The organism is Pseudomonas sp. M5, assembly GCF_016907075.1.
In the GTDB taxonomy this organism is placed as follows: Bacteria; Pseudomonadota; Gammaproteobacteria; order Pseudomonadales; family Pseudomonadaceae; genus Aquipseudomonas; species Aquipseudomonas putida_E.
In genome coordinates, this window is sequence record NZ_JAFBBH010000001.1 from 2,718,791 (window position 1) to 2,831,212 (window position 112,422).

General features: G+C 63.2%; 106 protein-coding genes, 1 tRNA gene and 1 riboswitch (2 of these 108 only partly in view). Of the genes, 52 read left to right on the forward strand and 55 right to left on the reverse strand.

What is annotated here, in order from left to right:
- The 5 genes from JOE27_RS12380 to JOE27_RS12400 form a co-directional block, all read left to right on the forward strand.
- Positions 1-184 carry the 3' portion of a type I secretion system permease/ATPase gene (locus tag JOE27_RS12380; RefSeq protein ID WP_115273900.1) on the forward strand. 1,985 nt of this gene lie to the left of the window's left edge, so only the last 184 of its 2,169 coding nucleotides appear in the window; the start codon falls outside the window, past its left edge; its stop codon occupies positions 182-184.
- Positions 181-1,365 carry an HlyD family type I secretion periplasmic adaptor subunit gene (locus JOE27_RS12385; protein ID WP_046784507.1) on the forward strand — a complete coding sequence of 395 codons (1,185 nt, stop codon included), beginning with the start codon at positions 181-183 and terminating at the stop codon, positions 1,363-1,365. The genes JOE27_RS12380 and JOE27_RS12385 overlap by 4 nt, the downstream gene beginning before the upstream one ends.
- A 183-nt stretch (positions 1,366-1,548) precedes the next feature.
- Positions 1,549-2,448 (forward strand): chemotaxis protein, encoded by a 900-nt coding sequence (locus JOE27_RS12390; protein WP_046784508.1) that lies wholly within the window; start codon positions 1,549-1,551, stop codon positions 2,446-2,448.
- A 96-nt stretch (positions 2,449-2,544) separates the two neighbouring features.
- Positions 2,545-2,856, forward strand: coding sequence for a hypothetical protein (locus JOE27_RS12395; RefSeq protein ID WP_046784509.1), 312 nt, complete (start codon positions 2,545-2,547; stop codon positions 2,854-2,856).
- The gene (locus JOE27_RS12400; protein WP_115273898.1) at positions 2,853-3,587 is read left to right on the forward strand and encodes a YkgJ family cysteine cluster protein; all 735 of its coding nucleotides are present in this window, start codon (positions 2,853-2,855) and stop codon (positions 3,585-3,587) included. Before JOE27_RS12395 ends, JOE27_RS12400 begins: the two co-directional genes overlap by 4 nt.
- A 112-nt stretch (positions 3,588-3,699) precedes the next feature.
- Here JOE27_RS12400 and JOE27_RS12405 read toward each other — a convergent pair whose 3' ends face one another.
- Together JOE27_RS12405 and JOE27_RS12410 are read right to left on the reverse strand one after the other, a co-directional pair.
- Complete coding sequence (locus JOE27_RS12405; RefSeq protein WP_012316194.1) at positions 3,700-3,951, reverse strand: DUF3077 domain-containing protein; 252 nt, start codon at positions 3,949-3,951, stop codon at positions 3,700-3,702.
- Positions 3,948-4,199, reverse strand: a complete 252-nt coding sequence (locus tag JOE27_RS12410; protein ID WP_042111742.1) for a hypothetical protein — start codon at positions 4,197-4,199, stop codon at positions 3,948-3,950. Before JOE27_RS12410 ends, JOE27_RS12405 begins: the two co-directional genes overlap by 4 nt.
- 479 nt (positions 4,200-4,678) lie before the next feature.
- Between JOE27_RS12410 and JOE27_RS12415 the strand changes: the two genes are divergently transcribed.
- From JOE27_RS12415 to JOE27_RS12445, 7 genes are all read left to right on the forward strand, one after another.
- Positions 4,679-5,842 carry an efflux RND transporter periplasmic adaptor subunit gene (locus tag JOE27_RS12415; RefSeq protein ID WP_046784511.1) on the forward strand — a complete coding sequence of 388 codons (1,164 nt, stop codon included), beginning with the start codon at positions 4,679-4,681 and terminating at the stop codon, positions 5,840-5,842.
- Positions 5,839-8,931 (forward strand): multidrug efflux RND transporter permease subunit, encoded by a 3,093-nt coding sequence (locus JOE27_RS12420; RefSeq protein WP_204918857.1) that lies wholly within the window; start codon positions 5,839-5,841, stop codon positions 8,929-8,931. Before JOE27_RS12415 ends, JOE27_RS12420 begins: the two co-directional genes overlap by 4 nt.
- Before the next feature lie 9 nt (positions 8,932-8,940).
- Positions 8,941-9,615 carry a heavy metal response regulator transcription factor gene (locus JOE27_RS12425; protein WP_012316198.1) on the forward strand — a complete coding sequence of 225 codons (675 nt, stop codon included), beginning with the start codon at positions 8,941-8,943 and terminating at the stop codon, positions 9,613-9,615.
- Complete coding sequence (locus JOE27_RS12430) at positions 9,590-11,002, forward strand: heavy metal sensor histidine kinase (protein ID WP_115273895.1); 1,413 nt, start codon at positions 9,590-9,592, stop codon at positions 11,000-11,002. The genes JOE27_RS12425 and JOE27_RS12430 overlap by 26 nt, the downstream gene beginning before the upstream one ends.
- A 131-nt stretch (positions 11,003-11,133) precedes the next feature.
- Complete coding sequence (locus JOE27_RS12435; protein WP_115273894.1) at positions 11,134-11,355, forward strand: hypothetical protein; 222 nt, start codon at positions 11,134-11,136, stop codon at positions 11,353-11,355.
- A 204-nt stretch (positions 11,356-11,559) separates the two neighbouring features.
- The gene (locus JOE27_RS12440) at positions 11,560-12,894 is read left to right on the forward strand and encodes an OprD family porin (RefSeq protein ID WP_119687758.1); all 1,335 of its coding nucleotides are present in this window, start codon (positions 11,560-11,562) and stop codon (positions 12,892-12,894) included.
- Between the two features lie 175 nt (positions 12,895-13,069).
- The gene (locus JOE27_RS12445) at positions 13,070-14,566 is read left to right on the forward strand and encodes a sensor domain-containing diguanylate cyclase (protein ID WP_115273892.1); all 1,497 of its coding nucleotides are present in this window, start codon (positions 13,070-13,072) and stop codon (positions 14,564-14,566) included.
- Here JOE27_RS12445 and JOE27_RS12450 read toward each other — a convergent pair.
- On the reverse strand, positions 14,563-15,039 hold the full coding sequence (locus JOE27_RS12450; RefSeq protein ID WP_046784517.1) for a PA2169 family four-helix-bundle protein: 477 nt from the start codon (positions 15,037-15,039) through the stop codon (positions 14,563-14,565). The two genes, JOE27_RS12445 and JOE27_RS12450, sit on opposite strands and share 4 nt — an antisense overlap.
- Positions 15,040-15,239: 200 nt before the next feature.
- Between JOE27_RS12450 and JOE27_RS12455 the strand changes: the two genes are divergently transcribed.
- Positions 15,240-15,461, forward strand: a complete 222-nt coding sequence (locus JOE27_RS12455) for a DUF3820 family protein (RefSeq protein ID WP_012316204.1) — start codon at positions 15,240-15,242, stop codon at positions 15,459-15,461.
- A 118-nt stretch (positions 15,462-15,579) separates the two neighbouring features.
- Here the strand turns inward: JOE27_RS12455 and JOE27_RS12460 are convergent, their stop codons facing one another.
- Genes JOE27_RS12460 through ptsP form a run of 3 tightly spaced genes read right to left on the reverse strand, consistent with a single transcriptional unit; the run spans position 15,580 to position 21,116 of the window.
- Positions 15,580-17,319 carry a PTS fructose-like transporter subunit IIB gene (locus tag JOE27_RS12460; protein ID WP_115273890.1) on the reverse strand — a complete coding sequence of 580 codons (1,740 nt, stop codon included), beginning with the start codon at positions 17,317-17,319 and terminating at the stop codon, positions 15,580-15,582.
- Positions 17,316-18,263: a 1-phosphofructokinase gene (pfkB, locus tag JOE27_RS12465; RefSeq protein WP_046784519.1), complete on the reverse strand. Its 948-nt coding sequence runs from the start codon at positions 18,261-18,263 to the stop codon at positions 17,316-17,318. The genes JOE27_RS12460 and pfkB overlap by 4 nt, the downstream gene beginning before the upstream one ends.
- A complete protein-coding gene (gene ptsP, locus JOE27_RS12470; protein WP_204918859.1) occupies positions 18,264-21,116 on the reverse strand; it encodes a phosphoenolpyruvate--protein phosphotransferase in 2,853 nt (950 codons plus the stop codon).
- Positions 21,117-21,412: 296 nt separating this feature from the next.
- Here ptsP and cra point away from each other — a divergent pair, with 296 nt between their 5' ends.
- A complete protein-coding gene (gene cra, locus JOE27_RS12475; RefSeq protein WP_012316208.1) occupies positions 21,413-22,408 on the forward strand; it encodes a catabolite repressor/activator in 996 nt (331 codons plus the stop codon).
- A gap of 2 nt (positions 22,409-22,410) precedes the next feature.
- Positions 22,411-23,187, forward strand: coding sequence for a TatD family hydrolase (locus JOE27_RS12480; RefSeq protein ID WP_115273886.1), 777 nt, complete (start codon positions 22,411-22,413; stop codon positions 23,185-23,187).
- A gap of 6 nt (positions 23,188-23,193) precedes the next feature.
- Here the strand turns inward: JOE27_RS12480 and JOE27_RS12485 are convergent, their stop codons facing one another.
- The 4 genes from JOE27_RS12485 to JOE27_RS12500 form a co-directional block, all read right to left on the reverse strand.
- The gene (locus JOE27_RS12485) at positions 23,194-25,206 is read right to left on the reverse strand and encodes a methyl-accepting chemotaxis protein (RefSeq protein WP_204918861.1); all 2,013 of its coding nucleotides are present in this window, start codon (positions 25,204-25,206) and stop codon (positions 23,194-23,196) included.
- Positions 25,207-25,308: 102 nt separating this feature from the next.
- A complete protein-coding gene (gene ampE / locus JOE27_RS12490) occupies positions 25,309-26,139 on the reverse strand; it encodes a regulatory signaling modulator protein AmpE (RefSeq protein WP_046784523.1) in 831 nt (276 codons plus the stop codon).
- The gene (ampD, locus tag JOE27_RS12495; RefSeq protein WP_046784524.1) at positions 26,136-26,708 is read right to left on the reverse strand and encodes a 1,6-anhydro-N-acetylmuramyl-L-alanine amidase AmpD; all 573 of its coding nucleotides are present in this window, start codon (positions 26,706-26,708) and stop codon (positions 26,136-26,138) included. The genes ampE and ampD overlap by 4 nt, the downstream gene beginning before the upstream one ends.
- 85 nt (positions 26,709-26,793) lie before the next feature.
- Complete coding sequence (locus JOE27_RS12500; RefSeq protein WP_204918863.1) at positions 26,794-28,959, reverse strand: DUF1631 domain-containing protein; 2,166 nt, start codon at positions 28,957-28,959, stop codon at positions 26,794-26,796.
- A 243-nt stretch (positions 28,960-29,202) separates the two neighbouring features.
- On the opposite strand from JOE27_RS12500, the gene nadC reads away from it, so the two are divergent.
- Positions 29,203-30,051 carry a carboxylating nicotinate-nucleotide diphosphorylase gene (nadC, locus tag JOE27_RS12505; RefSeq protein WP_204918865.1) on the forward strand — a complete coding sequence of 283 codons (849 nt, stop codon included), beginning with the start codon at positions 29,203-29,205 and terminating at the stop codon, positions 30,049-30,051.
- Between the two features lie 74 nt (positions 30,052-30,125).
- On the opposite strand, the gene trxB is transcribed toward nadC, so the two are convergent.
- Positions 30,126-31,088 (reverse strand): thioredoxin-disulfide reductase, encoded by a 963-nt coding sequence (gene trxB / locus JOE27_RS12510; RefSeq protein WP_003247318.1) that lies wholly within the window; start codon positions 31,086-31,088, stop codon positions 30,126-30,128.
- Positions 31,089-31,417: 329 nt separating this feature from the next.
- On the opposite strand from trxB, the gene cysZ reads away from it, so the two are divergent.
- Positions 31,418-32,146 (forward strand): sulfate transporter CysZ, encoded by a 729-nt coding sequence (gene cysZ / locus JOE27_RS12515; RefSeq protein WP_012316215.1) that lies wholly within the window; start codon positions 31,418-31,420, stop codon positions 32,144-32,146.
- Between the two features lie 102 nt (positions 32,147-32,248).
- Here cysZ and JOE27_RS12520 read toward each other — a convergent pair whose 3' ends face one another.
- Positions 32,249-33,565 (reverse strand): PAS domain-containing methyl-accepting chemotaxis protein, encoded by a 1,317-nt coding sequence (locus JOE27_RS12520; RefSeq protein ID WP_204918867.1) that lies wholly within the window; start codon positions 33,563-33,565, stop codon positions 32,249-32,251.
- A gap of 174 nt (positions 33,566-33,739) precedes the next feature.
- On the opposite strand from JOE27_RS12520, the gene JOE27_RS12525 reads away from it, so the two are divergent.
- Positions 33,740-34,954 (forward strand): glycosyltransferase family 1 protein, encoded by a 1,215-nt coding sequence (locus JOE27_RS12525; RefSeq protein WP_204918869.1) that lies wholly within the window; start codon positions 33,740-33,742, stop codon positions 34,952-34,954.
- On the opposite strand, the gene JOE27_RS12530 is transcribed toward JOE27_RS12525, so the two are convergent.
- From JOE27_RS12530 to JOE27_RS12540, 3 genes are all read right to left on the reverse strand, one after another.
- Entirely contained in the window at positions 34,923-36,026 is a 1,104-nt protein-coding gene (locus JOE27_RS12530) for an NADH:flavin oxidoreductase (RefSeq protein WP_119687764.1), read from the reverse strand. The genes JOE27_RS12525 and JOE27_RS12530 overlap by 32 nt on opposite strands.
- A 124-nt stretch (positions 36,027-36,150) precedes the next feature.
- Positions 36,151-36,633, reverse strand: a complete 483-nt coding sequence (locus tag JOE27_RS12535; protein WP_046784531.1) for a glutathione peroxidase — start codon at positions 36,631-36,633, stop codon at positions 36,151-36,153.
- A 141-nt stretch (positions 36,634-36,774) separates the two neighbouring features.
- Entirely contained in the window at positions 36,775-37,260 is a 486-nt protein-coding gene (locus tag JOE27_RS12540) for a peptidylprolyl isomerase (protein WP_012316220.1), read from the reverse strand.
- On the opposite strand from JOE27_RS12540, the gene JOE27_RS12545 reads away from it, so the two are divergent.
- Both JOE27_RS12545 and pta read left to right on the forward strand, forming a co-directional pair.
- Entirely contained in the window at positions 37,259-37,561 is a 303-nt protein-coding gene (locus JOE27_RS12545; RefSeq protein ID WP_080952066.1) for a DUF3565 domain-containing protein, read from the forward strand. The genes JOE27_RS12540 and JOE27_RS12545 overlap by 2 nt on opposite strands.
- Before the next feature lie 31 nt (positions 37,562-37,592).
- A complete protein-coding gene (gene pta / locus JOE27_RS12550) occupies positions 37,593-39,680 on the forward strand; it encodes a phosphate acetyltransferase (RefSeq protein WP_119687765.1) in 2,088 nt (695 codons plus the stop codon).
- A 120-nt stretch (positions 39,681-39,800) separates the two neighbouring features.
- On the opposite strand, the gene JOE27_RS12555 is transcribed toward pta, so the two are convergent.
- The 10 genes from JOE27_RS12555 to JOE27_RS12600 form a co-directional block, all read right to left on the reverse strand.
- Positions 39,801-40,523: an OmpA family protein gene (locus tag JOE27_RS12555; RefSeq protein ID WP_012316222.1), complete on the reverse strand. Its 723-nt coding sequence runs from the start codon at positions 40,521-40,523 to the stop codon at positions 39,801-39,803.
- 109 nt (positions 40,524-40,632) lie between these two features.
- Positions 40,633-41,277, reverse strand: a complete 645-nt coding sequence (locus JOE27_RS12560; RefSeq protein WP_204918871.1) for an MBL fold metallo-hydrolase — start codon at positions 41,275-41,277, stop codon at positions 40,633-40,635.
- Positions 41,278-41,292: 15 nt separating this feature from the next.
- Entirely contained in the window at positions 41,293-41,640 is a 348-nt protein-coding gene (locus tag JOE27_RS12565; RefSeq protein WP_204918874.1) for a type II toxin-antitoxin system ChpB family toxin, read from the reverse strand.
- Positions 41,637-41,915, reverse strand: coding sequence for an AbrB/MazE/SpoVT family DNA-binding domain-containing protein (locus tag JOE27_RS12570; protein ID WP_012316225.1), 279 nt, complete (start codon positions 41,913-41,915; stop codon positions 41,637-41,639). Before JOE27_RS12570 ends, JOE27_RS12565 begins: the two co-directional genes overlap by 4 nt.
- A 178-nt stretch (positions 41,916-42,093) precedes the next feature.
- Positions 42,094-42,786, reverse strand: coding sequence for a HAMP domain-containing sensor histidine kinase (locus tag JOE27_RS12575; RefSeq protein WP_046784535.1), 693 nt, complete (start codon positions 42,784-42,786; stop codon positions 42,094-42,096).
- Positions 42,783-44,390, reverse strand: a complete 1,608-nt coding sequence (locus JOE27_RS12580) for a tetratricopeptide repeat-containing response regulator (RefSeq protein ID WP_046784536.1) — start codon at positions 44,388-44,390, stop codon at positions 42,783-42,785. Before JOE27_RS12580 ends, JOE27_RS12575 begins: the two co-directional genes overlap by 4 nt.
- A 159-nt stretch (positions 44,391-44,549) precedes the next feature.
- A complete protein-coding gene (locus JOE27_RS12585; RefSeq protein ID WP_046784537.1) occupies positions 44,550-47,267 on the reverse strand; it encodes a LuxR C-terminal-related transcriptional regulator in 2,718 nt (905 codons plus the stop codon).
- 273 nt (positions 47,268-47,540) lie between these two features.
- Positions 47,541-48,905, reverse strand: coding sequence for a DUF1329 domain-containing protein (locus JOE27_RS12590; RefSeq protein WP_046784538.1), 1,365 nt, complete (start codon positions 48,903-48,905; stop codon positions 47,541-47,543).
- A gap of 25 nt (positions 48,906-48,930) precedes the next feature.
- Positions 48,931-50,850, reverse strand: a complete 1,920-nt coding sequence (locus JOE27_RS12595; protein ID WP_046784539.1) for a DUF1302 domain-containing protein — start codon at positions 50,848-50,850, stop codon at positions 48,931-48,933.
- 331 nt (positions 50,851-51,181) lie between these two features.
- Positions 51,182-52,864 (reverse strand): fatty acid--CoA ligase, encoded by a 1,683-nt coding sequence (locus JOE27_RS12600; protein WP_046784540.1) that lies wholly within the window; start codon positions 52,862-52,864, stop codon positions 51,182-51,184.
- 160 nt (positions 52,865-53,024) lie between these two features.
- On the opposite strand from JOE27_RS12600, the gene JOE27_RS12605 reads away from it, so the two are divergent.
- From JOE27_RS12605 to JOE27_RS12615, 3 genes are all read left to right on the forward strand, one after another.
- A complete protein-coding gene (locus tag JOE27_RS12605) occupies positions 53,025-53,990 on the forward strand; it encodes a 2-hydroxyacid dehydrogenase (protein ID WP_115273875.1) in 966 nt (321 codons plus the stop codon).
- A 53-nt stretch (positions 53,991-54,043) separates the two neighbouring features.
- Positions 54,044-55,039: a class I SAM-dependent methyltransferase gene (locus tag JOE27_RS12610; protein ID WP_204918877.1), complete on the forward strand. Its 996-nt coding sequence runs from the start codon at positions 54,044-54,046 to the stop codon at positions 55,037-55,039.
- A 42-nt stretch (positions 55,040-55,081) separates the two neighbouring features.
- Positions 55,082-55,201: riboswitch (yybP-ykoY riboswitch) on the forward strand.
- 91 nt (positions 55,202-55,292) lie between these two features.
- Entirely contained in the window at positions 55,293-55,874 is a 582-nt protein-coding gene (locus JOE27_RS12615; protein WP_174141606.1) for a TMEM165/GDT1 family protein, read from the forward strand.
- Positions 55,875-55,960: 86 nt separating this feature from the next.
- On the opposite strand, the gene JOE27_RS12620 is transcribed toward JOE27_RS12615, so the two are convergent.
- The 4 genes from JOE27_RS12620 to JOE27_RS12635 form a co-directional block, all read right to left on the reverse strand.
- Positions 55,961-56,776, reverse strand: a complete 816-nt coding sequence (locus tag JOE27_RS12620) for a M48 family metallopeptidase (RefSeq protein ID WP_012316235.1) — start codon at positions 56,774-56,776, stop codon at positions 55,961-55,963.
- Positions 56,777-56,873: 97 nt separating this feature from the next.
- Positions 56,874-57,494 carry an SOS response-associated peptidase gene (locus tag JOE27_RS12625; RefSeq protein WP_115273873.1) on the reverse strand — a complete coding sequence of 207 codons (621 nt, stop codon included), beginning with the start codon at positions 57,492-57,494 and terminating at the stop codon, positions 56,874-56,876.
- Between the two features lie 15 nt (positions 57,495-57,509).
- A complete protein-coding gene (locus JOE27_RS12630; RefSeq protein WP_115273872.1) occupies positions 57,510-57,770 on the reverse strand; it encodes a DUF2007 domain-containing protein in 261 nt (86 codons plus the stop codon).
- Entirely contained in the window at positions 57,770-57,955 is a 186-nt protein-coding gene (locus JOE27_RS12635; RefSeq protein WP_012316238.1) for a CPXCG motif-containing cysteine-rich protein, read from the reverse strand. The genes JOE27_RS12630 and JOE27_RS12635 overlap by 1 nt, the downstream gene beginning before the upstream one ends.
- 122 nt (positions 57,956-58,077) lie before the next feature.
- Here JOE27_RS12635 and JOE27_RS12640 point away from each other — a divergent pair, with 122 nt between their 5' ends.
- A complete protein-coding gene (locus JOE27_RS12640) occupies positions 58,078-59,247 on the forward strand; it encodes a 1-acyl-sn-glycerol-3-phosphate acyltransferase (protein ID WP_161871248.1) in 1,170 nt (389 codons plus the stop codon).
- A gap of 31 nt (positions 59,248-59,278) precedes the next feature.
- On the opposite strand, the gene JOE27_RS12645 is transcribed toward JOE27_RS12640, so the two are convergent.
- Entirely contained in the window at positions 59,279-59,539 is a 261-nt protein-coding gene (locus JOE27_RS12645; protein ID WP_012316240.1) for a hypothetical protein, read from the reverse strand.
- A 160-nt stretch (positions 59,540-59,699) separates the two neighbouring features.
- On the opposite strand from JOE27_RS12645, the gene JOE27_RS12650 reads away from it, so the two are divergent.
- On the forward strand, positions 59,700-59,906 hold the full coding sequence (locus JOE27_RS12650; RefSeq protein ID WP_046784546.1) for a hypothetical protein: 207 nt from the start codon (positions 59,700-59,702) through the stop codon (positions 59,904-59,906).
- A 74-nt stretch (positions 59,907-59,980) separates the two neighbouring features.
- Here JOE27_RS12650 and JOE27_RS12655 read toward each other — a convergent pair whose 3' ends face one another.
- A complete protein-coding gene (locus tag JOE27_RS12655) occupies positions 59,981-60,565 on the reverse strand; it encodes a YajG family lipoprotein (protein WP_039603065.1) in 585 nt (194 codons plus the stop codon).
- A gap of 204 nt (positions 60,566-60,769) precedes the next feature.
- On the opposite strand from JOE27_RS12655, the gene JOE27_RS12660 reads away from it, so the two are divergent.
- Both JOE27_RS12660 and mqo read left to right on the forward strand, forming a co-directional pair.
- Positions 60,770-61,003, forward strand: a complete 234-nt coding sequence (locus JOE27_RS12660) for a hypothetical protein (protein ID WP_046784547.1) — start codon at positions 60,770-60,772, stop codon at positions 61,001-61,003.
- A gap of 604 nt (positions 61,004-61,607) precedes the next feature.
- Positions 61,608-63,113 (forward strand): malate dehydrogenase (quinone), encoded by a 1,506-nt coding sequence (gene mqo, locus JOE27_RS12665; RefSeq protein ID WP_119687768.1) that lies wholly within the window; start codon positions 61,608-61,610, stop codon positions 63,111-63,113.
- 110 nt (positions 63,114-63,223) lie between these two features.
- On the opposite strand, the gene JOE27_RS12670 is transcribed toward mqo, so the two are convergent.
- From JOE27_RS12670 to JOE27_RS12685, 4 genes are all read right to left on the reverse strand, one after another.
- A complete protein-coding gene (locus JOE27_RS12670) occupies positions 63,224-63,514 on the reverse strand; it encodes a PA4642 family protein (RefSeq protein ID WP_046784549.1) in 291 nt (96 codons plus the stop codon).
- A gap of 67 nt (positions 63,515-63,581) precedes the next feature.
- Positions 63,582-64,052, reverse strand: coding sequence for a hypothetical protein (locus JOE27_RS12675; RefSeq protein WP_046784550.1), 471 nt, complete (start codon positions 64,050-64,052; stop codon positions 63,582-63,584).
- Between the two features lie 53 nt (positions 64,053-64,105).
- A complete protein-coding gene (locus JOE27_RS12680; RefSeq protein WP_046784551.1) occupies positions 64,106-64,579 on the reverse strand; it encodes a WbuC family cupin fold metalloprotein in 474 nt (157 codons plus the stop codon).
- 2 nt (positions 64,580-64,581) lie between these two features.
- A complete protein-coding gene (locus tag JOE27_RS12685) occupies positions 64,582-65,139 on the reverse strand; it encodes a hypoxanthine-guanine phosphoribosyltransferase (RefSeq protein WP_012316248.1) in 558 nt (185 codons plus the stop codon).
- A 160-nt stretch (positions 65,140-65,299) separates the two neighbouring features.
- Between JOE27_RS12685 and upp the strand changes: the two genes are divergently transcribed.
- The gene (gene upp / locus JOE27_RS12690; protein WP_011532223.1) at positions 65,300-65,938 is read left to right on the forward strand and encodes a uracil phosphoribosyltransferase; all 639 of its coding nucleotides are present in this window, start codon (positions 65,300-65,302) and stop codon (positions 65,936-65,938) included.
- Positions 65,939-65,940: 2 nt separating this feature from the next.
- A complete protein-coding gene (locus JOE27_RS12695; protein ID WP_115273869.1) occupies positions 65,941-67,206 on the forward strand; it encodes a uracil-xanthine permease family protein in 1,266 nt (421 codons plus the stop codon).
- Positions 67,207-67,251: 45 nt separating this feature from the next.
- Here JOE27_RS12695 and hemH read toward each other — a convergent pair whose 3' ends face one another.
- Both hemH and JOE27_RS12705 read right to left on the reverse strand, forming a co-directional pair.
- Entirely contained in the window at positions 67,252-68,265 is a 1,014-nt protein-coding gene (gene hemH / locus JOE27_RS12700) for a ferrochelatase (RefSeq protein WP_046784553.1), read from the reverse strand.
- Positions 68,266-68,278: 13 nt separating this feature from the next.
- Positions 68,279-69,184 (reverse strand): TIGR01777 family oxidoreductase, encoded by a 906-nt coding sequence (locus tag JOE27_RS12705; protein WP_046784554.1) that lies wholly within the window; start codon positions 69,182-69,184, stop codon positions 68,279-68,281.
- A gap of 186 nt (positions 69,185-69,370) precedes the next feature.
- On the opposite strand from JOE27_RS12705, the gene JOE27_RS12710 reads away from it, so the two are divergent.
- The 5 genes from JOE27_RS12710 (at position 69,371) to JOE27_RS12730 (ending at position 74,447) form a co-directional block, all read left to right on the forward strand.
- On the forward strand, positions 69,371-70,357 hold the full coding sequence (locus JOE27_RS12710) for an NAD(P)/FAD-dependent oxidoreductase (protein WP_115273868.1): 987 nt from the start codon (positions 69,371-69,373) through the stop codon (positions 70,355-70,357).
- A 106-nt stretch (positions 70,358-70,463) separates the two neighbouring features.
- Positions 70,464-71,432, forward strand: a complete 969-nt coding sequence (locus JOE27_RS12715) for a DUF523 and DUF1722 domain-containing protein (RefSeq protein WP_115275490.1) — start codon at positions 70,464-70,466, stop codon at positions 71,430-71,432.
- Positions 71,422-72,303, forward strand: coding sequence for a MerR family transcriptional regulator (locus JOE27_RS12720; protein WP_204918879.1), 882 nt, complete (start codon positions 71,422-71,424; stop codon positions 72,301-72,303). The genes JOE27_RS12715 and JOE27_RS12720 overlap by 11 nt, the downstream gene beginning before the upstream one ends.
- 6 nt (positions 72,304-72,309) lie before the next feature.
- Positions 72,310-73,731 carry a deoxyribodipyrimidine photo-lyase gene (gene phrB, locus JOE27_RS12725; RefSeq protein ID WP_115273866.1) on the forward strand — a complete coding sequence of 474 codons (1,422 nt, stop codon included), beginning with the start codon at positions 72,310-72,312 and terminating at the stop codon, positions 73,729-73,731.
- A gap of 17 nt (positions 73,732-73,748) precedes the next feature.
- Positions 73,749-74,447 (forward strand): SDR family NAD(P)-dependent oxidoreductase, encoded by a 699-nt coding sequence (locus JOE27_RS12730; protein ID WP_115273865.1) that lies wholly within the window; start codon positions 73,749-73,751, stop codon positions 74,445-74,447.
- 60 nt (positions 74,448-74,507) lie between these two features.
- Here the strand turns inward: JOE27_RS12730 and JOE27_RS12735 are convergent, their stop codons facing one another.
- From JOE27_RS12735 to hemA, 6 genes are all read right to left on the reverse strand, one after another.
- Positions 74,508-75,026 (reverse strand): acyloxyacyl hydrolase, encoded by a 519-nt coding sequence (locus JOE27_RS12735; RefSeq protein ID WP_012316258.1) that lies wholly within the window; start codon positions 75,024-75,026, stop codon positions 74,508-74,510.
- Positions 75,027-75,131: 105 nt separating this feature from the next.
- Positions 75,132-75,929, reverse strand: a complete 798-nt coding sequence (murI, locus tag JOE27_RS12740) for a glutamate racemase (protein WP_174141589.1) — start codon at positions 75,927-75,929, stop codon at positions 75,132-75,134.
- Positions 75,922-76,677, reverse strand: a complete 756-nt coding sequence (locus JOE27_RS12745; protein WP_012316260.1) for a molybdopterin-synthase adenylyltransferase MoeB — start codon at positions 76,675-76,677, stop codon at positions 75,922-75,924. Before JOE27_RS12745 ends, murI begins: the two co-directional genes overlap by 8 nt.
- Complete coding sequence (gene prmC / locus JOE27_RS12750; protein ID WP_204918881.1) at positions 76,671-77,501, reverse strand: peptide chain release factor N(5)-glutamine methyltransferase; 831 nt, start codon at positions 77,499-77,501, stop codon at positions 76,671-76,673. The genes JOE27_RS12745 and prmC overlap by 7 nt, the downstream gene beginning before the upstream one ends.
- Positions 77,501-78,583 (reverse strand): peptide chain release factor 1, encoded by a 1,083-nt coding sequence (prfA, locus tag JOE27_RS12755; RefSeq protein ID WP_115273862.1) that lies wholly within the window; start codon positions 78,581-78,583, stop codon positions 77,501-77,503. The genes prmC and prfA overlap by 1 nt, the downstream gene beginning before the upstream one ends.
- On the reverse strand, positions 78,580-79,857 hold the full coding sequence (hemA, locus tag JOE27_RS12760; protein ID WP_012316263.1) for a glutamyl-tRNA reductase: 1,278 nt from the start codon (positions 79,855-79,857) through the stop codon (positions 78,580-78,582). Before hemA ends, prfA begins: the two co-directional genes overlap by 4 nt.
- A 188-nt stretch (positions 79,858-80,045) precedes the next feature.
- Here hemA and JOE27_RS12765 point away from each other — a divergent pair, with 188 nt between their 5' ends.
- The 9 genes from JOE27_RS12765 to sulP all read left to right on the forward strand — a co-directional run bounded on the left by JOE27_RS12765 (position 80,046) and on the right by sulP (position 88,831).
- Positions 80,046-81,767, forward strand: coding sequence for a tetratricopeptide repeat protein (locus JOE27_RS12765; RefSeq protein WP_204918884.1), 1,722 nt, complete (start codon positions 80,046-80,048; stop codon positions 81,765-81,767).
- Between the two features lie 4 nt (positions 81,768-81,771).
- Entirely contained in the window at positions 81,772-82,389 is a 618-nt protein-coding gene (gene lolB, locus JOE27_RS12770) for a lipoprotein insertase outer membrane protein LolB (protein WP_046784565.1), read from the forward strand.
- Between the two features lie 3 nt (positions 82,390-82,392).
- Entirely contained in the window at positions 82,393-83,253 is an 861-nt protein-coding gene (ispE, locus tag JOE27_RS12775; protein ID WP_119687774.1) for a 4-(cytidine 5'-diphospho)-2-C-methyl-D-erythritol kinase, read from the forward strand.
- A gap of 19 nt (positions 83,254-83,272) precedes the next feature.
- Positions 83,273-83,347: transfer RNA gene (locus JOE27_RS12780), tRNA-Gln, on the forward strand.
- Positions 83,348-83,395: 48 nt separating this feature from the next.
- The gene (locus JOE27_RS12785) at positions 83,396-84,337 is read left to right on the forward strand and encodes a ribose-phosphate pyrophosphokinase (RefSeq protein ID WP_003247410.1); all 942 of its coding nucleotides are present in this window, start codon (positions 83,396-83,398) and stop codon (positions 84,335-84,337) included.
- Between the two features lie 118 nt (positions 84,338-84,455).
- A complete protein-coding gene (locus JOE27_RS12790) occupies positions 84,456-85,052 on the forward strand; it encodes a 50S ribosomal protein L25/general stress protein Ctc (protein ID WP_012316267.1) in 597 nt (198 codons plus the stop codon).
- Between the two features lie 76 nt (positions 85,053-85,128).
- On the forward strand, positions 85,129-85,713 hold the full coding sequence (gene pth, locus JOE27_RS12795; RefSeq protein WP_008099045.1) for an aminoacyl-tRNA hydrolase: 585 nt from the start codon (positions 85,129-85,131) through the stop codon (positions 85,711-85,713).
- Between the two features lie 22 nt (positions 85,714-85,735).
- On the forward strand, positions 85,736-86,836 hold the full coding sequence (ychF, locus tag JOE27_RS12800; RefSeq protein WP_046784567.1) for a redox-regulated ATPase YchF: 1,101 nt from the start codon (positions 85,736-85,738) through the stop codon (positions 86,834-86,836).
- A 273-nt stretch (positions 86,837-87,109) separates the two neighbouring features.
- Positions 87,110-88,831, forward strand: a complete 1,722-nt coding sequence (sulP, locus tag JOE27_RS12805) for a sulfate permease (RefSeq protein WP_115273859.1) — start codon at positions 87,110-87,112, stop codon at positions 88,829-88,831.
- Positions 88,832-88,835: 4 nt separating this feature from the next.
- Here sulP and JOE27_RS12810 read toward each other — a convergent pair whose 3' ends face one another.
- Genes JOE27_RS12810 through ycaC form a run of 7 tightly spaced genes read right to left on the reverse strand, consistent with a single transcriptional unit; the run spans position 88,836 to position 96,307 of the window.
- The gene (locus tag JOE27_RS12810; RefSeq protein WP_161870973.1) at positions 88,836-89,846 is read right to left on the reverse strand and encodes a DUF2955 domain-containing protein; all 1,011 of its coding nucleotides are present in this window, start codon (positions 89,844-89,846) and stop codon (positions 88,836-88,838) included.
- Entirely contained in the window at positions 89,836-90,921 is a 1,086-nt protein-coding gene (locus tag JOE27_RS12815) for an HlyD family secretion protein (RefSeq protein WP_115273857.1), read from the reverse strand. The genes JOE27_RS12810 and JOE27_RS12815 overlap by 11 nt, the downstream gene beginning before the upstream one ends.
- Entirely contained in the window at positions 90,921-92,432 is a 1,512-nt protein-coding gene (locus JOE27_RS12820; RefSeq protein ID WP_204918887.1) for a TolC family protein, read from the reverse strand. Before JOE27_RS12820 ends, JOE27_RS12815 begins: the two co-directional genes overlap by 1 nt.
- Before the next feature lie 13 nt (positions 92,433-92,445).
- Entirely contained in the window at positions 92,446-93,543 is a 1,098-nt protein-coding gene (locus JOE27_RS12825) for an AI-2E family transporter (RefSeq protein ID WP_115273855.1), read from the reverse strand.
- 40 nt (positions 93,544-93,583) lie between these two features.
- The gene (locus JOE27_RS12830; RefSeq protein ID WP_204918889.1) at positions 93,584-94,780 is read right to left on the reverse strand and encodes a monovalent cation:proton antiporter-2 (CPA2) family protein; all 1,197 of its coding nucleotides are present in this window, start codon (positions 94,778-94,780) and stop codon (positions 93,584-93,586) included.
- A gap of 36 nt (positions 94,781-94,816) precedes the next feature.
- Positions 94,817-95,635, reverse strand: a complete 819-nt coding sequence (ppk2, locus tag JOE27_RS12835; RefSeq protein WP_125923387.1) for a polyphosphate kinase 2 — start codon at positions 95,633-95,635, stop codon at positions 94,817-94,819.
- A gap of 51 nt (positions 95,636-95,686) precedes the next feature.
- Positions 95,687-96,307 (reverse strand): isochorismate family cysteine hydrolase YcaC, encoded by a 621-nt coding sequence (ycaC, locus tag JOE27_RS12840; protein ID WP_046784574.1) that lies wholly within the window; start codon positions 96,305-96,307, stop codon positions 95,687-95,689.
- A 201-nt stretch (positions 96,308-96,508) separates the two neighbouring features.
- Here ycaC and JOE27_RS12845 point away from each other — a divergent pair, with 201 nt between their 5' ends.
- The 5 genes from JOE27_RS12845 (at position 96,509) to JOE27_RS12865 (ending at position 100,745) form a co-directional block, all read left to right on the forward strand.
- Positions 96,509-96,904 (forward strand): hypothetical protein, encoded by a 396-nt coding sequence (locus JOE27_RS12845; RefSeq protein ID WP_046784575.1) that lies wholly within the window; start codon positions 96,509-96,511, stop codon positions 96,902-96,904.
- On the forward strand, positions 96,901-97,047 hold the full coding sequence (locus JOE27_RS24860) for an RES domain-containing protein (protein WP_231386162.1): 147 nt from the start codon (positions 96,901-96,903) through the stop codon (positions 97,045-97,047). The genes JOE27_RS12845 and JOE27_RS24860 overlap by 4 nt, the downstream gene beginning before the upstream one ends.
- 268 nt (positions 97,048-97,315) lie before the next feature.
- Complete coding sequence (locus JOE27_RS12855; RefSeq protein ID WP_039601730.1) at positions 97,316-97,705, forward strand: nuclear transport factor 2 family protein; 390 nt, start codon at positions 97,316-97,318, stop codon at positions 97,703-97,705.
- A 93-nt stretch (positions 97,706-97,798) separates the two neighbouring features.
- The gene (locus tag JOE27_RS12860; RefSeq protein ID WP_115273852.1) at positions 97,799-99,301 is read left to right on the forward strand and encodes a cytosine permease; all 1,503 of its coding nucleotides are present in this window, start codon (positions 97,799-97,801) and stop codon (positions 99,299-99,301) included.
- 13 nt (positions 99,302-99,314) lie between these two features.
- Positions 99,315-100,745 carry an aldehyde dehydrogenase family protein gene (locus JOE27_RS12865; RefSeq protein ID WP_046784578.1) on the forward strand — a complete coding sequence of 477 codons (1,431 nt, stop codon included), beginning with the start codon at positions 99,315-99,317 and terminating at the stop codon, positions 100,743-100,745.
- Positions 100,746-100,803: 58 nt separating this feature from the next.
- On the opposite strand, the gene JOE27_RS12870 is transcribed toward JOE27_RS12865, so the two are convergent.
- The 3 genes from JOE27_RS12870 to JOE27_RS12880 are packed head-to-tail and all read right to left on the reverse strand — an operon-like array spanning position 100,804 to position 104,969.
- A complete protein-coding gene (locus JOE27_RS12870; protein ID WP_204918891.1) occupies positions 100,804-103,203 on the reverse strand; it encodes a DUF3772 domain-containing protein in 2,400 nt (799 codons plus the stop codon).
- A gap of 56 nt (positions 103,204-103,259) precedes the next feature.
- Positions 103,260-104,312, reverse strand: coding sequence for a bifunctional DNA-binding transcriptional regulator/O6-methylguanine-DNA methyltransferase Ada (gene ada, locus JOE27_RS12875; protein ID WP_119687783.1), 1,053 nt, complete (start codon positions 104,310-104,312; stop codon positions 103,260-103,262).
- 30 nt (positions 104,313-104,342) lie between these two features.
- Positions 104,343-104,969 carry a DNA-3-methyladenine glycosylase gene (locus JOE27_RS12880; protein WP_119687784.1) on the reverse strand — a complete coding sequence of 209 codons (627 nt, stop codon included), beginning with the start codon at positions 104,967-104,969 and terminating at the stop codon, positions 104,343-104,345.
- A gap of 169 nt (positions 104,970-105,138) precedes the next feature.
- Here JOE27_RS12880 and JOE27_RS12885 point away from each other — a divergent pair, with 169 nt between their 5' ends.
- The 3 genes from JOE27_RS12885 to JOE27_RS12895 all read left to right on the forward strand — a co-directional run bounded on the left by JOE27_RS12885 (position 105,139) and on the right by JOE27_RS12895 (position 109,167).
- Positions 105,139-105,654, forward strand: a complete 516-nt coding sequence (locus JOE27_RS12885) for a sigma-70 family RNA polymerase sigma factor (protein ID WP_204918894.1) — start codon at positions 105,139-105,141, stop codon at positions 105,652-105,654.
- Positions 105,641-106,597, forward strand: a complete 957-nt coding sequence (locus JOE27_RS12890; RefSeq protein ID WP_119687785.1) for a FecR domain-containing protein — start codon at positions 105,641-105,643, stop codon at positions 106,595-106,597. The genes JOE27_RS12885 and JOE27_RS12890 overlap by 14 nt, the downstream gene beginning before the upstream one ends.
- 95 nt (positions 106,598-106,692) lie before the next feature.
- The gene (locus JOE27_RS12895; protein WP_204918897.1) at positions 106,693-109,167 is read left to right on the forward strand and encodes a TonB-dependent siderophore receptor; all 2,475 of its coding nucleotides are present in this window, start codon (positions 106,693-106,695) and stop codon (positions 109,165-109,167) included.
- 95 nt (positions 109,168-109,262) lie between these two features.
- On the opposite strand, the gene JOE27_RS12900 is transcribed toward JOE27_RS12895, so the two are convergent.
- Both JOE27_RS12900 and JOE27_RS12905 read right to left on the reverse strand, forming a co-directional pair.
- The gene (locus JOE27_RS12900) at positions 109,263-110,423 is read right to left on the reverse strand and encodes an MFS transporter (RefSeq protein ID WP_115273845.1); all 1,161 of its coding nucleotides are present in this window, start codon (positions 110,421-110,423) and stop codon (positions 109,263-109,265) included.
- A 432-nt stretch (positions 110,424-110,855) separates the two neighbouring features.
- Positions 110,856-112,067, reverse strand: a complete 1,212-nt coding sequence (locus JOE27_RS12905) for an MFS transporter (protein ID WP_115273844.1) — start codon at positions 112,065-112,067, stop codon at positions 110,856-110,858.
- Positions 112,068-112,247: 180 nt separating this feature from the next.
- Here JOE27_RS12905 and JOE27_RS12910 point away from each other — a divergent pair, with 180 nt between their 5' ends.
- Positions 112,248-112,422, forward strand: the 5' end (the start) of a protein-coding gene (locus tag JOE27_RS12910; protein WP_204918900.1) for a FecR domain-containing protein. Its footprint extends 758 nt past the window's final position; only the first 175 of its 933 coding nucleotides appear in the window; its start codon is at positions 112,248-112,250; the stop codon falls past the right edge of the window.

Genomic DNA, 112,422 nt, shown 5'->3' on the forward strand with positions numbered 1-112,422 from the left:
GACCGAGCGCAAGCTGCTCGATAACCTCGACCGTTTCTGCCAAGGCCGCACCCTGGTGATCGCCACTCACCGTTTGAGCGTACTGCAACGGGTCGAGCGGATCATCGTGCTCGATGGCGGGCGCATCGTCATCGACGACAGCCGTGACGCCGCCCTGGCCAAATTGCAAGGAGCGCAGGCATGAGCAACCATGAACTCCCCGCGTCCTACCTGGATGGCCAGGATGACCAGGCCGTGCTGCGCGCAGGCCGCGTCATCACCGTGTGCGCGCTGATGCTCGCCGCGTTCCTGGCCTGGGCCGCCTGGTTCGAGGTCACCGAAGTCTCCACCGGCACCGGCAAAGTGATCCCCAGCTCCCGCGAGCAAGTGATCCAGTCGTTCGAAGGCGGCATCGTCGCCGAGATGAACGTGGCCGAAGGTGACCTGGTCGAGCGCGGCCAGGTGCTGGCCCAGCTCGACCCGACCAAGACTGCCTCCAGCGTCGGTGAAAGCGAGGCCAAGTACCGTGCTGCCACGGCCAGCGTTGCGCGCTTGCGCGCCGAGGTCACCGGCAAGCCGCTGGCCTTCCCCGACAGCCTGCGCGACTCGCCGGACCTGATCGACGCCGAAACCGCGCTGTACCAGACCCGCCGCCGCGGCCTGGAACAGACCCTGGCGGGCATCGAGGACTCGCTGCGGCTGGTGCGCAGCGAACTGCAGATCACCGAAAACCTGGCCAAGATGGGCGCCTCCAGCCGGGTCGAGGTGATCCGCCTCAACCGCCAGCGCTCGGAGCTCGAGCTCAAGGCCAACGAAGCGCGCTCCGATTACCTGGTACGCGCCCGCGAAGAGCTGGCCAAGGCCAGCGCCGAAGCCGACAGCCTCTCGGAAGTGGTCCGCGGGCGCAGCGATTCGCTGTCACGCCTGACCTTACGCTCGCCGGTGCGCGGCATCGTCAAGGACATCGAGGTCAACACCCTGGGCGGGGTGGTACAGCCCGGTGGGCAGGTGATGAAGATCGTGCCGATGGATGAACGCTTGCTGATCGAGACGCGCATCGCCCCCCGGGACATCGCCTTCATCCACCCCGACCAGGCGGCCAAGGTGAAGATCAGTGCCTATGACTATTCGGTGTATGGCGGGCTGGAGGGCAAGGTGGTGGGCATCTCGCCCGATACCCTGCAGGATGAGGTGAAACCGGAGATCTATTATTACCGGGTGTTTATCCGTACCGAGCAGGACAGCCTGCAGAACAAGGCCGGCAAGCGCTTTGCGATCGTGCCGGGGATGATTGCCACGGTGGATATCCGCACGGGCGAAAAAACCATTCTCGATTACTTGATCAAGCCGCTTAACCGGGCCAAGGAGGCCTTGCGCGAGCGCTAAGGGCCGCTGCGCGGCCATCGCCGGCAAGCCGGCTCCCACAGGAACTGCACAAGCCGTTGGCGCACTGGTGACCTTGTAGGAGCCGGCTTGCCGGCGATAGGGCCAGCAAAGGCTGCCGCCAAGTTAAAGCCCAGCCCGAACAGGCCGATAACCGGTTATCCCCTGTCTTCCATGAAGGTCACCATGGCCACGCAAAATGCCCGCGCGGACGCGTTGTCCCTGCTGCTGTTCACCCTGCGCAGCGGCAAACTGATGGCAATCAACCTGCTCAAGGTCAGCGAGATCATCCCTTGCCCACCGCTGACCAGGTTGCCCGAATCGCACCCCCACGTGAAAGGCGTGGCGACCCTGCGCGGCAACCCGCTGTCGGTGATCGACCTGTCGCGGGCCATCGGTGAACGCCCGCTGGCCGACCCGGACGGTGGCTGCCTGATCGTCACCGAGATCAGCCGCTCGCGCCAGGGCCTGCATGTGCAGGCAGTGAGCCGCATCATCCACTGCCTGAGCACCGACATCAGGCCGCCGCCCTATGGCTCCGGCACCCGCTCGTTCATCACCGGCGTGACCCGTGTCGACAATACCTTGGTGCAGGTGCTGGACATCGAAAAGGTGATCCATGCTATCGCCCCACCGGAGCCGGAGCCCGCACCGGGCAAGCTGAACGAAGAAGACGCCAGCCTGTTGGCCGCCGCCAACATCCTGGTGGTGGACGATAGCCAGGTGGCGCTGCAACAGTCGGTGCACACCCTGCGTAACCTGGGCATCGACTGCCACACCGCACGCAGTGCCAAGGATGCAATCAACGTGCTGCTGGAGCTGCAGGGCACTGCGCAGGAGATCAACATCATCGTCTCCGACATCGAGATGTCAGAGATGGACGGCTATGCCTTCACCCGTACCCTGCGCGAAACCCCGGACTTCCAGCACCTCTACGTGCTGCTGCACACCTCGCTGGACAGCGCGATGAGTGCCGAGAAGGCCAGGTTGGCGGGGGCCAATGCCATCCTGACCAAGTTCTCCTCACCGGAGCTGACCGATTGCCTGGTGGTGGCGGCACGCACGGTAGTGTTTGCCGAGCGATGATGGCCGTGCTGTCATATTCAGCGACAAACTCCCTGGCCTGTTGCCAGGGATGACTCGGTCATACTTCCCCCCCTCGAACGTTTCACGGTATTGCGTATGAAGTTTTTCAGCTCTCTCCTGATCGCCTGCGCCCTTTTCAGCGGTGTTGCCCAGGCCTCCAGCAGCCAGGCCTGGAACGAACAACGCCAGCAGATGCTCAAGGCCTGCCTGGCCGCCAGCCAGTTCAAGGATGCCCACGCCCGCGGCAAGCCCGCAGAGTTCGATGACCAGGTCGGCTTCAGTGCCCTGGTCATCGAAGGGGTGTATCCACAAAAGCACATGCAGCAACGCACCGGCTCCGAGCTGTGCCTGTACGACCGCCAGCACCAGCGGGCCTTCGTCAGCGAATGGAACCCAGACGCCACGTGAACGACTCTCTGCGTTTTGCCTGTACCGGCTGCGGCAAGTGCTGCACCGGCCACCATGTACCACTGACCCTGGCCGAGTCGCGCCAGTGGGCGGCATCCGGCGGCCAGGTGGTGGTGCTGATCGAAGCCTTTGTGGAGGATGGCCCGGGGATGCCGGCAGACCAGCGTGAGCATGTGCTGCGCCGCTCGCACCCGGTGCCTTGCGGTGACAGCGAGGTACGGGTTTCGGTGACCTTTGCCGCGTTCAACCCCGGGCGCTGCCGCAACCTGGACGAAAACGACCTGTGCACCATCTACGAGAGCCGGCCGCTGGTCTGCCGCATCTACCCGGTGGAAATCAACCCGCATATTCCGCTAAGGCCAGAGAACAAAGACTGCCCGCCCGAGGCTTGGGAGCAAGGGCCTGAGCTGATTCATGGCTCGTTACCGGTGGACCCGGCGCTGCTGGCACTCGTGCAGGCGTCCCGGCAGGCAGATCGTGATGACATCGCGGCCAAGGTTGCTGTGTGTCAGGCCTTGGGCATGACCATCAGCGCGCTCAAGGGCAATGGCTTCACGGCCTACCTTCCAGACATGGGCGCCTTGGCGGCGGCGCTGGCGGATGTACCGGCACCGCACCATGCGCCGTGGGCGCTGCACGTGCAGGACACCACCCTGCTGGCCAGCCTGCAGGCGCAGGGCTTGCAGGCTGGCGACACGCCTTCGCAGTACTACGCCTTCATCGGTTTCTAGCAAAGCCAGCACCAAATCCCGGCGATCTCCCCGTGCGAGCCCGGCTTGCTGGCGATCCCCATGTGGGAGCCGGGCTTGACGGCGATGGGCCGCAAAGCGGCCCCACAACCGCTCAAGCGCTGCGGTTCATGCCCATTTCCATGTCGTTGATCAGTGCTTTGGCCATGGCACTGAGAATGCGTGCCGCACTGCCTGCGATCATGTTGCCTTCCATCTCGGCTTCCTCGCTCAAATGCCGGATACAACCGAGCAAGACCGACAGCTCGTCGAAAGCATGATCGAGCGGTATGCCCGGCTGGATGGCGTACAACTCGAGGAATGTTTCCTTGCCGGCTGTGCTGCGCGATTTCAGTTCATCACTCATGGATGATCTCCTTGCATCGCCATATGGGCGACAAGGACACGCAGCAGTTCAGTGAGAATGCCGAGGTTTTCCAGCAGCGCGTAGCGATGGTCTTCGGCTTCGGTGTCGAGGTAGAGCTGGCTGGTTTTGCAGAGGCAGTCCATCAGCGCAGCAGCGTGAGACCTGGCGTCTTCGGGGGAGAGGTCGGCGATGATTGTGATGTAAGGGATCGGGAATGAGTCCGGTGGATCGGGAACGATTTTTTTCATGATGACTTTCCTGAAGATGCTATTGGAAAGCGACCACCTTGTTCTTCTCACGGATTGGGTGGCAGCCGTACGCGAGGTGAGAAGACCGCGTCCAGGAACCGCGGCCCGGACCGAAGCCCGCACACGCACGGCTGCCATGAAAAATGGCATCCTGGATACAGCTGCGGCTTCTCACGGCCGCTCGCCGTTGTGGCGAACCGTGAAGTTATCGCTGAAACAGTTCCCCGCCTATCAGACGCCATCCGACAGAGGGCGTAGGATAATTCGTCATGGCTGCGCTCTTGAAGCATCTGGTTTCAGATTCAGAATCTTCTTACGGATCAAGGGGAGCAGAGGTATGAATCGGTCAGGGTCGCGGTAGGGCTGCCAACTGCCCCCAACCTGTCAGCGCTGTCAGCCAGCTGTCACGCTGCCGACCCGGTCACAGCGCTATAAGCTTCAATAACCGCCCCCTCCTCTTGGCCAAGGTGCCCGCGCCGATGCGACGTCCTACCCGCCCTCTCCTGCTGGCCGCCACCGCCCTGCTCGCCCTTGCAGCACTGGGCATCTGGTATGGCCAGCGCCAGGAGGCGCCGGTTGCGCGCGCCCAAAGCGCCGTTCCGGTGCGCGTGGTCAGCGTTGCCCAGCAGGACGTGCCGCGCTACGCCAGCGCCATCGGCTCCGTGCTGTCGCTGCACAGCGTCGAAATAAAACCGCAGGTCGAAGGGGTGCTGACCCGGGTACTGGTCAAAGAGGGCCAGTGGGTCAAGCAAGGCGACCTGCTGGCCACCCTGGACGATCGCAGCATCCGCGCCAGCCTCGACCAGGCCCGCGCCCAGCTCGGCCAGAGCCAGGCTCAAATCCAGGTGGCCGGCGTCGACCTCAAGCGCTACCGCCTGCTCAGCAGCGATGACGGCGTGTCCAAGCAGACCCTCGACCAGCAACAGGCGCTGGTCAATCAGCTGCAAGCCACCGTAAAAGGCAACCAGGCCGCCATCGCCAATGCCGAAGTCCAGCTCTCCTACACGCAGATTCGCTCCCCCGTCACCGGGCGTGTCGGCATCCGCAACATCGACCCCGGCAACCTGGTGCGCGCCAGCGATACCCAGGGCCTGTTCAGCGTGACCCAGATCGACCCCATCGCGGTCGAGTTCTCCCTGCCGCAACAGATGCTGCCAACCCTGCAGGGCCTGCTGAAGGCGCCCACGCCCGCATTGGTGCAGGCCTACATGGACGCCGATGGCGAAAGCAACCTGCTGGGTGAAGGCCACCTGGCCCTGATCGACAACCAGATTTCGGCCAACACCGGCACGGTGCGGGTCAAGGCCGAGTTCGACAACAAGGACGGCCGGCTGTGGCCGGGGCAACTGGTGACCATCCGCTTGCGCACTGCCGTCCAGGAGAATGCCCTGGTGGTGCCGCCGCCAGTGGTGCAGCGCGGCGTCGACGGCCACTTCGTCTATCGCCTGGACGGTGACCAGGTCACCAGTGTGCCGGTCAAGGTGCTGTACCAGGACAGTGGGCTGAACATCATTGCCGGGGTCAAACCGGGCGAGCGTCTGGTGCTCGATGGCCAGTCGCGGCTCAAGCCCGGCTCGCGCGTGGAGGTCACCCCCAACGCACCGCCGCCGTCGGAAATGGCCGGCCGCCGGAGCCAGCCATGAATAGCCGCAACAGCGTGTCGGCCTGGTGCATCGACCACCCCATCGCCACGCTGCTGCTGGCTTTCGCGCTGGTGCTGCTGGGTGTAATCGCCTTTACCCGATTGCCCGTGGCGCCCTTGCCGGAAGCCGACTTCCCGACCATCCAGGTCTCCGCGCAACTGCCTGGGGCCAGCCCGGAAACCATGGCCTCTTCGGTGGCCACGCCGCTGGAGGTGCAGTTCAGCGCCATCCCCGGCATGGCCCAGATGACCAGCAGCAGCGCACTGGGCTCGACCACCCTGATCCTGCAGTTCACCCTGGACAAGAACATCGACACCGCCGCCCAGGAGGTCCAGGCGGCCATCAACACGGCTACCTCACGCCTGCCCCAGGACCTGCCCAACCCGCCGACCTGGCGCAAGGTCAACCCGGCCGACAGCCCGGTGCTGGTGCTCACCGTCAGCTCCGCACAGATGCCCGGCAACGACCTCAGCGACTATGCCGAGACCTTGCTGGCACGCCAGTTGAGCCAGATCGAAGGGGTCGGCCTGATCAACATCACCGGCCAGTTGCGCCCGGCCATCCGTGTGCAGGCGCAGCCGGAAAAGCTCGCCGCCATGGGCCTTACGCTCGCCGACCTGCGCCAGGCCATCCAGCAGACCAGCCTGAACCTGGCAAAGGGCGCCCTGTATGGCGAGCACAGCGTGTCGACCATCGCCGCCAACGACCAACTGTTCCACCCCGAGGACTACGCCAGGCTGATTGTCTCTTACCGCGACGGCGCCCCCGTGCACCTGCAGGACGTGGCCAAGGTGATCAACGGCGCCGAGAATGCCTACGTCAAAGCCTGGTCCGGCAACCAGCCGGGCCTGAACCTTGTGGTGTTCCGCCAGCCTGGCGCCAACATCGTCGACACCGTGGACCGCGTGCTCGGCGCCTTGCCCAAGCTGCAGGAGATGCTGCCGGCCTCGGTCGAGGTGTCGGTGCTGCAGGACCGTACCCAGACCATCCGCGCGTCGCTGCATGAGGTGGAACTGACCCTGATCATCGCCGTGGCCCTGGTGATCGGGGTGATGGCGCTGTTCCTGCGCCAATGGTCGGCCACCCTGGTGGTATCCAGTGTGCTGGGCGTATCGCTGATCGCCACCTGCGCGCTGATGTACGTGTTCGGTTTCAGCCTCAATAACCTGACCCTGGTGGCCATCGTCATTGCTGTCGGCTTTGTGGTGGACGACGCGATCGTGGTGGTGGAGAACATCCACCGCCATCTGGAAGCCGGCGAAGACAGCCGCACGGCGGCGCTCAAAGGGGCAGGCGAAATCGGCTTCACCGTGGTGTCGATCAGCTTCTCGCTGGTTGCCGCGTTCATTCCGCTGCTGTTCATGGGCGGCGTGGTGGGCCGGCTGTTCAAGGAGTTCGCCCTGACCGCGACAGCGACCATTCTGATTTCGGTGGTGGTGTCGCTGACCCTGGCGCCGACCCTGTGCGCGCTGTTCATGCGTCGCCCGCCCACGGAACATCACGGCGGCTTCGGGGACCGGCTGCTGAAGTGGTACGAAAAGGGCCTGGACCGGGCGCTGGCCCATCAGCGCCTGACCCTCGGCGTGTTCGGCCTGACCCTGGCCCTGGCGGTGGCGGGTTACGTGGCCATCCCCAAGGGTTTCTTCCCCCTGCAGGACACCGGTTTCATTCTCGGCACCACTGAAGCAGCAGCGGATGTGTCATACCCGTCGATGATCGACAAGCACCTGGCACTGGCGAAAATCATCGAAGCCGACCCCGCCGTGAGGGCCTTCTCCCATTCGGTAGGGGTTACCGGCAGCAACCAGACCATCGCCAACGGCCGTTTCTGGATCGCCCTCAAGCCCCGCGGCGAGCGCGATGTTTCAGCCAGCGAGCTGATCGACCGGCTGCGCCCGCAACTCGCGCAGGTGCCAGGCGTGGTGCTGTACATGCGGGCCGGCCAGGACATCAACCTCAGCTCCGGCCCGTCACGTACCCAGTACCAGTACGTGCTCAAAAGTAACGACGGCGTCGCCCTCAACCTGTGGACCCAACGCCTGACCGAGCGCCTGCGCGAAAACCCGGCGTTGCGCGACCTGTCCAACGACCTGCAACTGGGCGCCAGCGTTACCCGCATCGACATCGACCGCCAGGCTGCGGCCCGTTTCGGCCTGACCACCACCGACGTCGACCAGGCGCTGTACGATGCGTTCGGCCAGCGGCAGATCAGCGAATTCCAGACCGAGACCAACCAGTACAAGGTGATCCTGGAACTGGACGCGCAACAACGCGGCAAGGCCGAAAGCCTGAATTTCTTCTACCTGCGCTCGCCCCTGAGCAACGAAATGGTGCCGCTGTCAGCCTTGGCGCATGTCGCCGCGCCCAGCACCGGGCCGCTGTCGATCAGCCATGATGGCCTGTTCCCGGCCGCCAACCTGTCGTTCAACCTGGCCCCCGGCGTGGCCTTGGGCGATGCGGTGGCGATCCTGGAACGCACCCAGCGCGAACTGGGCATGCCCGACTCGATCAGCGGCAACTTCCAGGGCGCGGCGCAGGCCTTCCAGAGTTCGCTGTCGAGCCAGCCGTGGCTGATCCTCGCCGCACTGGTGGCGGTGTACATCATCCTTGGGGTGCTCTACGAGAGCCTGGTGCACCCGCTGACCATCATCTCGACCCTGCCTTCGGCGGGCCTGGGCGCGTTGCTACTGCTGTGGGCCATGGGCAAGGACTTCAGCATCATGGGCCTGATCGGCGTGGTGCTGCTGATCGGCATCGTCAAGAAGAACGGCATCCTGCTCATCGATTTCGCCCTTGAAGCCCAGCGCCGCCATGGCCTGACGCCCGAGCAGGCGATTCACCAGGCCTGCCTGACGCGCTTTCGGCCGATCATCATGACCACCCTGGCCGCCCTGCTCGGCGCGGTGCCGCTGATGTTCGGCTTTGGCGCCGGTGCCGAGTTGCGCCAGCCGCTGGGCATCGCTGTGGTCGGCGGCCTGCTGGTCAGCCAGGCCCTGACACTGTTCACCACCCCGGTCATATACTTGGCCCTGGAGCGCCTGTTCCATCGCCGCCAGGCCGCCAGTGCGGTCGTGCCGAGTATCCACTGAGACAAGACCATGCGTGTGCTGATCATCGAAGACGAAGAGAAAACCGCTGACTACCTGCACCGCGGCCTGAGCGAGCAAGGCTTTACCGTCGACCTCGCGCGGGACGGCATCGACGGCCTGCACCTGGCGCTTGAAGGTGACTATGCGGTGATCGTGCTCGATGTGATGCTGCCGGGCCTGGATGGCTATGGCGTGCTGCGTGCCTTGCGTGCGCGCAAGCAGACGCCGGTGATCATGCTCACCGCCCGCGAGCGTGTCGAGGACCGCATCCACGGCCTGCGCGAAGGTGCCGACGATTACCTTGGCAAGCCGTTCTCCTTCCTTGAACTGGTCGCCCGCCTGCAGGCCCTGACCCGGCGCAGCGGCAGCCACGAGCCGCTGCAGGTGCAGGTCGGCGACCTGTGGATCGACCTGATGGCGCGCAAGGCCAGCCGCGGCGGCCAACGCCTGGACCTGACCGCCAAGGAGTTCTCGCTGCTCAGCGTGCTGGCCAGGCGCCAGGGCGAAATCCTCTCCAAGACCGCCATCGCCGAGCTGGTCTGGGACATCAACTTCGACAGCGATGCCAATGTCGTCGAAGTGGCCATCAAGCGCCTGCGCGCCAAGCTCGACGGGCCATTCGACAACAAGCTGCTGCATACCATCCGAGGCATGGGCTATGTCCTGGAAAACCGTGCCGGTTAACTCCATCGCACTGCGCCTGTCGGCGCTGTTCATCCTGGTGGCGATGGGCGTGTTCCTGTTGATCGGTTCGGCACTGTACCGCCAGGTCGACCACAGCCTGGACATGCTGCCGGCGGCCGAACTGGACGCCCGCTTCAGCGTGCTTGAATCCACCCTCAACCGCTTCGGCACACCGGAGCATTGGGCAAAGATCAGCAACAAGCTCAACCTGCTCAGCGAGGAAGACAAACGCATCCGCTTCTGGGTGGTCGGCAGCGACCCGGCGTTCGAATATGGCCACCCCAGCGAAAGGGTACGCGCATTCGCCGAAGGCCCGGAGGGGATGCGCGACCTGCGCCTGCCTGACCGGCCCTACCCTTACAAGGTGCTGGTCAGCGAGTTGCCGGCCCTGGCCGCTCGCCCGCCACTGCGCTTTCTGATCGCCATCGATACCGAGACCTTCTGGCAGGCCCAGCACAGCCTGCTGGTGGCCATCGTCGGGCTGGCGGTGCTCGGAGTGCTGCTGGCCTCGGTGCTCGGCTACTGGGTGGCGCGCATTGGCCTGCGCCCGCTGCTGGCGCTGTCCAACGAGGCGCAGGCCTTGGCCCCCCCACGCCTGGATGGCCGCCTGCAAACTGTCAACCTGGCCCCGGAACTGGCGCAATTCGCCGGTGCTTTCAACGCGGCGCTCGACCGGGTCAGCCAGGCCTATTCGCAGCTGGAAGCGTTCAACGCCGACGTTGCCCACGAACTGCGCTCGCCGCTGACCAACCTGATCGGCCAGACCCAGGTCGCCCTCACCCGGGGGCGCAGCGCCGAACACTACTTCGAGGTGCTGCAATCGAACCTGGAAGAACTTGAACGCCTGCGCAGCATCATCAACGACATGCTGTTCCTCGCCAGCGCCGACCAGGGCAGCAAGGCCACCGCCCTGACCCAGGTATCGCTGGCCGACGAAGTGGCCACCACGCTCGATTACCTCGACTACATCCTCGAAGACGCCCAGGTCAGCGTCACTGTCAGCGGCGATGCCCAGGCCCCCATAGAAAAAGCCCAGTTGCGCCGGGCGTTGATCAACCTGCTGAACAATGCCGTGCAGCATACCGCGCCGCACCAAGTGATCCGCGTGCATATCGATGCCGGGCCGGAGCAGGTCAGCATTGCCGTGAGCAACCCAGGGCCGGCTATCGACGATGATCACCTGCCTCTGCTGTTCGAGCGGTTCTACCGGGTGGATGCGGCGCGCAGCAACAGTGGCGGGGGCAATCACGGGTTGGGGTTGGCCATCGTCAAGGCGATTGCGCTGATGCATGGGGGCGAGGTTTTTGTGCGCAGCGAGGCGGGTGCCAACACCTTCGGCATTCGCCTGCCAAACGCTCAACTGCAGGGTTTTGCGGCGAAGATCTAGTGTTTTTCGCAGGGATAGTTACCTTTTGCGCAACAGTGCTTATCGCGCCCGGTGCTGTTTCCAAGGCAATGAAGAGACTAACTTTAGCCCTGTCTCCATTAGCACTTGCACCGCAAGAAGGTAGTTTCAACATGTCCAACAGTATGGGTATTGCCAGCGTTTTCGTTCTGTCTTCCCTGTTGTTGTCGCCCCTGGCCATGGCCGAAGAATCTCCGGCTTTCGTCGCCCGTAATGCAGAGCTTGCAGCTGTTCACCAGGAAGCCCGCGAGGCCGTAGCGCACAAGGCCGACGCAGGCAAAGATGCAGAACAGACAGCTTCCAAGGTTTCCCTCGACGCCAATGCCGAGAGCTGATCGCGCAACGATGCCGCTCCCGTTTCCCCCCGGCTACACCATGGGCACCGCCGGTGCCGATATGTTAGCCTTTTAAAGCCGCTGCCGATCAGCGGCTTTTTTTATGTGCTTTGACGATCAGCCCGGCCGTTATTTCTCTAACAAGAAAGTTGCACATTCAAAAATAAAAACTGCCCCACCGTCAGACCAAAGGAGCTAGTACCGGTGCCTTCCGCGTTTCGTGTTACCCCGCTGTTCATTGCATTGACCGCAACGATGCCTTTCGCCGCCCAGGCAGATGAAGACAAGGCTGATGGCTTCATCGAAGGCTCGTCCTTCAACCTGCATTTTCGTAACGCCTACTTCAACCGCGACAACCACAACAGCGGCGTGCGCGACACCCGCGAGTGGGGCCAAGGCGCAGTTGCCCGCTTCGAGTCGGGCTACACGCCAGGCGTAATCGGCTTTGGCCTCGATGCGCACGCCATGCTGGGCTTGAAGCTCGATGGCGGTGGCGGCCATGCCGGCACCAGCATCCTGCCCGAACACGTGAAGGACAACGGCGAACTGGGCGCAGCCCCGCACTCGTTCTCCACCGCAGGCGCGGCGGTCAAGCTCAAGGCCTTGGACACCGAACTCAAGGCCGGTGACCTGTTCCTTACCAACCCGGTAATCGCCGGCGGCGAAACCCGCATGCTGCCGCAAACCTTCCGTGGCGTCAGCCTGACCAACACCAGCATCGACGGCCTGCTGCTCGAAGGTGGCCAGGTCAGCTTCACCAAGCCGTACAACCAGAGCGGCCACCGCCGCATCGACACCTACTACGGCTCGCTGGATGAGCACGACAAAAGCAAGCATCTGAACTGGGCTGGCGCGTCGTGGAGCGGCACCGAGAACATCACTGCCAACCTTTACGCCGCCGAGCTGAAGGATATCTGGAACCAGTACTACGCTGATTTCGACTACACCTACGTGGTCAACGACCTGGTCAGCCTCAACCCGGGCGTGCACTTCTATCACACCCAAGACACCGGCCAGGCGCTGCTGGGCAAGATCGACAACAACACCTACAGCGTGCACTTCACCGTCAACGCCGGCTACCACAGCGTTACCGCCGCCTACCAGCGGGTCAATGGCGACACGCCGTTCGACTACATCAACCTGGGCGACAGCGTGTACCTGGACAACTCGCGCATGTACTCGGACTTCAACGCACCCAACGAGCGTTCGTGGAAGCTGCAGTACGGCTATGACTTCGCCGGGCTCGGCATGCCAGGGCTGAGCACCACCGTGTCGTACTCGCGCGGCGAGGCGGACCTGACCAAGGCTGACCAGAACAACACCCACTACGACTACTACCGCGCCGATGGCAAGAACGCCCAGCACTGGGAACGTGACCTGGACGTGAAGTACGTGTTCCAGGAAGGCGACTTCAAGGACCTGTCGGTGCTGGTGCGCTATGCCGTACACCGCGGCAGCCAGGGGTATGCGTCGATCGACAACAACAGCGATAACGACGAATTGCGGGTGATCGTCGATTATCCGTTGAACGTGTTCTGACCTGGGACCGCAAGTCAGCCCCACACGGTGTGTGCCGACCGGTAGGCGCTGGCTTGCCGGCGATGGGCTGCACAGCAGCCCAATGCATGATTCCGTCGGACAAATCTTGTCCGACAATCATCACTTCCCTAGAATGTCGCCCGCCGCAACCGGCCCTGCCTCAGCAGTAGCGCGCATGCCCACTCGATTACCGCGTCTCGCACTCTACAGGTCGCACCCCGAGCTGATCCTCAATCTGGGCAGTTGCATCGCCGTGCTCGCTATCGTGGGCATCGTCAGTTATCTGTTGGGGCGCGAGCGCGAGAGTGTCGAGCAATCGGCCATCCGCTCCTCTAGCAATATCGTCCAGCTGATCGAAAGCGATATCCTGCGCAACGTCGAACTTTACGACCAATCCCTGCGCGGGCTGATCTGGGCCGTGCAGCATCCCGAACTGCTGCAGGTCGCCCCCAACCTGCGCCAGCAGATCCTTTTCAACCAGACGTTCGCGGCCCCTGTGCGCGGCGATATTCTCTGGCTCGATGCCAATGGCGACGTCGTGGGCGACTCCACCAGCGTCACCCCGCGCCAGGCCAATTTCGCCGACACCTTCGACTTCCGGGCCCATCGCCGCGACCCTGGCCTGGGCTTGTTGATCAGCCCGCCGTTCAAGGCACGGCTCGGCGACCTCGACTGGTGCATCAGTTTCAGCCGGCGCATCTCCGCAGCCGATGGCAGCTTTGCCGGGGTAGCCGCCGGAGCCCTGCGCCTCTCCTATTTCAGTGAACTGTTCCAGCGCCTTGATATCGGCCATGAAAGCAGCATCAACCTGCTCAACGTCGACGGCCAGTTGCTCGCCCGCCAGCCGCGCCGCGATCAGGACCCGTTGGTCGGCACCAGCTTCGCCGACCGCCCCAACTTCAAACGCATCCTGGGCGAGCGCAGCGGCAGCTTTACAGCCCGCTCCAGCATCTATGGCACCCAGCGCATGTACACCTTCGCCCGGGTCGCCGACCTGCCGTTGATCATACTGGTGGTGCATTCTGCCGATGAGGTGTTCCAGTCATGGCGCCGCACGGCGTTGGTGGTCAGTATTGCCACAGGCGTGCTGTGCATCGGCATTCTCTGGCTCACCCTGTTGCTGGGCCGCGAATTGCGCCGCAGGCATGAGGCGGAACAGGGTCTGGCCAGACTGGCAGCAACGGATAGCCTGACGGGCCTGGCCAACCGTCGCCGGCTGGATCAGGTGTTACGCCAGGAGTGGGCGCGCGCCCAGCGCAACCGTAAGCCGTTGGCCGTGCTGATGGTGGATGTGGATCACTTCAAGGCATTCAACCAACGCCATGGTCACGCAGGAGGCGATCACGCCTTACGTGAAGTGGCCAAGACGATCGAACAGTGCATACGACGCCCGGCAGACCTGGCGGCGCGGTATGGGGGGGAGGAGTTTCAGGTGGTTTTGCCGGAAACCGAACTGGCCGGTGCCCGTTTGCTGGCAGAGAGGATCCGGTCGCATGTCGAGGCGTTGGCACCTTTTGCCGATGATGTACACGCGGTGACGGTGAGCATCGGCATCAGCGTACACACCCCCGGCACCCAACAAGACCTCGCGACCATGCTGGGTGCCGCGGATGAGGCGCTCTACCGGGCCAAGGCCAAAGGCCGAAACCGGGTAGAGGGCCCTGCGGATTAGGAGCGGGCGCGTGCGGCGTTGCGCAGTGCCTTCACTTGGTCGTGGTTACGCTGTACGCCCTGCAGTTGCTTTTCCACGAGCATATAGCTCGAATCACTGACGGAGCGGCCCAGCTTGACCAGCTTCTCACGCGCTTCCTTGTAGGCTTTGAGGGCGTGGTCTTCACCGCGCTCTACTTCGTTGAGCACAGCCTCTTCATCCTTACCGGTAACCATCGACTTGAGGTTTACCCAGCCGCGGTGCAGGTCGCCGCTGACGCTGGTGGAGGTTTCCGGGTCGCCACCCAGGCGGCGCACTTCACTCTGCAGTTCGCCTGCTGCATTGGCGCATTCGCCAGCGCGCTGGACGAAGAACGCTTTGAGCTCCGGGTTTTTCACATCATCGGCCGACTCCTTGAACCCTTTCTCGCCGTCCTTGCTGTACTCGATCAGGTTGTTGAGCACGTCGATTACGTCTTTGTTGAGGTCGCTCATGGCTGAAACTCCTTGGCAGGTAATAGTCATGTAAACAGGAGCAGCCTTCGTGCCAAGCTTTCCATTGAATAAAATTACTTTAAAAACAATAGGTTAAAAAAATAACGCCTCGCTGGAAAACGGCGTTATGCATGATTGCCGCTTGGGCGCTCGTGCAGATTGCAGTATGGTCGGCGCACTTCCATTGCCAGGCACTGCCGATGAAACCGGAAACCCTTGAACTGCTGGTAATCCGCACCATGCCCTTCGGCAAATACCAAGGGCGGATCATCGCCGACCTGCCGGGTGACTACCTGGCATGGTTTGCGCGCAAGGGGTTTCCGGCGGGTGAGCTGGGTGGGTTGCTGGCGTTGATGCACGAGGTCGATCACAACGGCCTGGGGGATCTGCTGGTGCCGTTGCGGCAAAAGCATCGGCGCTGAGCCTGTTGCGGACTATCGCCGGCAAGCCGGCTTCCACAGGTACACCCCTGGCCTTGAGAGCCGTGGGGTAACTGGGGAGCCGAATTGCCAGCGATGAGGCCAGCGATGATCGAACGCCCTAGCCCTTGGCCGGCGCCACGACCATTTCCACCCGCTCGCTCTTCTTGATCAGCGCATACACCACCGCCGTCAGCAGGCTACCCGCGACAATGGCCAGCAGGTACAGCAGCGCATGGTTGATCGCATTGGGAATCAGCAGCACGAACAGCCCGCCATGGGGCGCCATCAGCTTGCAACCGAAATACATCGACAGCGCGCCGGTCAATGCGCCGCCAGCGATACTTGCCGGGATGACCCGCAGCGGGTCTTTGGCGGCGAACGGGATGGCGCCTTCGGAAATGAAGCACAACCCCAGCACCAGAGCGGCCTTGCCGGCCTCGCGCTCGCTCTGGGCGAACTTGCGCCGGGCCAGGAACGTGGCGATACCGAGGCCGATCGGCGGCACCATGCCGGCTGCCATGGTCGCCGCCATCGGCGCGTAGCTCGAGGATGCCAGCAGCCCTACCGAAAAGGCATAGGCCGCTTTGTTGATCGGCCCGCCCAGGTCGATGCACATCATGCCGCCAAGCAGCAGCCCGAGGAGGATGGCGTTGGTGGTGCCCATGCTGTCGAGAAACTGCGTCAGGCCTTCGAGCATGGCGGCCACCGGTTGGCCGACCACGTAGATCATCACCAGGCCTGTGAACAGGCTCGCCAGCAGCGGAATGATCAGGATCGGTTTGAGCGCATCGAGGCTGCTCGGCAGGCGTGCCCAGCGCGCAATGGCTTTGGCGCTGTAACCGGCGAGGAAGCCGGCGACGATACCGCCGATGAAACCGGCCCCCAGGGTGCTGGCCAGCAGGCCGCCGATCATGCCGGGCGCCAGGCCCGGGCGGTCGGCAATGGACCAGGCGATATACCCCGCCAGCAACGGCACCATCAGCTTGAATGCGGCCTCGCCGCCGATCTGCATCAATGCAGCCGGCAGGGTGCCCGGTTCCTTGTAGGCTTCGATGCCGAAGACGAACGACAGGGCGATCAGCAAGCCCCCTGCCACCACCATCGGCAGCATGAAAGAAACACCGGTCAGCAAGTGTTTATAAACACCGGTTTTCTCGGCCTTGCCGGCACTTGAAGCGGCTGCAGCGTCACCTGCGCTTTCCACCTTGGCCTCGGCCAGGGCCTTGTCCAGCGTGGCGCGGGCCTGCTTGAGGGCGATGCCGGTACCGCAACGGTAGATCCGCTTGCCGGCAAAACGGGCCGTGGGCACTTCGATATCGGCGGCCAGCAGCACCACGTCGGCTTCGGCGATGGCCTGGGCCGACAGCGGGTTGCGCGCGCCGACCGAGCCTTGGGTTTCTACCGTCAGTTGATAGCCAAGCTGTTGCGCGGCCTGCTGCAACGCTTCGGCTGCCATGAACGTGTGCGCCACGCCAGTCGGGCAGGCGGTTACCGCGACGAGCTTGGCCGCAGCAGTGGCCAGGGGCTGTTCGGCTTGATGAGTATCGGCCTGTACCTGGGCATTTGCGGCCGCCTCGTCGAGGAAACCTTCACGGTCGGCCAGCGCTTGCGCCGGTGTGCTCTGGAACAAACGCTTGCCCGCGAAGCGGGCCAGGTCAACCGGCCCGGTGCTGACAACCAGCACCCAGTCGGCATCAGCGATCTGCGCGGCGCTCAGCTGGCGGTCGGGATGCTCGGCATCCTGCACTTCCACGCAGGTTTTCCAGCCGCGGCGCTGGGCGGCAGCGGCCAGCAGGCGCGCGCTCAGCACGCTGGACACCTGGCCGTTGGGGCAGGCGGTGACAATGGCAATGTTCATCGGCGAGCCTCTTGTTGTTCTGTCAGTTGCACGGCGGCCTCCAGGCGCGCCAGTTGCTCGCGGTCACGGATACCGAAACCGACCTGGGTCACGGCCTGGGCGGCGATGGCCGTGGCGCGGCGCAGGGTCTGCGCAGGCGCTTCAGCCAGCAGCAGGCCGTGCACCATGCCCGCCACCAGCGAATCGCCCGCGCCCACCGTGCTGGCAACCTGCACCTGCGGTGGCTGGGCGTGCAGCGCGTGGCCAGCTGTAAACCAGCTGACGCCCTGCTCCCCCGCCGACACCACCACGTGCTCGACACCGGTGGCCAGCAGTCGCTGGGCGGCAGCCTGCTGTTCGGCGGCGCTGTGCACGTCAAGGCCAAGCACTTCGCCCAGCTCTTCGGTGTTCGGCTTGACCAGCCAGGGGGCGCTCTGCAGGCCTGCGCGCAGGGCCGCACCGCTGCTGTCCAGGGCAACCTTCAGGCCTTGGCCCTTGAGCTGTTCGAGCAACCGGGCGAACCAGTCCGGGCTGATACCGCGTGGCAGGCTCCCAGCTACCACCACGGCGTCATGCCCGGGGGCGACCTGTTCAAGCAGGCGCATCAGGGCCTCACATGCGGCCTCATCGACCTGGGGGCCTTGGCCATTGATGTCGGTCACCCGGCCATCAGCCTCGACCAGTTTGAGGTTGCTGCGCGTCTCACCCGGTACACGCACGAAGCAATCGGCAAAGCCGCGCCATTCGATCAACGCCTCGAACGGTTGCAGGTTGCCCTGGCCAAGGAAACCACCGACGGTCACGCTGTGCCCCAGGTCGGCCAGTACCTGGGCCACGTTCAGCCCTTTGCCGGCGGCATGGCTGTGCTGGTCCTGGGCACGGTTGACGTGCCCGGGGCGCAGGGCATCGAGGCTGACGGTGATGTCCAGCGCCGGGTTCAGGGTCAGGGTAAGGATCTTGGCCATTCAGTAACGCTCCACCAGCGCGCGAACCGCTGCGGCGCTGTCTTGTTGCAGGGCCTCGCGCGCCAGGGCGCGGGCCGTCTGATGATCGGCCTGGCGAACCAGGGCCTTGACTTCGGCAACGCTGCGGGCGGCCACGCTCAGTTCGTCCACGTCCAGGCCCAGCAGCACCGCCACCGCCTGCGGGTCGGCGGCCAGTTCACCGCACACCCCTACCCACTTGCCCTCGGCATGGGCAGCGCGCACGGTCATGTCGATCAGGCTCAGCACGGCCGGGTGCAGGCCGTCGGCCTGGGCCGACAGGCTGGGGTGGCCACGGTCGATGGCCAAGGTGTACTGGGTCAGGTCGTTGGTGCCGATACTGAAAAAGTCCACTTCGCGGGCCAATTGTGGCGCCAGCAAAGCGGCGGACGGCACTTCGACCATGATGCCCAGTTGCAGGTCGGCTACCGGAATTTCCTCGCGCAGGCGCTCGACCATCGCCCTCGCCTCCCGCCACTCATGCACCTGGCCGACCATCGGGAACATGATGCGCAACGGGCGCTGATCCGCGGCGCGCAGCAGGGCCCGGAGCTGGTCTTCCATGATCTGCGGGCGCTGCAAGGTCAGGCGCACGCCCCGCACACCGAGGAAGGGGTTTTCCTCGGCAGCGATCGGCCAGTAGGGCAACGGTTTGTCACCGCCCACATCGAGGGTGCGCACTACCAGTGGCCGCCCGCCCAGCCCATCGAGCACACGGCGATATTCGGCTTCCTGGGTGGCGACATCCGGCACCTGCGAGTGGGCCATGAAGATCAGCTCGGTGCGCAGCAGGCCGATACCTTCGGCGCCCTGCTCCACCACCTTGTCGATGCCGCCGCTCTGGCCGATGTTGGCGAATACTTCGACGGCATGGCCATCGCGGGTTACCGCTGGCTCATGACGGTTGGCCCAGGCTGCTTGCAGGCGCTGCTCGCGCAGGTCACGCTCGGCCAGCGCACGTTGCAACTCATCGGCTGGCGGGGCGACGCTGACTACGCCGCGCTGGCCATCGAGCAACAGCGGCGTACCTGGTTCAAGCAGCAGAATCGCCGCCCCCGCGCCGACCACCGCCGGGATGCCCAAGGCCCGCGCAACGATCGCGCTGTGAGCGGTTGCGCCGCCATGGGCGGTGACGATACCGGCAACCCGCGCCGGGTCCAGGCGGGCCACATCAGAAGGGCCGACTTCGCCCATCACCAGCACGTAAGGTTGCTCAGGCTCGGCCTGCGTCTGCACACCGCACAACTGCGCCAGCACCCGGCGGCCGATATCGCGCAGGTCGGCAGCACGCTCGGCGAGCAGCGCATCATGCAGCGCCTCTTGTTGGCGGGCCGCCGCTTCGATCACGGCCATCCACGCGGCGGCGGCGCTTTCACCCTGGGCCAGACGCAGTTCGACATCGTCGGCCAGTGCAGGGTCGGCGAGCATTTCCTGATGGGTGACGAAGATCTCGCCAACGGCCTTGTCGCTGCGCTGCACCAGGGCCTGCAGCTCGGCGTTCACCGTCTCCAGTGCCCGGCGCAGCTTGACCCGCTCCTGCGCTGGCGATTCGCCACGCAGCGGATAATCGATGTCACGCTCGACGCAGACATGGGCGGGCCCACTGGCAATGCCGGGGGCCGCAGCCACGGCCTGGATACGGCTACCGGCAGCCGGCGCCTGCAACACCTCGACGGGCGCTGGGTTCACCGCAGCCGCAGTTTTCGGCAATGGCTCAACGTCCTCACCCAAGCCCTGCTCGATTGCCGCCAGCAGTACCGGCAAGGCATCACCGGCAATGGACGGCTCGGCCAGCAGCTCCAGTTCCTGACCACGGCGTGCGCCAAGGCTGAGCAGCTTGCTCAGGCTCTTGACCGAAACCGCAGGTTGCGCGCTGTCCAGCACACGCAGGCGGATTTCGCCCTCAAAACCCTTGGCCAACTGCGCCAGGATTTTTGCCGGGCGGGCGTGCAGGCCATGTGGGTTGGCCAGCACGAAACGAGCGCTGGGCCAGTCGGGAGCGGTCTCACCACCCAGCACCTCAAGTACCGCGCGGCTGCTGGTGGCCTGGTAAAGCGTTTGCCCGCGCCCCTCGATCAGTACCTCGCACAGGCGCTCGAGCAGCGCCTGGTGGGCAGCGCCGAGGCTGGCCAGGCAAAACAGGCCATTGAGTGGCTGGTCGCGGTAGCGCAGCGGCTGTTGCGGGGTGACGAAGGCCAAGCCTGGCTGACGTACCTGCCGCTCGCTGTGCAGCCACCAGAGCCCCTCGCCCAGGGGCAAGGGCTCGGCCTGCTGCAGCACCGCGGCAAAACCATTGTCGACACACCCGGCACGCTGCAACAGGCGGGCACCGCGCCAGGCCAACTCGTCGAAGTCTTCGGCGGGCAGGTTCAAGCTGACCAGTTGCGCATCCAGCGCCAGCGCCTGGGGTGCGCCCTGCAGCAGCTTGAGCAGCGCTTCGGCGGAACTGGCACGGCGCAGGGCTTCGGCCAGGTCGGTCTCGCCCAGGGCACGGGTCAGCAACTGCAGCAAACGCAAGTGCTCGTCGGAGCGTGCGGCAATGCCGATGGCCAGGTAGACGATCTGGCCGTCCCCCCAGTCCACGCCTTCAGGAAACTGCAGCAAACGCACGCCAGTGGCATACACCAGGTCGCGGGTCTGCGGCGTGCCGTGGGGGATGGCGATGCCTTGGCCGAGGAATGTAGAACCTTGCGCTTCGCGCGCCTGCAGGCCCTGCAGGTACCCTTCGGCGACCAGGCCGTCAGCGACCAGTCGATCCGCCAGCAGGCGCAGAGCCTGGCCTTTGTCGACGGCCGTCTGGCCCATGGCTATCTGCTCTTTGGCGAGCTCGAGCATGACCTTCTCCTTTTGCAGCCCCTGCGCGCACTTTTGCACCGGGTACTGAGGTATTGTTGTGAAATTCACGTATTCAGCCAGTCAACGGCCTTGCACGAGCGGCAGGGAAGGCAGAAAAATTAGTAGCTGAAACGTTTAATCTGACCAAGCGGCCACGTTACTCGATAATCTTCCGGGGAAAAAGCCCCATCCTGTCGGACAATTGCGACAATGGTCGTCTGCGCGTGGTGGCCGGCCCGGGTCAAACTGCCCGGTCTGGTTGTACAGCCCGCCCCGGTAATAACAAGGAAAATTCGGTGAAACTCAGCGATATCGCCCGTCTGGCTGGTGTGTCCGTGACCACTGCCAGCTACGTCATCAATGGCAAGGCCGAACAGCAGCGCATCAGCAACAGCACCGTCGAGCGGGTGCGTGCGGTGGTCGAGGCCCACGGCTTCACGCCCAACCCCCAGGCTGCGGGCCTGCGCAGCCGGCATACCCGCACCTTGGGCTTCATTCTGCCGGACCTGGAAAACCCCAGCTACGCGCGCATTGCCAAGCAGCTGGAGCAAGGCGCCCGCGCCCGTGGCTATCAACTGCTGATCGCCAGCAGCGATGACAGACCCGACAGTGAGCGCCAACTGCAGCAGCTGTTCCGGGCCCGGCGTTGCGATGCCCTGTTCGTCGCCAGTTGCCTGCCCCCCGAAGATGACAGCTACCGCGAACTGCAGGACAAGGGCCTGCCGGTTATCGCCATCGACCGGCGCCTGAACCCGGCACACTTTTGTTCGGTCATCAGCGATGATCGCGATGCCAGCCGCCAGTTGGCCGATAGCCTGCTGGCCACGGCACCGCGCAGCATCGCACTGATCGGTGCGCGCCCGGAGCTGTCGGTCAGCCAGGCCCGCGCAGGCGGCTTCGACGAAGCCATGCAGGGTTTTGCCGGGGACGTGCGCCGTTATCAAGGCGAGGCATTCAGCCGCGAATGCGGCCAGCGCTTGATGCAGCAGTTGATCGACGAGCTGGGCGGCCTGCCGGATGCCTTGGTCACGACGTCCTACGTGCTGCTGCAAGGCGTGTTCGACACCCTGCAGGCGCGCCCGGCCGATTCGCGCCTGCTGCACCTGGGCACCTTCGGTGACAACCAGTTGCTCGATTTTCTGCCGCTGCCGGTCAACGCCATGGCCCAGCAACATGGCCTGATCGCCGCCACCGCCCTGGAACTTGCCTTGGCGGCCATCGAGGACAAACGCTACGAACCCGGCGTGCATGCCATCGGTCGAACCTTCAAGCAACGTATTACTGTGGCCTGAACATGCGCCTGATCGACACTCACACCCACCTGGACTTCCCCGACTTCGATGCCGACCGCACGCGCCTGCTGGCTGACGCGGCAGGGCGTGGGGTGGAGCGCATGGTAGTGCTGGGGGTTTATCAGGCCAATTTCCAGCGGGTGTGGGAGCTGGCCTGCAGCGATGAGCGCGTGCGCGCAGCGCTTGGGCTGCATCCGATCTACCTGGAGCAGCACCGCCCCGAGCACCTGGTGCAGTTGCGCCAATGGCTTGAACGCCTGCAGGGCGATCCGCGGCTGTGCGCCGTGGGCGAGTTTGGCCTGGACTACTACGTCGAAACCCTGGACAAGGCGCGCCAGCAAGCGCTGTTCGAAGCACAATTGCAGATGGCCTGTGACTTCGAACTGCCCGCCCTGCTCCACGTGCGCCGCAGCCATGCCCAGGTGATTGCCACACTCAAGCGCTACAAACCGGCGCGGGCCGGGATCATCCACGCGTTCGCGGGCAGTTATGAAGAGGCGCGCGAGTACATCAAGCTTGGTTTCCGGCTCGGGCTGGGTGGTGCCGGGACCTGGCCGCAGGCAGTGCGCTTGCGCAAGACCCTGCCGCGCCTGCCGCTGGAAAGCATCGTGCTGGAAACCGACGCCCCGGACATGGCCCCGGCGATGTTTGCCGGTGAGCGAAACAGCCCGGAGCATCTACCGGAGATTGCCGGGGCATTGGCTGAGGTGATGGGCATTGATGTGCACGTGTTGGCCGAGGCCAGCAGCAAGAATGCCTGTGAGTTGTTTGGCTGGTAGTACTGGCTAAACCCTGAACGCCCCGATCAACCGTTTCAACTCTACCACCTGCTCAGACAATGCCCGGCTGGCATCCTCGGCCTGGCAAGCCCCCAACGAGGTGTCCTGTGCCGCCTGGTTGATCGCCACGATGTTCTGGTCGATGTCATGGGCCACCGCCGTCTGCTGCTCTACCGCCGCCGCTATCTGCTGGTTCTGCTCGACAATGCCGCCAACCGCGCCAAGGATGTTGCCCAACGCCTGCTGCACCTGGCGTGCCTCCTCGACCGTGCCCGCAGCCATCTGATGGCTACTGCCCATGGCGCGAACCGCTGCCCCGACACCGTCCTGCAAACGCTGGATCATCTGCGCTATCTGCGCGGTGGAATCCTGGGTGCGCTTGGCCAAGGTACGCACTTCATCAGCGACCACGGCAAACCCCCGGCCTTGCTCACCGGCCCGAGCTGCCTCGATTGCAGCGTTGAGTGCCAGCAGGTTGGTCTGCTCGGCGATACTGCGGATCACCTCCAGGACTTGGCTGATCGCCTGGCTGTCGTCGGCCAGCTGATTGATCGCCAGCACCGTCTGGTCGATTTCGGCTGCCAGCCGGCCAATGCTGCCCTGCTGCTCTTGCACCAACGTGCGCCCATTGGCACTTTCGTGGTTGACCTGCTGCGCACCATCGGCGGCCAATGCAGCGCTGCGCGCCACTTCCTGCGCAGTGGCGCTCATCTGGTTCATCGCCGTGGCGACCTGCTCGATCTGTTCACGCTGGCCGCTGACTGACTGGCTGCTGCGTGCCGATACCGCCAGTACCTGCCCGGCCTGCGCTTCGACCGCCACAACGGTGTGGCCGACCTGCTCGATCAGGCAACGGATACGGCGCACGGTTTCGCTGAAGCCCTGGGCCAGTTCGCCCAGTTCGTCGCGGCTGTTGGCCTTGAAACTGACCGTCATGTCACCGGCCGCCACCTTGTCCATCGCGCCGCCCAGCTTGCGCAGGGTCGTGCGGATCGATACATAGAAGCCCCCGTAGAGGTAAAGGATCAGTGCGAAAACGCCCGCCAGTACGGCCCCCAAGGCGACCATGCGCAGGCGCTGCTGGCCAAGACGCTCCTGCAACTGCAGGTGCAGATGCCCAAGGACTTGCTCGTTCAGTTGGTAGGTGTGAGCCATCAGCTCACTCACCTGTTGATAGAAGGCGGGCCAGGGCGCATCAAGGGTTTCAGCGACCACCACACGCTCCTCGAACAACGCGGCGGCTTGCTTGACGGAAAGCTTGCTGGCCTGTGCCGCGGCGATCATGTCGGCAGGGACGCCGGGGTCACTGGCCAGGGCTTCATCCACCCGCATGCCATAGTCCGCCGCCAAACGCTCCAGGCGTTGCAGCAGGTCTTCGAAGCGGACGCTGCCGGATGAGTCGATGAACCCTCGGCCAAGCGCGATGGCGCCCATCGTCCTGCCCTCGCCCAAGGCCAGGGTCACCTGGGCGGTGGCAGTGCCGAGCAGTTCGCTCAACTGGCGCACCGAAACCTGGCTGTCCTGGCTGAGGCCGGACTGGCTGGCCACCAGTTTGCTCAGCACCTGTGCTTGAGCCAGCAGCTTGTCGAACAGGGCGACCTTGGCCTGCAAGGACGTTTCGGCCTGGGCGCTGGCAAAAGCGCCAGCCAGCTCGTCCAGCTTGGCCTGGGGAACCGACTCATGGCCCTGCAGGGCCTGCACCTGTGCCTGGACCTTGTCCTGCAACGCAGCGATGCGTGACTCCAGGTCGCCGGCCTGGCCCGACTGCCCGAGCACGGCATTGATCTGCATGAGGTTGCCGAGGGCTTCCAGGTCGGTGCGCAATGCCAAGCTGCCGCTAAGCGGGGTAATACCCTGCAATTGGGCACGGGTTGCCTGAAACTGCTGATAGGCGTCGCGCACCAGGTAGCTGCTGGTGGCGAGCATGGGCAGGAAGAACAGGGCGCTGATGAGGCTGAACTTCTGGCCGAAGCTCAGCCGGTTCATCAGTGCGATTGCCGGGTAGAGCAGACGCTTCACGGGGCACCTCCTTGGATTCTTGTTGTTCTGCGAGGGGTAGCACTAGGCCACCTGTATAGCGCAGATCGAACCGGAGGTTTGTAACTTAAGGTTAACCGGCGCTCAGACCAGCACCGTCCACAGCGCAAAGCCCGCATACCACAGCACCGCACAGCGCAACAGCAGCTCCCACAGGCTATCGAGCCGAGCCAGACCGCGCTGGCTGTCCTCTTGTTCGGGAATGTCATCGGCAACCCGACCGACCCTGGCCACCAGGTGCCCGGCGCTGATGTGCCAGTTGAGCAGTTCGTGCAGCATCACGCGGGTCACTGCGACGAAATTGCCGACGAGGGCGAAACTCAGGGCCAACACACGTACCGCAAGCCAGTCCATGATGTGCCGCAGCTGCTCGGCCCGGGCCTTGAGCGCAGGCTGGCAACTGTTATCGCCTGTCAGCGCCAGCAGGCGATAGGCCAGCGCCGCCCCGGGGCCGAGCACGAAGTACCAGAAGATCACGGCGAAGAAACTCTGATAGGCCTGCCACAACAAGTAGCCTTGCACGCGCACCAGCAAAGCCTGGGGTTCATCAGCCACCAGGCCCAGGTCGCGCTCGGCCACATGCAGCGCGGCCTGGTCGTCGCCGCGCCGCCAGGCATCGCGAAACGGCCCAAGGGCGGCCTTGGCATCTCCGCGGCCGAGGCTGTAGATCAGCACCAGCAGGTGCACCGGCAGGGCCAGCAAACCATAGGCCACCGGGTCGAGCACGTGCAGCAGCAACACCAGCACCGCCACGGGTGCAAGCACCAGGATGGCCAGGCTCCACCAGGGGTGCACCTTCCCGCTGCGCTCCAGGCGCACCAGCTCGCCCAGGAAGAAGCCATCGCGCTGTACCTGATGGCGCAGGGCGGAGAACTTCTCGACCCACAACGCCAGTATCAACACCAGAAAACTCATGCCTTGTCCTCGTTGTGCTGCACGGCTGCGCGGTAACGCTGCCAGTCGAATGCCGGGCCAGGGTCGGTCTTGCGCTGCGGGGCAATATCGCTATGGCCCTGGATCCGGCCCAGGTCGATAACCGGCCAGGCCGCCTGAATCTGCCGGGTGAGTTGCTCCAGCACACGGTACTGGGCATCGCTGTACGGCAGGTCGTCGGTACCTTCCAGCTCGATACCGATGGAAAAGTCGTTACAGCCTTCTCGCCCGTCAAAACATGACACGCCGGCATGCCAGGCACGGTCCAGCAACGACACGAACTGGGTCACCGCACCGTCGCGCTCCACGAACAGGTGCGCCGATACGGTCAGGTGGCTGATGCTGGCAAAGTAGGGATGTTCGCTGGGGTCCAGGCGGTTCTGGAAGAACTGTTGGACTTTGCCGCTGCCGAAGCAGGCCGGCGGCAGGCTGATGTTGTGGATCACCAGCAGGGAAATCGATTCGCCCTCGGGTCGCGCGTTGAAGTTCGGCGAAGGGCAGTGGGTGATTCCGTTTCCGTGGAACCAGCCGGTGGCACGGTCCAATTGCATGGGGCAGTTCCTGAAGAACGCTGGGTACAGAGGCGCAGTATGCCCTGCCAGTATCGCGCTTTGCATGTGAATCTGCAGTAGCAGGTCAATGAACCTGCTGCTGGCGCAAGCTTTCCAGCACGGTCTCCAGCGCCCGCTCGAAAAGCAGGCCATCGTCCAGCAGCCGCACCTCACCAAGGCGCAGTGCTTGGGCGAGGCCCAGCATGTTCCACTCGCGGACCTTCATCCCGGTGCGGTTGGCGAATACCAGGCGGTCACTGCTGTCGATACGCGCCACCAGTTTGCAGCGCAACGGCTCGTCATCGTCGAGCACTTCTATCCAGGCGCCGATGCGCAGGCGCTGTACCGCGCGCAGTTGTGCGGCTTGCTCGTCGTGCGGGTGCAGCGGCGCACAAGCGGGCTCTTCGGCCATGGCCAGCACGATGTCCTCCGCCACCAGCACTTCGGCCAGAGCCTGATCGCCTGGAGTAGGAGGTAGCTCGCCCCCTGCGCAGGCACGCAGGTGCAGTTGCTCGAGTTGCTGGAAAAAGTCGCGGGTCGCCTGCGAGTCCAGCGCCACGCCGGCCAAACCCTCACGCAATGCCTTGAGCAGGCCGGGCACTTGCTGCAGCAGGGCCTGCGGATCACGCCGGGGAATGATGCTGGCAAGCAACGTGTCCATGGTCGCAAGGGCGTTGATCCACGCCGCGGAGCCCTCACCCTGTTTGAGCCAGGCCAGCAGCAGCACCTGGCTCCAGGCTTGCACCAGCATCTGCACGACTGCTTGAGGCAGCACCCGACCGCGCAAGCGCTGGTTGAGTACCTGTTGCACCTGCTGGCGAGCCTGCACGGCGCGCGCACGCCCTTCTTCGGCATCGCGGGTGCGTTGTTCGAGCAGTTCGTTGCGCCGCCGTTCATCCTGGCTGAAGGCCATGAAGTCCTCCAGCAGTTCGGCGAACAGGGCCGAGTCCTCGGTGAAGTCATTGAGCAGACGCTGGACGATGCGCCCTACACGCAGGTGCAGGCTGTCACGCAGGCCTTCGCTACCGGTTTCCCAGCCGATCGAGGCTGCAGCGATCTCATTGAGCAAGCGCCGAGCAGGGTGGCTGGCGCGGCTGAACAGCCCTTTGTCGAGCAATGCCACCTTGAGCAACGGGATGTGCAGGCGGGCAATCAGCGCCCGCAGGCTGTGCGGCAGGTTGTCATCGGCCTGGACGTAGTCGAACAGCAGGCCGACCAGGTTGATCATGTCTATGTCGGCCGTGGCAATACGCCGGCGGGTGCCACTGCGCACGCTGACCCGCAACAGCAACTGTTCGAGCTGCTGGCCGAGGTCGAAATCGTCTTCGTCGAAGGTAGCCGGCACATAGTGCTGCAAATGCGTGAGCAGGCGCAGCAGGTCGGCGGTGCTTATCGGCTGGGCTGTGGCAATGGATTGCAAGCGTGGCGCGATCCTGCCGCGGGCCGGTGCCAGCAGCCCTTGCACCGAGGTGAAGAAAGCCTGGCCGGCACTGTCCGCGCCGATGGCCTCGTCAGGCCCCAGGCTGGCCGGCGTCCGCCGCGAGCTCAGGCGACAGTCCTCGGCACGCCGGCGCGGCGCAGGCGGCAGCTCTGCCAGCACGCCGGCAGCGGCCAGCAACTGGTTGGCTTCGCCATAGAGCACGTCGGTATCACGCAGCACGTAACGTTCGAACAACTTCAGCAGGACCAGTTTGACCCGCAGGCCAACACCCAGGTTACGCCCGGCATCAAGGAAGTAGCCACACAATGCACCAGGCGCCAGGGGGCTTTTTTGCAGGTCCAGCGTACATTCGAGCAGGGCCTGCAAACGCAGGGTCAACTGCTCCAAGGCAATTGCGTCGCGCGACAGCACGCGCGCAACCATACCCTCGACGGTCGCTGCCCGCTCCTGTTGCGCCTTGTTTTTCGGGTGATCGGTAATGGCCACGAAGCCCAGTGGCTCGGCCTCACCTATGCGGGCGAACCTCTCGTAGAACCTGTCGAGAAAGCCGCGCTCGATGCTCTTGCGCTTGAGGCGCAAGTCGCGCATAGCCTCGAAATACAGGTTCTGATCGAAACGGTCAGCAGCCTTCTCGGCCATTTCAAAGAGGGTATCGTCAGCGTTGTCGAACAAAGCCTGCAAGCCCTGGCGCAATTGCAGGGCCGCCTTGTCGCGCACCTGCAGCAACAGCATCGGCAGGCAAGGCAAGGGCGTGCGCGCACCCCGATCGATGGCGGCCGCCAGGGGCACCACCTTGCCTTCTTTATGCATCCCGAACTCCTTGCTGGGCGACGTGTTCGATAAAAGTGAAAAATCGTCAAAGCTATGACGCCAAATACTGGGCGCCATTATCGGTAAAAATGCCGATACCTGCCAGCACCTCTTCACTCGCCGGTAAATGACTGTATTTTTTGCCAAATGCTCACTCGGCCTGACCAAAGGTCAGGTGCAAGGCGGCTGTAAACAGCGGCCCCCTGCCCTATAATCGCCGGCAACTTGCTTGTGGAGCCGACCATGCCGAACCTACGCCTTGCCGACCTGACCGCCGAGATCGAAGCCAACGTGCGCCGCGCCCTGCTGGAGGACATCGGCAGCGGCGACATCACCGCGCAGCTGATTCCGGCCGAGCGCCTGGCCAAGGCCACCATCATCACCCGCGAAGATTGCGTAATTGCAGGCACCGCCTGGGTCGATGCCGTATTCCGTCAACTCGACCCGCGTGTGGCGGTGCACTGGCAGGTGGCCGATGGTGACCGCGCCACGGCCAACCAGGTGCTGTTCCACCTCGAAGGCCCGGCACGTTCACTGCTCAGCGGCGAGCGCAGTGCGCTGAACTTCCTGCAGATGCTGTCGGGCGTGGCCACACGTGCCCGTGCGCTCGCCGACCTGGTCGAAGGTACCCAGGTGCAACTGCTCGACACCCGCAAGACCCTGCCCGGCCTGCGCCTGGCGCAAAAATATGCAGTGACCTGCGGCGGCTGCCACAACCATCGCATCGGCCTGTTCGATGCCTTCCTGATCAAGGAAAACCATATTGCCGCCAGCGGCGGTGTGCCCGAAGCAGTAGCGGCAGCCCACCGCATTGCTCCGGGCAAGCCGGTGGAAATCGAGGTGGAAAGCCTGGATGAACTGCGCCAGGCGTTGAGCGCCGGTGCCGACATCATCATGCTCGACGAGCTGAGCCTGGACGAAATGGGCGAAGCGGTACGCATTACCGCTGGCAAAGCCAAGCTGGAGGCCAGTGGCGGGGTGACCGAAAGCACCCTGCGGGTGATTGCCGAGACTGGGGTGGACTACATCTCCATTGGTGCGATGACCAAGGATGTGAAGGCCGTCGACCTGTCGATGCGCCTGAGCCTCTGAAGCGGGCGAAACCTGCACAAAACCCAAGACACAAAAAAACCGGCCAGATGGCCGGTTTTTTTGTGCGCTGCGGATCAGAACGAGGCGTTGGCCAGGCCGTCCAGGTAGCGCTCGACGTCCAGCGCAGCCATGCAGCCGGCACCGGCAGAGGTGATCGCCTGGCGGTAAACGTGGTCAGCCACGTCGCCTGCGGCAAACACGCCTTCGACATTGGTGGCGGTAGCGTTGCCTTCACGGCCGCCGTTGACCACCAGGTAGCCGTCCTTCAGGGTGAGCTGGCCTTCGAACAGCGAGGTGTTCGGCGTGTGGCCGATGGCGATGAACACGCCGTCGACCTTGATTTCGTCGCTGCTGCCATCGTTGTTCTTCAGGCGCGCACCGGTCACACCCATGTTGTCACCCAGCACTTCGTCCAGGGTAGCGTTGAGCTTGAGCTCGATCTTGCCTTCGGCGACACGGGCGTTGAGCTTGTCGACCAGGATCTTTTCGGCGCGGAACGTTTCGCGGCGGTGCACCAGGGTTACCTTGCTGGCGATATTGGCCAGGTACAGCGCCTCTTCAACGGCAGTGTTGCCGCCGCCGACCACAGCCACCGGCTTGTTGCGGTAGAAGAAGCCGTCGCAGGTAGCGCAGGCCGACACACCCTTGCCCATGAAGGTTTCTTCCGAGGGCAGGCCCAGGTATCGCGCGCTGGCACCGGTGGCGATGATCAGTGCATCGCAAGTGTACTTGCCGCTGTCACCCTGCAGGGTGAAGGGCTTGTTGGCCAGGTCGACGGCGTTGATGTGGTCGAAGACGATCTCGGTCTCGAAACGCTCGGCGTGTTCCTGCATGCGCTGCATCAGCGCCGGGCCGGTCAGGCCATGGGGGTCGCCAGGCCAGTTGTCGACTTCGGTGGTGGTGGTCAGTTGACCGCCGGCCTGCATGCCGGTGATCAGCAGCGGCTTGAGGTTGGCGCGGGCGGCGTACACCGCGGCACTGTAACCGGCAGGGCCGGAACCGAGGATGATGACGCGCGAATGACGTACTTCAGACATGTCGAACTCCTGTCGAGCGGGCCTCAGGGGCCGGCATCGGTATACCGGCTGCGCCAGCTGAAATTAAAAAGGACCCACGCAGCACTTGGGGAAGGCTACAACGCGCAGGTCCGAAACCTGAAAGTTGAGCGCACTGTAGCGAGGTGGCAGAGATTAAGGAAATATCCTTCGACAATCCACCTCATAGGCATCCTCTATACGTCAATTTCTCCTATGGAAAAGGCCGTCGTGCTTTTGTTACAGGCAGTTTCCCATCCTCTGCCCGCCTTTCGTCGGCGCGGCAAAGCCGGTAAGGTCAGCGCGTTTTCCCTTCTCTGCGGAGCGTCTCGATGCAAGCCCCTGTCCTCTCTGGCCCCCAGTACCTGCGCGAAGGCCTGAAACTGGTGCTCAGCCCCAATCTGCGGTTGTTCGTACTGCTGCCGTTGGCGATCAACCTGCTGCTGTTCGGCGGCATGATCTACTTCGCCGGCCACCAGTTCGGCCTTTGGCTCGATGCCCTGATGCCTACCCTGCCGGACTGGCTGAGCTTCCTCAGCTACATCCTCTGGCCGCTGTTCGTCGCCTTGCTGGTATTGATGGTGTTTTTCACCTTCACCCTGGTGGCCAACATCATCGCCGCGCCTTTCAATGGTTTTCTGGCCGAAAAAGTCGAGGTGGTGGTACGTGGCGAGGACAACTTCCCGGCGTTCAGCTGGGGCGAGCTGGTGGCGATGGTGCCACGCACCTTCGGCCGCGAAATGCGCAAGCTCGGCTACTTCCTGCCACGGGCCATCGCGCTGTTCATCCTCTCGTTCATCCCGGTGGTGAACGTGATCGCAGCGCCGCTATGGCTGATCTTCGGTGTGTGGATGATGGCCATCCAGTACATCGACTACCCGGCGGACAACAACAAGATGAGCTGGCAGGACATGCTCGCCTGGCTGCGCCAGAAGCGCTGGCAAAGCCTGGGCTTTGGCGGCATCACCTACCTGGCGCTGATGGTGCCGGTGGTGAACGTACTGATGATGCCGGCTGCGGTGGCAGGGGCCACGCTGTTCTGGGTACGCGAGCGCAACTGATCCCCGGCCCGCATGCGCGGCCCGCCATAGGCGCGGCCTTGTGTCGCGAAAGGGCCGCAACGCGGCCCCAGCAACATGTGCATCACCGCCGAATCCAGGGCCTTACTGCCCCAACCGGCTGGAAAACTGCCCGACCGCATCCACAACTTTCTTCGCCCCTTCCTGAATCTCGACGATCACCCCACCGGTATCCGCCGCCAGCGCTAGCCCCTGTTCGGCCTGGCGCTTGCTGGTATCGATGATGTCCACAGCCGCCTGGGCCAGCTGCTCGTTCTGCTGCACCACCTTGGCGATTTCTTCGGTGGCGGTGCTGGTACGTGAAGCCAGCTGGCGCACTTCGTCGGCCACCACGGCAAAGCCGCGACCCTGCTCACCCGCCCGGGCGGCCTCGATGGCCGCGTTGAGCGCCAGCAGGTTGGTCTGCCCGGCAATGTCGCTGATGGTCTTGATGATCGCGCCGATCACCTTGGACTGTTTGTCCAGCGCCTGGATGCCTTCTGCGGCTTCCTGCATCGACCCTTCCAGCCCACGCATCACTTCGACGGTCTGTGTGACCACATCGGTGGCCTTTTGCGCACTGTTGTCGGTTTCCAGCGAGGTGTTGTAGGCGATGTCGGCTGCCTGCGCCACGGCCTGCTCCTGATTGACCTGGTCGGTGATCACGGTGGCGAACTTCACCACCTTGTACAGCACATCATGGGCATCGATGATCGGGTTGTAGGAAGCCTCCAGCCATACAGTACGCCCATGGGCGTCGATCCGTTTGAACCGATCGGCCACGTATTCACCGCGGCGCAGCTTGTCCCAGAACGCCTGATAGCCCGCCGAATTGGCTTCTTCCGGCTCGCAGAACATGCGGTGGTGCTTGCCGCGAACCTGCTCCAGGCTGTAGCCCACCGTTTGCAGAAAGCGATCGTTGGCAGTCAGCACCTGGCCGTCCAGGTTGAATTCGATCACCGCGGTGGAGCGCATCAGTGCCTTGATCAGGCTTTCATGTTCGCGCGAGGTCTCGATGGTGCGGGTCAGGTCGCTGCAGTGCATGGAAAAATGCCTGATGCGCCCGTCACTGCCCTTGACCGGCTGCAGGATCGAGCGCAACCAGGCTTCTTCGCCGTTGCCACGCAGCAACCGGAAAGCACCGTTGAGGTGTTCCCCGCGGCTGATAGCGCTTTTCATGCGTTGGTAGAAATCGAGCTTCTTCACATGTTCCGGCACGATGTCTTCAATATTGCGCCCGATCAATTGCTCGCTGCGGTAAAGCATCTCTTTCTCGAAATTACCGTTGATCAGTTCGATACGCCCCTGGGGGTCGAGCTGAAGCACCAGCATTTCGCTGTCCAGGCTGTTCTTGATCTGCTCGATGGAATGAAGCTCCTCTCGCAGTTGCTGGATTTCTTTTTTGAGCTTGCTGTTGAACATCACCGCTCCCGGAGCGAGTCACCTGATCGAATGCATCTTCATCGGCTGCCTGGCAGGGCTCTTGAGTGCTGCACGAGGAAATATTCATCCCGCTGGAACTGCCGGCAATCAGGCGTCATCGGCACGTCACAAGGCTGTCACATAAGCGCAACGCAGCAAGCGGAAACTTTTTTCATGAACACACCTGCCCTACGCATTACCCTCGTCAGTGAAACCTTCCCACCCGAAATCAACGGCGTGGCAAATACGCTCGGCCGACTTGGCGATGGCTTGCGGCAGCGTGGCCACCAGGTGGAGATCGTGCGGCCACGCCAGGCCGGTGAATTGCCCGCAGGCGACGATCAGGACCTTTTGCTGTGCCGCGGCTGGGGCCTGCCGGGCTACCCGGGGCTGCAATGGGGCGAAGTGTCGATGCACAAGCTGTTGAGGCGCTGGCGCCGGCAGCGCCCGGATGTGCTGTACATTGCCACGGAAGGCCCGCTGGGGCTCAGTGCGTTACGGGCGGCCCGGCGCCTGGGCATCGCCGTGGTCAGTGGTTTCCATACCAATTTCCCGCAGTATTGCGGCCGGTATGGCCTTGGCCTGCTGGCGCGGTTGCTCACCCATTACCTGCGTTGGTTCCATCGACGCACGGCCACCACCTTGGTGCCCAGCGCCAGCCAGAAGCTGGAACTGGAGCGGCGTGGCTTCGAACGCCTTACGTTGATGGCCCGTGGTGTCGATGCCTGCCTGTTCAACCCGGCCAGGCGCAGCCAGGCGTTGCGTGACGCCTGGGGGTTGGGCCCTGAAGACATCGCCGTACTGCACGTCGGGCGCCTGGCGGCGGAAAAGAATCTGGGGCTGCTACGGCCATGCCTGGACGCCCTGAAGAAGACTTATCCACACACGCGGCTGCGCTTGGTCGTGGTTGGCGACGGCCCGCAGCGTGCTGCTCTCGAACAGCAGCTGCCCGATGCGGTGTTCTGTGGCGCCCAGCGGGGTGAAGCACTGGCCGAACACTATGCCAGCGGCGACCTGTTCCTGTTCCCCAGCCTGACCGAAACCTTTGGCAATGTCGTGCTCGAAGCCATGGCCTCGGGGCTGGCGGTAGTTGCCTATGATGAGGCCGCTGCCGCCCAGCATATCCGCCACGGGCACAGTGGCGCGCTGGCCATGCCCGGTGATCAGGCGGCGTTCATCGATGCAGCCTGCTGGCTGCTCGAAGAAAGCGAAACCCTGCGCCGGGTTCGCCTCAATGCCCGCCAGCATGCCAGCCGCCAAGGCTGGCCGGCGATCGTCGAGCAATTCGAGACGCATCTGTACAGCGCGTACCTGGCAGCGCCTGCGGGTACCGAGCCTGCAGGCACCGCTCTGGCGGTCAAGCCAGGGTCGACAGCGCCTCGCGGCTGAACGGCAGCACCTGCGCTTCGCGGCCTTCGCGAACCTTCTGCGCCCATTCGGCATCCACCAGCAGTGCCCGGCCTACGGCCACCAAGTCAAATTCCTCATCACCCAGGCGACGAAGCAAGCCTTCGAGGCTGGCGGGCTTGGCCACCTTGTCGGTATCGACCATGAACTGCAGGAACTCGCCATCGAGCCCGACGCTGCCCACGGTAATGGTCGGTTTGCCTGTCAGCTTGCGTGTCCAACCGGCGAGGTTCAACTCCGAGCCTTCGAACTCCGGCTCCCAGAACCGTCGCGTCGAGCAGTGAAAGATATCCACACCCGCATCGGACAGGGGCTTGAGGAAAGCGGCCAGCGCCTCAGGTGTTTCAACCAGGCGAGCGTTGTAGTCCTGCTGCTTCCATTGCGAGAAGCGCAAGATGATCGGGAAGTCAGGGCCCACAGCTGCCCGCACGGCCTGGATCAGCTCGATGGCAAAGCGCGAGCGGCCCGCCAGGTCGCCGCCGTACTCATCTTCGCGACGGTTGCTGGCGGCCCAGAAGAACTGGTCGATCAGATAGCCATGGGCGCCATGGATCTCCACGCCGTCCATGCCAATGGCCTGGGCATCGCGTGCTGCAGCGGCGAACGCGGCGATCACCTCACGGATATCGCCCTGTGTCATGCCGTGCACCAGCACCTGCCCATCCTTGACCTTTTCGCTTGGCCCATAGCCCGGCACTCCGGCGTCCGGTTCGGTACCCAGGCGGCGTACCGCGCCCACATGCCACAACTGCGGGACGATACGCCCACCTTCGGCATGGACAGCATCGACTACGCGCTTCCAACCGGCCAAGGCGTCTTCCCCATGAAAACGCGGGACATTGGCATAGCCGTTGGCGGCCTTGTGTTCAACCGTTGTGCCTTCGGTGATGATCAGGCCCACACCTGCGGCGGCGCGGCGGCGGTAGTACTCGACCATGCCATCATGGGGTGCGCCGCCGGGGCAGAAGGTACGGGTCATCGGCGCCATGACGACGCGGGTCGGCAACTCGAGCGCGCCGAGGGTGAAAGGCTTGAAAAGAGGGTTGGTGGGCATTGGGCGCTTCCGTCTGGGTGAGGAAATACGCCTGAGGTTAGGGCCAGTGGAAGGCGTGGCCCAGCATTATTGATCGGGGTGATTCTGCGGTATCGCTGGGGGCGCGAAGCGGCCCCAGGGATAGTCAGCCCAACGCTTTCTCGATGGCTTGCACCACGGTTGGATCATCCGGCGCTGTACGCGGCGCAAAGCGCGCCAGCACCCGCCCGTCCTTGCCCACCAGAAACTTCTCGAAGTTCCAGCTGATATCGCCAGGAAACTCAGCGCCCTCACCCGCCAGCAGGCGGTACAGCGAATGGCGCTGCGGCCCGTTGACCTCAAGCTTTGCCCCCAGCGGGAAGCTCACGCCATAGTTTAGGCTGCAGAACTCCTGGATTTCCTTCTCGCTGCCGGGCTCCTGGCCCGCGAACTGGTTGCAAGGCAGGCCAAGCACGTTGAAGCCTTTACCCTTGAACTGCTGTTGCAGCTTTTCCAGCGAAGCGTATTGCGGCGTCAGGCCACACTTGGAGGCGACATTGACCACCAGCACTACCTGGCCCTTGAATGGTGCCAAGGGCAGGTCCTGGCCGTTCAGCGCCTTCAACGTCAGGTCGTGAAATGCACTCATGTTGAATCCCCTCTCAGGTTCCCGGTTGCCGCTGGGGCGAACAGCGCCCACTAAAAAGGCGCTCATCCAAGCCGTGCACCTCCCGGGAGGTTTGTCGGCTTGTCCGAGCGCCTGGCGACTTTCTGAGCTTAGCGCAGAAAATCAGTGGTGATGGCCACCTTCGCCGTGGACGTGACGGTGAGCGATTTCTTCTTCGCTGGCATCACGCACGTTGACGACCTTGACCTGGAAGGTCAGACGCTGGCCGGCCAGCGGGTGGTTGCCGTCGACAGTCACGTCGTCGCCGTCCAGGTCGCGGATGGTGACGATCTGCATCTGGCCGTCCGGTGCCGAAGCGTGGAACTGCATGCCCACTTCCAGCTCGTCGACACCCTCGAACATGCTGCGGTTCAGGGTGCTGACCAGTTCGGCCAGGTACTCGCCGTAGGCCTCTTCAGGCTCGATGCTGACGTTCAGTTCGTCGCCAGCCTGTTTGCCTTCCAAGGCTTTTTCCAGGCCCGGGATGATGTTGGCGTGACCGTGCAGGTAGACCAGCGGCGCGCCACCGGCGGAGCTGTCGATGGTCTCCCCGGCGTCGTTGGTCAGGGTATAGTCGATGGAGACTGCCTTGTTGGCGGCGATCAGCATGGGGCAAGACCTTTTGCAAAAGAATGTAGAGCGCACAAGTGTAACCAACGCATCGCCCGATTGCGAACGCAGCGCGGCTGCGGGAAGACCCATCAGTCGGATCATGGGCTTTCACCAGGACACCGAAGGCCACTGGGTGGTCGACCTGTCTTGCGGCCACACCCAGCACCTGCGCCACCAGCCACCGTGGCAGGCGCGCCCGTGGGTGCTCGACCCCCGCCAGCGTGCGCTGCGAATTGGCCAGGCTTTCGCCTGTGGCTGGTGTGCACAAGCGGCCGATAGCGATACCCTTGGCCGTTGATTCCTTGCAACGCTTATTCCGAGAAGCACGCATGCAAACATTTTTCATTGCGCCGACCGACTTTGGTGTCGGCCTGACTTCCATCAGCCTCGGCCTGGTGCGTACTTTGGAACGCGCCGGGCTCAAGGTCGGCTTTTTCAAGCCGATCGCCCAGCCCCACCCCGGGGATACCGGCCCGGAACGCTCCAGCGAACTGGTCGCACGCACCCACGGTATCAAACCGCCAATGCCGCTGAGCCTTGCCCAGGTCGAGCGCATGCTCGGCGATGGCCAGCTGGACGAACTGCTCGAAGAAATCATCCGCCTTTACCAGCAGGCTTGCGTGGGCAATGACGTGGTGGTGGTCGAAGGCATGGTGCCGACCCGCCACGCCAGCTACGCAGCGCGGGTCAACCTGCACCTGGCCAAAAGCCTGGATGCCGAAGTGATCCTGGTGTCGGCACCGGAAAACGAAGTGCTCAGCGAACTGTCCGGGCGGGTCGAGCTGCAGGCTCAACTGTTCGGCGGCCCGCGCGACCCGAAAGTGCTCGGGGTGATCCTCAACAAGGTTCGCACCGACGAAAGCATGGCCGAGTTCGCCGCGCGCCTGCGCGAGCACTCGCCGCTGCTGCGCGGCAACGACTTCAAGCTGCTCGGCTGCATCCCCTACCAACCCGAACTCAACGCCCCACGCACCCGCGATGTGGCTGACCTGCTTGGCGCCCAGGTGATCAACGCCGGTGACTACGAGCAACGGCGCATGAACAAGATCATCATCTGTGCGCGCACCGTGGCCAACACCGTGCCGCTGCTCACCCCAGGCACCCTGGTGGTGACCCCGGGCGACCGCGACGACATCATCCTTGCTGTGAGCCTGGCCGCGATCAACGGCGTGCCGCTGGCCGGCCTGTTACTGACCAGCGACAGCAAGCCCGATGCACGCATCCTCGGTTTGTGCCGCGGCGCCCTGCAGGCGGGCCTGCCGATCCTCTCGGTCAGCACCGGTTCGTACGACACGGCCAACCAGCTCAACTCACTCAACCGCGAGATCCCGGTGGACGACCGTGAGCGCGCCGAATTCATCACCGATTTTGTCGCCAGCCACCTCGACGCTGCATGGCTGCACCAGCGCTGCGGTACGCCGCGTGAGTTGCGCCTGTCGCCTGCGGTGTTCCGCTACCAGCTGATACAGCGGGCGCAGCAGGCCAACAAACGCATTGTCCTGCCCGAAGGCGCCGAGCCGTTGCTGGTGCAGGCGGCTGCGATCTGCCAGGCGCGCGGCATCGCACGGTGCGTGCTGCTGGCCAAGCCCGAGGAAGTCGAAGCGGTGGCCCGTGCGCAGGGGATCACCCTGCCGGCGGACCTGGAAATCCTTGACCCTGAGCTGATTCGCGGGCGCTATGTCGAGCCGATGGTCGACCTGCGCAAAAGCAAGAACCTCAATGCGCCGATGGCTGAGCAACAGCTGGAAGACCCGGTGGTGATCGGCACCATGATGCTTGCGCTGGACGAGGTCGACGGCCTGGTCTCCGGCCTGGTGCACTCCACCGCCAACACCATCCGCCCTGCCCTGCAGTTGATCAAGACTGCGCCAGGCGCCAGCCTGGTATCTTCGGTCTTTTTCATGCTGTTCCCCGAGCAGGTGCTGGTGTATGGCGACTGCGTGATGAACCCGCACCCCAGCGCCAGCGAGCTGGCTGAAATCGCGCGGCAGAGCGCCGAATCGGCGCAAGCCTTCGGCATCGCGCCACGGGTGGCGATGATCAGCTATTCAAGTGACTCGGCGAGCGACGAAGAAGTCGAGAAAGTGCGCGAAGCAACGCGCCTGGCGCAGGAAGCCGAGCGGGGCCTTGTGATTGACGGCCCGCTGCAGTACGACGCTGCCGCCAACCCGGCAATCGCCCGCCAGTTGGCGCCCAACAGCCAAGTGGCCGGGCGCGCCACGGTGTTCGTGTTCCCTGACCTGAACACCGGCAACACCACCCACAAGGCGGTGCAGCGCAGTACCGATGGGGTCAGCCTGGGGCCGATGCTGCAAGGGCTGCGCAAACCGGTGAACGACTTGCCGCGCGGCGCACAGGTGGACGATATCGTGCACACGATCGCGCTTACAGCCATCCAGGCCAGCGTGGTGCGTTAAAACCTGGGCTGCTTTGCAGCCCAATCGCCGGCAAGCCGGCTCCCACCGGGATGTGTGGCGCTTGCGATCCCGGTGGGAGCCGGCTTGCCGGCGATTGGGCCGCACAGCGGCCCTCATGGTTTACGGATACTGCTGCACCTGGCCCTGCTGATCATACTGCTGACCGGGAATAGGCTTGAGGTTGACCTCGACGCGACGGTTCTGCGCCCGGCCATTGGCATCGGCGTTGCTGGCAATCGGCTGGTCCGGGCCCATGCCACGCACCGACACGCGCGAGGCGTCCACGCCTTGCGAGGTCAGGTAGGCGCTCACTGCCTGGGCACGGCGCTGCGACAGGTCCATGTTGTGCTGGCGGCTGCCGGTACTGTCGGTGAAACCAACCACTTCGATGGTGTTCTGGTTGAACTGTTTGAACGAGGTCGCCAGGTTGTTCAGCGGCGAGTAGAAGCTTGGCGCGATGTTCGCCGAATCGGTGGCGAACGTGATGTTGCCTGGCATGATCAGCTTGATCTGGTCACCCTGGCGCTGCACTTCGACGCCGGTGTTGGCCATCTGGGCACGCAGTTCGGCTTCCTGCTTGTCGGCGTAGTAACCGTAACCGGCAGCGGCAGCACCTACCGCAGCGGCGCCGATCAGCGCGCCCTTGCCCCGGTTGTCGTGGTCGATGGCGGCACCGGCGATGGCGCCGGCCAGCGCGCCCAGGCCGCCGTACTTGGCGGTCTTGCTCATCCCGGTCGACCCACCCTGCGCCTGACCTTGGCTGTCGTAGGGGTTCTGGCCGGCACAGCCGGTCATCAGGGCTGCAGCGGTTGCGACGATAATCAGGCGACGCATGGTGAACATGGACAAGCTCCTACAAGAATTCGTGTGTGCGGCAAATCATGAATGCATTTATGCCAGCCTTGGATCGCGCTTGAGCGAAAAAATTCCATGAAAGGCTGTTTATGCTGGCTCAGGCCCGCACGAAGGGGTTCTCGCGCATTTCGTCACCCAGTCGGGTATCAGGGCCGTGGCCGGTGATCACGATTGCATCCTCATCCAGACGATACAGCCGCTCCTTGATCGAGCGAACGATAGCCCGCTGATCGCCGCCCCACAAATCGGTGCGGCCAATGCCACGGCGGAACAGGGTGTCACCGGCAACCAGCAGCTTGGCGTCAGCGAACCAGAAGCTCATCGAACCCGGCGTATGCCCTGGCGTGTGCAACGCCACGCCACAGCCGCAGGCCAGCGCTTCATCGTCACCCAGCCAGCGGTCTGGCGAGGGCACCGGTGTATACGGGACGCCGAACATCTGGCATTGCATTTCCAGGTTGTCCCACAGCACTTGGTCGTCCTTGTGCAGGTGCAAGGTCGCACCAGTGAGCTCCTTGAGCTTGCCCGAGGCGAGGAAGTGATCGAAGTGCGCATGGGTGTGGATGATGCTCACCAAGGTCAGGCCGTGGGCCTGCAGGCGGGCGAGGATCTTGTCCGGGTCACCACCCGGGTCGACGACGATGGCCTTTTTGGTAAGCGGGTCGCCGATCAAGGTGCAGTTGCACTGCAAAGGCCCGACGGGGAAGGTTTCGCGGATGAGAGCTAGCGACGCTTTTTCCATGAATGACCACAGCAATCAATTGAATAAAGTCTGAACACGAGCCAGCGCATCGAGGATCACGACCTCGGGAACCGACTCGACCCGTTTGGCGCCTCTGGCTTCAAGGTCGACCGTGCGAATCTGGTTGCAGAGCACTACGCCTTGGGTCTGGGTGCCCGCACCACTGAGAGTGACCGCAAAACCCGCATGCCTGGCGAAATCCCCACCTTGGGATATGGGAACGATCACGGCCAGCCCGCAAGCATTGAATGCTGCTGGCGTGACTACCAGGGCTGGGCGCCCGGCCCCTTGCTGCTCGCGACCGGCAGTAGGGTCGAGATTGACCCGAACAATATCGCCTCGGCCGAATTTAGCCCGCTTCACACTTCACGCCCCACTGGACGCATGGCGTTCCAGTCAGCCATGTCCTCGGGCTCCGGCGCATTCAGGTCACATTGTGCCATCAGCTCTTCAAGTGTGTATCTGGGATTGGCCCTGACAGGTTTGAGGACCATGGTCTCGCCTTGCGTGTCCAGGCTCAGTGTGGAGCCGACGCCAAGATGCATCTGTTTGAGCACTGTTGCCGGCAAACGAATCGCCGCACTGTTGCCCCACTGCTGAATCTTTATCTGCATGAGTATCTCCCAAGGTAGATACATAGTAGAAACCCTCCAAGTGAATGCAAGTGAAATGTAGAAACTTCGTATCTACATTGTCACTTGTCAGGCCCCGATAAAAGCCCGCATTCCACGAGTAGGATATGCCTCACAATGCCTTGGGAATCGACTCACAACCGGCCCTGGCGGCACTACGGGCCATGCGACCCGCCACCAGGCCTTACGGCAAATACAACCTGAACAATCCCCCGCCAAGCGCCCCACCATTGGCGATCTCGATTCGCCCGCGCACGCCATCGCGCTCATGCAGCGCAGCGATGCGTGCCGCGAAATAAAGGCCAAGCCCGGTGCTGCCGCTCTGCGCATCGATGCCCTGTACATAATCCTGCTGCCGCTCGAGCATGCGCGCCGGGTAGCCTGGGCCGTCATCGTTGACGCTGATCACCAATTGCTCGTTCTCTTGCGCGATGCTGATCAACAGCGCATGCCCGGCATAGCGGGTGGCGTTGGTGATCACATTGGCGATCACCGAGGCGACCAGTTCCCGATCGAAGAAACCCAGCGGATTTTCGCTGTCGATGCGCCAGGTGGCGAGGATATCGTTGTGCTCAAGCACTTGCTGATGAGCCGCCAGCTGCGCTTCGACGAAGTCGTCCAGCTCGTGATAGTCCGGGCACACCGGCAACTGGTTGACGCCCAGTTTGTACAGCCCCAGCATTTGCACCAGCATGCCATTGAGGTGGCGGAATTCGTGCTCGATCACGCCCAGCTCGGTGCCCCCGCGCAACTCCTCGGGCAGGCGCGCCAGCCACTGGTCGTGGGACTGGATCAGCGCTGACAACGAGTTTTTCAGGTCGTGCACGGTGGAGGCGATCACCGTGGAAAAATCCAGCCCCTGGTTGTCCTGGCTCATGCGCCGAACACCTTGATGTGCAGTTTGCGGTAGCGGTCATACCGGCTGTCGCTGGCAGGAATACCCGCGACGCTGGTCAGGCAGTTGCGACACTCCTGCAGGATTGCCGGCGGCGTGGCTTCGCCACCGATGCGCAACAGCGCCTGGGCAGTGTTGAGGGCAATGCTGATGTTCTTCGGTTGCAGTGACAGGGCCTTGCGGAACATCTGCAAGGCTTCATTGAGCTGCCCGGCCTGATAGCTGCGCACACCCTGGCGGTTGAGGTCGACAGCTTCGGTGACGGCGCCGAGCACCGTGGGGTCATCCGTCAGCTTGGCGACACTCTGCATGACCTTGGGGTCATCGCCGTAGGTTTCCACACAGCCTTTGAGGATGGTGCCGCCGGCACCTTCCTGGCCCAGCGCCTGCAGCTGTTTGGCCACGGTCAGGGCGGCTTCGACCGAGAAGAACTGATCCATCTTGTCCAGCCGCTGCAGGGCCTGCTCGGTAAGCTTGGCTGCAGTCTCTGCATCACCGGCCTGCTGCAGGCTGGCAGCTTTCATCAAGCGCGCACGCACTTGCAGGCCCTGATCCTCGACATTGTCCTTGGCCACCTCGCTGAGCACGGTATTGATCTCGACCCGGGTACGTGCATCCAGGCCGAAGCCGGCGTTCTTGTTCATCAATGCCTCGACCAGCCCAAGGTTGCTCTCCGCATCCTTGTAGCGCGAGCTCTGGCCCTGGTTCACCGCATGGCGAAACGCCTTCGAGGCGCTTTCGAAGTCTTCGTTGTCCAGCGCCAGTTTGCCCAGCGCGGCCTGGCGCCTCACCGCCAGGGGTGAAAGGCGCACGGCTTCTTCAAGCATGTTTTGCGCGCGCTTGGTCTCACCCTGGGCCACCAGCACGTCGGCCATGCCGTCGTACAGGCTCGGCATGATTGGAAACGCCTTGAGCGCCTGCTCATAAACGCCCTGGGCCTGCGCGTGCTGACCCCGTTTGTGCATCAGGCTGCCCAGCGCCGCATACACCCACGGCTGCGGGCGGCTGGCGAGAATGCCTTTGAGGAACTTTTCCAGCTCATCGAAGCGGTTCAGGTCTCGCAGGGCATCGGCCCGATAACGCAGGCACAGGGGCGCGAAACGCGGGTCCTTCTTGCACAGCTCGGCGCACGCAGCCAGCACTTCGGCCGGGCGGCCACGGTCCAGGGCCTGCAGGATCGGCTTGAGCAAGGTCTTGCGCTGCGTCAGCTTGTCGAGGCGCTGGGCCAGGCCCACCCGGTTGAACGGTTTGGTCAGGTAGGCATCGGGCTCGTGCTCCAGGGCGCTGAGCACGATGGCCTGGCTGCTCTCGGCGGTCACCATGATGAACACGCACTCATGGCTGATCAGCTTGTCGAGGATCATGTCCTCCAGCACTTGCTGGCCGTTCTTCTTGCCATCCCCAAGGTGAAAATCCTGAAGAATGTAGTCATAGCGCTTTTGCCCGCACATGCGCAGGGCCTGCTCACCGCTGTCGGCAGTGTCGACGTCACGCACGCCCAGCTCGCGCAGCATGGAGCGCGTCGACGTGCGAAAGTCGGTGAAGTCATCGACGATCAGAAAGCTCTTTTGCCCGTACTGCAGCATCAACACGACCTGTATTGGATGATGGGAGGATGGCGTGCGGCGATGCATACCGCCGAAACGTGTATCGGCAGCCAGGCGTAAAAGATGAGGGCAGGCAGTGCTGCAGCGAGAGGCTGGCCTGGGCCGTTGTTTATCCGGCCAGGCCGCCAACAACCGGCATCAGGCCAGCAGGCCCAACGACTTGGCCCGTGCCACCGCCTGGGTACGCCGCTCCACCCCGAGCTTGCTGTTGATATGGCTGGCGTGGGTCTTGACGGTGTGCAGCGAGATGAACAGGCGCTCGCTGATCTGCTGGTTCGAGCAGCCTTGGGCGATCAATTCCAGCACTGCCAGCTCACGACCACTGAGCGCCTCGCACGTGCCGCTGCTCGGCGCGGCCTGCTCGGGCAGACGAGCCAGCAGCTCGACCTGAACCTTGCAGGCAGGACGTGCGAGCAACTGCTCGCGAAGCCACAGCGGGTGCAGCTCGATCAACCGCTGAAACGGCTGCATCACCCCGCCCTGGGCCGCTGCCAGGGCCATGGGCAAGCGCTCGGCAGCCTGCGCCTCGCCACCGTGCTCCAAGGACAAGGTGATCCACTGGCACAGCGCGCTCAAGGTCAGCATCATGCCACCGCCGGCCTGCCCGCGCTCGACCAGGCCGCGCAAGCGCGCAGCGGCATCCTCACTGCGGCCCTGGATGCGTTCGAGCAAGGCCTGCTGCAACTCGATGTGCAGCGCTAACAACGGGTGGAACTCCGGCGCCGCCGCAGGCTGCTCGCCACCGTAGGTCTGGCCCAGGCGCAGCAACCAGGACTCGGCCAGGTCGGTACGCCCCTGCGCCAGCCACAATTCGCACTTCACCAGCGTGATCATGGCCAGGTAGAAGATCGGCGGCACGTCCCAGATATGCATCAGCCTCTCGGCTTCGGCCAGTTCGGCGAAGGCGTCGGCGTAGCGCCCTTCACGCCCGTCGAGGGTAGCGATCACACAGTGGCCTATCAGCACGCTGATATCGCGACAGGCGCGCGCCTCGCCCAGCCCCGCACGCAAGCGCGCACGCCCTTGCGCAGGTTGCAGGCGCGTCACCAGCAGGTAGCCCTCGTACAACGTCAGCCGCGCGCGCACGGCATACAGCCGCTGGGCCGAAAGGCCCTGGAGGCGTTGCAGCCCCTGGCGCACCTCGTCCAGCGCGCGCAGCGCCTCGCCCCTGGCATGCAGCACCCGGGCACGGTCGTAGTGCGCCAAGGCTTCGAACAAGGGGTTGCCAACCCGCTGGGCCAACTCCAGCGCCTCGCGGTTCCAACCACGCGCTCGCCAAAAGTCGCCATCGGCAATGGCCAGGTTGGACAGCGTCGACAGGCACACCAGACGCTGCCCATAACGTTTGCACGGCAGGCTTTGCAGCGCCTCACCACAATAGGCCAGGGTGCGTTCGCGATCACCGCGGCCGCGCGCAATTACCCCGCTCAAGGCCAGCCACTGGGCCAGCATGGACCTTTGCGCGGTGGCTGAAGGCGCTGGCAAAAAGCGGCTGAGGTAGCTTGCCAGCTCTTCGGCTGCGTCCAATTGGCAGGCCAGGCCCAGCGCCCAGCTGTACAGCACGATCAGCCGGGGCGTACTGATCAGCAGGCTGTCGGGCAAGTCCATCTTCCAGCGCAGCAGCATGCCGACGTTCTGCTCGGCCAGCAGTTGCTCCTCCGACAGGCTCTGCACCAGGTCGGCGGCAACGTCCAGATGGCCAGCCCGCAGGGCTTGCTCCACCGCTTCGTCAAGCAGCCCCTGAGCCTGGAACCAACGGCAGGCACGCAGGTGCAGGCGCGCCTGCGGTTCATTGGACTGGCGGCTGCGCAACAGGTCGGAGAACAGGTGATGGTAGCGATACCAGTGCCCATGCTCGTCCAGCGGCACCAGAAACACCTGGTGCGCCTGCAGGTAACGAAGGATGGCCGCGCTGTCGTCGCGCTGACGCAGGGCATCGCACAACGCCGCGCAGAAGCGCTCCTGGCACGCAGTGTCGAACAGAAACGCCTGCACGTCCTCAGGCAGGATTTCGATGACTTCTTCCAGCAGGTAATCGCGGATCAAGCCTTCCCCGCCATGCAGGGCCTGTGGCAGCGCATGCTCGTCGCCGGACTCGCTCGCCGCCAGTTGCCAGAACCGCAACCCGGCAACCCAGCCGTCGCTGCGCTGGATCAGGTTGTCCAAGGCCTGGCCGCGCAGGCCTGTAGGCTGGCGACCAAGAACGGCCAGGGCCTCGTCGGGCGTCAGGCGCAGTTCCTGCTCGTTGATCTCGACCAGTTGCCGTGAGAGCCGCAGCCGCGCCAGGTGCCAGTCTGGCCGCTGGCGGCTGGTGACCAGCAACACCAAGCCGCCCGGCAAGTGGTTGAGAAAAAACTGCAGGCAGCGATCGAGCACCGGCCCCTGGGCCAGGTGATAGTCGTCCAGTACCAGCAGCAAGGGTGTATCGGCTTGCAGGTACAACGCCAATTCGTCGAGCAGGCCGTCGATCCATTCCTCGAACGCGAAGGGTTGGTGGCGCTGGCGCATTTTCAACAGGCCCATGGCTTGGCCGCCCAACGCCGGGCAGTACTGCTGCAGCCCCTCAAGCAAGCGTTCGAGAAAACGGCCCGGGTCAGCATCGCGCTGGCTGAGCCCAAGCCAGAGGCTGCGCCAATGGTCGGGCAGCGCCTCGCAGAATTCGATGGCAAGGGAGCTCTTGCCGAAGCCTGCCGGGGCATTGACCAGCAACAAACGGCCGCTGAGGCCGGCCTGCAAACGCTGGCACAGGCGCGCACGCGGCACGTGGCCGTGCGGCAGCGGTGGCCGGAAGAAGCGCCCGTCCAGCAGGCCCACGGCCTGGCTGGCGACTCCATGCGTACGGGACAAATCAGTCATGGCCGGCTCGTTCTGGTTGGAAGACTACGGCGGTACGGATTGTTCCGAGACTAGCGGGTAACGCGGCGTATTTGAAGATGATGGGCGCAAATGGCCTGTAAAAGACTACGACAAAAAACGACAAGCCTGATGGACAGAGGGCTGGCGCGGGGTTTGGCGAGGTATTCACCCGTTTTATGACTGCGCCGGCCAGTACAACAAGGGGCTGGAACAGAAACGCCCCGGCAAGCCGGGGCGTTCTGGGAGTATCACAAGGTGTGCAGCACTAGCGGTTCAACGAATACCCGACTGGCGCAGCGCAGCTGGCTGGAAGTCTGCCTTGCTGGCACTGAAGCCGAAGTCGTAGGCGCGCTTCTCTTCGTTCTTCATGCCCAAGGCCAGGTAACGGCCCGATTGCAGGTCGTAGATGGCCTCCAGGGTGTACCACGGTACCTGAACATTGTAGTAGTCCTGGGCATGCGCCTCGGAAACCCGCCATAGCTGGCCGCGGCCGTCATACTGGTCGATCACCGCTGCCTGCCAGGTGTCCTCGTCGATATAGAAGTCGCGCTTGGCATAGATGTGGCGCTGCCCCGGCTTGAGCGTTGCAACCACATGCCAGACCCGGCGCAGCTCATAGCGGGTCAGGTCCTGATTGATGTGACCGGCCTTGAGGATGTCGGCGTACTTGAGCTTCGGATCGTCGAGTTTGTAAGCGTTGGAGGCGATGTACATCTCCTTCTTGCCTTCAAGCTTCCAGTCGTAGCGGTCTGGCGCACCGTTGTACATGTCCAGGTTGTCCGAAGTACGCAGGCCATCCGCTGCGGTACCCGGCCCGTCATACGACACCTGCGGCGCCTGGCGCACGCGACGCTGGCCGGCGTTGTAGATCCACGCCTTGCGCGGTTCTTTCACCTGGTCGAGGGTTTCGTGCACCAGCAGCACGGTACCGGCCAGACGCGCTGGCGCGGTCACTTCCTGTTTGAAGTAGAAGAGGACGTTGCCCGGGTTGTTCGGATCGAAGTCCTTCATCTTGTCGCGGAAGACGAACTGATCGGCGAAGTACACCAGGCTGTAGGAGCCGCTCTGCTGCGGCGTAGCCTGGGTTACCAAACGGCTGACGCTACCACCACGGTAGCGGGTGATGTGGTTCCAGATAACCTCGATGCCACTCTTGGGGATCGGGAACGGTACTGCGGTCTGGAAGTTGTTCAGCCCGTTGCCGCCTTCGACCAGCGTAGTCGCGGTGGCATTCTTCTTGATTGCGGCGAACACATCGTCAGGCACCGTGGAGCCTCGATGGGTCTTGTACACCGGGATCTTGAAGGTTTGCGGGTAGCGCTTGAACATCGCCACCTGGCCTGGTGACAGCTTGTCCTTGTACTGGTCTACGTTCTGCGCGGTGATGGTGAACAGCGGTTTGTCGCTGCCATACGGGTCGGAAAGGAAGCCCTTGGCATCGACGCTGCCTGCGGTCTTTGACAACGGTTGCCACGGGCCGATGGAGCCATCGGCGTTACCGGCCTTTTCCGCGCCCATCGGGGTCAGGGTGCTGCCCAGCTTTGCCGCTTCATCAGCGGAAACCGCAGCCATGACGCCGGTTGCCAGCAGGGACAGGCCCAGTACTCCGGCTTGCAGCAGACTTCTGGTCTTGTTCATGTCGTGTCGTCCTGGATCTGTGTGCTTAGAAGTTCACGCCGAAGCTGAGGGCGAGGAAGTCGCGATCATCCACGGTGCTGTACTTGCCGTCGAAGAAGTTGGTGTACGACAGGCTCGCGGTGTAGGTCTGCTGGTACTCGGCGTCCAGCCCGAGGCTGACTGCCTTGCGGCCTTCCTCGAAGTTGCCGCCAGGGCCCGGCGAGTAACCATCGACGTCATGCGACCAGGCTACGCTGGGGCGCAGGTTCACACCGGCAATGACGTTGTTGTAGTCCCAGATCGCACGGACGCGATAGCCCCAGGAATCAGACGTGGTATAGCCATCGTTCTCGCAGTAGCGCGATACGTTGTTGGCATCGGTGGTGCCCAGGGTGCTGCTGTTGAGCGCCTCGCACTGGCCATTGGGCAGAGGCCCCGGGCCGAACACCGGGTCACGCCCGTAACGCATCTTGGATGTGCTTTCCAGGCCGCCGACGTGGGTCCAGCCGATTTCGCCGACCATGGTCAGCCGCTCTGCCCCCATCACCTGATCGAAGAAGTGGGTGAAGGTTGTCTGCAGTTGGGTGATTTCCTTGCGACGATAACCAGGCTGGTCGGCACCCGGTGTTCCCTGCAACACAGAGACATCCGGATTGAGCGGCGTCAGGCCCGAATAGAGGATATCGGTGGTATTCAACTGCACCGGAGCGTTCGGCCGGTAGCTGATCTCGCCACTCCAGGCGGTACCGGTAGGCAGTGTGGTCGAGAAGCTCAGACCATACAGACGGATGTCTTCCGGATACTCCACGTAGTAGCTGGAGTTGCCTGCGACCTGCAACGGCATGAGGCTTGGCAACAGGCTCGCCAGCGCAGCAGACGGCACACCCGCACTGACCAGCGCGCCCGCCAGGCCGCTTGTGCTGTAGTACTGGGCATCGGCACCGCGACCGCTGAAGATTGGCGCACGGCTGTGGTAGTTCATGAAGTAGCCACCGAATTCGGTATTGAGCGGCTCATACATGTAGCGCAGGGCAACGCCGAACTGACCACTGTCCCGAGCATCGCGGTCCGCGCCACGACGGACGATCACGCCCTCATCGGGGGAGCCGTAACTCACGCCGCGTGCGGCAAGAGTGGCCGCGACTGGCGCAGCCAGCGGCCCAAGCCGGCTGGCCAAGGTGTTCTGCGTGGCCAGCACGGCCAGGTTGTTGTCGCAGCCGTCGGCGATCACGTCGGGCTGGGAGAAGAATGTGCCGCAGTTGTCGACAACGGTCTGGTCCCACTCGATCTGGTAGAAAGCTTCGGTCGACAGGTTGTCGGTGAGGCTTTGCGAGACGTAGAACATGTTGACGGGGATCAGGCCTTCCTTGATTTCAGCCCCTGGCCGGCGGAACGCAGAAACGTCGATCGGGTTGACTGCGTTGATGCCGCCGCCAATGAAGGTACTCTCCCCCCAGCTCACTACCTGCTTGCCCAGACGCACCGAGCCGGGTTGATCACCGATGGCGTAGTTGTGATAGACGAACGCGTCGAGCAGTTCGGCGCCAGACGACTTGGCGCCCTCCTTGCGGTTCGAATCGCTGATGTCCTTGAACTCGCGGTTCTCGTCCTTGAGTTCGAAGTCGTACCAGTACTTGCCCCGCACGAAGATGCCGGTGTCGCCATACTTCAGTTCAAGGTCGTGGATACCTTTGAAGATCTTCGAGAAGGTTTCGCCTTTCTTGAAGTTGAGGTGACCATCGTCCGAGGTTTGCGAAAGACCCTTGCCGCCGTTGTTGGCGCCGATCAGGTTGCTGTTAGGGTTGGCGGTCGACCAGCTGGCCCCGACGGAGAGCGACGAGTCGAACTGGCCTTCGATTTCCCCGATGTTGAAACTGACCGCGAAAGCAGGGCTTGCGAGCGTGGAAGCAAGGCTGACGGCCAAAGGCAGCTTGGCCCGACGCCAGAACGGGTTTGCAGATGTCATCGACGCTACTCCATGTACTTTTTTGTTATGGCAGTGAGTCCTTTCAAGAACGGCCCGTGCGACCGGTATGCAGGCTTGCGCCCGTGGCGACACGTGTTGCGCGTGTCGCCCTCCCCCATTCCTGAAAATCCCCTGGCCCCGACTATAGCCAGCAGACCAAGGTGCTTGATCCCTCTAAAGTGTGATTTGCACACCGTTGGCCAATTCGCCCTGGCGTGTTCCCAGGTTACGCACCGGCAGTGCCCAAGCATGGCCGATTTTTACCGATTGGCAAGGTGACGGCCGCTCTGGCCTGCGGGTCGTGCCCCGGGGTACACGACCCGCAACGCGGTTACAGCGTGGAAAGGAAGGCGCTGTTACTCGCCTGCCACTGGACGATGTCCTGGCGGATGCGCTTCTTGTCGAGCTTCCCGACACTGGTCTTGGGAATTTCTGTAACAACGGCGATCTGGCAGGGAATCGCCCACTTGTTGATGTGCCCTTGCTCTACAAATGGCTTGAGGTGTTCCTTCAACGCCTTGGCATCGACAGCCTGGCCGTCATGCACCACCAGCAGGGCGAACGGGCGCTCCCCCCACTGCGGGTCGGCGACCCCAACCACTGCAACCTCGCGCACTCCAGGATGCCGGCTGATCAGGTCCTCGAGGTCCAGGGAAGATATCCATTCACCCCCAGTCTTGATCACGTCCTTGATGCGGTCGCGAATGTCTATGTAACCCATGCCGTCGAGCGTGGCGACGTCACCGGTGTGCAGCCAGCCACCCTGCCACAGCTCCTCGCTTTTCTCCGGCTCCTTGAAATAGCCCATGGTCAACCAAGGCGCACGCAGCACCAGCTCACCTTGAGTCTCGCCATCTGCCGGGAGGAAATTGCCATCGCCATCGACGATCGCAGCTTCCACCAGCGGCACCGGGACACCGGCCTTGATGCGGTAGGTCACGCGTTCGTCTTCGCTGCCGGCCTGCAGCTCATCGTTCAGGTGGGCGGCAGAAATCAGCGGGCACGTTTCGGACATGCCATAGGCTGCAGTCAGCTGAATGCCCCGGGCCAGCGCCGCTTGATATAGCGAGCGGTTGAGCGCACTGCCACCGATGATGATCTTCCAGCCGCCGAAGTCCTGGCCCTGGGAGCTCGGACAATTGAGCAGCATCTGCAGGATGGTGGGTACGCAGTGCGAGAAGGTGACCTTCTCGTCCCGCCAGAGCTTGATCAGCATGTCGGGCTCGTAGCGGCCCGGGTACACCTGTTTCAGACCGAGCATGGTCGCCGCATACGGGATGCCCCAGGCATGCACGTGAAACATGGGCGTGATGGGCATGTACACATCATTGCTGCCAAGCAGGCGGACGCTGTCGATACTCCCGGTCACCGAGGCCTCGGCCAAGGTGTGCAGCACCAACTGGCGGTGGGTGAAGTAGACGCCCTTGGGGTTACCTGTGGTGCCGGTGGTGTAGAACGTGGTGGCGACCGAGTTCTCGTCGAAATCCGGGAAGTCGTAATGCGGGCTGGCCGCCGCCAGCAACTGCTCGTACTCGCCCACCAGGTTCGGCAGTTCGGCGGTCTTGTCCGGGCCATCGGTCAACAGCAGGGTCTTGTCGACCGTGGTCAACTGCCCGGCAATGGCCTGGTAAAGGCCGACAAAATCGCTGTTGACCAGCACGAAGCGGTCCTCGGCATGGTTCATGGTGTAGAGGATCTGCTCAGGCGACAGACGTACGTTGATGGTGTGCACCACCGCGCCGATCATCGGGATGGCGAACATGCATTCCAGATAACGGTGGCTGTCCCAATCCATCACCGCCACGGTGTCACCGGCCTTGACCCCGGCTTCGGTCAGCACGTTGGCCAGGCGGGCGATACGCTCGTTGAGCTGTGGATAGGTCAGCCGCAACTGGTCGCGGTAGACGATCTCGCGGGTCTTTTCATAGCGGCTGCCGGACATCAGCAGGCGTTTGATCAGCAGAGGAAAGCTGTAGGCGCCCTCGGCGGGCTTGATGATGCGGGTCTGCAGCATGGTTATCCCTTCTTGAAAAGCGAGCCGGACAAGTCTGTGCCTACTGTAGTTCGCCAATGTGACGGTCAAATCAGCCGAAGGAATGATTTGGCTGCGCGAGGTATGAGTGGCATTGTTCGGTCGATGGATCAACCCTTGCCCTGCCACTGGAGCCGTACCTATGCCCAGCCCGCGTCGCGCTGTGTTTCTCGATCATGAATCCCTGGACCTTGGTGACCTCGACCTTTCACCTTTGCAGAGCCAGTTCGACGCGCTCGAACTGTACAACGCCACCCGCCCGGATCAGGTAGCCGAGCGCCTGCAGGGCGCCGTTGCGGTGATCAGCAACAAGGTCATGCTCGACGCCAACGCTCTGTCAGCCAACCCACAGCTCAAGCTGATCCTGGTCGCCGCCACCGGTACCAACAACGTCGACCTGGCTGCCGCCCGCGCTCAGGGCATCACTGTCTGCAACTGCCAGGGCTACGGCACGCCCTCGGTGGCACAGCACACCCTGGCCCTGCTGCTGGCGCTGGCCACGCGCTTGTGCGACTACAACCAGGCGGTGGCCGACGGCCAATGGGCCAAGGCCAGCCAGTTCTGCCTGCTGGACTTCCCGATCGTGGAACTGGAAGGCAAAACCCTAGGCCTGCTCGGCCATGGTGAACTCGGTGGCGCCGTCGCGCGGCTTGCAGAAGCCTTTGGCATGCGCGTGCTGAGCGGGCAGATCCCCGGGCGCCCGGCGCGCAACGATCGCCTGCCGCTGGACGAACTGCTGCCGCAGGTCGATGCCCTGACGTTGCACTGCCCCCTCAACGAACACACACGGCACATGATCGGCGCACGTGAGCTGGCATTGCTCAAGCCCGGCGCGCTGGTGGTCAATACCGCACGTGGCGGCCTGATAGACGAGCAGGCCCTGGCCGACACCCTTCGTCGCGGCCATCTGGGCGGCGCCGCCACCGACGTGCTGAGCGTCGAGCCGCCGGTCAACGGCAACCCGCTGCTGGCCGGCGACATCCCGCGCCTGCTGATCACGCCGCACAGCGCCTGGGGCGCGGTGGAATCGCGCCAGCGCATCGTCGGCCAACTCAGCGAGAACGCCCAGGCATTCTTTGCCGGCCAGCCACGCCGCGTGGTCAGCTGAGCGCAAGGGCAGGCTCTGCTACACTGCGCCACTTTTTTCAGGAGGCGTCGTCCATGGACCCGCGCAGTGAAGTTTTGCTCCGCCAGGCGGACCTGTTCCAGGGTCCACTGCTGATCGCCGGCGCCCCCGCCGATGACCTGCTCGGCCAGCTGCCAGAGGCCAATGCCTGGACCTGGCACGCGGGCGATCAGGCCATACTTGACGCCCGCTTTGCCGGGCGCAGCCATTACGGCGTCGACGTGCCGCCGGTCGCCTTCGAGGCGGCCGTACTGTTCCTGCCCAAGTCGCGCGAACTGGCGGCCTACCTGCTAAACGCACTGGCGTCACGCCTGGGCGGCGGCGAACTCTACCTGGTGGGCGAAAAACGCGGCGGCATCGAAGGCGCAGCCAAGCATTTGCAGGCCTTGGGCAAGCCACGCAAGCTCGACAGTGCCCGGCATTGCCAGCTATGGCAGGTCACCGTGGACAACGCGCCCGAAGCCAAGCCACTGGAAAGCCTGGCCGAACGCTTCGCGCTTGAACTGGAAGACGGCCCGCTGCAGGTGGTCAGCCTGCCTGGCGTGTTCAGCCACGGCCGCCTGGACCGCGGCACAGCGTTGCTGCTCAAGCACCTGGATAACCTGCCAGTGGGCCATGTACTGGACTTTGGCTGCGGTGCCGGTGTACTCGGCGCCACAGTCAAACGCCGTTACCCACAGAGCCGGGTCACGATGCTGGACGTAGACGCCTTCGCCGTGGCGGCCAGCCGCCTGACGCTGGCGGCCAATCAGCTGGAAGGTGAAGTTATCAGTGGCGACGGTATCGATGCTGCACCCGGCGACCTGAGCCTGATCCTGAGTAACCCGCCGTTCCATACCGGTGTGCACACCAACTACCAGGCATCGGAAAACCTGCTGAAAAAATCAGGCCAACATCTGCGAAAAGGCGGCGAAATGCGCTTGGTCGCCAACAGTTTCCTGCGTTACCAGCCTCTGATCGAAGGCGCGCTGGGCAACTGTCGGACCTGTGCCGAGGCAGACGGTTTTCGCATCTATCAAGCAACACGCTGATAAAAACAGGGCTTGCCCAAAGCGTTTCGGCTAGGCAGAATCCGCACCGTCCTAGGGGAGTAGTCTCCCGCAAGCACCCTGCTTGCCCGGCACGCGTCAACACACTTGGCCCACAGGCCATGGCGCGTGCGACCCACGATCTGCGCAGACAGGTCCAGGGTTTGACAAGACCTATGACACGCACACCTTACCCGGGGCGGGGAGGCTGTACGTGTCATAGCCGTGTCGACCCGCCCCCACAGGAACCCTGATGCTGGAATCGCTACTCGTACCCACCGCGATCGTCGCGCTTGCCGAAATCGGCGACAAGACGCAATTGCTCGCGCTCATTCTGGCTGCTCGCTTCCGCAAGCCCTGGCCGATCATCGCCGGCATCATCGCCGCCACCTTGGCCAACCATGCCGCCGCAGGTGCCGTAGGCGCCTGGGTCAGCGGGTTCTTCAGCGAGTCGACGCTGCACTGGATTCTCGCCGCGAGCTTTACCGCCACGGCCCTGTGGACCCTGGTGCCAGACAAGATGGATGATGATGAAAACCCTGCGCGGCGCTTCGGCCCGTTCCTTACTACGCTGATCGCGTTCTTCCTGGCCGAGATCGGTGACAAGACCCAGGTTGCCACGGTGATGCTGGCAGCCCAGTACCCGCACCTGATCATGGTCATCATCGGTACCACGTTAGGCATGCTGATTGCGAACGTACCGGTAGTCCTGGCGGGCAATTTCGCCGCAGAAAAACTGCCGCTTACGCTGATTCGTCGCCTGGCCGCGACGGCCTTCATCGTGCTGGCGATCGTCGCCGTCTACTCGGCAATGAAAACCAGTGGGTGGGTGGGGTAAAGCTGCAAGCTGCAAGAAAGAGCAGATGTACGCGTACTGCTCTTGCTTGTAGCTTGTAGCTTGTAGCTTGTAGCTCGCAGCTGCTCTTACTTCTTGGCGGCCTGATACAGCGGCATGACCTTGGGAATTGCCGCCTGCAACGAGGCGATCCGGCTGTCCGAGGCCGGGTGAGTGCTCATGAACTCAGGTGGCGCACCCTCGGACGCCTTGCTCATCTTGTTCCACAAGGTGATCGCGGCATTCGGGTCGTAGCCGGCACGCGCCGACAGTTCCAGGCCGATCAGGTCGGCTTCGTTCTCGTTGGCGCGGCTGTTGGGCAAGGTCATGGCGTAGTTCACCACCTGGTCTGCCAGCGCAATGCTGTTCTGGCCAAGGCCAAACAGCGCACCTGCGCCCTGGCGGGCCATTTCCACACCGTAAGCCTTGGACATCGCTTCGCGACTGTGTTCACGCAGCGCGTGGGCGATCTCATGCCCCACCACTGCCGCAATCTCGGCATCGGTAAGCTTGAGCTGGTCGATCAGGCCGGTGTAGACGATGATCTTGCCGCCAGGGCCGCAGTTGGCGTTGAGCTCATCGCTCTTGATCACATTGACCTCCCACTGCCACTGGGCGGCATCCGGGCGGAATTTCGGCGCCTGGGCGATCAGCCGGTCGGCAATCACCTGCACGCGCCTGGCATCGGCGCTGGACTTGTCCAGCACGCCCTTGTTCGACGCCTCGCCAAGGGTCTGCTGGTACGACTGGGCGTACATCTGGTTGACCTCATCGGTCGAGAGCATGCTGAACATGTACTGCTTGCGCTCGACGCCGACAGCACCGCCGCTGGTGGTATTGACCGCCTGGCAGCCAGCCAGCAGGATGCCAGCGCTCAAGAGGCTGACGACAAAAGACTTACGCATGAAAACACTCCCTTTTTACATGCGGGATATCCTAGGCCGAGTCGCCCATGGGCTACCAGAGCCGCAGGGAAGATTTTCTTCGCCAGTACCGGCCTCATCAGGCCGGCGTCAGGCACTCGGGCGCATCCAGCTTCGGGTCATTGACGAAATTCGCCAGCGCCCGCTCACGTAGCGTGGCCGGTGGGCTGGCGAGCAGCTCATGCAGACGCGGCAGCGGTGTGTCAGGGGCCAGCCATGCGGCCTGCCCCGCCTCATCGAGAATCAACGGCCGGCGTTGGTTCATCGCCGCCTGGGTCACCACCGCACAGCTCAGCCACACCTGGTCCTGGACCGGGTAGGCTTCCCATATGGCCGCGAAATACAACGACGAACCCTCCCCCGGCGTCAACCAGTACGGCCGTTTGCGCACCGTGCCACGCCATTCGTAAAAACCGTTGGCTGGCATCAGGCAGCGCCGCAGACGTAACGCTTCGCGGAACATCGGTTGCTCGGCCAGGGTTTCGGCCCGGGCATGCGCGGGGGTGCGTGAGAGGTCAGTGAGCCAGGCCGGGGTCAGGCCCCAGCGCGCCTTGGCCAACTGCATCTGGCCGTCGACCTGGCGCTGGATCAGCACCGAAGCGCCGGGCGAGATATTCCATTGCGCCGGCTGACCGGCAGGAAAGCCTGGCAGGCTTGCCAGCACCTGGGGCCAGCGAAACAGGGCATAGCGTCCACACATGGGCGATTTCAGAACCTAGCAGATCAAGGTACCGGGATAGCTCTCCGGTTCGTCGCCGACAAGCGGCTGGGCGCCATTGTACGCATCGATCAGCTGCCGTGCGTAACCTGCCTGCTCATCGGCCACGGCGAGCCCGAGCAAGCCTTGCATCGGCAACTCGCCAACACCGCCCATCAGGTCACGGCCGATCAGGTGCACCTCGATACCCTCGCTGGCCAGCATGCCAGCGAGCATTTCTGCCTCCAGCAAGGTTTCCGGTTCGTAGATCCGCCGCATCAGGCATCGTCCTCGCGTCTGACTTCGAGCATCCATTCGTCGCCGTGCACCTGCAGGATGAACACCACCGGCTGACAACATACCTGGCAGTCTTCGGTATACATCTGGTCGCCACCAGAGATGTCCACGGTGGTTTCCACGCGCTCGCCGCAATAAGGGCAATCGTAGAAGTCGGTTTCCAGCATCGCGGCCTCCGCAGTGACTTATGCGTATAATTGCCGGTCTGTTTACAGGGCCTGCGTGTGTCCGAGCCGTTTTTCGGGCCCCACCCCTACTTTATTACCCTAGCCGTTTCCAACAAGAGAGCATGATGGGCGAATTCGATGCCATCCGACCGTACGACGATGCTGAGGTCCCTGCCGTGCTGGCACGCCTGCTCAGCGACCCGGCATTCCTCGATATCCTCACCCACTTCCGCTTCCCGCGCGCAGCCGGGGCACTCGGCTGGTTGCTCAAGCCGCTGATCGCCCGCCGCCTGCGCAAGGAGTTCGCCGGGGTTACCTGCGTGTCCACATTGCAGGACAAGGTCGAATACTACGTCGACCACACCATCGAGCGCGCTACCGACGGGGTCACGTACACAGGCGTCGAGCAACTCAAATCCGGTACCGCCTATCTGTTCCTGGCCAACCACCGTGACATCGTCATGGACCCGGCCTTCGTCAACTACGCGGTGTACCACGCAGGCCTGCCGACGCCACGCATCGCCATTGGCGACAACCTGCTGCAAAAGCCGTTCGTCAGCGACATGATGCGCCTGAACAAGAGCTTCATCGTCCACCGCTCGCTCACTGGCCGGCGCGAAAAGCTCGCGGCCTACCAACTGCTCTCGGCCTACATCAACCATTCGATCCGCAACGACGGCGCTTCGATCTGGATCGCCCAGGCCGAAGGCCGTGCCAAAGATGGCGATGACCGCACCGACTCGGCCATCCTCAAGATGTTCCACATGAGCCGCAAGGATGAGCCTTTCGGTGCGGTGATCCAGGGCCTTAACCTTACTCCGGTGTCGATCAGCTACGAGTACGACCCCTGCGACCAGGCCAAGGCGCGCGAACTGTATATCCGTGCGACTACCGGCACCTATCAGAAGGCGCCAGGTGAAGACGACAACAGCATCGCCAAAGGCATCACCGGCTACAAGGGCCGGGTACACATCAACTTCGCCCCGCCGGTAACCGCGTTCTACGAGGACACCAAGCAGCTGGCGCAGGAGATCGACCGGCAGATTCTGGGTGGCTACCGACTGTTCCCGGTGCACTACCTGGCCTACGCAATGTGGGGCGAAAAGGATGAGGCACTACAGGTGCCGAGCGCCGAGAAGCTGTTCCCGGCCGAGGAGCTGGCAAAAGCCAAGGAAGAATGGCAACGCCGCCTGGACGCCTGCCCGCAGGAGCAGCGGCCATACCTGGTGTTGCAATACGCCACGCCGGTGCGCAACCAGTATCAGGTCAGGCAACAGGCGCCGGTTGCCTGACCACAGGGGCCGCTTGGCGGCCCCGCATGGTTCAGATCCAGGTACTGAACCAGGACAGCAGCAAGGCCATCGCCAGGCAGGAAAAGCCCAGAATGTAGTAATAGCGCGGCACCCGCTGGTCGAATGCATCCACCAGCCCGTCATCCACTGCCAGGCTTTCGCGGGTGATGGCCTGGCGACGCCGTGCACTGTGCAGCAGCAACCCGCCCGGGCAGGTCATCAACAATGCCAGCAGATTGATCAGCTTGGTCGGATGGGCGGCCAGAACCCCCCAAAGCACTTGCAAGGACATCACGCAACCTCGGTCAGAACGCCAGCGAAGGCCGGCATTCTACCGAAGACCGGCCCTGGCGCCCGGACTTGGCGACAAAGTGTCACTAAATTTCATCTGTCACACGCTCGTCATCAAGGCAGGCCACCCTGTCGGCCTTTTCCCGAACCGGAGCGAGTACATGCTGCACGCCGAAAACCAGGACCGCCTCTATCTCATTGCCCAGAGCGATGAACAGCAGGCGTTGATCGATGGTTTTGCCATCAATGTCCAGGACCGCCAGTGGCTGGTGTATTGCGCCCTGGGCGGGCATGCGCATGAGCATTTGCCAGAGGTGGACCTGCTGACGGGCGTGAGCGTGCTGGATTTTCATATCCAAGCGGCCTGAGGCCTTCGAAAAACCAAAAAAAACCCGCTGCCTGGCACGCAGGCAGCGGGTTTGTTCTCGGTACAGCGAAAAGCTTATTCGCCCAGCACCTGGCCGATGGTCGGGTCTTTGAACAGGCGGGTCAACGCATCGCTCAACACATCCCCCACCAGCTTGGTGTTGGTTTCCTGGTTGGGCGCCATGCCGAAGCGCTGGTCCAACGAGGCGCCGTAACGGCCGCTGTAACGGCGGTTGGCGTTCGACACATCAGCACGGAAGGTGGCGCCGATGGTAGCCTCGGTCACGTACAGGTTTTCCTTGGGCGACTGGTACTTCAATTCGGCCAGGGTCACGGTCAGTTGCGGCGCGTTGGAGGCGTTGGCCGAAGGGGTGAAGCCCAACAGGCGTACGGCCGCCTCGGCCTGAGCCTGCAGCTTGGGCACGATGTCATTGCCATTGACGCTGATGGTGCTGGTCTCGGGGTACATGCCACCACGAGTGCCCAGGGACTGCGAAGCCCGGCCGTCCACCACCTTGACCACCACCGGCTGGCCGTGGCCGACCGGGGCGAGCTGGGCGTTGAGCTTGGGTTGCGGGCTGAGTTGTTGCGGGCTGTGGGCACAACCGACCAGGCTCAGGCTGGCCACGGCAAGCAAACCGAACAACAGACGTTGCAACATGCGTGTTTCTCCAGAAAAAGCGGCAAAGGCCCACAGTATACCTAGCGGCACGCTACAAGCGGCAAGCTACAAGTAAAAGCAGACCGCACGGGGCGCAGGCGTCTTCTTGAGGCTTGCCGGTTGAAGCCAGGCCCTTCTGTCACACGCGGTTCATGGTCCTGCTGTTATCTTCGCTGCAAGCCCTAACACACAGGACTCGACACCATGGCCTCGCTCTGGACCCTGCTCTTCCAACGCCCGCGCCACAATACCTATGCACGCCTCGATGGCGACGGCAACTGCCTGGGATTCAAGCAATGCAGCCAGCCACCAGGCAGCAACGGCTGGGTGCAGGTCAAAGAAATCCAGCTTGCCTGGCTGGGCCGCCCGCTGCCCGCCAACGCCCGGGTTTGCGCCCATGCAAGCGGCCATTGGCAGCGGCGCACCCTGCCCGCCTGACAAACGCTGCAATAAAAAGCACGAATAACGACCTTTCTGCCCGCGACATCGTTATAATCTCCCCCCGATTATAAGGACGTCTCCTGATCGGGCCCCGCATTTGCCGTTTGACCCCGGCACCTTCACCGCTTCGCCCACAGAGAGCCTTCCACTCAGGTCTTGCATCGGCTGTCGTGCCTGCTTTTCCGGGCCTTCGCACTGCATGAACCTGCGGGTTGCCATCGCGCAGTCCCCTTTTGAGGTTCACGTCTCCAAAAGAGCGTGAAAAAAACGGTTTTCACAACTTCACGAGAGTGTGGCGAGCAAATGAACAGTCTGGCATGTGCAATAGCGACAGATGTGTCCCGAACAGCCCTGAACAGGCGGCTGATACGCTCATTTCACATGGGTGTCTGAAACCGCTCCATAACGCACGCACGACACCTTGACCATAAGTCGAATTGCCGCACCTGTGGCAAACGGCGTTCAATAGACGAACCCGAAGACTGATTTGGCGGTGTCCGCGGAAGTTGCAAGAACTGCGAAGAGTCGGACATGGCGATCCTGGCACACCTGGGGTCCTATGCTGTCAATTAGGTAGCTGTAGATTGTGGAGACGCGTTAAATGGCGCAGAACGAATCGGTTGATGTAGTACTGGTAGGCGCGGGCATCATGAGTGCCACCCTGGCCGTACTGCTCAAGGAGCTCGACCCGACCCTGAAGCTTGAGGTCGTCGAGGCGATGGACTCCGGGGCCGCGGAAAGCTCCAACCCCTGGAACAACGCAGGCACCGGCCATGCCGGCCTGTGCGAGCTGAACTACACGCCCCAGGCCGCCGATGGCAGCATCGACATCAAGAAGGCCGTGCACATCAATGCCCAGTTCGAGGTCTCGCGCCAGTTCTGGGCTTACCTGAGCAAAAAAGGCAATTTCGGCCCGGCCCGTGCCTTCATCAACCCTGTCCCGCACCTGAGCTACGTCGAAGGTGACAAGGGTGTTTCCTTCCTCAAGAAGCGTTTCGAGCTGCTCAAGCAGCACCATGCCTTCGCCGAGATGGAATACACCGAAGACAAGGCGGTGATGAATGAGTGGATGCCGCTGATGATGCCCGGCCGCCCGGCCGACCAGCACATCGCCGCCACCCGCGTGACCAAAGGTACCGACGTCAACTTCGGCGCACTGACCAACAAGCTGCTCAAGCTGCTGGGCGACTCGCAGAATGCGCAGGTCAAGTACAGCAAGAAGGTCGTCGGCCTGCGCCGTAACGGCGCTGGCTGGACCGTCAGCATCAAGGACGTCAACAGCGGCGGCAGCCGTGAAGTGGACGCCCGCTTCGTGTTCCTCGGCGCCGGCGGCGCGGCACTGCCGCTGCTGCAACTGTCCGGCATCCCGGAGAGCAAAGGCTTCGGCGGCTTCCCGGTAAGCGGCCAGTGGCTGCGTTGCGACAACCCGGAAATCGTCAAGCAGCACCAGGCCAAGGTCTACAGCCAGGCCGCCGTTGGCGCGCCGCCGATGTCGGTGCCGCACCTGGACACCCGCGTGGTGGACGGCAAGACATCGCTGCTGTTCGGCCCGTACGCAGGCTTTACCACCAAGTTCCTCAAGCACGGCTCGGTGATGGACCTGCCACTGTCGGTGCGCATGGGCAACATCGGCCCGATGCTGGCCGTGGCCCGCGACAACATGGACCTGACCAAGTACCTGGTCAGCGAAGTGATGCAGTCGATGGAACAGCGCCTCGAGTCGCTGCGCCGCTTCTATCCGCAGGCCAAGGCTGAAGACTGGCGCCTGGAAGTGGCTGGCCAGCGCGTGCAGATCATCAAGAAGGACCCGAAAAAAGGCGGCATCCTACAGTTCGGTACTGAGTTGGTGTCGGCACAGGACGGCAGTATCGCGGCACTGCTCGGCGCATCCCCTGGTGCGTCGGTGACCGTGTCGATCATGCTTGAACTGATCGAGCGCTGCTTCCCCGAGCAGGCCAAGGGCGCCTGGGCTGCCAAGCTCAAGGAAATCTTCCCGGCTCGCGAGAAGACCCTGGCCACCGATGCAGCCCTGTACCACAAGATCAGTGCCGACAACGATGAGGCGCTGGACCTGGTAGAGAACAGCCCGGCCAAGCACTACGCCTAACGCCCCTAGGGGTAATGCCAGTCAGGTAGGCGATCCAGGGCCGCTTTGCGGCCCTGATAACGCTAACTGACTGGCAATGCCCCTAGCGCGTTTTTTCTGGCGGGGATCTATCAGGCCCGGGCTTTATCGATGATCTCGATGTATTCAGCCGCATTGCGCTGGTCGGCGATCACTTCGACGAAGGTCTTGCCCTGTTCGTCTTTGCCGTCCAGGTCCAGCCCGGCTTCGACGAAGAACCCTACGAAGCGCTCGAAATCGTCGACACGCAGGCCGCGGTAAGCCTTGATCAGCTTGTGCTGAGAAGGCGAAGTCACACCATCTGCAGGCTCAAACTGGAGAAACGACTTGATGTAGTCGTCGCTGATTTCGTCACCAATCACCTGCTTCTTGTCTTTGCGCATTGCCGGCTCCAACTGGACCATCACGAATTTCGAAGGCCGGCAGTTTACCCCCCACACGCGGCACGCCTCAACGCGTACGTACGGTACCTGTGTGCAAGTCGGCCCAGACATGGCCGTTGGAGTAGGTCAGAAACTGCACATACAGCGTCTCGTTGCGCAGCAGGTCCATGATCACGCGGTAGTCGCTGACCGGGTAGTTCAGGCTCAACGTGCGGGTCTTGTCGTCATACACAGGCTTTTTCAGGCTCTTGCCCGCCTCGCCATCGAAGGTGAGCAACACCTGGCTGATCGTCGCACCTTTACTCAACGGCTTGCCTTTGAGGCGCATCTGCAAGGAGGCGGTGATCGGAATTGGCTGTTGATCAGATGGGCGCTGCGCCCCAACCACTACCGAGTAGTCGGTTACCTGCAACAGTTGCTGGCCTGTCGGCGCTTCCTGGCGCAGAGCCTGGTCATCGGGCGGGAGAAACTGGCTGTGCAGCGGTGCGGCGGCAAGAGGCAGGCTGACTGCCAGCAACAGGGGAACGATCGCTCGCATGTAAGGCTCCTTGGCATGAAGGAGCACTCTAGCATGCTGCACAACGGGGGCTGTCAATCGAACTGCGCGAGCATCCAGGCATGATACCGGGCAACACCCTCTTCGCCTTCACGCGGCGCCCAAGGGGCATGCTCGCCGTCGGCCAACTGCCGGTACGGGCCGGCTTTGCATTCGAACAGAATGCTGTCTGCCTCGAGCACCACCAGGGAATGGAAGAGGCCGGGGCGCAGGTCCACGCCAAGGCACTCGCCACCGGCTTCAAGGACGCGCTTGTCGATCACTGCGCCCTGCTCATCGAACATGAGCAGCCCCAAGCGGCCTTTGAGCGCCAACAAAGTCTCGGCCTTGTCCTCGCTCAGGTGCCGGTGAGGCGCAATATAGGTGGACGGCTGCAAGCCCACTGCCAAACGGTGACAGGGGTCTTGCATCTCATGGAAATTGTGATGGTAGCGACCACGCGGTGCGTCGGCGGCTTTCTGCGCCAGCCCGGCAAACAACGCTTGGTCGATGAAAGCAGGCTGGCTCATGATCAAAGTCCCTTGACGGCGAAGATGCCGTTCGCGTTACGCCAGTAACCCTTATAGTCCATGCCGTAACCAAAGATATAGCGATCGATGCAAGGCAGGCCGACGTAGCTGGCCTTGAGGTCCGGGCTGGCCTTGCGGTCATGGTCTTTGTCGATCAGCACCGCAGTATGCACCGAGCGGGCGCCGGCATGTTTGCAGAACTCGATGATGGCGCTGAGGGTGTGACCCTCGTCGAGGATATCGTCGACGATCAGCACGTCGCGGTCGATGAACGACACTTCAGGCTTGGCCTTCCAGAACAGCTCACCGCCACTTGTCTGGTTGCGGTAGCGCGTGGCATGCAGGTACGAGGCCTCCAGCGGGAACTGCAGGTGGGTCAGCAGCTTGCCAGCGAAGATCAGACCGCCGTTCATCACACAGAACACCACCGGGTTCTTGTCGTGCAGGTCCTTGCAGATCTGCTCGCCAACCTTGGCAATGGCCGCTTCGACTTCGGCTTCGTTGTAAAGGCAGTCTGCCTCGCGCATGACTTGACGGATGTGCTCGAGATCAGCGGACATTGCGCTCTCCAGGGGGGATTTTGGAAAAGCGGGCAAAGGTACGCATCCGCTCGTCACAGATCAAGCATTTATGGACTAACGTGCAAAAGGACTGCACGACAGCAAAGGCTGAATAGATTAATCTAGCGCGGTTTTTTTGCCCGCCTTTCGGAGCCCCCCTATGCCCACTCGTGAGATCCGCCACCCGCTGATCCGCCACAAGCTCGGCCTCATGCGCCGTGCCGACATCAGCACCAAGAACTTTCGCGAACTCGCCCAGGAAGTCGGCGCGCTACTGACCTACGAAGCCACCCAGGACCTGCCACTGGAAACCTACGAGATCGATGGCTGGTGTGGCAAGGTGCAAGTTGAAAAAATCGCTGGCAAGAAGATCACCGTGGTACCGATCCTGCGCGCCGGCATCGGCATGCTTGACGGCGTGCTCAGCCTGATCCCGGGCGCGAAGGTCAGTGCCGTGGGTGTCGCACGCAACGAGGAGACCCTCGAAGCACACACCTACCTGGAAAAGCTCGCCCCGGACATCAACCAGCGCCTGGCGCTGATCATCGACCCGATGCTTGCCACCGGCGGCTCGATGGTCGCCACCATCGACCTGCTGAAGAAGGCAGGCTGCAAGGAAATCCGCGCCATGGTGCTGGTTGCAGCGCCTGAAGGCATCGAAGTGGTGGAGAAAGCCCACCCGGACGTCCAGATCTACACCGCCTCGATCGACCAGCGCCTCAACGAACACGGCTATATCGTTCCGGGCCTGGGCGACGCCGGTGACAAGATCTTCGGCACCAAGCAGAAGGACGCCTGACCATGCAGGACGGCTTCAACGACCCGCTATGGCGCCAGGTCGTTTCGGGCGCGCAGATGCTCTTCGTGGCATTTGGCGCGCTGGTGCTGATGCCGCTGATCACCGGCCTGGACCCTAACGTCGCGCTGTTCACCGCGGGTATCGGCACCCTGCTGTTCCAGCTGGTCACCGGCCGTCAGGTCCCGGTATTCCTGGCCTCGAGCTTTGCCTTCATTACTCCGATCATCCTCGCCAAAGGCCAGTTCGGCCTGGCCGAGACCATGGGCGGCGTGATGGCCGCAGGCTTCGTGTACACCTTCATGGGCCTGATGGTGAAGATCAAAGGCACCGGCTTCATCGACCGCATGCTGCCACCCGTGGTGATCGGGCCGGTGATCATCTCCATCGGCCTGGCCATGGCACCGATCGCGGCCAACATGGCCATGGGCAAGGGCGGTGACGGCGCGGTACTGATGCCGTACAAGACCGCCATGCTGATTTCCATGCCGGCGTTGCTCACCACCCTGATCGTCGCGGTATTTGGCAAAGGCATCTTCCGCCTGGTGCCGATCATTTCCGGGGTGCTGGTAGGGTTTGCCCTGGCGTTCGCCTTTGGCGTGGTCGATACCGCCAAGATTGCCGCCGCGCCTTGGCTTGAGATCCCTAATTTCACCGCACCAGCGTTCAACTGGCAGGCCATCCTGTTCATCGTACCGGTCGCCCTGGCCCCGGCGATCGAACATATCGGCGGGGTGATCGCAGTCGGCAGCGTGACCGGCCGCGACTACCTAAAGAAGCCTGGCCTGCACCGCACCCTGCTGGGTGATGGCCTGGCCACCACGGCAGCCGGCCTGTTCGGCGGCCCGCCCAATACCACGTATGCCGAAGTGACCGGCGCCGTGATGCTGACCAAGAACTACAACCCGAAGATCATGACCTGGGCGGCGGTCTTTGCCATCACCCTGGCCTTCATCGGCAAGTTCGGTGCGTTGCTGCAGAGCATCCCGGTGCCGGTGATGGGCGGCATCCTCTGCCTGCTGTTCGGTTCGATCGCGGCGGTGGGCATGAACACCATGATCCGCCACAAGATCGACCTGGGCGAAGCTCGCAACCTGGTGATCGTGTCGGTGACCCTGGTGTTCGGTATCGGCGGCGTGCTGATCGGCAGCGGCGACGGCCCTGATGATTGGGGCCTGAAGGGCATCGCCCTGTGCGCTATCGTGGCCATTGCCCTGAACCTGATCCTGCCGGGCAACGATGGCTGGAAAAAAGAGAAGCTGGACCTGTAGGAGCGGCCTTGCGTCGCGAAAGGGCCGCAAAGCGGCCCCTTCAATTCAAGCCTTTTCACACATCCGCGCCAGCACCCTCACCCACTCCGGGTGATCATTCAGGCACGGCACCAGCACCAACTCTTCGCCCCCTGCCTCGATGAACTGCTCCTTGCCGCGATCGCCAATTTCCTCCAGCGTCTCGATGCAATCGGCCACGAATGCCGGGCACATCACCAGCAGCTTCTTCGCCCCGGCCTTGGCCAGTTCATCCAGACGCGTCTCGGTATAGGGTTCGATCCACTTGTCTCGGCCTAACCGCGACTGGAACGAGACAGACCACTTGCCGTCCGGGATGCCCATCCTGGTGGCGAAGGCCTTGGCCGACGCCAGGCACTGCCCCCGGTAGCACACCGCCCGCACTTCGGCACTGGCGTCCTTGCAGCAGTCCGCTGCCCGCAAATCATGCTTGCTACCAGGCATGAGCTTCTTCAGGTGCCGCTCGGGCAAGCCATGGAAGCTCAACAACAGGTGGTCGTAGTCCTGCTCAAGATAGGGCCGTGCACTGGCCACCAGGGCATCGATGTATTCAGGGTGGTCGTAGAACGGTTGCAGCACACGCAACTGCAAAGGCAAGGCGCGTTCGGCGACAGTCTGGTTGGCCAGTGCCACTACCGTAGTCACCGTGCTGTCAGCGAATTGTGGATAAAGCGGCGCCAGTGTCACCTTGCGCACACCTTGAGCGGCGAGGCGCTCAAGCACCTGCGCCAGTGCTGGCTCGCCATAGCGCATGGCGATTTCCACCGGACCATGGGGCCAGTGCTCGACCATCGCGGCCTGCAGGCGACGCGTCAACACCACCAAGGGTGAGCCTTCGTCCCACCAGATCGAGGCATAGGCATGGGCAGACTGCTCTGGGCGCTTGATCAGGATCAGCGACACCAGCAAGCGCCGCACCGGCCATGGCAGGTCGACCACGTAAGGGTCCATCAGGAACTGGTTGAGGTAGCGGCGTACATCGGCTACCGAGGTGGAAGCCGGAGAACCCAGGTTGACCAGCAACAGAGCGTGATCGGTCATGCAGCGTCCTATGTCAGAGGCGCCTGGACAGGTTGTCCAGGGCCGATTGCAGATCGTTGTAACGGAACGTGAAGCCCGCGGCCAGCAAACGCACAGGGCGTGCCCGCTGCCCACCAAGCAACAACGTCGACAGCTCTCCGAGGCCCGCCTTCAGCAGCAGGCCAGGCACCGGCAGCAGCGCCGGCCGGTGCAGCGCCCGGCCCAGGCGCCGGGCGAATTCGCGGTTACGCACAGGCTCTGGCGCGCAGGCATTATAAGGACCGCTGGCGTCCTTGTGCCGCAAGAGAAAATCTATCAGGGCGACCTGGTCGTCTATATGCACCCAAGGCATCCATTGCCGCCCATTGCCCAACGGGCCGCCCAGCCCCAGCTTGAACGGCAGACGCAGGCGCGACAGGAAACCGCCATCGCTGGCCAGCACCAGCCCCGTGCGCACCAACACCACGCGCAGCCCAAGGGCCTGCGCACGTTGCGCTGTTTCCTCCCAGGCAATGCACAGCTGGCTGGCGAAATCCTCGCGCACCGGCGGCGATGCCTCGGTCAATTCACGCTCACCGCCGTCGCCATACCAGCCCACCGCAGAACCCGAAATCAGCACTTCGGGACGTTGCTCACGGGTACCGAGCCAGCCCAGCAATTGCTCGGTAAGGCTGATACGGCTGGCCCAAAGCACATTGCGCCGGGCGGCGGTCCAGGGCCGGTCGGCAATCGGCGCGCCAGCCAGGTTGATCACGGCGTCCACCTGCTCGTCAGCGGCCAGTTCCTCCAGTTGGGCAATCCCGCGCACTCCGCTGCCACAGAGGCGCGCAACCTGATCAGGGCGCCGGCTCCACACGGTCAGGCGATGACCCTGGGCGAGCCAGAACGGGCAAAGATGCTGGCCGATCAAGCCAGTGCCGCCTGTCAGCAATATATGCATGGCTGTGTCCTCACAGAGTGCGGCGATGGTCTATTTTTACAACAAGGCACTTTTTTAACCCAACGCTCTCAGATAAACATAGGCCAACCTGCCCTATGAAGCGGAATAACCTTATACAAATTTTAAGTATTGTACAGGTTTGCCTGACAGCGTAGTCTGCTTACAGCACGGTTCGAAGAGGCCATCATGACAGTACCTATTGCCATCATCGGTGCCGGTATCGCCGGCCTTTCCGCTGCCCAGGCCCTGCAAAAGGCCGGGCAGTCCGTTCACCTGTTCGACAAAGGCCACGGCAGTGGCGGGCGCATGGCCAGCAAACGCAGCGAGGCCGGTGCGCTCGATCTGGGTGCCCAATACTTCACTGCGCGCGACCGTCGCTTCGTCGAACAGGTGCAGCAATGGGTAGCCGCCGGCTGGGCCGAACAGTGGAAGCCGCAGTTGTACAACTACCGTGACGGCGAACTGACGCCCTCGCCCGACGAGCAGACGCGCTGGGTCGGCGTGCCGCGCATGAGTGCGATCACCCGCGGCATGCTCAAGGACGTCACGGTGAACTTCGGCTGCCGCATTGCCGAAGTGTTTCGCGGCAAGCAGTACTGGCACCTTCAGGATACCGAAGGCTGCAGCCATGGCCCATTCAGCCGCGTTGTGATCGCCGTCCCCGCGCCCCAGGCCACGCCGCTACTGGCGGCCACCCCAAAACTTGCCGCCGTGGCAGCGGGCGTGGTGATGGAGCCTACATGGGCCGTTGCCCTGGCCTTTCAGACACCGCTGGACACACCGATGCAGGGCTGCTTCGTGCAGGACAACCCGCTCGACTGGTTGGCACGCAACCGCAGCAAGCCAGGCCGCGATGAGCAGCTCGATACCTGGGTACTGCATGCCACTTCCACGTGGAGCAAGCAGCATATCGACCTGGCCAAGGAAGAAGTGATCGAGCAGCTGTGGGGAGAGTTCGCCGAATTGGTCGGCTGCGTGGTGCCTGCAGCGTCCTTCTCCGTGGCACATCGCTGGTTGTATGCACGGCCGGCCGGCAGTCACGAATGGGGCGCGCTGGCCGATGCCGACCAAGGGCTCTATGCCTGTGGCGACTGGTGCCTGTCGGGCCGCGTGGAAGGCGCCTGGCTCAGCGGTCAGGAGGCGGCACGACGCCTGCTGGAGCATCTCGACTAAACAAAACTGCAAAACTATACAAAAATACTAGTTTGCATAAGTTTGTGGCTGTGCTGGAATAACCTTGTACACGCGCGAATCAATGTACAAGTTTTCGGAGACAGCCATGCACGATCCATCCGCCCACAGTAAGCCCCGCATTGCCATCAGCTCATGCCTGACAGGCCACAGTGTGCGCTACAACGGCGGGCACAAGTCGTCCGATCTGTGCCGCACCCAGCTGGAAGAACACTTCGACTGGCTACCGGTCTGCCCCGAAGTCGCCATCGGCCTTGGGGTGCCCCGCGACCCGATCCGGCTGGTCGGTGACCCCGAACACCCGGCCGTGGTCGGGACACGCAACCCTGGCATGGACGTCACCGGCCCGCTCGCCAGTTACGGCGAACAGATGGCCGCCGAGCTTGACGATATCTGTGGCTACATTTTCATGCAGAAGTCGCCGTCCTGCGGGCTGGAGCGGGTCAAGGTCTACCAGGATAACGGTCACCCGGCAGTACAGGGCGGCAGAGGTGCCTACGCAGCGGCTTTCTGTGCCCGTCGCCCGGACCTGCCGGTCGAGGAAGAGGGGCGCCTGCACGACCCGGTATTGCGCGAGAACTTCATCAGCCGCGTCTACGCCTACGCGGACTGGCAGCGCCTGCTGGCCGAGGGTCTGAGCCGTGGCGCACTGGTGCGCTTCCATTCACGCTACAAGTACCTGCTCATGGCCAACAACCCGCAGGCTTACCGACAGCTTGGGCGCCTGCTTGGCAGCATGAGCCGGGACGATGACCCTCAGGTGATCGGGCCCCGCTATTTCAGCCAGTTGATGCAGGCGCTGCGTCGCTGCGCCAGCCGCGGCACCCATGGCAACGTACTGCAGCACCTCAGTGGCTACTTCAAGGACGCGCTGACGCAGCAGGACAAGGCCGAGCTGCAACACATCATCGACCAGTACCAGCAAGGGGTCGTACCGCTGGTAGTTCCGCTGACCTTGCTCAAACACCATTTGCGCAAGCACCCTGACCCCTACCTGCAGCAACAGACCTACTTACAGCCGCACCCCGATAGCCTGGGGCTACGCAATGCAGTCTGAAGCGCCCATGCCCATCGGTGAACTGGCACGCCGCACCGGTGTGAATCCGGTAACCCTGCGTGCCTGGGAGCGGCGCTACGGGCTGCTGAAGCCGCAACGTACAGCCAAAGGCCACCGCTTGTATGGCCGCGACCAGGTCGAACGCGTCGAAGCGATCCTGGCTTGGCTGGAACGCGGCGCATCGGTCGGCCAGGTGCGCGAGCTGCTCGACAAGCCACCCGGCGTCGCTCCCCAAGGCGACTGGCAAACCCGCCAGCAACAGTTGATAGAGGCCATCGCCAACCTGTCCCAGCGCAGCCTCGACCAGCAACTCAATCAAGCCATGGCGCTGTATCCGGCCATCACCCTGTGCGAGAAATTGCTGCTGCCATTGCTCGATAGCCTGGGGCAACGTTGGTGCAATTACTTCAATGCCAGGCTCGAACAGGTGTTCTTCCACACTTGGCTGCGCAGCAAGCTGGGCGCACGGGTCTATCACGACAATCAATCACTGCACGGCCCGGCCGTGTTGCTGGCCGAAGACAGTGATCACGCCTTCGACCCCAGCCTTTGGCTATATGCCTGGCTGCTGAGCAGCAGCGGCATCCCTGTCGAAGTGCTTGAAAACCCCGTGAGCGGAGTGGAGTTGCAACGTGCCGTCACCGCCCTGCAACCTCGCGCCCTGCTGCTGCACCTGGGCCCGCGCATCGATGGCCGGGCCCTGCTGCGTACCCTGCAGGGGATAGCAGGCACCAAGCTGCTGGGCGGCGCCACGATTTCCCTCCACAAAGCTCAACTGCACGGCTACGGTCTGCCCGAGCTTTTCCTGTTCGATACCCCGCAGGCGGCATTGCGCACGCTGCAAGGCAATGACCGCCCGCCTGTAGAGTAGATACCCATGCAACTGATCTGGCTGCGCAGCGACCTGCGCGTCAACGACAACACCGCCCTGAGCGCCGCCTGTGAACGTGGCCCTACCGTGGCCTTGTGGCTTGCCAGCCCAGGCCAGTGGCAGGCGCATGACGACGCTGCCTGCAAGGTCGACTTCTGGCTGCGTAACCTGCGCGACCTGCGCCAGTCACTGGAGGGCCTCAATATTCCGTTGCTGGTCCGCAGGATCGACACCTGGGAGCAGGCGGCCCAAACGCTGCTCGACGTGTGCCGCCAGCACAACATCGAAGCGGTGCACTGGAACGATGAGTACGGCATCAACGAAAACAGCCGCGACCAGGCGACCCGCGCGTTACTGGAAGCCTCCGGCGTTCAGGCTCACAGCTACCTCGATCAGCTGTTGTTCCGCCCCGGCACCGTGCTGACACGCAGTGGTGATTACTTCCAGGTCTTCAGTCAGTTCAAGAAAGTCTGCCTGGAGCACCTGCACCGAAGCTTGCCGTCACAAGCACCTCGGGTAAAGCGCCAGGCCCCCGTGGGTATCGCCAGCGACCCCATTCCCCAGCACATCGATGGCTTCGACAAACCATCGCGCACCCTGAGCGAATACTGGCCTGCGGGCGAGGACGAGGCGCAAGCCCGACTGGCACGCTTCGTGGACGAAACCATCGAGGACTACCATCACCTGCGCGACCTGCCGGCAAAACCTGGCACCAGCCAACTGTCGGCCTACCTGGCGGCCGGAGTAGTCTCGCCCCGCCAGTGCCTGCACGCCGCACTGGCGAGCAACCGCGGCGAGTTCGACAGCGGTAGTACCGGCACCCAGACCTGGATCAACGAATTGCTCTGGCGCGAGTTCTACAAGCATATCCTGACCGGTTATCCACAGGTGTCACGCCACCGAGCATTCCGCACACACACCGAATCGCTGCCTTGGCGCGACGCCCCTGCCGACCTTGAGGCCTGGGAACAGGGACGCACCGGGTTCCCGATCATTGACGCGGCCATGCGCCAGTTGCTGCACACCGGATGGATGCACAATCGCCTGCGCATGATCGTCGCCATGTTCCTCAGCAAGAACCTGCTGATCGACTGGCGCCTGGGCGAACGGCACTTCATGCGCCACCTGATCGACGGTGATCTGGCCGCTAACAATGGCGGCTGGCAGTGGAGCGCCTCCACAGGCACAGACGCGGTGCCCTACTTCCGTATTTTCAACCCTGTTTCGCAGTCGCAACGCTTCGACCCACAGGGGCACTTCATTCGCCACTGGGTACCCGAGTTACGCGGGCTGGATGAAAAAAGTATCCATCTGCCTACGCAAAACAAGGATCTTTTCGCCGAAAATTCGTACCATCGTCCTATAGTTGACCTCAGTAGTAGCCGCCAGCGTGCACTGGAGGCCTTCAAGGGGTTATCGCGCAGGTAGGGTGAGGGGTCCGCGTATTGAATCATCCGCGAATTTTCTGGGTTACGGGAGCAGGTAGTGGTCTGGGTTTGGCCTTGGTGGAGCAATTGCTCGGGCTAGGGCACCGGGTAGCGACAAGCGGGAAGGATTGCCAGGCGCTCGATACCTTGGCAGCACAGCACGGTAGCCGCCTGTTGCGCCTGCCATGGCAGTTGCATGACGAAGACCAGGCGGCCAGCGCCTGCCTTGAGCTTTGTCATGCCTGGGGCGCGCTGGACAGCCTGATCATCAATGCAGGGGCCACCGATTATCTGCCGGATGCGGTATCGGCCACAGACGTGTTCGAGACGATCGTAAGCAGTAACCAGCTGGCGGCCGAGCACTGCCTGGGCCAGGCTGTACCGTTGCTGTTGAAAGGCGAAAAGCCGCAGGTAATGGCAATCTTCAACCGTTATTCGGCCTTGCAGTTGTATGCGCCCACGCGCGTCACAGCAGGCTGGAACAACACACCGCAGTGGTTTCGCGAGGCGCGCCAGTCGCTGAAAAATCAGGGCATTGACCTGACGGTGGTGGCGCCACATTCGTTGAAGACACCGGTCACCTCAGCTATGGCATTTCCTGAAGACTGGACACCGCAGAGCGCCGCGCAGGAGCTGCTGCAACGCTTGCCACTGCGCGAGCCGGAGCTTGTGCTGGAGGTCACGAACCTGAGTAGCTTGTGGCCATTGTCACGCTAAGTGATGAGGAAGCATTGCCACCCACTTCGCGGCCCCGCGAAATGGGTGGCAATGGCAAACTCAGAGTGCCATGCGGTAATGCAGGCTGTAGCTCTCGACCCCATCGTTGGGCTGCTTGATGCCGGCGTTGGAATAGTGGATTGCCCGCACGCCAATCTCATGGCCACCTGCAAAGCGCAGCCCGAAACCGATTCGGTCTTCGAACTGGAACGACGAACCCAATTCGTTGCTTTCAAGCTCAGTGCTGGCAAATGCAGCCACGCCGATGCCCGCCTCGATGTAGGGCTTCACTGACTCACCAGCGAACTCATAGACGAATACCGGTGCGAAAGACAGGCTGTGGTTGCTCGCCGTCTCGTCGCCGTCCCAATAGGTGTAAGCCCCATCCCAATAACCGGTCAGCCGACCGACGCTCGTCTGCCACCAGCTGGCATCCCAGTTGGACTGAAGGCCCAGGCGGTAAACCTGGGTGGAGTCACCCGTCTGCCCTACCGATAACGAAACATCGGCAGCTTGCACTACCGCGATCTGTCCCAAAGTGACGGCGGCAGCCGCCGCCAAGCCGAGCAGTTTCCTCATGAGAAACATCCTTCTTTCCAATGCTGTTGTAAGTGTTCGCCTCATGGCAGGCAAAAAATAGAAATCAGGAGTGGGACGATAGTTCAGCTTTTTTTCACGTTTTTTTTACAACTGAAAACTTTGCACACTGCCCGACTTGTTCCACAGCACAGGGAGGATGTTTTCCAAAGATCGCGGATCGGCACTGGTCCAGAATGCAGCTTCGCGTGCCGGCCCCTCGGCCAGTAGTTCGCGCGCGGCCAGTAACCGTTGCAGTTGGCGCGCCACCGCCGCACCGGTATCGATGATAGCGACGTCGGCGGGCACCATCCCGGCCAGCAACGGGCGCAGGAACGGGTAATGGGTACACCCGAGAATCAGCGTATCGCAACCTGCCGCAAGCAAGGGCTGCAAGTAACCAAGCAACAGCTGGCGCAATTGCAGGCTGCCAAGGTCACCCGTCTCGATCAGCTCGACCAGCCCAGGGCAAGGCTGGGTGACCACGCGCACATCGTTGGCGAAGCGGTCGAGCAAGGCGGCGAACTTGGCGCTCTGCAAGGTGCCGGTAGTGGCCAGAACACCGACCACGCCGGAACGGGTGGCAGCAGCAGCAGGCTTCACCGCCGGCTCCATGCCTACCAGCGGCCAGTCCGGATAAAGCTCACGCAGGTCGGCAACTGCTGCCACGGTAGCGGTGTTACAGGCCAGCACCATCGCCTTGGCACCCTGCGCCTGGAAAAACTCGGCAATGCGCCGGCAGCGCTGGCGGATGTAGTCGGGGGTTTTCTCGCCATACGGCACATGCCCGCAATCGGCCACATAGAGCAGCGACTCGCTGGGCAGCAAGCGCTGGATCTCGGCCAGGACCGACAAACCGCCGACCCCGGAGTCCATCACGCCGACCGGTGCCGAGGGCTCAGCCATCGCGTTTGCCACATACCGCACAAGCCGGGTCACGCTTGACCCGCAGTTCACGCAGGCGCGTGCCCAGTGCGTCGATCAGCAGCAAGCGGCCCACCAGCGGCTCGCCAAAACAAGCCAGCAGTTTCATGGCTTCCAGCGCCTGCAGGCTGCCGACCAACCCAACCAGCGGGCCAATCACTCCGGCTTCGCTGCAGGTCAGCTCGTCTTCGCTGCCATGGCCATACAGGCAATGGTAGCAAGGGCTGTAATCGCGCCGAGGATCGAACACCGACAGCTGCCCTTCGAGGCGGATGGCTGCACCACTGACCAGCGGCTTGCCGTGGGCGAAGCAAGCTGCGTTGACCGCCTCCCGGGTACCAAAGTTGTCGGAACAGTCCAGCACCAGGTCGACGGCCGCCACTGCAGCGGCCAGGGAGTCTTCATCCAGCGCCTGACGATGGGCGACCAAGGTAATTTCAGGATTGATGGCCTCAAGCCGTTGCAGCGCCGAGTCCACCTTGCTCATGCCAACGCTGCCACTGTCATGGATGACCTGGCGCTGCAGGTTGGTCAGGTCGACGGTATCGAAATCAGCCAGGTGCAGCTCACCTACACCGGCTGCTGCCAGGTAGAGCGCCACCGGTGAGCCCAGACCACCCAGCCCGATGATCAGCGCCTTGCTCTGCTTGAGGCGCAACTGGCCTTCGATGTCCACCTGTGCCAACAAAATCTGCCGGCTGTAACGCAACAATTCCTGATCGGTCAGCATGGCAAGCGCCCCAGGGAAATACGTTCATGACCGCCCAGGTCCTTGCGGCTGGCCACCTCGATGAAGCCTTGCCCGGTCAGCAGCGCGCGCACGGCAGGTGCCTGGTCGTAGCCGTGTTCGAGCAGCAGCCAGCCACCGGGCAGCAGATGCGCCGGCGCCTGGCCAACGATCAGCCGCAGGTCGTCCAGGCCATCGGCCCCGGCCACCAGTGCACTGCTGGGTTCGAAGCGCACATCACCGGCAGCCAGGTGCGGGGCTTCGGCAGCGATGTACGGCGGGTTGCTGAGGATCAGGTCGAAACGTTCAGCGTCCAAGGCACTGAACCAGTGGCTGGTGAGCACCTTGACGTTGCCCAGGCCCAAGCGCTGACGATTACGCTCAGCGAGCGCTACCGCTTCCTCGACCCGGTCCAGCGCCGTGACCTGCCAGGCCGGGCATTCGCTGGCCAAGGCCAGCGCTATCGCGCCGGTTCCGGTGCCCAGGTCGAGCACCTTGGCGGGCGTTGCAGGCTGCAACTCAAGCGCCGTCTCGACCAGAAGCTCGGTATCAGGGCGTGGGATCAACGTGTGGGGTGCCACTTCCAGGTCGAGTTTCCAGAAGCCCTGTTGGCCCAGAATGTAGGCAACCGGCTCACCGCCGCGGCGCCGATGCAGGTAGCCCGCGTAGGTCTGCGCATCCTCGCTGCTGACGATGCGTTCAGGCCATGTGTGCAGGTAGCTGCGCGACTTGCCGATGGCTGCCGCCAGCAGCAGTTCGGCGTCCAGGCGTGCGGTGGGCGAATCCGGAAGTTGCGCGTTGCGCAGCAGGCTGGCAATGATGGTCATCAGTCCCCCAATGCCGCCAGCTGATCAGCCTGGTATTCGGCCAGCAACGGTTCGATCACCGCGTCAACGCCCCCGGCAAGGATATCGTCGAGGGAATACAGGGTCAGGTTGATACGGTGATCGGTCACCCGCCCCTGTGGATAATTGTAGGTACGGATGCGCTCTGAGCGGTCGCCCGAACCTACCAGCAGTTTACGCTCGCTGGCGATGGCATTCTGCGCGGCGCTGGTCTGCATGTCATTGAGCTTGGCCGACAGCCAGGACATGGCTCGGGCCCGGTTCTTGTGCTGCGAGCGCTCCTCCTGGCACTCCACCACGATGCCGGTAGGCAAGTGCGTGATGCGGATGGCCGAGTCGGTCTTGTTGACGTGCTGGCCACCGGCGCCGGATGCGCGGTAGGTGTCCACGCGCAAATCAGCCGGGTTGATCTCGATTGCCACCTGTTCGTCCGGCTCGGGCAGTACCGCGACGGTGCACGCCGAGGTGTGGATTCGGCCCTGCGATTCGGTTTCAGGCACCCGCTGCACACGGTGCGCGCCAGACTCGAACTTGAGCTTGCCGTAAACGCTGTCGCCTTCGACGCGGGCGATGATCTCTTTATAGCCGCCGTGCTCGCCCTCGTTCTCGGAAAGAATCTCGAGGCGCCAGCCGCGCCGTTCGGCATAGCGCGAATACATGCGGAACAGATCGCCCGAGAAGATGGCCGCCTCGTCGCCACCGGTGCCGGCGCGAATTTCGAGGAACACGTTGCGCCCGTCATTGGGGTCTTTGGGCAACAGCATGCGTTGCAGCTGCGACTCCAGCACCACCAGCTGCTCCTTGGCTTCGCGCACTTCCTCCACGGCCATTTCGCGCATATCGGGGTCGGCGTCCTTGAGCAGCGCCTGGGCGCCTTCGAGGTCGTCCTGCACCTTGCGCCACTCTTTATAGGCGCCGATCACCGGCTCCACTTCAGCGTATTCGCGAGAATAGGCGCGAAAGCGCGCCTGGTCGGAAATGACTTCGGCATCACCGAGCAAGGCGGTGAGTTCCTCGAAGCGGTCCTGGAGCGTGTCCAGTTTGTTCAGCAGCGACGCTTTCATTGCAAGGATTTGTCCGTCGAGCCCTCGTTGAGGGCAAAGAGTTCCTGGGCCATGGCCAGCGCATCGAGGCGGCCCTCGGCCGAGAGCTTTTTCAGCTGCACGCTGGGCGCATGCAGGAGTTTGTTGGTCAGCCCCCGGGCCAGTTGCGCCAGTACGTCCTCGGGGTTGCCACCGTTGGCCAGCAGACGCTGGGCCTTTTGCAGTTCTTCGTCGCGCAGGCGCTCGCTTTGCTGGCGATAGGCGCGCAACACGTCGACCGCGGCCAGTTCGCGCAGGCGCACCATGAAGTCTTCGGCGCCCACCGAGACCAGCTCTTCGGCCGCCTGGGCTGCGCCCTGGCGGCTCTTTAGGTTTTCCGCGACCACTTCGTGCAGGTCATCGACGGTATACAAGTACACGTCGTCGAGCTCCCCTACCTCCGGCTCGATGTCGCGCGGCACGGCGATGTCGACCATGAAGATCGGCTTGTGCCGGCGCTGCTTCAGCGCGCTTTCCACCGCGCCCTTGCCCAGGATGGGCAACTGGCTGGCGGTGGAGCTGATGACGATGTCGCTGTGCGCCAGCTCTTGTGGGATATCGGCCAGCAGCACGGCGTGAGCACCGAACTGCTCGGCCAGCAGGCTGGCCCGCTCCAGTGTACGGTTGGCCACGACGATACGGCGCACGCCCTGCTCATGCAGGTGGCGGGCAACCAGAGTGATGGTTTCACCGGCGCCGATCAGCAGCGCCTGGCTGCGGCCCAGGTCGCTGAAGATCTGCCGCGCCAGGCTTACCGCAGCAAACGCCACCGACACCGGGTTCTCGCCGATCGCGGTGTCGGTACGCACCTGCTTGGCGGCGCTGAAGGTGGCCTGGAACAGGCGCCCAAGCAGCGGGCCGACAGTGCCAGCCTCGCGCGCCACGGCATAGGCCGACTTCATCTGGCCGAGGATCTGCGGTTCGCCAAGCACCAGTGAGTCGAGGCCCGAGGCCACGCGCATCATGTGCCTGACGGCATCATGCTCTTCATGGATATAGGCGCTGGCCCGCAGTTCATCCAGGCTCAGGCGGTGATAATCGGCCAGCCACTGCAGGACCGCCTCGGCGGACAGCTGATCCTGCTCTATATAGAGCTCGCTGCGGTTGCAGGTAGACAGGATCGCCGCTTCACGGCTGGCGGTCAGTCGGCAGAGCTGCTGCAGGGCGTCGACCAGCTGCTCTGGGGTAAACGCCACGCGCTCGCGTACGTCTACCGAGGCAGTCTTATGGTTGATACCAAGTGCAAGAAAGGCCATGCAAGGTCGCTGGTTGTGACGAGAAGCCGATAATTGTCCTCTTTCGCAGGTTTTAGAACAACCACCGTTCGCTATTGTCCCTATATACCAAGAGCATCACTGTAAACCGCGACCTTCGCGTGTGGGTTTGCCCCCGCGCTTGTGTCATCATGCTCCGACCGCCGGTAAGTCCTTCTAAGCCTCTTTATATGAACAGACCCTACGCACTGCTGCTTGCCTTCGCCCTGCTCCAGGGCTGCCAGAGCCTGGCCCCGCAAAAGGCCGAGCCTCCCGTTGCCGAAGCCGGCAAGGCCGAGGCCGAGAAGCCCGTGGTGTATGGGTCGTTCAAACAGGACACGCTTTACAGCCTGCTGGTGGCCGAGCTGGCCGGCCAGCGCAACCGGTTTGATATCGCCCTGGCCAACTACACCGACCAGGCCGAGAAAACCCAAGACCCGGGCGTGTCCGAGCGTGCCTACCGCATCGCCGAATACCTCGGCGCCGACGAGCCGGCCCTGGATAGCGCTTTGATCTGGGCCCGCAACGACCCGCAGAACCTCGACGCACAGCGCGCCGCGGCCATCCAGCTGGCCCGCGCAGGCCGCTATGACGACTCCATGACTTATATGGAGAAGGTGCTGCAGGGCCAGGGCGACACGCACTTCGACTTCCTCGCCCTGTCGGCCGCAGAGACCGACCAGAGCACCCGCGACGGCCTGATGCAGAGTTTCGACCGCCTGCTGGTCAAGTACCCCGACAACAGCCAGCTGGTGTTCGGCAAGGCGCTGCTGCTGAATCAGGACGGCAAGGCCGAAGAAGCCCTCGAACTGCTTGAATCACACCCGGCACAAAATGGCGAGATAGCCCCGACCCTGCTTCGTGCCCGCCTGCTCCAGGCCCTGGACCGCGGCCCGGAAGCCCTGCCGCTGCTGCGCGGGGCGATCCGCGACAACCCGGACGACAAGCGCCTGCGCCTGACCTATGCGCGCACCCTGGTCGAACAGGACCGCATCGCCGATGCCAAGGCCGAGTTCATCAGCCTGGTCCAGCAATACCCCGACGACGACGAGCTACGTTACTCGCTGGCGCTGGTGTGCCTGGAGAACAAGGACTGGGACGAAGCCGAGAGCTACCTGCGTGAGCTGATCGAGCGCGACAGCAACGTCGACGCCGCCCACCTGAACCTGGGCCGCATCGCCGAAGAACGCCACGACCCGGCCGGCGCCCTGCGCGAATACGCACTGGTCGGCCCGGGCCCCGACTACCTGCCTGCACAATTGCGTCAGTCCGACATCCTCATCGCCAATGGTCGCGGCACCGAAGCGTCACGCCAGCTCGCCGAGGCGCGCGAGGCGCAGCCGGAACTCGCCATCCAGCTGTACCTGATCGAGTCTGAAAGCTACAGCAACAACAACAAGGACGCCCAGGCCAACCAGGTGCTGCAGCAGGCCATTCAGCGCTACCCGGACGACCTCAACCTGCTTTACACCCGCGCCATGCTGGCCGAAAAGCGTGACGACCTGCCGCAGATGGAAAAAGACCTGCGCGCTATCATCGCCCGCGAACCGGAAAACGCCATGGCGCTGAACGCCCTGGGCTATACCTTGGCTGACCGCACGACCCGTTACGCTGAAGCCAAGGCCCTGATCGAAAAGGCCTATCAGCTGACCCCGGACGACCCGGCAATCCTCGACAGCATGGGCTGGGTCGCCTATCGCCTGGGCAACCTCGAAGAGGCCGAGCGTTACCTGCGCCAGGCCCTGGAGCGCTTCCCCGACCATGAAGTGGCTGCTCACCTGGGCGAGGTTCTGTGGGCCAACGGCAAGCGCCGTGAAGCTCGCCAGGTCTGGGCCAAGGCCTTCGAGGCCCAGCCCGACAGCCCTATCCTGCGCAAGACCGTCTTGCGCCTGACCGGATCCGAGACCCTTTAACGCCATGTTTTTGCGCCATTGCATCACCTTTACCCTGATCGCCCTGCTGGCCGGCTGTGCCGGCTTCGGTAGCCGGGAGGCCCTGCAGGGCCACGGCGACCCACAACAGTGGCGCGCCCATAAAGAGCAACTGAGCAGCCTTGACGGCTGGCAGATCAACGGCAAGGTCGGCATCCGCGCCCCGCGCGACTCCGGCAGTGGCACGCTGTTCTGGTTGCAGCGCCAGGACTATTACGACATCCGTCTGGCCGGCCCGCTGGGCCGAGGCGCAGCACGCCTGACCGGCCGCCCCGGCGGCGTGGTACTGGAAGTGGCCAATCAGGGCCGCTACGAAGCCGCCAGCCCCGAAGCGTTGCTAGAAGAACAGCTGGGCTGGCAATTGCCGGTGTCGCACCTGGTCTGGTGGGTGCGCGGCCTGCCCGCCCCCGACAGCAAGAGCAAGCTGACCCTCGATGGCGACAGCCGCTTGGCCAGCCTGGACCAGGACGGCTGGCAGGTGCAGTACCTGAGCTACACCGAACAGAACGGTTACTGGCTGCCCGAGCGCCTGAAGCTGCACGGCAAGGACCTCGACGTGACCCTGGTGGTCAAGGACTGGCAGCCACGCCAGCTGGGGCGCTGACCGATGCACAGGCTCACCCTGCCCGCCCCGGCCAAGCTCAACCTGTGGCTGCACATCATCGGCCGCCGCCCGGACGGTTACCACGAACTGGAAACCGTCTTCCAGTTCCTCGATCACGGCGACGAGCTGACTTTCGCCCTGCGTGAAGACGGCGCGATCCGCCTGCACACCGAGATCGAAGCGGTGCCCCACGACAGCAACCTGATCGTGCGCGCCGCGCGCAAGCTGCAGGAACAGTCCGGCACCGGCCTTGGCGCCGATATATGGCTGACCAAGGTGCTGCCCATGGGCGGCGGCATCGGCGGCGGCAGTTCGGATGCAGCGACCACACTGCTGGCGCTGGCGCACTTGTGGCAACTGGATTGGGACGAGGATCGCCTGGCTGCCCTGGGCCTGACACTGGGTGCCGACGTGCCGGTGTTCGTGCGTGGCCATGCAGCATTCGCCCAAGGAGTGGGTGAGCAATTGACCCCGGTCGACCCGGCCGAACCCTGGTACGTCGTGCTGGTGCCGCAAGTGTCTGTCAGCACAGTAGAAATTTTTTCACATCCACAGTTGACACGTGATTCCCTCCCCCTTAAGATGCGCCCCGTTCCCGAGGGAAACAGTCGAAATGACTGCCAACCGGTGGTAGAGCAGAGTTACCCGGAAGTTCGCAACGCGTTGAATTCACTGGGTAAATTCACTGAAGCTCGATTAACCGGCACTGGAAGTTGTGTGTTTGGGGCCTTCCCAAGCAAAGCCGAAGCTGATAAAGTTCTGGCCCTTCTTTCAGCGACCCAAACAGGGTTTGTGGCGAAAGGAAGCAATGTTTCGATGTTGCATCGCAAGCTGCAAAGTCTGGTCAAGAAGTCGAGTGCCTAGCGCTCGCAGCAACAGATACAGGGGCGTCGCCAAGCGGTAAGGCAGCAGGTTTTGATCCTGCCATGCGTTGGTTCGAATCCAGCCGCCCCTGCCATTTTCCTTATACTCATCCAGGTATACCCTCAGCCTCCAGGTACTGCGCGTGTCCAAGATGATGGTCTTTACGGGGAACGCTAACCCCGATCTGGCTCGGCGTGTCGTACGTCAGCTGCATATCCCTCTCGGTGACGTCTCTGTCGGTAAATTCTCCGACGGTGAGATCAGCACTGAGATCAATGAAAATGTCCGCGGTAAAGACGTCTTCATTATTCAGCCGACCTGTGCCCCGACCAACGATAACCTGATGGAACTGGTAGTGATGGCCGACGCCTTCCGCCGCTCCTCAGCATCCCGAATCACCGCCGTGATTCCTTACTTCGGATACGCCCGCCAGGACCGCCGTCCGCGTTCGGCACGTGTAGCCATCAGCGCCAAAGTCGTCGCTGACATGCTCACTGTCGTGGGTATCGACCGTGTTCTCACCGTCGACCTGCACGCTGACCAGATCCAGGGTTTCTTCGATATCCCGGTCGACAACATCTACGGTTCGCCCGTACTGGTCGACGATATCGAAGACCAGCGTTTCGAGAACCTGATGATCGTCTCCCCGGACATCGGTGGTGTCGTGCGCGCACGTGCCGTCGCCAAGTCCCTGGGTGTCGACCTGGGTATCATCGACAAACGCCGTGAAAAGGCCAACCACTCCGAAGTGATGCACATCATCGGCGACGTCGAAGGGCGCACTTGCATCCTGGTAGACGACATGGTCGATACCGCCGGCACCCTGTGCCATGCGGCCAAGGCACTGAAAGAACACGGCGCGGCCAAGGTTTATGCCTACTGCACGCACCCTGTCCTCTCGGGCCGTGCGATCGAGAACATCGAGAAGTCGGTACTGGACGAGCTGGTGGTGACCAACACCGTTCCGCTGTCCGCCGCTGCTCAAGCCTGTGACCGTATCCGCCAGCTGGATATCGCACCGGTAGTCGCTGAAGCGGTGCGCCGCATCAGCAATGAAGAATCGATCAGTGCGATGTTCCGCTAAGCGGAATACGTGTTGATATGAAGCGCCCCGCCCCAGCATGTGTTGGGGCGGGGCTTTTTTGCCATCCCCGTTGGCGCTGGTCGCAAACGCCCTCGGGGGGCTATTTTGGAGAAACAAAATGACTGATTTCACTCTGAACGCCCAAGTGCGTAGTGACCTGGGGAAAGGTGCGAGCCGCCGCCTGCGTCACTCGCTGAACATCCCGGCCGTTGTATACGGTGGCGATAAAGAAGCTCAATCCCTGACCATCGTGGCCAAGGAAATCGCCAAACTGTTCGAAAACGAAGCTGCCTTCAGCCACGTTATCGAGCTGAACGTCGACGGCGCCAAGCAGAACGTCGTAGTCAAGGCCATGCAGCGCCACCCGGCCAAAGGCTTCATCATGCACGCCGACTTCGTTCGCGTCGTTGCTGGCCAGAAGCTGACCGCTGTTGTTCCAGTGCACTTCATCAACGAAGAAGCCCCGGTCAAGAAAGGCGGCGAGATCTCGCACGTTGAATCGCAGATCGAAGTTTCCTGCGAAGCCAAAGACCTGCCTGAGTTCATCGAAGTCGACCTGGGCAACGCTGAAATCGGCACCATCATCCACCTGTCGGACCTGAAAGCTCCGAAAGGCGTAGAGTTCGTCGCTCTGGCCCACGGTGATGACAAAGCTGTTGCCAACGTTCACGCGCCACGCGTTGCTCCAGAAGCTGAAGAAGGCGCCGCTGAGTAATCCACTCGCGCGCCGGTGTTGATCGGGTTACAGTGCCGCGCACCGTAACCCACCAACTCCAAGGAAGAGCCCCTACGTGACCGCCATCCAGTTGATCGTCGGCCTGGGTAACCCCGGCCCCGAATACGAACAGACCCGGCATAACGCAGGGGCTCTTTTCGTTGAACGCATTGCCAGCGCCCAGCGCGTCTCCTTGACCGCTGACCGCAAGTATTTCGGCCTGACGGCTAAATTCAGCCATCAGGGCAACGACGTTCGTCTGCTCATCCCCACCACCTACATGAACCGTAGCGGCCAGTCCGTGGCGGCTTTGGCCAATTTCTTCCGCATCAAGCCGGAAGCGATCCTGGTGGCGCATGACGAACTCGACCTGCCTCCAGGCGTCGCCAAGCTCAAGCGCGGCGGTGGCCATGGCGGGCACAACGGCCTGCGCGACATCATCGCGCAGCTCGGCAACCAGAACGACTTCCACCGCCTGCGGCTTGGCATCGGCCACCCGGGTGACGCCAAACTGGTCTCCAACTTCGTCCTGGGCCGCGCGCCGCGCGCCGAGCAGGAGAAGCTCGACGCCAGCATCGATTTTGCCCTCGGCGTGCTGCCGGACGTGCTTGCCGGCGACTTCGCCAAGGCAATGCGCGAGCTGCACAGCCAGAAGGCCTGATTTCCTAGAGAGGGGAATACCCATGGGTTTCAATTGCGGCATCGTCGGCCTGCCCAACGTCGGCAAGTCCACCCTGTTCAACGCCCTGACCAAGTCTGGCATCGCGGCGGAGAACTTCCCTTTCTGCACCATCGAGCCGAACAGCGGCATCGTGCCGATGCCCGACGCGCGCCTGGCTGCGCTGGCGGAAATCGTCAAGCCTAATCGCATCCTGCCGACCACCATGGAGTTCGTCGACATCGCCGGCCTGGTGGCCGGTGCCTCCAAAGGTGAAGGCCTGGGCAACAAGTTCCTCGCCAACATCCGCGAGACCGACGCCATCGCCCACGTGGTGCGCTGCTTCGAAGACGAAAACGTGATCCACGTTTCCAACAGCGTCGATCCCAAGCGCGACATCGAGATCATCGACCTGGAGCTGATCTTCGCTGACCTGGACAGCTGCGAGAAGCAACTGCAGAAGGTCACCCGCAACGCCAAGGGCGGCGACAAGGAAGCCCTGGCGCAAAAGGCAATCCTGGAAAAGCTGATCCCGCACTTCACCGAAGGCAAGCCGGCACGCAGCCTGATGAAGAACATGGCCGACGACGAGAAAGCCGTCATCCGTGGCTTCCACCTGCTGACCAGCAAGCCGGTGATGTACATCGCCAACGTGGCTGAAGACGGCTTCGACAACAACCCGCACCTGGACGTGGTCAAGGCCATCGCCGAAGAAGAAGGCGCTGTCGTGGTGCCGGTGTGCAACAAGATCGAAGCCGAGATCGCCGAACTGGACGACGGTGAAGAGAAGGACATGTTCCTCGAGGCCCTGGGCCTGGAAGAGCCTGGCCTGAATCGCGTGATCCGCGCCGGTTACGAGCTGCTCAACCTGCAGACCTACTTCACTGCCGGCGTGCAGGAAGTGCGTGCCTGGACCGTCCGCATCGGCGCCACCGCGCCTCAGGCAGCGGGTGTGATCCACACCGACTTCGAAAAAGGCTTCATCCGCGCTGAAGTGGTGGCCTATGACGACTTCATCCAGTTCAAGGGTGAAGGCGGTGCCAAGGAAGCCGGTAAGTGGCGCCTGGAAGGCAAGGACTACATTGTCAAAGACGGCGATGTCATGCACTTCCGCTTCAACGTCTGAGTTGTAAGCACGGGCTTGATACAGGCCGAGTAAAAAACCCTTGAAGCCTCGCGGCTCAAGGGTTTTTTTTGGTGTTCACAGGGCTTTGCTGATACGCCTGGGCGAGTGTCTGGATTGCTGAGGCCTGCGCAGGACAATTCCCAAGCTATCTTGAATTGAAGCATTCGGTTTCAAGTTGGTAATTGGCTTACATCTGGGGGCTGCGCAGTGGCGCCCATTCGGGCCAGCCCACTAAAAGCACTTTCATGCGACCTCCGCCCAGGAGCCACCACCATGCATGAAACACCGCCCCGCCCCGGCTTCGACTGGCAACGCTGGCTCCCCGGGCTGGCCACGCTGATGCACTACCAGCTCGCCTGGCTGCCCAAGGACATCGCTGCCGGGCTGGTGCTCACCACCATGCTGGTGCCCGTGGGCATCGCCTACGCCGAAGCCTCCGGTGTACCCGGCATCTACGGCTTGTATGCGACCATCATTCCCTTGCTGGCCTACGCCTTGTTCGGCCCCAGCCGGATCCTGGTGCTGGGCCCGGATTCAGCGCTGGCCGCGCCGATCCTCGCCGTGGTGGTGCAGTACGCCGCCAGCGACCCACAGCGAGCCATTGCCGTCGCCAGCCTGATGGCCCTGGTGGCCGGCGCCTTCTGCGTGATCGCCGGCCTGATGCGCCTGGGCTTCATCACCGAGTTGTTGTCCAAGCCTATCCGCTATGGCTACATGAACGGCATCGCGCTCACCGTGCTGATCAGCCAGTTGCCCAAGCTGTTCGGCCTATCGATCGACAGCCAGGGGCCCCTGCGCGACCTGTGGTACTTGGCGAAGACCTTGATCGCCGGCCAGGGGCACTGGCCCAGCTTTGCAGTCGGCGGCGCCAGCCTGGCGTTGATCCTGCTGCTCAAGCCCTACAAGCGCCTACCGGGCATCCTCATCGCCGTGGTGCTCGCCACCCTGGCGGTAAGCCTGTTAGACCTCGACCAGATGGGTGTGAAAGTACTCGGTGAACTACCCCAGGGCTTGCCCAGCTTCGTCTTTCCCTGGGTGACCGACATCGACCTGGTCGAGGTACTGCTGGGCGGTATCGCCGTGGCGCTGGTGTCGTTCGCCGATACCAGCGTGCTGTCACGCACCTACGCGGCGCGCCTGAAAACACCGGTCAACCCGAACCAGGAAATGTTCGGCCTGGGCGTGGCCAACCTGGCCTCCGGGCTGTTCCAGGGCATCCCGATCAGCAGCAGCTCATCGCGTACTCCAGTGGCCGAGGCGGCCGGCTCAAAGACCCAGCTTACCGGCATCATCGGTGCGGTGGCTGTGACAATCCTGTTGTTGGTCGCGCCCAACCTCCTGCAACACCTGCCCAACAGCGCACTGGCCGCAGTGGTGATCGCGGCGGCACTGGGGCTGTTCGAGTTTGCCGACCTCAAGCGCATCTTTCGCATGCAGCAATGGGAGTTCTGGCTGTCGTTCACCTGCTTCGTGGGGGTTGCGGTGTTCGGCGCCATCCCCGGCATCTGCATTGCCGTGGCGATTTCGGTGATCGAGTTCCTGTGGGATGGCTGGCGACCGCATCATGCGGTGCTCGGGCGGGTGGACGGCACCCGCGGCTACCATGACGTGCAGCGTTATCCACAGGCTCGCAGGGTACCGGGGCTGGTACTGCTGCGCTGGGATGCGCCGCTGTTCTTCGCCAATGCCGAGCAGTTTCAGGCCACGGTGCTGGCGGCGGTGGATGAGTCGCCTACCCCCGTGCAGCGGTTGGTGATCGCAGCGGAACCGGTGACCAGCATCGATATCACTTCGGCGGACATGCTGGCCGAACTCGACCGGGCGCTGGAGGCCCGGGGAGTCGAGTTGCAGTTCGCCGAGATGAAGGACCCGGTGAAAGACAAGATGAAACGCTTCGAATTGTTCCAGCACATGGGCGAGACGGCGTTTCACCCCACTGTCGGTGCTGCGGTGGATGCTTATCTGCAGGACACCGGGGTGGACTGGAAGCCATGAGCCGCTAAACGGCGCTGAGCCGACGCCGGTCGAGCCATATCAGCAGGGCACTGGCATACAGCGACACGGCCAGAAACAACGCCATGCGCACCGCAAACGCCCGATAGACGTCCTGGCCGGCTGCACTGTCCTGCACTGACTGCCCCAGCAGGATAAGCAGCGTGGTCAGGCAACTCACCCAGTACGCCGGGCTGTGCCGCGTGCTTACCACGCGGTAGAGCCTACGCCCCTGCCACAGCGTGAACAGCAGCACCCACAGGAAAAACATCCACACGTGCACGAACACGCTCAATGCCGCCCACATGAGCATCGCCAACACCCCCGCCAGCACCGTCGAGCCTATCAGCTCACGGCTGGCATGCCGGGCCCGGGTCTCGCCAGCCTGCTGCCCAAGGCTCACCGCCTTCATGATAAGCGGCATGAACGCGTCGGGCGCGATCAGCGCCAGCAGGAACGCCGGCATGACTATCAGCGTGGCACGCAAGGCTATCCAGCCCACATCGGCGCGATCGGGCAATGGTGGCGCAGGTTGCGCAGGCGCATCCGCAGGTTCTGGAACCAGCACATGGGCCAACGCCGTCCCCAGCACCGCCAGCAGCATGCCCTTGGCCATCGCCTCGACCACCATGAGCGCCAGGGTGAAATCGCTGGTACCGGCAGCGGCGATCATGGTCAGGCCAACCACCAACAGGTTGGCCAGCAAGCCGTTGCCACCCTTGAGCGCATAGCGCAACACCAGAAATACCCCCACACCGACCAGCAACACGCCACTCACCGGCGCATGGCGCAACAGGGGTATCAGCAAAAGGCCGCTGCCACAGCTGAGCAACACCAGTATCGCCAACATCGGTGCGGCCTTGATCGGCAACGGCTCGCTGCGCATGGCCAACAACAGCACTGCGAACACCGGCGCAAGTATGGGCACCGGCAGGCCCAGGCCAAAACTCGCCACCAGGCATAGCGCCACGCCCAAGGCCAGGCGCAGCGCGCGCAGGCGTCGCAGCTCAATAGGCATAGGACAGCCAGCTCATCAGCCACATGAACACACGCCCCAGAAGGTTCAAAGGGTTACCTTCGCCGGGCAGGGCCATGACTTCGGCCTGACCGCCCACACGCAGCCCGGACCTGTCTGCAAGTTGGTCTCGGTCGAGCTCGACGATCACCGGGAAGCGCTGCGCCGAGCGTAGCCATTCGCGGCTGTTCTGTACGGTCGGCAAGGCGCCCGGCGGCGTACCCTGCCCCACACTCACGCCATAGCCGATGCTGCGGATATGCCCTTGCAATACCTTACCGGGCATGGCGTCCAGCACCACCAGCACCGGTGTACCAGGGCGCAGACGACCGAGGTTGTTCTCGGTCATGTCGGCGCTTATCCACACGTCGTGGATGGCGATCAGGGTCATCATCGCACTGCCGGCGGGAACATAGTGGCCCACGTCAGTGCGCAGGTCAGTGATCAGCCCATTGGCATCGGCGCGCACCACGGTGCGGGCCAGGTCCAGGCGGGCCTTTTCGACATTGGCCGCCGCACTGCGCAGTTGCGCGTTGTCTGCCTCCACCCCGCCTTGCTGCTCCCGCGCCCGTTCGACTTCCGCACGGGCTGCCGCCACCTGGCTGATGGCCTGGTCGCGGGTCGCCTGCGCCCCTTCAAGGCGACGGACAGACACTGTACCTGGGTCTTCTTCGATCAGCCGTTTGAGCCGCTCGGCATCCTGGCGGGCCTTGCGCTCGTTGGCCTGGGCCGCCACCAAGGCGGCCTTGGCCGAGTCGATGCCGGCGGTATTGGCGCCGATCTGCCGGCGTACCGTATCCAGATCTGCCTGGGCGCGGGTCAAGGCAATGCGGTACTGCTCCTGATCCAGCTCGAACAGCACATCACCCTGGCGCACTTGCTGGTTGTTGCCCACCGCCACGCGCTTGACCTGCCCGGCAACTTCAGCGGCCACGGGCACCACATAGGCTTGCAGACGAGCCTGCTGGGTGTAAGGCGTGAACCGGTCGGCAAGCAGGTACCAGACCAGGCTCACGATGATCAGCACCAACACCCAGTGCATGGCGCGGTCAGGGGGCGTCTCCACGGCGTCACTCATCAGGGCTCACCTTGTTCAGGGTCGGCGGGGGCCGGCTCGTCCAGCAGGTCACCCCAATCGGCACGGTTTTCCATCTGCTGGCGGGTGGCCGGGTCAACGGGCTTGCGCTGGTTGTCCCAACCACCGCCCAGCGCTTTGTACAGCGTCACCAGGCTGCTCACTGCGTTGCCCCGGCTGACCAGGTAGCCGTCCTGCTGCTGCAACAGCAATTGCTGGGCATCGAGCACGCGCTGGAAATCGGCAAAACCTTCCTGGTATTGGGCGCTGGCCAGGCTCAACGAGCGCTGGGCGGCCTGCGAGGCCTCCTGGCGAATGCTGGCGCTCTGCAGCGAACGCACCAGGCCACTGGCGGCGTCATCGGCCTCACGCGCAGCTTCACGCACCCCTTGCTGGTACAGCTCGATCAACTGCTGCAGGCGCGCATCCTCGACACGCACGGCATTCTTGCGGCGGCCGTAGTCGAAGGGGCTCCATAGCAGGCTTGGCCCGGCAGCCAGGTCGAAGGTGTTGGGCAGTTGATTGGCCGATACGAAAGTCCAGCCGATGCTGCCCAGCAGGCTCAGCTGTGGATAAAGATCCGCGGTGGCCACCCCGACGAGTGCCGACTGCGCCGCCACGGCTTGCTCGGCGGCACGAATGTCGGGGCGCCGCTGCAGCAGGCTGGCGGGCACGTCCTGCAACACAGCCCGGTCCGGCAGTGGTAACTGGCCGTACCGCGCAGCCAGCTGCGGCAACGGCCCGGGCGGCCTGCCCAGCAATGCGCAGAGCACATTGCGCAAGGCATTGAGCTGGTTTTCGAACTCGGGAATCGTGGCCTGAGTTGCCAGATACTGGGTACGCGCCTGCTGCCAGTCGAGCTCGTCGTTCTCGCCGTGGCGGAACAGCCGCTCGGTAATTTGCAGGCTACGCGCCTGGCGCCTGGCGTTCTCCGTTGCGATCTGCAGCCGCGCCTCGGCGGTGCGCAGGGCAAAGTAGGTGTCGGCCACCTGCGCACGCATCAGCAGCATGGCGTCGGCGTAATTGGCCTGGGACGCGAAATAAGCGGCATCGGCGCTTTCGATGGCGCGGCTGAAACGCCCCCAGAAATCGATCTCCCACCCGATATCGAAACCCACGCTGGACTGCCAGAACACCGAATCGCGGGCGCTGTCGGTGCCGGACTGGTCCTGTTTGAGGTACAGGCTCTGCCCACGCAGTTGCTGCAACTGTGGATAACGCCCGGTCTGGACGATGGCCAACTGCGCCCTGGCCTCGGCGACGCGCAGGCCGGCCAGGCGCAGGCTGGTGTTATTGGCGTCGGCCTCGGCGATCAGTGCGTCCAAGGCCGGGTCGGCAAACACTGCCCACCACTGGCGCAGCTCCGGCTGCTCAGCCCTGCGCTGGGCCTGCTCGAGCAATGGCGTGCTCCAGCTGTCCAGCCATGGGTGCCGGGGCGTCTCATAGTCCGGGCCGACCTGGGTGCAACCGGTCAGCACCATCAGCAGGCTCAACCCACAGCAGCGCCTGGGCATGGCAGGCCTTGGCTCAGGCTGCCGGCGGCGCGGGTTGCTCCGGCACCTGCAAGGCCACCCATTGCCAGAACAGCACGTAGGTCACAGCGAGGATCACCGGGCCGAGGAACAGCCCGATGATGCCCTTGACCACCATGCCGCCCAGCGCACCGATCAACACCACCGGCATCGGCACATCCACCCCGCGGCCCAGCAACAAAGGTTTGAGCACGTTGTCGGCAAGCCCGGCGACGAAGGTGTAGACAGCGAACACGATAGTGACCACGGTGAAGCCCTCGACGTTGAGTACGTAGATGATCACCGGCAACGTGATCAACGTCGCCGGGGCCTGGGCGATGCCCAGCATGAGGATGAGAATGGCCAGCATGCCGGCACCTGGGACGCCTTTGATCACGAAGCCCACACCGATCAGCAGCATCTGGATGAAGGCGATGCCGATCACCCCTTGCGCCACTGCACGAATGGTCGCGGTGCACAACGTGGCAAGCGGCTTGCCCCGCTCTTGGCCAGAAATCCGCATGGCGATGCGCTGTGCTGCGATTTCGCCACGATCACCAAAAGCCATGATCACGCCGGAAATGATGATCGCGCCGACGAACAGCAGGAAGGCCCCGCCGGCACTGGCCGCCGCACCCAATGCCGTACGCCCGGCGCTCTTGAGCTGGGGCATCCATTGCGCAATCACATCGGCCAGGTTCTCGGAGGCTGACAGCCACAGCGCATGGACTTTCGGCCCGATCAGTGGCCAGTTGGCCACAGAGTCGGGCGGCACCGGCACGCTCCAGCTGTCGCTTCTGATCAGCGACACCAGGTGGTCCACCGATTCACCGATGGACATCACCACCAGGTAGATCGGTACCAGCAACACCACCAGCACCAGCAGCACCACCAGTGTCGCCGCATAGCCGTCCTTGAAACCTGAACCACGCTTGATGCGTTGGTACAGCGGATACAACGTCACCGCCAGGATCACCGACCACAGCATCAACTCCAGAAATGGCTGGAAAACCTGAAAGGCAAATAGCACCAGGGCAGCCACAAGGCCTGCCTTGATGAGCACATCGAGCAGGCCCCGTGACCGGGCGCTGTCCAGTTTGATACTCGGCTGCATGACTCATCTCCTCGTGCTCAGTGCGCCAGGCGGGCGCGATTCAGTGGTCCGTTCTGGGTGCAGGGTGCGAGGTATCGCGCTCAGGCAGCTGTCGCCCCAGGGCCATCATCACCAGCGGCACCACCGCCATCGAGAGGGTGATCGCGAGCACCAGCAGGTCGTGCACCTGTCGAGTCAGAACGTGATGTTCGAGCGCCATTTTGAATACGACGAACGCAAACTCGCCGCCCGATGCCAGCACCACCCCCAGGCACAGCGCCTGCGGGTGAGTGAGCCCACCCGCCAGCCGGCCCAACCCCCAGAGAAGCGGCAATTTGATGCCCACCAACAACAGCGTCAGCCCCAGCACGGCCAGGGGCATGCCGATCAGCAGACGCAAATCGGCGCTCATTCCCACCCCGACGAAAAACAACCCCAGCAACAGGCCCTTGAGCGGCTCGATCTGGGTTTCCAGTTCGTGGCGAAACGGTGACTCGGCCATCAGCACACCAGCAAGAAAGGCGCCCAGGGCCATGGATATGCCCACGTGCTCCAGCACCCAGGCCGTGCCCAGCACCACCAGCAAGGCGGTGGCGGTCGACAGCTCCGGCAGGCCCGACCCGACTGTCCATTTGAACACCGGTGTCATCAGGTAGCGGCCGCTGACGATCACCAGGCCAATGCCAAGTGACACCGCCAGCAGCGGCCAGGCGCGCTCATCGGCAGTGCTGACATCACCGCCAAGCAACGGCACCACGGCAATCAGCGGTATGGCGGCGATGTCCTGAAACAGCAGGATGGCCACGGCCAGGCGGCCGTGCGGTTTGCCCAGGTCCTTGCGTTCGGCCAGGACCTGCAGGCCGAACGCGGTGGACGACAGGGCAAGGCCCAGCCCCAGAACGATCGACGCCGGTTTCGACTGGCCGAACACTGCATACGCCAGCAAGCCAAGCACCAGGGCAGTCAGCCCGACCTGCAGCGCCCCGACACCGAACAGCGCCCGACGCATGGTCCACAAGCGCTGTGGTGATAGCTCCAGGCCAATCACGAACAGCAACATGACCACACCGATCTCTGAAATCCGTGCCACGTTGCCTGGGTTATCAAGCAGCCCCAATACCGAAGGGCCAATCAGGATGCCGGCCAGAAGATAGCCAGGCACCGCCCCCATCTTCAGACGCTGCGCCAGTGGCACCAGAAGCACCACGGCCAGCAGGAAGACCACTGTAGCCTGCAGCAGGCTGCCGTCATGTGGCATAGGTTCGTACCCTTGCGACCATGCGCAGTGAGGGAATCAGAAACGCTCTTCGACCACTTTGAAGGGATAGGCTACCGCTTTGTACTTGCCGATCTTGCCGCGTTTGGGCAGCTTCACCACCTTGTCGCCAGTGACGTCCTTGTAGGGAATGCGCGAAAGCAGGTGGCTGATGATGTTCAGGCGAGCACGGCGTTTGTCGTCGGAATGGGCCAGGAACCACGGCGCCCACGATGAATCGGAAGCAGCGAACATTTCATCGCGGGCGAGTGTGTATTCGTCCCAGCGGGTGTAGGACTTAAGGTCCATGGGAGAGAGTTTCCACACCTTGCGGCCGTCATTGATGCGGTCCTGCAGGCGGCGGGTCTGCTCCTGGGCGCTGACTTCGAGCCAGTACTTGATGAGGATGATCCCCGACTCGACCATCAGCTTCTCCAGCAAGGGCACCACCGCGAGGAACTTGCCGGCCTGCTCGTCGGTGCAAAAACCCATTACCCGCTCAACGCCTGCGCGGTTGTACCAGCTGCGATCGAAGATCACTACCTCCCCCGCTGCCGGCAGGTGGTTGAGGTAGCGCTGGGCATACATCTGGGACTTTTCCCGTTCAGTCGGCGCCGGTAGCGCCACCACGCGGAACACCCGTGGGCTGACCCGCTCGGTGATGGCCTTGATGGTGCCGCCCTTGCCGGCACCATCACGGCCCTCGAACACGATGCACACCTTCAGGCCCTTGGCCACGACCCATTCCTGCAGCTTCACCAATTCCACATGCAGGTCTTTCAGCTGTTTGTCATAGGCCTTGCCGCCCAGCTTCTCGGCGGGCGCCTGCAAGTCTTTCTTCCTGGACGGCTTGGCCATGACACGCTCCTTGGGGCGAATGAACAGTGAGTATGGTCGATCCCTGCCGTTTTACTTGGCCAACTTGCTGTAACTGGTCATCAGGTTGCGGTAATCGGGAATATGGTTGGAGAACAACGTGCCCAGGCCTTCAACATCATTGCGCCAATCACGGTGCAGCTCGCAGGCCACGCCGAACCAGGTCATCAGTTGCGCCCCGGCTGCCTCCATCCGCCGCCAGGCCGAATCACGGGTCAGCTCATTGAAGGTGCCGGAGGCATCGGTGACCACGAACACCTCGAAGCCCTCCTCCAGCGCCGACAACGCCGGGAAGGCCACACAGACTTCCGTGACCACGCCGGCGATCAGCAACTGTTTCTTGCCGGTGGCCTTCACCGCCTTGACGAAATCTTCGTTGTCCCAGGCGTTGATGTTGCCCGGCCGGGCGATGTAGGGGGCGTCGGGGAATTGCTCCTTGAGTTCGGGCACCAGCGGCCCGTTGGGGCCGGTTTCGAAACTGGTGGTGAGGATGGTGGGCAGCTTGAAGTACTCGGCCAGGTCGGCAAGCGCCAACACGTTGTTCTTGAAACGGTCGGGGTCGATATCCCGGACCAGCGACAACAGGCCGGTCTGGTGATCGACCAGCAGAACCGCGGCGTTGTTCTTGTCCAGACGCTTGTATTGGAAGGCCATGACCGATCTCCTTGCTAACGTTGGGGTGGGAGTTTCAGCGTAGGCAAGGATGGGGGGTGAGTAAGACCGCCAGTCGGATCCAAGGCGGCGGTGCAGAACCGATGACAGCGCGGTCCCAGCCTGCGTGCAAAGATCTTGATTTATGCTCAAATTGTGCAAAAATTGTGCTTGTGAGAAGCGAACCCCCTCAGGAGGTCAATCATGGCCAGCAATGCAGTATTGGAACTTCAACCCACAAGTTTCGAGGGGCTGATGGAAGCGCTTCGGGAAGTCAATCGGGTCATGTTCTCCCCTGAGCGGTTCCTGAAGGTGTTCTCGATGGACCAGCAGACATTCGCAACCCGCGCCCATGTCCATCGCAACACCGTGCGCAACGCCCCCGAGTCGGAGAAGATCCAGGCGTACATACGTGATGCCGTGCGGGTCTTGCGTGCTGTAACTGACATGGGCACGGACATGACCAAGGCCATTTTCTGGTTCAAGAACGAACCGCTGTCGACATTCGACTACAGAACGCCAGAAGAGGTTGTCAGCGACGGCCGAACTGAACAGTTGATCGCCTTCCTGCAGTCGTGGGAAGCCGGTTCTCAAGGATGAAAATCATCGCGTTGAAGAACCTGCCCTGCTACCGGCTGCACACACCGAAATGGGCAATAACACCCACATCCGGCACCGGCGCGGCTACCCAAGGTGGCCGCGCCAATCGCAAAGGGCTTGAGGCGCTTTACCTGTCCCTGTAGCCGGCCACTGCCGTGGCCGAGTTCCAGCAGGGTAGCCCGTTTTTACCGCCGGGATTGCTGGTGAGTTACTCATCGTTAATGACCCCAGAGGCGACTTGCCTCGCGACCAATCTTCCTGGAGTGATTCCTGAGTCAGGCTAAGCGCCTGGTTCATCGCCCTTCACTTCACAAATTCCTGAACTAATTATTTCCCCCCAGCGATTTGTTCACCCGCCAACCCCCACCAGAATCGCTTCACCACAATCACAATAACCGTGAGGCCACTCCCGTGGACCAGACACTTCAGGTACGCCAGGCCGCCGCCGACCTTGTAGCCGCCTTCGCCAGCAACGACACCGCCCGCTACTTCGCCTGCTTCAGCGAAGACGCCACCTTTCTTTTCCACACCCTGGCGCAACCGCTGCTGTCGCGCGGCGCCTACGAAGACCTCTGGGCCCAATGGCAGGCCGAGGGTTTTGCCGTGCTCGGCTGCGTTTCGAGCAATGCGCAGGTGAGCCTGCAAGGTGATGTGGCGATCTTCATGCACGATGTTGCCACGCACATCCGCATCGCCGGCGAGCAGCACCAACTGGCCGAGCGCGAAACCATCGTGTTCCGCCGCCACGGCGAACGCTGGCTGGCCTGCCATGAGCACCTGTCGGTCGTCACCGTCGCCTGATTCACCTTTACGCGGCCCTGCCGCCCTGCCATCGCACCCACAAGAGGGCCCGCGCACCGCGCCGGCCTACAACAACCGCGCTGGAGCATCACCATGAGCCACTCGACCGGTATCGAGACCAATGGCGTCGAACAGATCCCTGACGATCAACGCGACGCCTCCCCGCTGGACCTGTTCCGCCTGATCTTCGGCGGTGCCAACACCTTTGCCACCGCCGTGCTGGGCAGCTTCCCGGTACTGTTCGGGCTGTCGTTCCAGGCCGGGGTCTGGGCGATCCTGCTCGGCGTCGGCGTGGGTGCGCTGATCCTTGCGCCCATGGGCTTGTTCGGCGCGCTCAACGGCACCAACAACGCGGTGTCGTCGGGCGCGCACTTCGGCGTGCATGGGCGCATCGTCGGCTCGTTCCTGTCGCTGCTCACCGCCGTGGCGTTCTTCTCGCTGTCGGTATGGAGTTCCGGCGATGCCCTGGTCGGCGGCGCCAAGCGCCTGGCCGGGCTGCCCGAAACCGACCTGACCCTGGGCCTGGCCTACGGCCTGTTCGCCATCCTGGTGCTGGTGGTGTGCATCTTCGGCTTCCGCTTCATGCTGTGGGTCAACAAGGTTGCCGTGTGGGCCTCGAGCCTGCTGTTCCTGCTGGGCATCTTCGCCTTTGCCGGCCCGTTCGATGCGGGCTACGCCGGGAGCGTCAACCTTGGCCAGGTCGGATTCTGGGCAGCCTTCGTCGGCGCGGCGATTCTGGCCATGAGCAACCCGGTATCGTTTGGCGCCTTCCTCGGCGACTGGTCGCGCTATATCCCGCGGCAAACGCCCAAGGCGCGCATCATGCTGGCGGTGATCGCCGCCCAGGCCGCCACGCTGATCCCGTTCCTGTTCGGCCTGTGCACCGCCACCCTGGTGGCCACCCACGCCGCGGACTACATCGCCGCCAACAATTACGTAGGTGGCCTGTTGGCGATTTCGCCTAGCTGGTTCTTCCTGCCGGTGTGCCTGATCGCGGTGATCGGTGGCATGTCCACCGGCACCACTGCGCTCTACGGCACCGGGCTGGACATGTCGAGCGTGTTCCCGCGGCTGCTCAGCCGCGCAGGCGCCACCGTGCTGATCGGGGTAATGGCTATTGCCTTCATCTTCATCGGCCGCTTCACCTTCAACCTGGTGCAGAGCGTTTCGACCTTCGCCGTGCTGATCATTACCTGCACCAGCCCGTGGATGGTGATCATGATTCTCGGCTTGATCACCCGCCGCGGCTTCTACCACGCCGACGACCTGCAAGTGTTCACCCGCGGCCAGCGCGGCGGTCACTACTGGTTCCTGCATGGCTGGAACTGGCGCGGCATGGGCGCGTGGGTCCCCAGCGCGGTGGTAGGCATGAGCTTCGTCAACCTGCCTGGGCAGTTCGTCGGCCCGCTGGGCGACCTGGCTGGCGGCATCGACGTGAGCCTGCCGGTAACCCTGGGCATGGCTGGTGTGCTGTACCTGCTGCTGCTCAACCTGTTCCCTGAACCTGCTGGCGTGTATGGCCCCAACGGCCCGCGCTGGGTGCGTTGCAAAAGCACCGCGCACACGCCGGTGCTGAAACCTGCCGAAATGGCCTGACTGGATAACGACCATGACCACTTCCCACTACATCGCTGGCCGCTGGGTCGAAGGCCAGGGCAGCGACTGCATCAGCGTCAATGACCCTGCATTGGGCCAACCTTTTGCCGAACTGATGGCCGCCAGCGTTGCCCAGGTCGACCAGGCCGTGGCGGCGGCGCGCAATGCCCTGCCCACTTGGAAGCAGGTCAGCGCCAACGAGCGTGCGGCGTACCTGCGCGGTTTTGCCGAGCAGCTTGGGCAACGCCGTGAAGCACTGATCAGCCTGCAAATGCGCAACAACGGCAAGCCTCGCCATGAGGCCGAAATCGACCTGGACGATGCCATAGCCACCTTCGCTTATTACGCCGACCTGGCCGAGCAACTGCCGGAAAGGAATCGCGAAGTGGCGTTGGCCGCACCGGGCTTTACCGCCCGCACCCGGCTGGAGCCGGTGGGTGTGGTCGGCCTGATCGTGCCGTGGAACTTCCCGTTGGTGACCAGCGCCTGGAAGCTCGCCCCGGCCTTGGCGGCAGGCTGCACCGTGGTGCTCAAGCCCTCGGAAGTCACCCCGCTGATCGAGCAGGCCTACGGCCAGATCGCCGATACCCTGGGCCTGCCTGCGGGCGTGCTGAACATTGTCAACGGCAAAGCCGAGACCGGCGCGGCACTGAGCAGCCACAGCGGCCTGGACAAGCTGTCGTTCACCGGCAGCAACAGCGTCGGCAGCCAGGTGATGCGCAGCGCATCGGCACAGTGCCGGCCCGTGACCCTGGAGTTGGGCGGCAAATCGGCGATCGTGGTGTTCGATGATTGCGATGTGGACCAGGCAGTGGAGTGGATCGTCGCCGGTATCACCTGGAACGCCGGGCAAATGTGCTCGGCCACCTCGCGCTTGCTGGTGCACGATGGCATTGCCGATGCGCTGCTGCCACGCCTGCAACAGGCACTCGAAACGCTGCGCGTCGGTAACCCACTGACTGAAGAAGTGGACATGGGCCCGCTGACCAGCCAGGCGCAATGGTTGAAGGTTGCCAGCTACTTTGCCACCGCCCGTGAAGAGGGCCTGCAGTGCCTGGCCGGTGGCAAGGCGCTGGACCGCGACGGCTGGTTTGTCAGCCCGACGCTGTATGCAGACGTCCCCGTGGACAGCCGCCTGTGGAATGAAGAAATCTTCGGGCCGGTGCTGTGCGCGCGTCGATTCTCGACCGAAGCACAGGCAATTACCGAGGCCAACGACAGCCGGTTCGGCCTTGTCGCCACCGTTTGCTCAGCGGACCTGGAGCGCGCCGAGCGGGTGGCCGATGCGCTGGAAGTCGGGCATGTGTGGATCAACTCGGTACAAGCGGTGTTCGTCGAAACGTCCTGGGGCGGCACCAAGGGTAGCGGGATCGGGCGGGAGCTCGGGCCTTGGGGGTTGTCGGGCTACCTGTCGGTCAAGCATGTGACGCGGTGCCTGGGCTGATTGCCCCAGGGGCCGCCAGGCGGCCCAATCGCCGGCGGCCGTCTTGCGCGCCAGGGTATTACGCCGGCTCGTCAGCCGGGCGCGCGCCCTCCTGCACCAGCACCATGCTCTGCGGTGAAGACAGGGGAATGCCCTCATCACGCAAGCGCCCCAGGATGGTGAACAGCAGGTCGCTGCGCGCCCCTGACACCTGCCGCGGCCCCGCCACATAGCCGCTGACACTGATCACCATGCCGCTGGTCGTCAGGTCCTTGAAGGTTACCGAAGCAGCCGGCGCGTCCAGGATCGCCTCATGCTCGTGAAAGGCAGTCAGCAGCAGGTCGCGCACCTGGTTGGCATCGGTCTCCAGCGGCAAGGTCAGGGTGATGCCCACCACGCCCAAGGCATTGCCCATGGTCACGTTGCGCACGTTCTGCGAGATGAACTGCGAGTTGGGCACGATCACCGTGGAGCGGTCGGACATCTGGATCTCGGTGGCGCGCACGTTGATCCGGCGAATGTCACCCTCGACGCCCGCCAGGCTCACCCAGTCGCCCACCTTGACCGGGCGCTCGGTGAGCAGGATCAGACCGGAAATGAAGTTCTGCACGATCTGCTGCAAGCCGAAACCGATACCCACCGACAGCGCACTGACCACCCAGGTCAGGCTGGTGAGGTTGATGCGCAGGGTCGACATCACCAGCATGGCCAGGAACAGGAAGCCCAGGTAACCCACCAGGGTTACCAGCGAGGCACGCATGCCGGCGTCCATGTCGGTTTCCGGCAGCAGGCGCTCGCTCAGCCAGCGCTTGAGCACACGGATACCGAGCATGCCGCCTAACAGCATCGCCACGGCCAGCAGGATGTCTTGCGGCACGATGTTCAGGTTGCCAAGCAACTTGCCACCGGTGCCGTCCCAATCGCCCAGGCTCAGCAGCAGCTCGCCGGGGCTGGTGCCCGACGGCATCAACGCCAGCATCACGGCCAGGAACAGCAGGACCGTGCGGCTGACACCGGTCAGGATGGTGCTGGCCTGGGCCTGATGGCGTGGTGCCAGGCCCAGCGACGACGCCAGCGCCAGGCCGCCGGGTTGACGCGGCGACAGCAGGGTTTCGCACAGATCAGCCAGGAAGGTGGTCAAAAGGTAGGCGCAGGTGGCGACCATGCTGATCCACAGCAGCTTGGCAGTGAGGAAGTAAGCCAGGGTGAGGTAGCCGGCCAGCAGCGTCAGCAAGATGAGCCCGACCCACACCACGATCACGAACGGGATCAGCCCTGCCAGGCCGGTCGGGCGCGCCAGCTCATGTTTACGCAAGGTCCGGCGGTAACGTATGAGCGCCATTGAGAAGATGGCGGCCACCACCAGCGCGGTCAGGCCGTTGGTGGCGACAGTCAGCGCCAGGCTGGTGCCGATCACACTGTTGATGCGCTCGAAGGTCAGCATCACCATCAGTGCCAGGGCCAGCAACTTGGGGAACCAACCCAGAGCACTGGCCACTTCGTCGGGGATCGGCGGCAAACGCCAGGAAGGCCGTTGCAGCATCAACATGGCCCGGCCAAGGCCGGTGATGAAGGCACTGAACACCACGAGCATGAGGAAGTGGTTGGTCAGGCTGGCCATGTCCGAGCCCAGCATGGCACTGCTTTGAAGGCCCCAACGCAGCAGCGACACGGCGCCGGCGATAGTGCCCAGGGTGGCCAGGCTCACGCTCAGGGCCAGTGCGCTTCGGCGCAGGCGGCCTTCGGGCAGCCAGCGAATCATGGCGGCAGCGAGCAGGCGCTCAAGGACCAGGCGGACCAGTGTCCAGACCAGGATCGCGGCCACCAGGCTAGTGATGAAGAACCCGCGGTGTTCAGCGCTCAAGGCACTGGCGACGGCATCGGCCGCCTCGCCGCGCAAGTCACGCAGGCGCATCACATCGTCCTCGGTAGGACGGATCAGCGACTGCCAGAAAGCCGGGCTCAGCGGGGAGGCCGCCCGGCTGGTCACTTGCGAGTTGAACTGGCTACGGCGCAGGTTGACGATTTGCGTGGACAGGTCGCGCGCCGACTGAGTCAGCTTGGTGGCCTGATCCTGCTCGGCGAGCACGGACTTTTTCTGCGCCTCCAGCTCCTTGCGCTGCAAGGCCAGGGTCGCGGCTTCATCCTTCTGTACCGGGCCGATGACCTTGAGCTTGTCGTCGAGCTTCTGCACGTCAGCAGCGCGCAAGGTGCTCAACGCATCGGCCTGTCGCTGGACCTGCACGGTAGCCATGCGCAGTTGCGAGAGCAGGTCGTCGTTGGCGTTGCTGGTCACGCCCTGACGAATCTGGTCGAGCCTGTCGCTCAACTGCTCGATACTTGCGTTTTCATCCAGCACCGGCAGCTCGCTGGCAACCAGGTTGGCAACCGGCACGGAAGCCGACCAGGCCGGCGACGCAAGCGCCAGCATCAGGGCCATTACACCCAGGTAAAATCGGGCAAGGCAGACACGCCTCATCGAACGTTCCTCATCACAAGGCTATTTGGCGGTGGATTCTACGCGGCTTGCGGCCTTCAGGAGAGTGCCGTTTCTCGCTCCAACAGTTGCCGCTTGCGCTCCACCCCCCAGCGGTAGCCGCTGATGTCGCCGTCTCGGCGCACCACCCGATGGCAAGGAATCGCCACGGCGATACGGTTGGCCGCACAAGCCATGGCCACGGCACGCACGGCTTTGGGCGCGCCAATGCGCTCGGCAATCTCGGTATAGCTTACCCGGCCGCCCAGCGGGACTTCGCGCAGGGCTTGCCAGACCCGCTCCTGAAACGCGGTGCCCTGCACATCCAGAGGCAAGTCCAGGCCCAGGGCGGGCGCCTCGACGAAGCCCACCACCTGCGCCACCAGTCGTTCGTACTCGGCATCGCCGCCGATCAGGCGAGCGTTAGGGAATTGATCCTGCAATTGCTCGAGCAGCGCTTCAGGTGCATCACCCAACAGGATTGCGCAGATGCCTTTTTCGCTTTGCGCCACCAGGATCGCCCCCAGTGAACACTGCCCTACGGCGAAATGAATGGCCATACCCGCGCCACCGGCGCGGTACTGGCGCGGGCGCATGCCCAAGCGCTGATCGGCGCTTTCGTAGAAACGGCTATTGGAGTTGTAACCGGCATCAAAGATGGCATCGGTCACCGATGTTTTCCCCTCGCCCAGCCGCTCGCGCAGGCGCCGGGCGCGGAAGGCTGTGGCATAGGCCTTTGGCGTGAGGCCGGTTGCAGCCTTGAACAGGCGGTGCAAGTGGTACGGGCTGACCCCCAGTTGTGCCCCGAGCTGGCCGAGGCCGGGTGGATTGTCCGGGGTTTCGAGCAGGCGGCAGGCGCGGGCTACCAGTTCGCAGCGGCGAATGCTCGACGGCTTGGCCTGGCAGCGCCGGCAGGGACGATAGCCTGCGGCCTGCGCGGCGGCGGCATCGGTGAAGAATTCGACGTTCTCGCGTTTGGCCATGCGCGATTTGCAGCCGGGTTGGCAATAAATGCCGGTGGTGCGCACGGCGTAGACGAAATGGCCTGCTGCTGCCGCGTCGCGGGTGTAGACAGCTTGCCAGCGTTGTTCGTCAGTGGTGTAGGGGGTCATTGCGGTATGCCTCAACCAAGCTGATTCGTCTCAGGCCCGCCACAGATACCAGGCTGCCACCGTGCGGTGCGGACGCCACCCGGCGCCCAGCGACCGCATCTGCGCCGGCGTCGGCGCCTTGCCCAGCCCCTTGAGGCGACGATACCCCTCACGCACCGCAAAATCGTCCACCGGCAACACATCCGAGCGCTCCAGGCTATAGATCAGCAGCATCTCGACGGTCCAGCGGCCCACGCCGCGCAAGGCAACCAGGCGCTCGATCAAGGCCTCATCGCTCATGCCCAATGCCTCTTCCCGGCACGGCACCGCCCCGTCCAGCGCGGCCTGGGCAATCCCGTGGATTGTCGCCAGCTTGCTCGCGGAAAACCCACAGGTACGCATCGTTTCCGGCGCCACCTCAAGCAACTGCCTCGGCGCGGGAAACCCATCGTCAGGAAACAGCGCCAGCAATCGCCCCAGTATCGCTTCGGCCGCACGGGCATGCAGCTGCTGGTAGGCAATCGCCCGTACCAGCGCCTCATAGGGCTCGCGCCCCGGTGTCGCCCGGTGCAGGCACGGCCCGGTCACAGCAATGTGCCGCGCCCAGTCAGGGTCCAGCGCGGCCAGGTAATCGGTGGCTTCGCGGTAGGCTTCAGGCGAGAGGTCGGCCAGGATCATCCATAGCTCCAGTGGGTTCAAGGCAGGACCAGCTTAGCCCAGCCACTGATCGTGGAAACGCCGAATCTTGCGCAGCTAATTCCGGGCAACCATTGCCCAGTGCCATCATCCATGCATAGAATTGAGAACTATTCACAGTCACGCATGCTTCCTGGGATCAGCCGCTACGATGCAGCTCAACGACACGCTCAAACCGGCCGAAGTCGCCCTGCTCTATCAGTCCCATCACGCTTGGCTACGTGGGTGGCTGCGCAGCCGGGTCGGCTGCCAGGAACACGCTGCAGACCTTGCGCAGGACACCTTCGTGCGCCTGCTGCGTGCACGCCAGGTTTCGCCGATCAAAGAACCGCGGGCTTACCTGAGCAGCATCGCTCGCGGCCTGATGATCGACCAGTTCCGCCGTCGCGCCCTGGAGCGCGCCTACCAGGAAAGCCTGGCCCATGTACCCGAAGGCGAAGTGCCCAGCGAAGAACATCGCCTGGTGATTCTGAATACCCTCGAGCGCCTTGACCGTGCCCTGCACCAGCTCAGGCCCCGCGCCCGCCAGGCCTTTTTGCTGGCCCAGCTCGATGGCCTGAGCATCGCGCAGATCGCCCTTCGCCTTGGCGTTTCGCGTGCCACCGTGGAACGCGACCTGGCCAAGGCCCTGGGCGTCTGCTACCGGTTGCGCTATGCCGAGCTCTGATCAAGTACCCGCGCAGGCCCAGGTCGACCAGGCCATCGAATGGCTGGTGAAGCTGCGCTTCGACACCCCAAGCCCGGCTACCGAACAGCAGTTCCAGCAATGGTTGGCCCACCACCCGCACAACGCCCAGGCCTGGCAGCGGGTGAGCACCCTCAGCGACGAACTGGCGGGGCTCCCCAGCGACCTTAGTCGGCGCACCCTCGATGGCCGCCAACGCCAGCGCATCAACCGCCGTGACCACCTCAAACTGCTGGCGGTGCTGGCGATCGGCGGCACCGCCGGTTGGGCCGCGCGCGAGCCGCTCGGCTTGGCCGCCCTGATGGCCGACAACAGCACCGGCACTGGCGAACGTCGCCGGTTGCAGGGTAGTGATGGCAGCCAGATCCAGCTCAACACGGCCAGCGCCATCGACCTGCACTACAGCGCCGAGCTGCGCGAACTGACCCTGCTGCGCGGCGAAGTCAGCCTGGCCAGCAACCCTGGCGACAACCGCCCGTTCCGCATCACCACCCGGGTCGGCGCCCTGGCTACCCAGGACGGCCAACTGCTGCTGCGCGAAAACGATCAGGGCCTGTTGCTGGCCGTGCGCCGCGGCAAAGTCACCTTGTTCCCGGCCTCCCCTTCACCACGCGTGGTGCAGGCGGGCGAGGTGTTGCAAGTATCGCCGCACGGGGCTCACGCGCTTGCCTCGTTGCATGGCGACCCGTGGGGCTGGACCGACGGTGTGCTCAGCGTGCAACAGATGCCACTGGGCGAGTTCTGCGCCGAACTGGCCCGTTACCGCCCGGGCCTGCTGCGCTGCGCTGGCGAGGTGGCCGCGCTGAAGGTATCCGGCACTTACCAGCTGAACGATACCGAGCAGATTCTGCAACTGCTCACCCGCAGCCTGCCGGTACGTGTCGATTACCGCACACGCTATTGGGTCAGCGTCGGGGCTGCCTGATCTTTTTTGAAAAAGAATGAGGTGGAATCTCATTCTCGTCCGGCCTGAAGGAACAAAGCCCGAAAAGTGGTCTACGAAACCTTCAGGAGCGGTCCATGATCCACCCGTGTTCCCCCCGCAACGACAGGCTGCGCCACGCCGTGCGCGCCGCCGTGTTCGGCCTCGGCCTGGGCAGCGCCCTGGCACTGCCCGCACAGGTCGCGGCTGCACCCGCCAGCCAGCACCGGCAAATCGACTGGAGCATCCCCGCAGGCCCTCTGGCCCCGGCACTGGACCAGGTGGCCCGGCAAGGCGGCCTGAGCCTGTCGTTCGATGCGAACAGCCTGCAGGGCAAGACCACCCAAGGCGTGCAGGGGCGCCACGAGCCGGCCCAAGCATTGACCCTCGTGCTGATGGGCAGCGACGTGCAAGTGCAACAGGAAGGCGATAACAGCTTTCTGCTGATACCCGCACTGGACGCCGGTGGTGCACTGCAACTGGGTGCCACCAGCATTTCCAGCGATCGCCTGGGGGAAACCACCGAGCACAGTGGCTCTTACACGACTGGTGCGGTCACCATCGGCAAGACCGCACAAAGCATTCGCCACACCCCGCAGTCGGTGACCGTGGTCACCCGCCAGCGCATCGACGACCAGAACATCACCAACCTGACCAACCTGCTGGAGCAGACGCCTGGTGTGGTGGTGAACCTCACCGACAGCGAACGCGTGCAGTACTACTCGCGCGGCTATGCGATCGATGCCATCCAGTACGATGGCGCCACCGTGGTACAGGGCAGCGGCGGTGGTTCATTCATCCAGAGCGATTCGGCCATCATCGACCGGGCCGAGATCTTGCGCGGGGCCACCGGCATGATTCGCGGCGCGGGTAACCCGTCAGGCACCGTCAACCTGGTGCGCAAACGCCCGACGCACGTATTCCAGGGCGAAGGCAGCGTCACCCTCGGCTCCTGGGATGCCCAGCGTTATGTCGCCGATATCTCCGGCCCGCTGACAGAAACCGGCAACGTGCGAGGCCGGGTGATCGCCGTACACGATGACAAGGACCATTTCCAGGACTCGCGCCAGGAGCGCAAAGAGGTGTTCTACGGTGTGCTGGCCTTCGATCTGAATGAAAGCACCACCCTGACCACTGGCCTTGAGTGGACCAAGCTCGATGCCACCGGCGCCTGGGGCAACCTGCCCGCCGACTATGATGGCTCGCCCCTTGCGTTTGGCCGCAGCACTTACCTGGGTGCCGACTGGAACCGCTGGGACCGCAGCAACCTGCAGACCTTTGCCGAGCTCGAACACCGTTTCGACAACGACTGGTCGCTCAAGCTGATGGCCCAGCGCACGCACTTCGAGCTGGATGACCACGGTTTCAAGCAGACCTACTTCACCCGTGCCAGCGGCGCTGCCAACCCCAGCAACAACCCCTACCTGATGAACTATCAGGTTACCGAGGGCGACGGCGGCGAGAGCCTGCAGAACAACCTGAGCGCCACCCTCAACGGGCCGTTCGAGCTGCTCGGTCGCAGCCATGACCTGATGCTGGGTGTCGAGCGCATTCGCAATGACTCCTACGCCTCGGCCACCAACTTCGTATCCTCCGGTGTTTTCGACATCCGCGAGTGGGACCCAAAGACCAGCCTGGCCGAACCGGACATCAACATAACCGCCCATCCGGTGCGCACGCGCACCACCCAGGAAGCGGCCTACGCCACCTGGCGCATTTCCCTGGCAGACCCGCTCACGGCTATCATCGGGGTACGGGCCAACTGGTATGACTACGAGCAGGAAAACAACGTCAAGTCGAACGGCAAGTTCAGCGTCGACAACAAGATCGTGCCGTATGCGGCGCTGATCTACGACCTCAACGATAACTTCAGCACCTACGCCAGCTACACCGAAATCTTCAACCCGCAGACCGCCACCGACGTCAGCGGCTCGGTGCTGGAGCCCACCACAGGCGAAGCTTACGAGACCGGAATCAAAGGCGAGTTCTACGAGGGGCGGCTGAACACCTCGCTGGCGTTCTTCCGCATCTACCAGGTGGGCAACGCCCTGGATGACCTGAGCGGCCCCAACCCCTGCCCGCCCAACTACACCTCGGGCTATTGCAAGGTGGCTGCAGGCAAGAACCGCAGCCAAGGCTTCGAGCTGGAGATTTCCGGCGAAGTATTACCAGGCTGGAACGTGACCGGTGGCTACACCTACAACACCACCAAGCAACTCAAGGACACCATCAGCAACACCGGCAACGCTATCCGCACCACAGACCCCAAGCGCATGCTGCGCCTGTTCACCAGCTATCGCCTGCCGGGCGAGCTGCAAGCGTGGACAGTTGGCGGCGGCGTGCAGGCGCAGAGCGACATCTACAACCGCAGCGGCAGCGCCGAGGCCACGCAGGCGGGGTATGCGGTGTATAACGCGATGGTCAATTACCGGTTCAACGAGCATTACTCGTTGCAGCTCAATGCCAACAATATCTTCGACAAAAAGTACTACCGCCAGGTGGCGCCGACGCCGACCGGGTATTACTGGGGTGACCCGCGCAATGTGTCAGTGACCTTGCGCGGCAGCTTCTGACCCAGGCTGCCAGGCCCCCACTACCCTCAAGGCCTCAGGTGCACCTGTAGGAGCCGGCTTGCCGGCGATAGGGCCAGCACTGGCAACAACAATCCTCAGTCCGCCACTGCCCGCAGCTTACCGGCCCGCCGGTACGACTGCCGGGCAAAGCACACGAACAGCCCCGCCATGATCGCCAGCGCCATCGGCAGCCCATGCGGCGCCACATCCATCGCCGCGCCGCTGACCAGCGGCCCGACCAGGCTGCCCACGCCCCACAAAAGGCCAACGCTGGCATTGGCGGTGACCAGATCCTGGCCCTTGAAACGCTGCCCGATCAGCACCAGCGCCAAGGTATAGATACCCCCTGCCACAGCGCCAAGCACCACCAGCAGCGGCCATAGCAGCCAGGCCATGTCCAGCAGCCATGGCAAGGCAATACCGATCGCCATCGCCACCAGCCCGCACACCAGGTGCAGCCCGGTGCGCTCGACCCGGTCGGCCAGCCAGCCCAACGGCAACTGGAAAACCATGTCACCGGCGAACACCACCGTCACCATCAGCGCCGCCACGCCCACGGCAAAACCATGGCTGGTGGCATACACCGGCAGCAACGACAGCACGACCGCATCGAAGAAGGAGAAGAACAGCACAGCCACGCACAACGCCGGGGCGACGCGGAAGAAGCCCGCCAGGCCGAAGCTTTTCTCGCCTTCTTCACCATGCTCCACATGATCGTTGGGTACGGTCAGCACAATGCACAGCAGCGCCAGGCCATAACAGAAGGTCACCACACCGGTGATCCACGGGCTGTTGGCGCCAATCACTGCGAGCATCGCCGGGCCGAGTACCTGGAAGCCGGTGAAGCTGGTGGCGTAAAGCGCCATGATCTTGCCGCGGTTGTGATCGGGGCACAGTTCGTTGACCCATGACTCGCCCAAGATGATCGCGATGCCCATGCCGATACCCAGGCCCAGGCGCAGCAGGGCCAGCATCCAGACCGAATCGAATGCCCATTCCAGCAAGGCGATGCTCACGGTGCACAGGCTGAAGCAAAGCAGGTAGATGGTGCGCCGGGTCAGGTACCGGCAACAGGCGTCGACCATGAACGCCGAAAGCATCATCCCCGCAGCGGGGATGGCCGAGATGATGCCGATCTGCAAGGTGCCGGCACCGGCCTCATGCAGACGCAACGACACCAGCGGCAGGCTGGCCCCCAGGCTGAAGCCGACCACAGACACGGCGAACAGAAGGCCCGCCAGCAAACGCATGTTCATGTACCACTCCCAGCAAACTGAAAAGACGCGCAGATACAGGCGCCCAGGCGCACGCCGGGACGGCGGACGACGCAGGAGCGCAGGTCAGTTCAGGGCGAGGTGTGGCGAGAAGGTAAAGGCAAACAGCACACTGCGGCGACGCTTGAGCACCGTATCGCTCGGCCACGCGCGACGCATGGCCTGGAGGGCAGGCTGGCGGGCGTGTGGTAGGGACTGGGTACGGCACATTGCTTTGGCTACTACGCAGGTTGGGGAAAAGAGGCGGCACTCTAGGCCAAGCCAGGCTGAGCCGTCAATTGCCGGCGCCCACAGCGAACATCAGCACTGCCCCGATAGTGGGAGCAACTGTCTTGCCCAATTTCCAGAAGTTAACACAATTACCTGTGGGAGCCGGCTTGCCGGCGATTGGGCTGCAAAGCAGCCCCTACGCTGTCAGCGCTTACCGGTATTGGGCAGAAACACGGCCAACAGACCGAACAACGGCAGGAACGAACACACGCCATACACGTACTCGATACCGCGCAAATCCGCAACGTACCCCAGCAGCGCTGCGCCAATCCCGCCAAAGCCGAACATCAGCCCGAAGAAGACCCCGGCAATCATGCCCACACTGCCCGGTACCAGCTCCTGGGCGTACACCACGATCGCCGAGAACGCCGACGCCAGAATGAAGCCGATGACCACGCTCAGCACGGTGGTCCAGAACAGATCGGCGTACGGCAGCGCCAGGGTGAACGGCGCCACACCAAGGATCGAGAACCAGATGACCGCCTTGCGCCCGATGCGGTCACCGATCGGGCCACCAAAGAAGGTGCCGGCCGCGACCGCGCCAAGGAACAGGAACAGGTGCAGTTGCGAGCTGGCCACCGACAGGTCGAACTTCTCGATCAGATAGAAGGTGAAGTAGCTGGTGAAGCTGGCCATGTAGAAGTACTTGGAGAACACCAGCAGGCCCAGCACGACCAACGCCGCGATCACACGCTTGCGCGAGATGCCATGGGTGGCCTGCACCACCTTGCGCGCCTTGGCCTGGTTGAGATGCTCGGTGTACCAGCGGCGCAGCATCAGGGTCACGGCAAAGAACAGCAGGCCAGCCACGCCGAACCAGGCCACATGGGTCTGGCCGAACGGGATGACGATGGCTGCCGCCAGCAGCGGGCCGAAGGCCGAGCCTGCGTTGCCACCGACCTGAAAGGTCGACTGCGCCAGGCCGAAACGCCCACCTGAGGCCAGCCGCGCAATCCGCGAGGTCTCCGGGTGGAAGGTCGACGAGCCGATACCCACCAGCGCAGAAGCCAGCAAGATCATCGGGAAGCTGCCGACGAAGGCCAGCATGACGATACCTACCAACGTGCACAGGGTGCCGAGCGGCAACAGGTTCGGTGTCGGCCGGCGGTCGGTGAAGAAGCCGACCCAGGGCTGCAGCAGCGACGCCGTTATCTGGAAGGTCAGTGTGATCAGGCCGATCTGGGTGAAGCTCAGGTCGTAATTGGCCTTGAGCATCGGGTAGATCGCCGGCAGCACCGACTGGATGAGGTCATTGATCAGGTGCGCCAGCGCGCAGAAGGCGATGATGCGCATCACCAGTGGGTTGGCTTGGCTTGCCGAACCGGTGCTGGCGGTGGAGGTGCTGCTGATGGCCATGAGCTTGAGTTCCGTCCGCAGGTTTGGGATCCGATTATCAGGAAACAAATGGATACATAGCTACCTTTTTATCCCTCTATTACTGCGTACTTGCAAATGGTTCTCAATATATTTAGCATCCTCGCACCAAATCCCCCGCAATTGTTGGGCGCAAACGCCCTTTAGCGAGCACATTTCAGCATGAGCCCGATGCCCGCCACGCAGATTCAGGCCGACGCCCAACAGGAAGCACTGGCGTGGTTCTCCCGCCTGCGCCAACCAGGCTGCGATGACCGGGAACGCCAGGCCTTCGCCCGCTGGTGCCAGGCCCCGCTAAATGCCCATGCCTACGCCGAGCTCGAAGCCTGCTGGCAGC

What these genes read in the sequence shown, in the direction of transcription:
- JOE27_RS12385 (WP_046784507.1), top strand. Translation starts at nt 181, where the DNA reads ATGAGCAACCATGAACTCCCCGCGTCCTACCTGGATGGCCAGGATGAC.
- JOE27_RS12390 (WP_046784508.1), top strand. Translation starts at nt 1,549, where the DNA reads ATGGCCACGCAAAATGCCCGCGCGGACGCGTTGTCCCTGCTGCTGTTC.
- JOE27_RS12395 (WP_046784509.1), top strand. Translation starts at nt 2,545, where the DNA reads ATGAAGTTTTTCAGCTCTCTCCTGATCGCCTGCGCCCTTTTCAGCGGT.
- JOE27_RS12405 (WP_012316194.1), bottom strand. Translation starts at nt 3,951, where the DNA reads ATGAGTGATGAACTGAAATCGCGCAGCACAGCCGGCAAGGAAACATTC.
- JOE27_RS12410 (WP_042111742.1), bottom strand. Translation starts at nt 4,199, where the DNA reads ATGAAAAAAATCGTTCCCGATCCACCGGACTCATTCCCGATCCCTTAC.
- JOE27_RS12415 (WP_046784511.1), top strand. Translation starts at nt 4,679, where the DNA reads ATGCGACGTCCTACCCGCCCTCTCCTGCTGGCCGCCACCGCCCTGCTC.
- JOE27_RS12420 (WP_204918857.1), top strand. Translation starts at nt 5,839, where the DNA reads ATGAATAGCCGCAACAGCGTGTCGGCCTGGTGCATCGACCACCCCATC.
- JOE27_RS12425 (WP_012316198.1), top strand. Translation starts at nt 8,941, where the DNA reads ATGCGTGTGCTGATCATCGAAGACGAAGAGAAAACCGCTGACTACCTG.
- JOE27_RS12430 (WP_115273895.1), top strand. Translation starts at nt 9,590, where the DNA reads ATGTCCTGGAAAACCGTGCCGGTTAACTCCATCGCACTGCGCCTGTCG.
- JOE27_RS12435 (WP_115273894.1), top strand. Translation starts at nt 11,134, where the DNA reads ATGTCCAACAGTATGGGTATTGCCAGCGTTTTCGTTCTGTCTTCCCTG.
- JOE27_RS12445 (WP_115273892.1), top strand. Translation starts at nt 13,070, where the DNA reads ATGCCCACTCGATTACCGCGTCTCGCACTCTACAGGTCGCACCCCGAG.
- JOE27_RS12450 (WP_046784517.1), bottom strand. Translation starts at nt 15,039, where the DNA reads ATGAGCGACCTCAACAAAGACGTAATCGACGTGCTCAACAACCTGATC.
- JOE27_RS12455 (WP_012316204.1), top strand. Translation starts at nt 15,240, where the DNA reads ATGAAACCGGAAACCCTTGAACTGCTGGTAATCCGCACCATGCCCTTC.
- JOE27_RS12460 (WP_115273890.1), bottom strand. Translation starts at nt 17,319, where the DNA reads ATGAACATTGCCATTGTCACCGCCTGCCCCAACGGCCAGGTGTCCAGC.
- pfkB (WP_046784519.1), bottom strand. Translation starts at nt 18,263, where the DNA reads ATGGCCAAGATCCTTACCCTGACCCTGAACCCGGCGCTGGACATCACC.
- ptsP (WP_204918859.1), bottom strand. Translation starts at nt 21,116, where the DNA reads ATGCTCGAGCTCGCCAAAGAGCAGATAGCCATGGGCCAGACGGCCGTC.
- JOE27_RS12480 (WP_115273886.1), top strand. Translation starts at nt 22,411, where the DNA reads ATGCGCCTGATCGACACTCACACCCACCTGGACTTCCCCGACTTCGAT.
- ampE (WP_046784523.1), bottom strand. Translation starts at nt 26,139, where the DNA reads ATGAGTTTTCTGGTGTTGATACTGGCGTTGTGGGTCGAGAAGTTCTCC.
- ampD (WP_046784524.1), bottom strand. Translation starts at nt 26,708, where the DNA reads ATGCAATTGGACCGTGCCACCGGCTGGTTCCACGGAAACGGAATCACC.
- JOE27_RS12500 (WP_204918863.1), bottom strand. Translation starts at nt 28,959, where the DNA reads ATGCATAAAGAAGGCAAGGTGGTGCCCCTGGCGGCCGCCATCGATCGG.
- nadC (WP_204918865.1), top strand. Translation starts at nt 29,203, where the DNA reads ATGCCGAACCTACGCCTTGCCGACCTGACCGCCGAGATCGAAGCCAAC.
- trxB (WP_003247318.1), bottom strand. Translation starts at nt 31,088, where the DNA reads ATGTCTGAAGTACGTCATTCGCGCGTCATCATCCTCGGTTCCGGCCCT.
- cysZ (WP_012316215.1), top strand. Translation starts at nt 31,418, where the DNA reads ATGCAAGCCCCTGTCCTCTCTGGCCCCCAGTACCTGCGCGAAGGCCTG.
- JOE27_RS12520 (WP_204918867.1), bottom strand. Translation starts at nt 33,565, where the DNA reads ATGTTCAACAGCAAGCTCAAAAAAGAAATCCAGCAACTGCGAGAGGAG.
- JOE27_RS12525 (WP_204918869.1), top strand. Translation starts at nt 33,740, where the DNA reads ATGAACACACCTGCCCTACGCATTACCCTCGTCAGTGAAACCTTCCCA.
- JOE27_RS12530 (WP_119687764.1), bottom strand. Translation starts at nt 36,026, where the DNA reads ATGCCCACCAACCCTCTTTTCAAGCCTTTCACCCTCGGCGCGCTCGAG.
- JOE27_RS12535 (WP_046784531.1), bottom strand. Translation starts at nt 36,633, where the DNA reads ATGAGTGCATTTCACGACCTGACGTTGAAGGCGCTGAACGGCCAGGAC.
- JOE27_RS12545 (WP_080952066.1), top strand. Translation starts at nt 37,259, where the DNA reads ATGGGGCAAGACCTTTTGCAAAAGAATGTAGAGCGCACAAGTGTAACC.
- JOE27_RS12540 (WP_012316220.1), bottom strand. Translation starts at nt 37,260, where the DNA reads ATGCTGATCGCCGCCAACAAGGCAGTCTCCATCGACTATACCCTGACC.
- pta (WP_119687765.1), top strand. Translation starts at nt 37,593, where the DNA reads ATGCAAACATTTTTCATTGCGCCGACCGACTTTGGTGTCGGCCTGACT.
- JOE27_RS12555 (WP_012316222.1), bottom strand. Translation starts at nt 40,523, where the DNA reads ATGTTCACCATGCGTCGCCTGATTATCGTCGCAACCGCTGCAGCCCTG.
- JOE27_RS12560 (WP_204918871.1), bottom strand. Translation starts at nt 41,277, where the DNA reads ATGGAAAAAGCGTCGCTAGCTCTCATCCGCGAAACCTTCCCCGTCGGG.
- JOE27_RS12570 (WP_012316225.1), bottom strand. Translation starts at nt 41,915, where the DNA reads ATGTATCTACCTTGGGAGATACTCATGCAGATAAAGATTCAGCAGTGG.
- JOE27_RS12575 (WP_046784535.1), bottom strand. Translation starts at nt 42,786, where the DNA reads ATGAGCCAGGACAACCAGGGGCTGGATTTTTCCACGGTGATCGCCTCC.
- JOE27_RS12580 (WP_046784536.1), bottom strand. Translation starts at nt 44,390, where the DNA reads ATGCTGCAGTACGGGCAAAAGAGCTTTCTGATCGTCGATGACTTCACC.
- JOE27_RS12585 (WP_046784537.1), bottom strand. Translation starts at nt 47,267, where the DNA reads ATGACTGATTTGTCCCGTACGCATGGAGTCGCCAGCCAGGCCGTGGGC.
- JOE27_RS12590 (WP_046784538.1), bottom strand. Translation starts at nt 48,905, where the DNA reads ATGAACAAGACCAGAAGTCTGCTGCAAGCCGGAGTACTGGGCCTGTCC.
- JOE27_RS12595 (WP_046784539.1), bottom strand. Translation starts at nt 50,850, where the DNA reads ATGACATCTGCAAACCCGTTCTGGCGTCGGGCCAAGCTGCCTTTGGCC.
- JOE27_RS12600 (WP_046784540.1), bottom strand. Translation starts at nt 52,864, where the DNA reads ATGCTGCAGACCCGCATCATCAAGCCCGCCGAGGGCGCCTACAGCTTT.
- JOE27_RS12605 (WP_115273875.1), top strand. Translation starts at nt 53,025, where the DNA reads ATGCCCAGCCCGCGTCGCGCTGTGTTTCTCGATCATGAATCCCTGGAC.
- JOE27_RS12610 (WP_204918877.1), top strand. Translation starts at nt 54,044, where the DNA reads ATGGACCCGCGCAGTGAAGTTTTGCTCCGCCAGGCGGACCTGTTCCAG.
- JOE27_RS12620 (WP_012316235.1), bottom strand. Translation starts at nt 56,776, where the DNA reads ATGCGTAAGTCTTTTGTCGTCAGCCTCTTGAGCGCTGGCATCCTGCTG.
- JOE27_RS12625 (WP_115273873.1), bottom strand. Translation starts at nt 57,494, where the DNA reads ATGTGTGGACGCTATGCCCTGTTTCGCTGGCCCCAGGTGCTGGCAAGC.
- JOE27_RS12630 (WP_115273872.1), bottom strand. Translation starts at nt 57,770, where the DNA reads ATGCGGCGGATCTACGAACCGGAAACCTTGCTGGAGGCAGAAATGCTC.
- JOE27_RS12635 (WP_012316238.1), bottom strand. Translation starts at nt 57,955, where the DNA reads ATGCTGGAAACCGACTTCTACGATTGCCCTTATTGCGGCGAGCGCGTG.
- JOE27_RS12640 (WP_161871248.1), top strand. Translation starts at nt 58,078, where the DNA reads ATGATGGGCGAATTCGATGCCATCCGACCGTACGACGATGCTGAGGTC.
- JOE27_RS12645 (WP_012316240.1), bottom strand. Translation starts at nt 59,539, where the DNA reads ATGTCCTTGCAAGTGCTTTGGGGGGTTCTGGCCGCCCATCCGACCAAG.
- JOE27_RS12650 (WP_046784546.1), top strand. Translation starts at nt 59,700, where the DNA reads ATGCTGCACGCCGAAAACCAGGACCGCCTCTATCTCATTGCCCAGAGC.
- JOE27_RS12655 (WP_039603065.1), bottom strand. Translation starts at nt 60,565, where the DNA reads ATGTTGCAACGTCTGTTGTTCGGTTTGCTTGCCGTGGCCAGCCTGAGC.
- JOE27_RS12660 (WP_046784547.1), top strand. Translation starts at nt 60,770, where the DNA reads ATGGCCTCGCTCTGGACCCTGCTCTTCCAACGCCCGCGCCACAATACC.
- mqo (WP_119687768.1), top strand. Translation starts at nt 61,608, where the DNA reads ATGGCGCAGAACGAATCGGTTGATGTAGTACTGGTAGGCGCGGGCATC.
- JOE27_RS12670 (WP_046784549.1), bottom strand. Translation starts at nt 63,514, where the DNA reads ATGCGCAAAGACAAGAAGCAGGTGATTGGTGACGAAATCAGCGACGAC.
- JOE27_RS12675 (WP_046784550.1), bottom strand. Translation starts at nt 64,052, where the DNA reads ATGCGAGCGATCGTTCCCCTGTTGCTGGCAGTCAGCCTGCCTCTTGCC.
- JOE27_RS12680 (WP_046784551.1), bottom strand. Translation starts at nt 64,579, where the DNA reads ATGAGCCAGCCTGCTTTCATCGACCAAGCGTTGTTTGCCGGGCTGGCG.
- JOE27_RS12685 (WP_012316248.1), bottom strand. Translation starts at nt 65,139, where the DNA reads ATGTCCGCTGATCTCGAGCACATCCGTCAAGTCATGCGCGAGGCAGAC.
- upp (WP_011532223.1), top strand. Translation starts at nt 65,300, where the DNA reads ATGCCCACTCGTGAGATCCGCCACCCGCTGATCCGCCACAAGCTCGGC.
- JOE27_RS12695 (WP_115273869.1), top strand. Translation starts at nt 65,941, where the DNA reads ATGCAGGACGGCTTCAACGACCCGCTATGGCGCCAGGTCGTTTCGGGC.
- hemH (WP_046784553.1), bottom strand. Translation starts at nt 68,265, where the DNA reads ATGACCGATCACGCTCTGTTGCTGGTCAACCTGGGTTCTCCGGCTTCC.
- JOE27_RS12705 (WP_046784554.1), bottom strand. Translation starts at nt 69,184, where the DNA reads ATGCATATATTGCTGACAGGCGGCACTGGCTTGATCGGCCAGCATCTT.
- JOE27_RS12710 (WP_115273868.1), top strand. Translation starts at nt 69,371, where the DNA reads ATGACAGTACCTATTGCCATCATCGGTGCCGGTATCGCCGGCCTTTCC.
- JOE27_RS12715 (WP_115275490.1), top strand. Translation starts at nt 70,464, where the DNA reads ATGCACGATCCATCCGCCCACAGTAAGCCCCGCATTGCCATCAGCTCA.
- JOE27_RS12720 (WP_204918879.1), top strand. Translation starts at nt 71,422, where the DNA reads ATGCAGTCTGAAGCGCCCATGCCCATCGGTGAACTGGCACGCCGCACC.
- phrB (WP_115273866.1), top strand. Translation starts at nt 72,310, where the DNA reads ATGCAACTGATCTGGCTGCGCAGCGACCTGCGCGTCAACGACAACACC.
- JOE27_RS12735 (WP_012316258.1), bottom strand. Translation starts at nt 75,026, where the DNA reads ATGAGGAAACTGCTCGGCTTGGCGGCGGCTGCCGCCGTCACTTTGGGA.
- murI (WP_174141589.1), bottom strand. Translation starts at nt 75,929, where the DNA reads ATGGCTGAGCCCTCGGCACCGGTCGGCGTGATGGACTCCGGGGTCGGC.
- JOE27_RS12745 (WP_012316260.1), bottom strand. Translation starts at nt 76,677, where the DNA reads ATGCTGACCGATCAGGAATTGTTGCGTTACAGCCGGCAGATTTTGTTG.
- prmC (WP_204918881.1), bottom strand. Translation starts at nt 77,501, where the DNA reads ATGACCATCATTGCCAGCCTGCTGCGCAACGCGCAACTTCCGGATTCG.
- prfA (WP_115273862.1), bottom strand. Translation starts at nt 78,583, where the DNA reads ATGAAAGCGTCGCTGCTGAACAAACTGGACACGCTCCAGGACCGCTTC.
- hemA (WP_012316263.1), bottom strand. Translation starts at nt 79,857, where the DNA reads ATGGCCTTTCTTGCACTTGGTATCAACCATAAGACTGCCTCGGTAGAC.
- JOE27_RS12765 (WP_204918884.1), top strand. Translation starts at nt 80,046, where the DNA reads ATGAACAGACCCTACGCACTGCTGCTTGCCTTCGCCCTGCTCCAGGGC.
- lolB (WP_046784565.1), top strand. Translation starts at nt 81,772, where the DNA reads ATGTTTTTGCGCCATTGCATCACCTTTACCCTGATCGCCCTGCTGGCC.
- ispE (WP_119687774.1), top strand. Translation starts at nt 82,393, where the DNA reads ATGCACAGGCTCACCCTGCCCGCCCCGGCCAAGCTCAACCTGTGGCTG.
- JOE27_RS12790 (WP_012316267.1), top strand. Translation starts at nt 84,456, where the DNA reads ATGACTGATTTCACTCTGAACGCCCAAGTGCGTAGTGACCTGGGGAAA.
- ychF (WP_046784567.1), top strand. Translation starts at nt 85,736, where the DNA reads ATGGGTTTCAATTGCGGCATCGTCGGCCTGCCCAACGTCGGCAAGTCC.
- sulP (WP_115273859.1), top strand. Translation starts at nt 87,110, where the DNA reads ATGCATGAAACACCGCCCCGCCCCGGCTTCGACTGGCAACGCTGGCTC.
- JOE27_RS12810 (WP_161870973.1), bottom strand. Translation starts at nt 89,846, where the DNA reads ATGCCTATTGAGCTGCGACGCCTGCGCGCGCTGCGCCTGGCCTTGGGC.
- JOE27_RS12815 (WP_115273857.1), bottom strand. Translation starts at nt 90,921, where the DNA reads ATGAGTGACGCCGTGGAGACGCCCCCTGACCGCGCCATGCACTGGGTG.
- JOE27_RS12820 (WP_204918887.1), bottom strand. Translation starts at nt 92,432, where the DNA reads ATGCCCAGGCGCTGCTGTGGGTTGAGCCTGCTGATGGTGCTGACCGGT.
- JOE27_RS12825 (WP_115273855.1), bottom strand. Translation starts at nt 93,543, where the DNA reads ATGCAGCCGAGTATCAAACTGGACAGCGCCCGGTCACGGGGCCTGCTC.
- JOE27_RS12830 (WP_204918889.1), bottom strand. Translation starts at nt 94,780, where the DNA reads ATGCCACATGACGGCAGCCTGCTGCAGGCTACAGTGGTCTTCCTGCTG.
- ppk2 (WP_125923387.1), bottom strand. Translation starts at nt 95,635, where the DNA reads ATGGCCAAGCCGTCCAGGAAGAAAGACTTGCAGGCGCCCGCCGAGAAG.
- ycaC (WP_046784574.1), bottom strand. Translation starts at nt 96,307, where the DNA reads ATGGCCTTCCAATACAAGCGTCTGGACAAGAACAACGCCGCGGTTCTG.
- JOE27_RS12845 (WP_046784575.1), top strand. Translation starts at nt 96,509, where the DNA reads ATGGCCAGCAATGCAGTATTGGAACTTCAACCCACAAGTTTCGAGGGG.
- JOE27_RS24860 (WP_231386162.1), top strand. Translation starts at nt 96,901, where the DNA reads ATGAAAATCATCGCGTTGAAGAACCTGCCCTGCTACCGGCTGCACACA.
- JOE27_RS12860 (WP_115273852.1), top strand. Translation starts at nt 97,799, where the DNA reads ATGAGCCACTCGACCGGTATCGAGACCAATGGCGTCGAACAGATCCCT.
- JOE27_RS12865 (WP_046784578.1), top strand. Translation starts at nt 99,315, where the DNA reads ATGACCACTTCCCACTACATCGCTGGCCGCTGGGTCGAAGGCCAGGGC.
- JOE27_RS12870 (WP_204918891.1), bottom strand. Translation starts at nt 103,203, where the DNA reads ATGAGGCGTGTCTGCCTTGCCCGATTTTACCTGGGTGTAATGGCCCTG.
- ada (WP_119687783.1), bottom strand. Translation starts at nt 104,312, where the DNA reads ATGACCCCCTACACCACTGACGAACAACGCTGGCAAGCTGTCTACACC.
- JOE27_RS12880 (WP_119687784.1), bottom strand. Translation starts at nt 104,969, where the DNA reads ATGATCCTGGCCGACCTCTCGCCTGAAGCCTACCGCGAAGCCACCGAT.
- JOE27_RS12885 (WP_204918894.1), top strand. Translation starts at nt 105,139, where the DNA reads ATGCAGCTCAACGACACGCTCAAACCGGCCGAAGTCGCCCTGCTCTAT.
- JOE27_RS12890 (WP_119687785.1), top strand. Translation starts at nt 105,641, where the DNA reads ATGCCGAGCTCTGATCAAGTACCCGCGCAGGCCCAGGTCGACCAGGCC.
- JOE27_RS12895 (WP_204918897.1), top strand. Translation starts at nt 106,693, where the DNA reads ATGATCCACCCGTGTTCCCCCCGCAACGACAGGCTGCGCCACGCCGTG.
- JOE27_RS12900 (WP_115273845.1), bottom strand. Translation starts at nt 110,423, where the DNA reads ATGAACATGCGTTTGCTGGCGGGCCTTCTGTTCGCCGTGTCTGTGGTC.
- JOE27_RS12905 (WP_115273844.1), bottom strand. Translation starts at nt 112,067, where the DNA reads ATGGCCATCAGCAGCACCTCCACCGCCAGCACCGGTTCGGCAAGCCAA.